Here is a 104,231-nt window from a genome sequence, read left to right as displayed (position 1 = left end):
GCCAGCATCCTATAGGTTAATTTAATATTAAAAAACCACTGCAAATTAGGATACTTTTTTAATAATTTAAAATCAAAAAAATTCATTCACTTTTATTCTTAAAACTTACCAAACCATCTAGCGACACCAACCATCTTGTTTCTGGATATTCGCTTCTATCTTCGACAAGTTGGGATCCTGGATGATAAATTTGGGGAGATACCAGAAATTTGTAGGGAATAAATATTGGCCAACTATACCCAAATTATTTTTTGCCTGAAAAAAGATAAAAACAGAATAAATTTTAAAATTTATTCCTTATTTCTATTTAATAACTCATCAAACCGCTCATCTAACAGACTTTCAATATTATCAAGTTGCGACATAAATTCATCAATCTTATATTCTATGCCTCGAAGCAGTATAAGAATCTCTTCTAATTTATTTTCAATATCCATTTTATATCTCCTTATCTATAAATTTATTATAGATAAGGAGATATACCCATCGCTAATGAATTTTCAGTTTCACATGACAGGGAAGCGTCATTCCCTCTGTCTGGAATGAGGGGTAATCAAATCTGCATAGGAGAATCTATCAAGCAGGCATTTGTTTCTATAAAAATCACTCAGCTAACTTTTCAATGTTCTTAAACAAGTGTGCGCATTGAAGTTTAACCAATAAATATTAAGGTAATATCAATTGCGCCACATCTTGCTTAAATTATAAAAAGAAGACTTATTCCCTAATGCCTCTTCCTTCACCTCTATTGACTTATAATCAGACATATTAGACTTCAGGTGATCCAAACCTTAAACTTGTCGCAAATGAGGAAACAGAATGACATCTCTTATTGATGGAGAATTAGTAAATAACATCACTAACCTGTCTACTCCTATTCCCTCACCTGCTGTGGGCGGCATACCATATTCCAACGCTTCAATATAATCACTATCAAAATGCATGGCCTCCAAATCACCAGCATCCTTCTCAGCCACCTGCCTTTGAAAACGTTCGGCCTGATCCTGGGCATCATTAAGCTCAGAAAAACCATTGGCAATTTCTCGGCCAGCGATAAAAAATTCAAATCGATCAGTAACCTCTGGATTTGTATCATTACGTCTTGCCAAAGGAGAAACCTCTGTGGGGTATGCTGTTATGAAGGTCGGTTGAATTAATAAATGCTCAACTGTTTCTTCAAATATAAGCATCTGCAATTTGCCTAATCCGTCCATTGACTTATAAGCTATTTTTAAGCTATCAAGTAAAGTCCGACAACCATCAATTGTCTCAAGCGCCCCGGAATTCATATCAGGATGATAATGCAGCACAGCATCCTTAACACTCATACGAGCAAAAGGTTTTGAAAAATCAATTAATTGCCCCTGGTACTCAACTTGTCGTGTCCCCAACACCTTATCGCATAAATAATGCAATAACTGTTCAGTAACATCCATTAAATTTTCATAATCCGCATAGGCCTGATAGAACTCAACCATTGTAAATTCCGGATTATGGCGAGTGGAAATGCCTTCGTTTCGGAAGTTACGGTTAATTTCATAAACCCGCTCAAACCCTCCAACGACCAGACGCTTCAGATAAAGCTCAGGCGCGATTCGCAGAAACATTTCCATATCCAGGGTATTATGGTGAGTGACAAAAGGACGAGCCAATGCGCCACCTGGTATCGGATGCATCATGGGGGTTTCTACTTCCAGAAACTGATGGTCATCCATAAACTGCCGAATGGCGGTAATTAACCTTGAACGTAGCAAAAAAGTATGGCGGCTTTCCTCATTGGCAATCAAATCGACATAACGTTTGCGATAACGCATTTCCTGATCAGCCAAACCATGAAATTTATCTGGCAAGGGGCGCAAGGATTTAGTCAATAACTCCAGGTGTTCTGCATTGACAGTTAACTCCCCCGTATTGGTTTTAAATAACTCGCCACGGACACCAACAATATCACCCAAGTCCCAATGTTTAAATTGTTCATAGAGTTCGGGCAATTCGTTCTGACGTGCATAGATTTGTATGCGGCCAGAAACATCCTGGATATGGAAAAAGCTGGCCTTCCCCATAATGCGGCGTAAAACAATACGGCCTGCCACAGCAACTTTTATATGCTGTTCGGCCAGATTTTCTTTGGCAATCTGTGCGTACTCATCGAGCAAGTCCATCGCTAAATTATGACGACGAAACTGATTGGGAAAATTGAATCCTTCGTTACGTAAATCAGCGAGTTTTTGCTTGCGAATCTGATAAACTTCACTTTCATCCAGATGATGTTCTTCTGTCATACTTCCCCTACTCCTGCCTTTAAACTGGCCTCGATAAATTGGTCTAAATCCCCATCTAGAACCGCCTGTGTATTGCTGGTTTCAACGCCTGTACGCAAGTCTTTAATTCGCGACTGGTCCAGTACATAGGAACGAATCTGCGATCCCCAGCCGATATCTGATTTGTTGGCTTCTAAAGCCTGCTGGGCAGCATTTTTCTTCTGTATTTCCATTTCATACAATTTGGCACGTAATTGCTTCATCGCATGATCTTTGTTTTTATGCTGGCTTCTATCAGTCTGACACTGCACAACAATGCCACTCGGCATATGAGTAATTCGTACCGCTGAGTCGGTACGGTTAACATGCTGCCCGCCTGCGCCAGAAGCACGATAGGTATCTATGCGCAAATCAGCCGGATTAATTTCAATCTCTATGTCATCGTCTACTTCCGGTGAAACAAAAACAGCCGCAAACGAAGTATGGCGGCGATTTCCTGAATCAAAAGGAGATTTCCGCACTAAACGATGGACACCTGTTTCAGTACGTAGCCAACCGTAAGCATATTCGCCAGTAAAATGAATGGTAGCACTCTTAATACCGGCAACCTCACCCGCTGAACATTCTACTAGCTCGGTAGTAAAGCCATGTTGCTCCCCCCAACGCAAGTACATCCTCAGTAACATTTCAGCCCAGTCTTGTGCCTCAGTGCCGCCTGAGCCTGCCTGAATATCCAAGTAGGCATTTGCATTGTCCATCTTCCCGGCGAACATCCGCCGGAATTCCAGACCAGCAACCCGTTGTTCTATTGCATTTACCTCTTGTGCTACATCGGAAATAGCACTATCGTCATTCTCAGAACGAGCGAGTTCAAAAAGTTCAGACAATTCAGCAATAGATTGGCTTATTTGCTCTAATTGATTAACAACCGCTTCCAATTGAGCGCGTTCTCGCCCTAGTGCCTGCGCCTGCTCGGGGTGATTCCAAACTTCAGAAGACTCCAACTCACGAATAACTTCTTCCAACCGCTCACGCTTCTGATCGAAGTTAAAGATACCCCCTAAGCGCTGCGGTACGCTTATCCAAATCAGCTAAAGCAAGATTGATTTGATTTACTTCCAACATGAGGTTCCCGTTGCGTTTTTTACTAAGCGCATTATTGTACAGCGAAAGCGAATTGCTGACTAGATATAGCGAAATGCCGGGCTGCGGTTGGTAATCAATGGTAGTCCGCGGGGGCATGTGTTTATTATCAAGCTCCGATCCCGGATTTCGCTGGCGCTTCATCCGGGCTACAAATTTCTTAGCCGCATCATCAACTAAGGTAGCCGACAAAGGAAGCTGCTTTGTTGTTCTCCCAATACTTTAAGGGAGAAAGTGCCGGATCCATCATCGCTTCAACCGGTAAATAAAAGGTTTGTTCCAATAAAAACTGGCCGCTTAACGCCGCATGGGAGACTTGATCAGTAAACACTATCCATGTACTTTGCGGTTTGAATTCAACACGCTGCTTATCAACGGACTGTTGATATTCATCGTCCAGTTTCATTTTATCATGCAAATTAAGCTGATAATGATCATAGGGTGAACGAAGTGATTTTGTTGCCCTCATCCAATATAGAAATTTGGCGACAGTACGGTTATAAGCCGGAATAGAAGTTGCAAAACGCTCCATCACTTTGTCAAACGACTCACCCAAATGCCAGACCCGGGGCTTGTCATCAGGATTTATGTTACAAAAAATACGCAGTATTCGCTGGCCATTCACTGGCGTTGAGGGGAAAGAATCAACATGCAACCGGGTATCATCCTTACGCTTTGAACTGCTACGCCCCTTTATTTCCGCTGGGCGGTAACTGGTTCTTCCCCAAAGCAAGGAATCCTGATACTCAGGAAAAACCGTAGCTGCCAGGTGTTTGGCAAACTCAGCATAGCGTTGCATCAGGGCTTTCAACATATTCGCTGAGGTAGTTTGCCCCTCAGACTGAATACCCCCCAACCGGCCGGTACGATAATCAAAACTGAGATTTTTATGCTTGCTATCCAGCAGATTATCCGAAAACAATCGGTCTTTCTCATCAGGCTGCAGCGTAAATGAATAAGAAGGAAGATAAATTACTTTACCCGATTCCAATGAAACCAGTGCTTTTTGCTGATCAACCTCATTTAAAGAATCAAGTTTTTCTGCATCCAGAGTATGAATCATTCATTATCTCACGAACATTATGACAGGGCCTATTCTAGCAAATAGTTAACTGGCATTCATCCAGAAAAACCTGCTCTCATTATTCGTTTAATAATTAATCAATGGCATAATCGTTGAATCAATAGTGATGTGCTTTAAATTAACCCAGTTACCCCTCTCACAGGATGTTAATTATATGACATGAAGTAATTTTTGTATTAAGTTAGTCATATTAGCAAGAATAAATGCTTGACGTGTGGCTTCAGGATTATGTTACAGCTAGTTACGCCTCTGAGAATGCGACATATAGAAGGATTATAAATATCATGCAAAAAGAAGTAACTGAATCTCTGGCAAACACAATATCACCATCTGAACCTTTATTTGCCGATAACGAAATCTCTTTCCACAGTAACGGGGTACTTACCTTAGGTGTCGAAATTGAGCTGCAATTAATCAATCCTGAAAACTACAATTTATCCTCTTGTGCAGAAGAAGTGTTAAAGATTATGGCTCATAGCAACAAAGTAAAACCAGAGTTCTACTTAAGCACCATCGAGCTTAATACTGGGAAATGCGACAACGTGCAAGAAGCAGAAATAGACTTGCAAGAAACCCTGGCCAGTCTACAGTATGAAACACAAAAATTAGATCTATTGTTTGCTGCCACAGGTTCTCATCCATTTTCAAAATATGCGGACTGGATTATCTCCCCCACAGACCGCTATCTGGAGTTAATTGATCGCAACCAATGGCTCACACGCCGTATGGGAGTGTATGGACTGCATGTTCATTTGGGAATGGCAAGCGGGGAGGATTGCATTCGTTTTAACAATTTCTTTATGTATTTTTTACCCCACCTTTTAGCCTTATCTTCCAGTTCTCCTTTCTGGCAAGGAATTGACACAGGCCTTGCCTCATGCCGGCCGACCACGTATGAAGCATTACCAACGGCAGGCCAACCCTATCATGTTAGCAAATGGCAGGATTTCGAGCATTTGTATTATACGTTAAGGGCTTGCGGCTCTATCAAGTCAATTAAAGATCTATGGTGGGATCTTAGACCGAGCCCTGGATTTGGCACCCTGGAAATTCGTGTTTGTGATGGTGCAGCGACCCTGGCTGAAACATTTGCTATAGTTGCCTTCATCCATACACTGGCCCATTGGTTTACAGATAACGGCAGCTGGCTTGAATCCGTTACCTGTCCTCCTTATTGGCTTTCACGAGAAAACAAATGGCGGGCAATTCGTTATGGCCTGGATGCCGAATTAGTAATTAATACTGACGGAAAGTTAAAATTAATGCGCGATGACCTTGATGAGTGGATTGAAAAGCTGCAACCTTATGTTAGACAACTCGACTACTTCCATTATTTTGCAGCCCTCGAGACTATTCTTCAATCCGGAACCAGTTCCGAGCGGCAAAGGAAAGTTTTTGAAGAAACCCGTTCATTGAAAGAAGTAGTGAAATATAATATCAAGGAATTCTCCCTCTCATCTAGAAAGTCTGTATGTAATTTTAAATAATAGAACAGAATTTATTCGTCTGACAGCCCTCTTTCTCTTTATCGATTTGTAGTAAAAGTTCCTCTCTTATCTCCATGAAAGAAAATGTATTCCAATAAGCACGAAAAGGGATAACTTCCTTTGCGTCTGCAATCAGGCAGTGAATTTTATTGCCGGTGGAACTAAACGTAATTTCTTTGACATTCTTACCCGAAAAATTGACTTCAAAGACAGGAATAACAGGAGGGTTATACCATCCTCCTTTTTCCACACTCAATTTTAGATCCTTATGCCTAAGAGAACACACATAATTGTAAGCGTCAGCATATTTTTTAAAGAGTCTTACCTCTTTTTCATCACTTTTATACGACTTGTGGATTAGCTCAGGAAATCCTCGCGGAAATGGAAAAGATGGGATATGAGAATTAACTTTCCTTTGCCAAAATGGTTCAGATGGTAGATTAAACGGCTTGCCGACATAAAAAAAAGTTGAAGGTTCGATTTTCTCTGAGGTGAGTATAAACTCTTCTATTGCCTTTCTGAGAGGCTTGTTTGTCCCTTTTAAATTCTGCAATTGGCTTCTGGAAAGAAAGCCAAATAGCTTAAATAAACTATCTTTGTCCAGTTTTTCAAAGCCCATCTCTTTTTCCTCCTAAAAAAATCGCTTAAAGCTGTCATGTTCCTTACTATTTCAGCAATGGGATTAAGTTAGAATAGTCATCAGTCCATAAAATAGTTTTACCTTCAGCCACAAAATGCCATCCTTCCTCACGCATTAATGTCAAAGCCAGTGGTTGATTGGCCGTCAGTAATACCCACTCAGAAGCCAACTGCCCTTTCTTGTTATCAGCAGAATGGAACTTATGCAAGACAATTAAATCAAGTTGACGGCCGGCTGCGGTTAAAACCGGTAACAGCCTTAAATGACGATTACTGATGTGCACCAGGATGACACCATCCGGAGTGATTTTCTGTTGATATAATTGGAACGCTTCCAATGTTAGCAGGTGCATGGGTATAGCATCAGAAGAAAATGCATCAACTATCAATAATTCTGCCCCTGCATCAGCGCCATCATGCAACACCATGCGCCCATCACCTTCAATCAGGGAGACTTGCGCCGGGCAATCCCGCAGGTAACTGAATAATCCGCTTTTACTCGCAATCCAGATAACTTGCTCATCAATATCAATCATCTTCACCTGATCACCTTTTTGATATTGGCAAGCCATCATTCCTGTACCTAATCCCAGAATAATGGAGCGCAACGGCTGATGAAGACGTTGCAACTGCTGCACCACGGCCAGTACAGGCGCATAATAAGCCATTGCCCCATCCAGAGAAGCTTCTGGTTGCTGCAGTTGAAAACCATGAACCGTATTCTGGCTCATTAAAACATTCGTTCCTGCCAAAGAAAAAACTTGCTTCACCCCGTAAAAATTACGTTGCTGGAGAATAACCTGGGTTCCTTTAAACCAGGGAGAAAACAGGTAAAAAAATAAAATACTCACACCAACAAATAAACCAATACTATTTCGTGCCCAAAGAAGAGCCAGACACAGCGCCAGAACCTCGGCAATTTTGTATTTTTTTATCAGGATTAACCCACCTTGATTGGGTAAATAATAATTGACCAGCAACACTGCCAGTACCAGCAAAGGCATCATCCTCAAGCCTTTTTGTTTAAATAAAGGAATACACAGTGTTGCCAACGCCAGTACCAGGGGATACTCATAGACAGCATTAAAAAGCCTTGGGGCAATAAGTCCATTGAATAAACCGGCCAGCATTCCTCCAAAAGCCAGGGAGAGATAAAAAATAGTGAGTTGTCCGGAAGGAGGTCGCGTATTGACTAAATGCCCATGACACAATAAGGCTAATACAAAAAAATTTAGCAGGTGGAAAATGATTAGCTGCCAAGCTTGTATGGAATTTGAGTTAAAAATAAAACCAAGAATTGGAAAAATAATAAAAAATAAAGCATTTCGCTCAATCCATTCATGAGAAATCAACGGCCGTTTGGCAAAAGTAATCACAAATGAAAGCAAATAAAGCGCTAAAGGAATAACCCAGAATAAAGGCGTCGCGGCAATATCAGTAGATATAAACGAAGTAACACTTAACATTAAGCTGCAAGGAATAAAACTATAACCAATCCACTTTAAAATCACTAACCAGTCCAATTGCGTTGTCTTGATTGTGGTTTTCTGTAAATGCCGGTAGGAAAAGGCAAAAAAGACAACCGCCAGTAAGATAACATAAACTCCAAAAATAAAATTCCAGTAATAAAACTGCTTACTTAAGCCAATATAACGTTCGATTAACCAGGGATAAGCGGCTAAGGCCAATAAACTGCCAAGATTACTTGCCACGTACAAAAAATAAGGATCATGGGCCTGCTTACCCTTCGTGTGGCTATAAGCAAATTGCAGTAGCGGTGCTGAAGCTCCAACTATCAACAAAGGTAATCCCAAATGCCGTAGCAAATAACCCAGGATTACCAACTCAGGCGTTCCTTCCCCTATAAATGCAGGAGAAAAACCAAGCGGTAAAACAAACAGGCTCAGCAGGACAAAAAAACTATGCGACAGCCGCCAAGTCAATGAATCAGGAATACGACTGAGTAACCAGGCATAACCATAGGCAACCAATAATAAGGATTGAAAAAAAAGCATGCATACAGTCCATACTGCTGGTGTTCCTCCAAAAACAGGCAACAATGCCTTTGCCACCATTGGCTGAATAGCAAAGAGCAAAAATGCGCTAAGGAAAAGGCTGGTAGAAAAAAGAAGTTCTATCACGAATTAACCAATCCTGAAATTCCTTGGATAAGTCCTGACTATGTAGCTGACAGGGAGATATTTAATTGAAGCCTAGGTTCTGTGAGCAAAAATTTTCACAGCTGCAAATGCGTCTAATTGGCACCATGATATCTTTGAATTCGTTAGATAGAGCCAGCTATTCGCCTCATTCAAAGACACCATGGTACTCAATCACCCACATTTTCGCTTTGCGAAAAAATTGGTTCACAGAACCTGGTACAACGTTTCACTGATTCTGTCTTACACTGCCATTCCCGCGCAGGCGGGAATCCAAGCCCAATTTAGCTCCTCACTTCACCTGAGAGATAGATTCCCGCCTGCGCGGGAATGACAAACTGGACAGATTCAGTGAAACGTTGTACTAGAGTCTGTTGACATTTCAACTTAAACTGCTCACTTCGCGTGCTTTATGCGCGGGATCCACGCAAACCACACGCAACCAACTATCCTTTTAAAAAGGTTTGAGCCTAGATTCCGCGCATAAAGCGCGGAATCTAGGCTCTGGTTCTAATTGTCAACAAACTTGGAGATAATATCTCATTTATCTGAGATTTTCATCTCTAAACATCCACCGGGTGCGATTATACCTAAGATACTTCAAAATGCCTGTTTTAGACTTGGGTATAAAACTGCGGGTGATGGTAATTAATAGCCTGGATAAAGCGTCAGCGAAACCGGGATCGAAGCTTGATTATAAACTCATATTCCCTGATTTGGCTGACGCTCCATCCAGGCTATTACAACACCTCATCCACTGGATGCGGGGTTTATGTTCATACCCTAACAAACACCTTGTGATGGATTACAAAGTATGTTTGCGTGAGCAATTGAGAGAACTCTGCTTAACCCCGAGAGGAATTTAGCATCCAACGTGCCTTTTCATGGGCTGTAATTCTATCGCCCAGTAAATTGACGGTACCCTCATCCTTACTTTCCTGAACAAGAGTCATCGCCTGATTTAAATCTTTCACCAATGTATCATGATCATGGGCAAGCTCAGTAACCATCTCATTTGCACTTTTATTGGCATCACCATCTTGAATGCGCTTTAGGCTTTCAAATTCTCTAAACGTCGCTGGCGCATTATGCCCCAGTGCGCGAATACGCTCTGCAACAGTATCTACAGCGTCAGCCAGCTCCAGATATTGCATTTCAAATAACTCATGCAAACCTTTAAATTGAGGCCCCGTCACATGCCAGTGATAATTTTGTGTTTTTAGATACAGTGCATAAGTATCTGCCATAAGGATCGATAATTTTTTCATTACATCAGCCATAATCCATTGCTCCTTTATTCTATTGTTATATTTAACATAGCTGAAAAAAAATAAAATTTAAAATCAATTGTTTAAATTAAACTGATAAATAACTTCTATTGTAAAGTAACCCATGAAATGTAATGATAGTTGATAAATTAACGTATCGTCTAATTTTCTATTTCAATACTTTTGAAACCCTGGATATCAAAGGCTTTTCACGCATACCTGCCAACGCAGTCGCTAACATAAACCGCAAAAAGCCCCTTAACATTTTACCGGCATCTGCCCGCTTACCTTCCCGCCAACCAGCCAGAAAGGTGGGCAATAATAAACCAAGCAAAACATACCGATGATTCTCTATCAGACGCCTGAAATATTGCTTATGCTGCAGCAACCTGGCTTTCTCCATTTGGAGTTTATTTTCCAGCTGATTAATGGAATTCTGTAGTTCCTTGCGTGAGCTCATAACCATCCTTTGGTTGATGTAACAACGCTCTTGTTTTTTCAAAGCTCATGTGCCTTAAACATAAAATCAGTCGCTTAATAATAAAAAATAGCATGAGCAGATTAACCAACAATACCGTGATAATTGCTGCTAACATTCCCGCAAAAAGCATGATTATATAACCTGCCAAAAAAACCGCTGTCAGCCAGGTCGAAAAACATAATGCTATTAGCATCCCCAGATTAATTAGCAAGGGGTATACAGTTAGTCCGGCAAGCCGTGCCTCCAATTTTAATAGTGTAAACAACCCCTTGCTCAAAGCAACTTTGCTGGCAATAAGTCCTTCCAAATGCTCAATAAAATTTATCATGTTCACTTTCTAAAAAGTGAAGATAAAATAAAGCCTATCCCGCCGGCAATAAGAACGGAAGTAAGCGGGTTTTTTTTGACATTTTTTGCCAACTCATCAGAGTACTCTTTAAACGTATCCTGGGCCTCAAGAAGTATTTTTTTTCCCTCCTCCAGAAGCTCGCCAGTACTCTGTTTCATTTGCTGATAATGCTCATCAACAGACTCTTGCTGAGACTGGCGGGAGCGTCTTTTGTTATTTGTAGATACCGGATCTGAAGTGGGGTTTTCTTCCTGGGGTCTAGAGGGCTTTTTATTCATGGTTATTTCCTTATCCTTTTATATTTATTTATCCATAATACTTATCAATTTTAGCAGTAAACTCTGAGGCAGCAAAATCAGGCCAATGTTCTTTATCAAAGCCAGGGGCATTCTCCAAACGCTTTTTATCCATACTAATAATAAAACAGTCTTCTATAGTATCATATTTAAATAGATGCCAAGGCAAGGCAAAATACTTACTGCCAAAACCCAAAATACCACCAAAATCAAGCACCAGATAATTCACTTTGCCAAAAGCCTTGTCAATAACCACTTCATTGATGGTTCCAAGGTTTTCCCCTTCCAGATTTTTAACAACAACGCCGGTTATTTCGCTAGCTTTCACAATACTTCGTTTACTTACCATAATTAATGCTCCCTGGATATTAGTTATGGTTTAAGCCAATTGGCTGTTGCTCTTTATAGTTTAGAACAATTAACTTGCTCTGGTAGTAAATTTTTCCATAAAAAAACCCGCCAATTGGCGGGTTTTTAAAAGGAGGCAGGGAAATTACATCATGCCCATGCCACCCATGCCACCCATACCGCCCATGCCACCCATATCAGAAGCACCTGCTGATTCTTGTTTTGGAAGCTCAGCAATCATGCACTCCGTAGTTAGCATCAGACTTGCAACGGAAGCTGCGTTTTGCAGCGCAGTACGAGTAACTTTGGTTGGGTCGATGATACCCAGCTCAACCATATCGCCATACTCGCCAGTAGCCGCATTGAAACCGAAGTTCTCTTTGTTTTCAGCAACTTTGTTAACAACTACGGAAGACTCATAGCCGGCATTGGCAACGATTTGGCGAAGAGGAGACTCGATAGCACGTCGCAGGATATTAATACCCATGTCTTGATCAGCATTTTCGCCTTTCAAGCCATCTAATGCTTTTTGTGCACGAATCAAGGCAACACCGCCACCAGCAACGATACCTTCTTCAACAGCAGCTCGAGTTGCATGAAGCGCATCTTCAACGCGCGCCTTCTTCTCTTTCATTTCCACTTCAGTAGCAGCACCAACTTTAATTACAGCAACACCGCCAGCTAATTTGGCAACACGCTCCTGCAATTTTTCACGATCGTAATCAGAAGAAGTTTCTTCCATCTGAGCACGGATTTGAGTAATACGTGCACTGATTTCTGATTGTTTCCCTTCTCCGTCAATGATAGTGGTATTTTCTTTGGTTACTACGATACGCTTTGCAGAACCCAAATCTTCTAATGCAGCACCTTCCAGGTTTTTGCCAATTTCTTCAGAAATGACCTGGCCATTAGTCAGAATAGCAATATCCTGTAACATTGCTTTACGACGATCGCCAAAACCAGGCGCTTTAACTGCACATACTTTTACAATACCACGCATATTGTTAACAACCAGAGTTGCCAGGGCTTCACCTTCAACATCTTCAGCAATGATCAATAAAGGACGGCCTGATTTGGCAACACCTTCCAATACAGAAAGCATTTCACGAATATTAGAGATTTTCTTGTCAACCAGAAGAATATAAGGATGCTCAAGCTCTGTACTCATGTTTTGTTGATTGTTGATAAAGTATGGAGAAATATAGCCGCGGTCAAACTGCATACCTTCAACAACAGATAATTCATTCTCAAGGCTATTACCATCTTCAACAGTAATGACGCCTTCTTTACCAACTTTTTCCATCGCTTCAGCAATGATGTCACCAATTGCCTGATCGGAGTTAGCAGAAATTGTTCCAACCTGGGCAATGGACTTGCCATCTTTGCAAGGCTTGGACATTGATTGCAATTGTTTGGTAACCGCAGTAACCCCTTTATCAATACCGCGCTTCAGATCCATTGGGTTCATTCCAGCAGCAACGGCTTTGTTGCCTTCTACGATAATAGCACGTGCCAATACAGTAGCAGTGGTAGTACCATCACCAGCCGTATCAGAAGTTTTTGAAGCAACTTCTTTAACCATCTGCGCACCCATATTCTCGAAACGATCTTGCAGTTCAATTTCTTTGGCAACAGAGACACCGTCTTTTGTTACGGTAGGAGCACCGAATGATTTTTCCAGCACCACGTTACGTCCACTTGGACCCATCGTTTGTTGTACAGCATTCGCCAGAATATTTACTCCATTAATCATTTTTTGACGTGCATCATCACCAGAACGTATTTCTTTAGCCATTATATAATCTCCTTTAAAACTGTTTTGTTATATTACTTCTCAATCACACCCATGATGTCATCTTCGCGCATCACAACCAGTTCTTCACCACCTAACTTGACTTCAGTGCCTGAGTATTTGCCAAACAGGACTACATCCCCTACTTTTACGGCTAACGCACGAACATCACCATTGTCTAATGCTTTACCAACTCCAACAGCAATGACTTCGCCACGCATTGGTTTTTCAGTAGCGCTATCGGGAATCACAATGCCACCTGCGCTGGTGCGCTCTTCTTCCATGCGACGAACAACAACGCGATCGTGTAAAGGACGAATTTTCATACTTGTTTTCTCCTGGTTTTCGTTATCACCTATAATTCAGAGTAAGCTCTGCTTTAGCGAGTTATGCAAGCATCATGGATACTTGTTCAGGCTATTGAGTTTTCACATTCACTCAGACAACCTGGTATAACATCGCTGATGACAGGCATTTGGGGGCAGTTAAATAATTTTCAAGGGGGAAGATTAAAAATTTTTGTTTTCTTGCCCACTGCTGTTGGTTCTTTAAGGTATTTATAGGCAGTGCGAGACTGCGGCTGGTGATGATTAGACCCGACCGCGGATTCCGCTGACGCTTCATCCAGGCTTGTATCTTTAAAAGGAAAACCGCAGCTTTAATCGCCCCATCTATGGTGTCTTAAATTGTGACCTTGCAGGAGATGTACTACAATGGCCTTTGATTTAACATCGAGCAGTTTACGCTTATGAAAAATTGGGTTTTATTGCCAGTATTGTATCTTGTTTCATTAATCAGTCATGCTAATCCTCTGCCGGCAGCAGAGGTCTTTCAGGTTAATGTAACGCCCATCGATCCCAATACATTTACCGTTAACTGGACAATCAAACCAGGTTATTTTCTTTACAGTGATCGGATTAAACTAACCGAGCAACCCAATAGCAACATCCATATTGGCACTCTACGATTCCCTGAACCCCTCACAAGAACAGATAAGCAGGGACATACCTACCCCATTTATCGTAACAAGTTATCATTACCTGTCGCACTCCTGGGGGAATATCCCGGAGAGACGTTACTTGCCTTGCATTTTCAAGGTTGTGCCGATGATGGTTTCTGTTATCCCCCGGAAACCCGGCAGATTAAATTAACCATCAATAATGACCTGGCCTTATCCGAGGCTACCATTGAAACAACGCCAACTCCTCAGGACGCTATAGTTAAACAACAACCCGTTGATGAGGTCGAAGCCGTTTTTGATAACCACCATTGGCTGATTGTAATGTTGAGTTTTTTAGGCTTCGGATTGCTGTTATCCTTCACGCCTTGTGTTTTACCGATGATCCCCGTACTTTCCGGCATTATTGTAGGGCATGGCAGCGGTCTGTCCACCCGAAAAGCCTTTTTTCTCTCATTAAGCTATGTGCTGAGCATGTCCGTAACTTATGCACTGGTTGGTGCAGTGGTTGCCTTACTGGGCAGTAACCTGCAAATCATTATGCAGTCTCCTTGGGCTATCGGTTTATTCAGCCTTGTTTTTATTCTGTTGGCGCTTTCCATGTTTGGTTATTATGAGTTACGCTTTCCTGCTTCCTGGCAAGCAAAATTTGCCAGTGCCAGCCGCAGTCAGGCAAGCGGTCATTACCTGGGGGCTGCTGTCATGGGGAGTTTATCCACGCTTGTTTTATCCCCCTGTGTAACAGCACCTCTTATTGGCGCCTTGGGATACATCGCTCATAGCGGTAATGTGATTATTGGCAGTTCAGCCTTGTTTTTTCTCGGCTTAGGCATGGGGATACCCTTACTGCTCATCGGCACTTCCGCTGGAAAATGGCTCCCTAAAGCGGGTAAATGGATGAACGCTGTAAAGGCTTTTTTTGGAGTCCTTTTACTTGCTGTTGCCATTTATCTCCTGGGCCGCATCCTGCCGGGAATGCTAATCATGTTCCTGTGGGCCGCTTTATTAATTTTTACAGGCGTCTATTGTGGTGCTTTAAGCAGGACAGGTTCTCAAGCGCGGTGGCTACAAGGATGCGGCATCATCCTGCTCGTTTACGGGATACTTATTCTGATTGGAGCCAGCATGGGTAACAGCAATCCCTTACAACCATTGGCAAGCGTCCATTCGACAGCAAATGCTGCAGTAAACTTTCCTGTCCAAACCGTTAAAACGGTTAATGAAGTTGAAGAAGCGATTGCCAATGCCAAAGGCAAACCAGTCATGCTGGATTTCTATGCTGACTGGTGCGCCTCCTGCCAAATTATGGAGGCAACCACATTTAAAGACCCTGAAGTTGAAGAAGCATTAAAACAATTTGTCGTTTTAAAAATCGATATTACTGCCAATAATAATGACGATAAGGCACTGCTTAAGAAATTTAATGTCATCGCTCCGCCTACCTTTTTATTTTTCAATGAACAGGGTCATGAATATCGTCATCTGCGTTTGGTAGGTGAAATATCGGCAAGTCAATTTTTAAAACAATTGCGTCAAGCAACCACCACTTTGGATTGAGTGCAACCTCTTATATAGCCAAGCAACCGCCATCTTTATGCACAGCATGTTATGTTCCGTGCCAAACATCCCTGTAGCCAGCATCAATGGATGGATGTCTTCATACCTTAGCTGAACTAATGATTAACTGCAGTTGCTCTGTACGCTTCTCAATCATATTATCAAATACCGTGGCTGACCGAGTTTTATCATTACTCCAGATGGTAAAACGATGGTGATTTAACTGTTGGTATTCTTTTTTAAATTGTTCTTGTACTTCGTTCACGTCATCGATGGTGTTGCAATTTTCCAGGGCCGATTTTAAGTTCTTAAGAACCTCATTCTTTACTTTGCTATGAGTTAGTTTACGTTCAGATTGATAGCTATTAAAGGCATTAAATAATAGCGAAGATTCCAAGCATGGCTTCATAGGTTCCTGTTCATTGTTACCTTCTAATGTCACGGAATCCTGAGGGGGATATTCATTACTTTGAGCCGGCGGAGGATTTGAATGAGCATCCATATTTGCAATGTAATGATTCCTTGCAGTGTTTGCAAATGCATTCGCAATATACCCGGCTGGAGAGGGTGAGTCCAGTAAAGTGTCATTTATAATGAATTCAAAATCATCAAAATTCTCATTTTTGCCTTTTGCGTAAGCAACGTAATGTTGCATAACCAGCCAAAACTCGAGTGGGTTGACTGGCTAGTAATTAGAAGGTATCGGATAAAAATGGCCTTCAAAAGCATCTGTTTTAGCCGGACTCTCATCATCGCCTGTTACAAATATTCTGTACACAGTGCTCAGCATGCCAGGTAATTGAGGGAATCGTTTATTATCTAACTTTATCTTTGATTTAATTTTATCAAATAGTGCTTGAGCATTATCATCTTCTTTGAATACTCCTGCTGCTATAGCCTCTTTTCGAATATTGCTCCAGTTATCCATTATCAAGCCATCGAAAGCATGGCCATTATTCATTATTCCCTCCTTGTTTTGCGAGGCTTCCCTGGTAAGCTTATCAAGTAATCTATTTAATTTCTGCATTTTATCCTCCGATGCGGGTACTTTGGAATCAAGCACCTCGGTTTGTGTAGGTTCATCTGTTAACAATTCTTTTTCCTTTGAAACGTCAGAAGACTCGTCATGGGTATACAAATCGGGATTAAATGTTTTGATCTCAACTGCACGGGCTTGTTGCACCTGCAGCCTATTAGTAAACATGCCCGTATTAAACAAAGAATCGAAAGCAAGGCACTGAAGAGCTACAAATACGTAACCAAGACCGTCTTTTTCTGCCTGAGCCGCATTTTCCTTGAATCGCTCAACCCCATAGTCTTCAATTGTTTTGCCCGTACAACCAAAGCTCTCTTCGCTTTGAAATTGAGTTAAAGCCCGCCAATGTTGCCTGTACTGAGTTTCAATTTTTTCTAATTTATCTTTCTGTGCTAAACATTCAGTTTCATCAAATTTAAACTTTTCATGAGCAGTTATTGTGCACGCAAGTACTTCAATATTTACTAAATAGTTCGGATTAAAAACAATTCCTGATGCATTCTGATAATAGCTCATAACAAAAGCTACGCGCTTAGAAACTTTATCCACGTTGCCATCAGTAAGATCATGAGCAACATCAATATAAAACCGTGGAGTTTTAATAAGTGGATATCTACTATCAAGAATTACCACTTTTACCTCGGGCGACTTTCTAAGAGCCTTCTTGACAATCTCCGTCATTTCGTCAGGTTTGAAGCTCTCACCAGTTATTCTCTTCAGCTGTGACGATGATTCGTGCCTTAAACCCTCTTCATACCCTATGGCAGTATAATCGCAGCGAATAGCATCACTATCATCGATTAAACGTTTTTTTTCATCGATAAATGCCGGGTCAAAGTTGACAATGCTTACCTTTAATCCCTTGGAAGCTGCTTCAAGACAAAAATTGGGGCATTGCTGTTGCCTGTCTTTCGTGTGCGCACCACCTATTGACAATACAATTAAATCAGACGTTTCTGCCAGTTTAACTATGTGGGACTTTAAATCTCTTTTAGAATAAGTTAAATACATGATGATTAGACCTGATATTATTTGTTCTCATATTAACCTTGTTTTATTAAAGTACTATTAATTTTACGTTAAATTTTTTCGATACTGGAAAACATCTGAATTTAGAAAATATGGAGGTCTTCACCCCAGTTTAATTTAGGATTTTGTTGACATTCATCCAAAAAGCGGTTGCAGCGATATAAACGAAAGTTGACGGGGTTTAATTTATTTTTGCGACACTACCCTCTGAGGCTTCATCTCGTAAATCCTCCAGGGCGTTTTTCGTTTGAGCTTGAGCAGCGGCCTGAAAGAAAGCGAAGCGATTTCCTGTAACATGTTTATGCACGATAGCAGCTAAAGCTATGAACGGCGAAAAAAAAGGGGTTATCATCGCCAGATGATCTAAGCCGATGTTGCCATCAGACTGATTTTCCCGTTGAAGTTTAACCGGCGGTTGACTGAATTCTTTTGCTTTTTGTATGCTTTCGTCAGCGATGTTTTTCAATGTATTTTCATAATCCTTTATTTTCTCCTGATTTTCAGGGAAGGGAGCGCTGAGAATACGGTTTTTCGCCTTCTGGTAATAAGGATTTTGACTCAATATATAGGGATTCATGTAGCGAAATATATCGTTTGGAAGCTTACTGCGTTCTTTATCCAGGTTACCTCCAGCCTCGTTTTCGGTAAACATGAAAACATATTCTGAGCCAGGACTAAAATAGCGATACAGCGGATTGATTTGTGGCGCTTGAGCGACTCTGGAAAGTTGAGCCTTGCGGACTTGTGCAATCGCTTCCGCCATCTCCCTCGATACGACATTGCTTTTTAAATCGTTGGGTAATAATCGGGCAACAGACTGTATCTCGGTATCAGTATCTGCACCGGCAATCATGATGCTATGCAGCTTTTTGCATTCGAAAAATGCCGCCTCGCCAATAAAGTCGAGTCCTTTAGGAATAGTGATAGATTGCAAGGAGTCACAATGGCTAAATGCCCTGAAACCTATGGAACGCAGCCCTTCCGGGATGGTGAGGGTGCGCAAGTGCATGCATTGGTGAAATGCCCAATTACCAATCGAAGTGACGCCTTTCGGGATAGTGATGGATCGCAATTCCATGCACAGGTAAAATGCCTCGTTGCCAATGGAGGTCACCCCTTCTGGTATAGTGATCGATTGCAATTGATTGCAGCTGTAAAATGCCCTGCTACCAATGGAGGTGACTCCTTGCGGTATGTCATAAGAGCCATCTCTTTTAATGTCGCTATTATCAACCTTGAGCAGGGTTTTACCATCTTCACTTAACTTCATCTTGTTTCTTCTCTTATCGTCAGGATTTTAGCAGCTATGCCATACTACCTTAATGATCCAAATTTAATCAATTTGGATTTATTTTAACATTTATTTGTAGATTGTAAAGGCGCCACAAGCGTTTAATACCTGTTGGTGACAGGACAAATTATTTAAATTATTTTCAGTTTATATTTTTAGATAAAATATGATTTTTCCCTGAGCTTTGGGTTAATCAATTAGACAAGCCTGCTGAAGAAGCGCTATAATTCGTCCACTTTTTTTACAGCTTTAATAGAGAATCATGAATCATAGAGTAGGCTTTGTCAGTCTGGGCTGCCCCAAAGCATTGGTCGATTCCGAACGAATCATCACTCAATTACGCGCACAGGGGTATGAACTGGTATCCAGCTATCAGGATGCGGGGGTTGTAGTCGTCAATACCTGCGGTTTTATCGATGCTGCAGTCACTGAATCACTGGATACAATTAAGGAAGCCATGGCAGAAAACGGACGGGTCATTGTGACCGGTTGTCTGGGTGCCAAAGCCGATATTATAAGGGAAGCATGCCCCGATGTCCTCCATATCAGTGGCGCACATGCTTATGAAGAGGTGGTTCGGGCAGTGCACCAGCATTTACCACCTCCGGCAGACCCCTTTTCTCAGTTAGTACCCCCTCAAGGTATTAAACTCACGCCAAGACATTACGCTTACTTGAAAATTTCCGAAGGCTGTAATCAAAAGTGTACTTTCTGCATCATCCCCACCATGAGAGGAAAATTACAAAGCTACCCCCTGACTCAAGTCCTCTCTGAAGCAAAACGTTTAAAGGAAGCAGGCGTACAGGAATTATTGGTTATTTCCCAGGATACCAGCGCCTATGGTGTGGACACTCGCTACCAGCCTGCAGAATGGCAAGGTAAAGCAGTTAACACAAAATTTTATGATTTATGTGAACAATTGGGCGAGCTGGGAATATGGGTACGACTCCACTATGTTTATCCCTATCCTCATGTCGATGATATTATCCCTCTCATGCGGGATGGTTTAATTTTGCCTTACCTTGATATTCCTTTGCAACATGCCAATTCGCGCGTTTTAAAAGCCATGAAACGGCCTGCCTGCAGTGAAAATACATTGGCAAGAATCGCCCTGTGGCGTGATATTTGCCCGGACATTACATTACGCTCTACATTCATTGTTGGTTTTCCCGGTGAAACTGAAGAGGAATTTGAGGAGCTGCTGGAGTTCTTAAGCGTTGCCCGACTAGATCGGGTCGGTTGTTTTCAATACTCTCCAGTGGAAGGTGCCAAAGCCAATGAATTAGCCCATCCTGTTGCAGAAGACGTTAAGGAAGAACGTTATCATCGCTTTATGCAATTACAGGCTGAAATCAGCCGTGACAAACTTAAAACTAAAGTTGGCTCAAAACAAATCGTCTTAATAGACGAAATTAATGACCAGCAAATTATTGCTCGAAGCAAGGCGGATGCGCCGGAAATCGACGGTCTGGTATACTTACCCCCTACAGAAATTGTACAGGTAGGCAGCCTGGCCGAAGTCATGATTACTGATAGTGATGATTATGATTTGTATGCAGAATGTATCTAATTATTTCCTCCATACACTATAAATTTCATTGCTTATTTTCATAACCTCGGTTTGGATGCCCTGAGGGACAGGAAGATCCGGTTGCAGTAAGTTTCGATGCAATAAATGATGGTAGGACTTATAAGCATTTTTAAGTGTTGAGAATTGCTCCTGGCTGATTACCCGGTTAGAAAATAGTTTTTGTAATAAACTCAACGTATGAGTATATCGGGTATAAGCTGAGTCAGACTGTATAAGTACCAGAAATTGCACCAGAAACTCCAGGTCGATTAGTCCACCTGCAGTGTACTTGATCATCTCCCCACTGGCATGCCTGGCTATTTTTTGCCGCATGGCAACTACTTCATCAAAGATAAGCGATTTTTCTCGAGGGGCTGATAATGCCTCTTTTTTTAACTGCTTGAATGCCAGATGAATATGTTTATCTCCTACCAGAAACCTGGCTCTTATTAAAGCCTGGTGCTCCCAGATCCAGGCATGATGGAGCTGATACTCAATAAAAGCATCGATATGGCTTACCAGTAATCCAGCTTCTCCAGAAGGACGTAAACGCGTATCAACAGAGTACAAAATCCCAGCCTGGGAGCGGGTGGTCAGCATATGTAAAATTTTCTGCGTTAACCGGGTAACCAATGCTTCTTCTTCCGATGAGACCTTATGAACAAAAACCAAATCCAAATCCGAATTATAATTCATCTCGCGCCCACCCAGCTTTCCATAGGCGATAATAGCAAATTGTGATTTAATTTTTTTTATTTGAGGGTAGCGCAAGCTGAGTTGATTACTGGCTAAAGTAAGAATTTTAGCAACGATAACTTCTGCTATGTCCGTTAGGAAGCGGCTAATCCGCACTGCAGAATAGCGTCCATACATCTCAGCACGGGCGGCTGACAGCCAATTAACCAACTTAAATTGCCGCAGCAGCTCTTCTTGCTGCTCCTGCTCGGAACAACGATCCAGTTGATTTTTTAAGGTTTGTTCCAATTGCTTACGCGAAGGGATGCGCCAATTTTGCTGTTGCTCCAGTAAAACTTCCAATAGAAAAGGCTGGTTTACCAGCAGGGAAGTAATAAAGGCGCTATTAGCAAACCAATAGAGCAGTTCTTTTAAGACTTGAGGGTTCTCAGTAAGCAATGCCAGATAAGAACTACGGCCAACAATATTTTCCAGTAACTGGATAACCTGAAGCAACACCGTATCGGTTTCTGTTACCTCAGTCAGTTCATTTAACAAGAGGACCATAAAGCGATCCAGTCTTATTCTGGCAGCCTGAGTCAGGCGTCTGCATCGGGGAGCATGCCGAAAGGCATGAATCATTTGATAACAACGCTCTGCTTGTTGGAATCCAAGACTGGCTAATAAATTTACTGCCATTGTTTTTTCAACATGACCTTGCCATAAACTCATTAATTGATTGGCTAACAGACGTCTTTCATCTTCGTAGGGCTGTACCTTGCCTAGTGTTGAGCTAAATAACGCACCAATAATCCGCTGATATTGATGCAGACGAACCTCTAACTGCTTCCAGTCAGAATAGCCCATTGCCAGTGCGATCTGTGCCTTTTTTAGTGCATCGTTCGGTAAGGCATGCGTTTGTTGATCGTTATGACTTTGCAGGACATTCTCTAATTTCCTCAGGAAAAGGTAGGCTTGCTTCAAAGCTGAAGTCCGCGGCAATAACTCCTTCTGTCCCAATATGGTTAATGCTGCAATTGTGTTTTGCTGTTGTAGTTCCGGTAGCCTTCCGCCCCGGATTAACTGAAGATTTTGTACAATAAATTCAACTTCACGGATACCGCCAAAGCCTCTTTTGATATCATCAAGCATCGGATTTAACTGCACTTCCCGTTCAATCATTGCTTTCATGCTGCGTAATGATTCAATCACACTAAAATCCACATAACGTCGATAAACAAAAGGGGTAATTAATCGATGAAACCAATGAGCCGGATTCTCGGTATTTTCGCCAATCAGGCGCGCCTTAACCATAGCATAGCGCTCCCAGTCCCTTCCCTGTTCCTGATAGTAGGTTTCCATAGCAGCCAAGCTTGAGACCAAAGCCCCACTTTCTCCATTGGGCCTTAACCTTAAATCGACCCGAAAAACAAACCCCTCTGCAGTCACGGTTTGTAAGAGTTGGAGAAAACGCTGCACCACCTTGGTGTAGTATTGCTGGTTACTTATCGATTCCTCACCATTGGTATGACCTGTTGATGAATAGGCGAAAATTAAATCGATATCTGAAGAATAATTGAGTTCCCGACCACCCAGTTTGCCCATTGCAAGCACATAAAGCTTGCATATTGCACCGCTCTCATCGCAAGGCTGTCCATAACGCGCACCTAATTCTTGTGAACAAAAGGCAATTGCCCGTAAAATGATGGCATCAGCACAAGCTGACCAGGCAGTCATTGTTTCGATTGTCGTAGTCAGGCCGCTCATTTCACGAAGCAATAAGCTCAAGAGCTGCCTATGGCGGAATTGGCGCAAAGACCTGGAAAAAAGATTAAATGACGATGAATCTAGTTGTTGTAATTGGGCAAAACAGGTATTGAAATCGAGGGCATTCTGCCAATCATCACTGGTTAGTAAGGTTTTTAGCAGCTCTAGCTGACGACAGGCATAATCACTGACAAGTATCAACGTTTTTACCGCATCAACCTGTTTAAATGCAGAAAAATTTTTCAAGTAGAATGCTAATCTGGACTGTAGAAGAGGAGGAGTATCCACCGTTGTATTTATCTAAGGTTAAGGGTTATTAAGCCTAACGAAGCCAAAGAAAAAATACAAATCATTGTTTGTTTTGGTTACCTGAATATAATTACATTCAGGGTAAATGAGTTATTGTTCAGATCGTGATCCCCGAAGGCTCACACCTTTCATTTCAATCTCTTCAGCATCACTATCATCTGCTGGTTTTGGTAGTTCAGTCATCAAACCATCGACCAGATCGCCGCCTTTTGAGCGGCCAAATAAACCGTGATGCTTATAGGCATCCTTACCGGTATAAAAACCTAGCGACAGGATCTTCAGCAGTTTAACCAGCAATCGTTTTTCCTGGCTATCCTGATGTCGTGACAACGTTTCCTGCTGGTTACCTAATTCTTCCTTAAATTCAATCAGCAATTGTATAGGATTTTTTTTCTCTTGATTTATCCCTTTAATCAAAGCGTTCACAGCGATAAGTTTTCTTTCAGGCAGAGAATTGGAGTCTGCAGGTTCAACGCTGTTTGGTAACTGATATTTTTCTATTAAATAATCGTGATATTCCTGCAGAGTCTTTTTAATTTTACTTATTGATACCTGCATTTTTTCAATGTACTGATGATATGAGATATCGGTAGGAATCTTAATTTTTTCTAATCTGTCTTTCCACTCTTCCATATTTTTATTGAAAGGCACTAAGTATTTTCTCAGGCGTTCATCATTAATCAAAGCCTGTGTGCCGTCAAAAGAGAGTTCTTTAGCAGCATTAAATTCTTTCAATATCTTTGCCTGGAGCAATCCAGAGGATAGAGCAACAAACATATATCCCCAAATGCCATCGTTTGCATAGTCTGGACTTAAAGATGAAAAAGCGTAAAAAGGTGCATACTCATTCTCATCATCAGTGATATCCGCCTGGTACATTAAATAACCAAGAGTTGGGATGAGCTGATCACCTCCTAAGGCTCCTGTATTCATTTGCTCAGCTATTCCTGTGATTTCTTGACTGGCTTTCAAATCACCAGCAATAAATCTTTTCCATGCCTCCCTCACATCTGATAATTCTTTTTCCGTTGCCTTTCTTGTCATAAAATTATACACAATGGTTTTTTTACAATCTTAGCACAACCAGACTTAAGGAAAGATTAAGAATTATTGGCAATTCAATTTTTAAAAGGCTAAATTCAGTATATTCTAACCAGATACAGTTGAAGCAAAGGCAGAGTTCGGATTAATGAAAATTTTATACTTTATTTTATGCCTTTTTATTTCTTGCGGTTCTTCCCATGCACAGGGCGAACCATTACGGGTTGCAGTGGATAGCTTTATGCCCCCCTTTGTTATGGAGGGAGCCAATCGACAGCTTTTTGGGTTTGATATTTCCATGATGGAGCATATTTGCCGCACACTCCAGCGCAACTGTATCTTTAACCCCATGCCCTTTAAGGAACTGCTTCGTGCTGTCGAGCTCAAAACAGTTGATGTGGCAGTAAGTGCTATTACCATCACCAGTGAACGTGCTACCCGGGTGAATTTTTCCTTACCCTATTTACTAAGCCAGGCACGATTTATAGCGCCAGACAGACTGGCCAGAGAACCTTTCAGTTTGCAACTATTACACGAGCGCTCGATTGGGGTTGAAGAGGCTACCGTTTTTCCTGCTGTTATTCGTGCATTAGGCATCAGGAATCCAAGGATTAGAGAGTTTTCCGAATCCACGCTTATGATCGATGCATTGCAAGCAGGAAAAATAGATCTGGCTTTAATGGATAACCCCTCTGCCATGTACTGGCAGGCGCAGTCATCAGGGCATCTGCATGCAGTCGGGGAACCCTTTGCTTTTGGCTTCGGCTTTGGAATTGCCGTCCACCTCAATGAGATTGAGCTGTTGCAGGATATTAATAGAGCATTAATACAATATCAAAATAGTGAAGATTATAAGAGGGAATTCCACAAGTACATTGCTCACTTCTAAATTTTTGCATCTATTGCAAATTAGTGAAGCGTTTCACCCTGGACTATACAGCGGCTAATAACCTGTCTGGTTACAAAGTCACCCTGGACTTCCCCATATAAGGATTTAAAATGCTCAGCTAACGCCACAACCCAGGAAGACAAACGAAAATCCATCCTTTTCTCCTCCTCAATGACAACAAGTTCAAAAAGCCCTAAAGAATCGGTATCGAATACGCTGGCATACTCTTCCATAATACGTTGAGCTATATGCATATCTTTATTTTTTGTCGGCCAATCTTTATTCATTTAAAATCCTCCCCTACTCCAGACTACTATGACTCAGATTGGGTCAAATAATTAAATTACAAGCGTTAGCCAAGAAATCATTTAAATTTTAGATCGCGCAGCAGGCTGGACTGATTGGCCTGCACTTGCTGTTAAAAAGCTCATTTGACCATAGTCAAAGTTTACTGCGGATAATCCACTAATGGCTTTACTTCACCCTGTGGCTCCTGCCAAAGTGTAACGAATAACACCATGATTATCGGTCCCACAAATAAACCAAGAAGGCCTAAAGTCTCTACACCACCCAGAATGCCAAAAAGTACCGCTAAAAATGGTAATTTGATTGCACCACCAATTAACACCGGTTTAATAAAGTGATCTGCAACAAACATAACAAAAGTACCCCAGGCAATTACAATTAATGCGCCAATCATTGATCCGGCTGATAGTAATATAAGTGCTACTATGACAAACACTATTGGCACAACGAAAGGAATCATCGCCGCGAAAGCGGTTATGAATCCAGTTAGAGTAGGGGCAGGAAAACCTACCAGAAGGTAACAAATCCCCATTAAAAAACCTACGCCCAAACCAACGACAATAGTCCCATTAACCGTGGCACGCAAAGCAGAAGGTAGCCTGTGCGCATAGCGAAACCAGCGTTGTCCCAAACAAGATTCGCCAACATGATTAATCTGCTGAAATAATTTATCCCCATCACGATAAAAGAAAAATAAGGTCAGTAAGGTGAACCCAAGCTGGAATCCCCTGTGAGCAAGGTTCACACCTACCTGCTTAATATAATAACTGGCTGGCGTTAATGACAAATGCAAATTTGACAGCAAATGACGCACATTGCCTGGATGGCCTATATTCTGATCCCAATAACTAACCAGATCATTGCCAATAATTGGGAATTGCTGAAGAAAGCCAGGTGCCTGTCCTCCCTCACGATTAATTAACTGCAGGTAATTAATAAATAATTGTAGCTCTTTAACTAAAATACTTACCAGCCAACTTAAGGGAAGTATCAATAATAAAGCCAGGATAAAAGTAAATAATAAAGCCGCCAGACTATGCTGATTACCAAAAAAACGGCGCCAACGCAGATAAAGTGGATAAGTCGCAATACCAATGATTGCAGCCCACACAATGGAGGGGATAAATCGATGAATAATAAACAGTGCCAGCGCGACGATGCTGACAGTTAAGCCAATGCTGATTAATTCTTTGTGGCCTTCATTCATCTATGCAAAACCCCAGATTAATAACTGCATGATTAACCATGCTGGTATGGCGGCTAACAGATCATCGAGCATAACGCCTAACCCGCCACGAACATGACGGTCAAGCAGACGGATTGGCTGAGGTTTCCAGATATCAAAAAGACGGAATAATAAAAAACCGACCAGCATCCAGGTTAAACTGACAGGCGCTGCTGCCATGGTTAGCAAATAACCGACAACCTCATCCCATACGATTCCCCGATAGTCATGGACACCCAAATCCCTTGATACCTTATCGCTAACCCACACTCCTAATAAAAAAGCAGCTATAGTCAATAGAAGATATATTCCTATAGGCTGATTAGCAATTAGCAAATAAACCGGTATCGCAGCCAGGGTTCCCCAGGTTCCCGGCGCTATCGGCATTAAACCACTGCCAAAGCCAAATGCGATAAAGTAAACCGGATCTTGCCAAACTTTATTTGCCAACTTAATTGCATTCATGTTACTCAATCCCGATGATGTAAATAAAAAGTCATAGCCAAACTTCAGCAGATGAACCTAAGCTCTGTTGACATTTCAACTTGAGATGCTCACTTCTCGCGCTTTATGCGCGGGATCCACACAAACCACACGAAACTAACCACCCTCTTGACAAAAGCTTGAGAATAGATTCCGCGCATAAAGCGCGGAACGTAGGCTCTGGTTCCAATTGTCAACAGAACCTAGGCTAAAAATGGCTATAACCATGTGGAATAAGCGTGTTTATCTTATCCCCTCTCTTCATTCTTAAACCTGCCTCTTTTTCAATAACACCAATAGCATAACAGCTTGCTTTAATCCTGGATAATGCACTCAACAATAACTGCTCTTCTTCTTGTGGTACGGTAAAACATAATTGATAATCATCACCTCCACGAAGAGCAAAATCAACTGCATGAACACCCTGATATTTTTCTACCAACGGGTGGACAGGAATAGCTGACTCTAATAGACAAGCCCCAACGCCACTGGCAACGCAAATATGGTTCAAGTCAGCGCTTAAGCCATCAGAAATATCAATAGCTGCAGAAGCATGCGTCTGTAGAATCGTTGCCAAATCTACTCGCGGCTGAGGATGTTGCAGCTTTTGCATCAATGCGCGCCTTTCAACCTGATTAATATCAGGACGTTCTAAAGCATTCACCGCAAGTGCTGCAGCCCCCAGTTCACCGCTTACATAAATTTTATCCCCAGGATTAGCACCTGTGCGACGCACCGATTTTCCCTGAGGGACTAAACCATGGATCGTCAGGGTCATGCTCAATGGGCCACGGGTCGTATCGCCGCCAATCAAAGCAATATTATATTGATTCAAAGAATCATCTAATCCCTGAGAAAACCGTGTGAGCCAAGCTGTATTTAACTCGGGTAAAGTCAGGGCGAGACTCAGCCAACAAGGGCTTGCTGCCATTGCTGCCATATCACTTATATTAACCATGACCGCTTTACAGGCTATATCGTAAGCATCCCAGGAGCTAAGAAAGTGTACATCAGCTACCAGGGTATCTGTACTGACTAACAACTGGCAATCCTGCGGGACAGTCAGACAAGCCGCATCATCCCCTATCCCATAAACTACCTCGTTACGGGCAGCTCCTGCGGTTTTGAAAAAAGTATCAATTAAAGAAAACTCATTCATTTTCAAAATTAATTTCTATTTTTCTTACCTGTCTGGCCAGATTATTTAAAACACCATTAACATACCGGTAACCATCTTGAGAGCCAAACTCTTTATTAAGTGAGACAGCCTCATCAAGAACAACACGGTAGGGAAGTTCGGGACAATGAATCAATTCAAACGATCCCAGACGCAATACCGTTAATTCAATGGGATTTAAGCCTTCAATAGATCTGTCCAGAAAAGGTTCAATATTTTCCTCCAGACTTTTAATATGAGCCGGAACCTGATAAAGAAGGTGGCAAAAATAATCAGTATCCACCTTACTCATATCATTGAACAGGCGAAATTGTGTTTCAATTTCATAGAGATCCTGGCCTGACATATGCCACTGATACAGCGCTTGCAACGCTAATTTTCGGGCACGCCTCTTTCCACTAATTGCTTGTTTTTCCACCGATTACCTCATGAATTCTTATTATCTTTCATTTGATCAATAGTTTGTCTGAAATCACTGACATCTTTAAAGCGTTTATACACGGAAGCAAAACGGACATAAGCCACGTGATCCAGTCGGTAGAGTTGCTTCATAACCAGTTCACCTACCTCACGAGAATCAATTTCCCGTTCGCCACGCCGCCGGATTTCCTGCATGATGGCAACTATCGCTTCTTCCAATGCATCAACACTGACTGGCCTTTTTTCCAAAGCACGGAGCATACCTGCCCGTAAGTTGCTAATATTAAACGGTTCCCTGCGGCCATCCCGTTTGATGATTAGCGGCATAATTAATTCGGCTGTTTCAAAGGTTGTAAAACGCTCATGGCAAATGAGGCACTGTCTTCTTCTGCGAACCTGGGCCCCCTCAGCCACCAGACGGGAATCAACAACTTTCGTTTCTTCAGCATGACAAAATGGACAGTGCATAATTATCGATAGACCGGAAATTCATGACATAATTGCAACACATTAGCCTTCACCCGCGAAATGACCGCCTCATCATTGATATTATCAAGAACGTCCGCTATCCACCCACTTAACAGGCGCACTTCATTCTCTTTAAACCCACGCGTTGTAATGGCAGGAGTGCCTAAACGAAGGCCGCTTGTTACAAAAGGAGAACGCGGATCATTAGGTACCGTGTTCTTATTGACGGTAATGTTCGCACGCCCCAAAGCAGCATCACCTTCTTTTCCGGTGATGTTCTTATCAATTAAGTTCACCAATAATAAATGGTTTTCAGTGCCACCTGAAACAATGGGGTATCCATGTTCTGCCAATGTCTCCGCCATGACCTTGGCATTGACCAACACCTGTTTTTGATAGGCTTTAAATTCAGGTTGCAACGCTTCTGCAAAAGCAACTGCCTTGGCTGCAATGACGTGCATCAATGGCCCACCTTGTGTGCCAGGAAATACCGCAGAATTTAATTTTTTCTCAATTTCCTCATTAGCCCGTGCCAAAATCAATCCACCGCGTGGCCCCCTTAATGTCTTGTGGGTTGTGGTAGTCACCACGTCTGCATAAGGAACAGGAGAAGGATAAAGGCCTGCAGCAACCAATCCTGCCACATGCGCCATATCAGCCATTAAATAGGCACCAACCTTGTCTGCAATCGTTCTGAATCGTTGCCAATCGACAACCTGGGAATAGGCCGAAAAGCCAGCAACAATTAATTTCGGGCGGTGTTGCAAGGCTAATTCTTCCAACGCATTGTAATCAATCAGTCCTGTTTCGATGTCAAGTCCGTACTCCATCGATTGGTAAAGCTTGCCTGAAAAATTCACTTTGGAACCATGCGTCAAATGACCTCCATGCGGCAACGCCATCCCAAGAATCAAATCGCCTGGAGAAAGCAAAGCCATCATGGCTGCCGCATTGGCTTGCGAACCTGAATGAGGTTGGACATTGACATAATCTGCAGCAAACAACTGCCTGGCTCGCGCTATAGCCAAAGATTCAGCCACATCAACATATTCACATCCACCGTAATAGCGTTTACCAGGATATCCTTCGGCGTATTTATTGGTAAGAACCGACCCTTGGGCTTCAAGAACGCGAGGACTGGCGTAATTCTCTGAAGCTATCAGTTCAATATGATCTTCCTGACGGATACGCTCTGCCTCCATAGCGCGCCAAAGCTCTTCGTCAAATTTTGCAATAGTGTAGTTCTTATCAAACATTAGCAATCCTTAACCCCAGGTAGTAAACAGTTCACTATAGTAATGCATAACGGTCTCTCATAACCAGTTATGGGTACTAAATTAATATGAACAGGCTTAAACGGATAAGATTATCATACTGTTATCAGCGAGTCATGAGCATCTGAATTAAAGCCATGTTTTCCGTGGTATCAGAATTACCGTTACTCACCCAACACAATACATGTCAATTTGCTTAGGCTGACAGTGCGCGTAGCATAGGTGTTTAACTATCCTTCAACTGAGGCACTCCATATACCTCCTTTTGGCGTGTTTGCCAGCAGGTTACCCCTCTTTTTTCATTGCCAAATCAGGAATGGTTGCCCGCCTGCGCGGGCATGACCAATTTTTATCATATACAGCTTATGGATAGGAATAGTTTATCCGTTAGACATTTATGTTATATTAGGCACGCATTGGCTAGAACAAACTGTTTAGAGGCAAAAGATGAAAAAACGCATGACGATCATGATAATCGCTTTAGTGATTGTATTTGGAGGGATAATTGCGTTTAATCTTTTTAAAAGTTTTATGATCAAACGATTTTTTGCCAGTTACGAGCCTCCTGCAGTCAGTGTTTCTTCAGTTACCGCTATCCAAAAAAACTGGGAGCCCCGCATCGCTGCTGTAGGTAATTTTGTAGCGATCAACGGTGTGGATGTTAATTCAGAGGCTGCAGGCAACGTCGTAAAAATTCACTTCGACTCTGGCCAATATATCGATGAAAACCAGTCGCTAATTGATATTGACGACAGGGTTGATCAAGCCACACTGAAATTTAATAAAGCAGAATTAGTATTACGTGATCTTAACTACAAGCGTCAAACTGACTTATTTAAACGCGGTGCCACACCAAGCTCCAGTGTGGATGAAGCGAAAGCAAGCCTCGAACAGGCACAGGCCAATGTTGAGAAAACTGAAGCAGAAATCAAGCAGAAACATATTGTTGCACCTTTTTCAGGCCGGTTGGGTATTCGTCAAGTGAACCTGGGGCAGTATGTAACGCCAGGACAAACCGCCATTGTGACACTACAGTCCATGGACCCGTTATTCCTCGAATTTTATTTACCGGAGCAATTATTAAAACGTTTACATATTAACCAACGGATACAATTTAATGTTGAAGAATTCCCCAATGCAATCTTCGAGGGAAAGATAACAGCCATTAATGCAAAAGTAGACCCAAATACCCACAATATTCTAGTGCAGGCAACTGTGCCGAACTGTCCAGCTGAAGCAATCAATGAACCGCAAAAATCCAGGTTGGTTCAAATCAAAAAACAGCAGGACAGCTCAAGAGCAACCGTGGCTTGCGATTCTGATTTGAACAGAAAAAATCATGTGACCCAGTTTGCCTTTATCCCGGGGATGTTTGCTTCCATCTCGGTTGAACAACCTCCCATTCCTGATGTGGTTGTTTTACCCTCTACAGCAATTTCCTACAGCTTGTACGGGAACTCAGTCTTCGTAATTGAAAAAGACAAAGAGGGCAAAAAAGATCAGCAAGGTAACGACATTCTGCGGGTAAGGCGTGTTTTTGTCAGCACTGGCGAACAACAGGGTAATTTTACAGTGATTAAAAAAGGAATTGAAACAGGACAGCAGGTTGTCAGTTCCGGAGAACTGAAATTACAAAATGATACGCGTGTTGTAATCAATAACAGCGTCGAATTAAAGGATGTTGCAGACCCGGATCAATTAGGACAATAGTCACTGTCCATTAAAATTAGATCGTTAACAGGCTCATGCCGGAAACGGCATGCTTGCTGGAGAATGAGCTTAGGTTTTGTCAGGATAATTCATGAAATTTACAGATATATTCATTAAACGGCCCGTGCTTGCCACAGTGGTAAGCTTGCTGATTTTTTTGTTTGGTTTCAATTCCCTTCTGACGATGCAAATACGTCAATACCCCCGTATGGACAACACGGTCATTACCATCACAACCAGTTATCCGGGAGCTGACGCTAATTTAATTGCCGGCTTTATCACCACACCTCTTGAAGCTGCCGTAGCCAGCGCTGAAGGGATCGATTACATGACCTCTTCCAGCACTCAAAGCCTGAGTACCATCACCCTGACAATCAAATTAAATTTCAACCCCCAGGTTGCCTTTACCGATGTCATGAGTAAAGTGCAGCAGTCATTAAACCAACTGCCTCCTGAAGCACAGCAACCGGTAATTGTTAAAAGCTCAGACACTTCAACCCCGCTGATGTATATCAGTCTTGACAGTACAGATATGACTCCTCAGCAAATTACTGACTATGCGACGCGGGTTGTACAGCCACAACTTGAGACAGTGGATGGGGTCGCCAAAGCAGAAATTTTAGGTGGGGCTACTTATTCTATGAGAGTCTTTCTCGATCCCATCAAAATGGCTGCACTGAATGTTTCCCCGGCAGATGTTTCCAATGTATTAGCACGGAACAATTTCCTGACCGCGGCAGGAAGTACCAAAGGTGAATATGTAGCTATCAATATGACCGCTAAAACTGACCTCAATAATGCAGAAGAGTTTAGTCAGTTGATTGTCAGAAGTAGTAAGGGTTCCATTATCAGGCTTAAGGATATCGGCACCGTAGAATTGGGATCGCAGGATTATAATACCTCTGTGCGTTTTGACGGCAAGAAAGCGGTTTTCATTGCGATTACTCCTACCCCAACCGCTAACCCACTGACAGTCATTAATGATGTGCGGAAAATCATGCCTTCCATTCAACATGAATTTCCTCCCTCATTAGAAGGAACTGTTGTCTATGATGCTACTGACTTTATTCGTGCGTCAATCGAGGAGGTTGTAGCAACAATTATAGAAGCGGCATTAATTGTTATTGTGGTTATTTTCCTCTTTTTAGGATCAATTCGTTCCGTCGTCATTCCTGTTGTCACCATCCCCCTATCGCTGATTGGCGTATGTACCTTAATGCTTTTTTTAGGTTACTCCATTAACTTGCTTACCCTGCTGGCTTTTGTACTGGCTATTGGTCTGGTTGTTGATGATGCCATTGTAGTGGTGGAAAACGTCCATCGTCATATTGAGGAAGGTAAAACTCCTTTCCAGGCAGCGATTATTGGTGCACGCGAAATTGCTACCCCAGTTATTGCGATGACCATAACCCTTGCAGCTGTCTATGCTCCCATTGGGTTCATGGGTGGGTTAACTGGTGCTCTGTTTAAGGAATTCGCTTTCACACTGGCCAGCGCGGTCATCATTTCAGGTATTGTGGCCTTGACCCTTACCCCAATGATGTGTTCTAAAATTTTGTCCCCAGACATGAGCAGCGGACGTTTTGTACACTTTCTTGATGATAAGTTTAACAAGCTGAAAATTCGCTATCAACGCACGTTACACAGTTTATTGGATACTCGCGCTATCGTTCTGGTATTTGCTGCCGCTGTGTTGTTAATGCTTCCCTATTTATACACCCACACGCCAGCAGAAACCGCACCAGAAGAAGATCAAGGCTTTTTCTTTGTGGTAGCAACTGCGCCCCAATATGCGACAATCAATTATGTCGAAGCCTTTACAAAGCCATTTGACTCTATTTACAAAAGCTTTCCTGAAACCGAGCATTATTTTACAGTGAATATGAGTGCCCCTGTTTCGGGAATGGTTCTTAAACCCTGGGACAGACGCAAACGAACTCAATTTGAGCTGAAGCAACCTTTGCAAAACAAACTTGATGAGGTAGCGGGTCTTAAAGCTTTTGCTGTCATTCCCCCTCCACTGCCAGGAGGCGGTAGCGGCACACCCATTCAGTTTGTGATTAAAACAACTAATGACTTTCAAACATTATTTGAAGTCTCCAATAAACTAATTGATAAAGCCCGGGAAAGCGGATTGTTTATTTATCTTGATAACAGCCTTAAATTTAACCAACCTGAAGTGGAATTTCAGATCAACCGTTCAAAGGCATCTGATTTGGGATTAGATATGCAAGCCATTGGCAGCAGCTTAACCAGTGCACTATCAGGTAACTATGTTAATTACTTTAATTTGCAAGGACGAAGTTATGAGGTCATTCCTCAATTAGACAGAAGGTATCGCCTTAGTCCTGATCAACTGGGGGAAATTTATGTTCGTGCTGCCAATGATATAATGGTACCCCTTTCTACGGTAGTCACACCTAAAGAAAAGGTTCAACCCAACGCAGTAAGTCACTTCCAGCAACTTAATTCGGCAACTATTCAGGGCGTTATGATGCCAGGAACCACGTTAGGTCAAGGATTGGCTTTCTTACAAGAACAAGCAAAAGAGATATTGCCCAAGGGATTTACCGCTGATTACGGGGGGCAGTCAAGACAATTTATTCAGGAAGGTGCTGCCCTGATTTTTGCGTTCTTTTTGGCAATTATTGTTATCTTCCTGGTGCTCTCTGCCCAATATGAAAGCTTTCGAGATCCTCTTATCATCCTTATCAGCGTCCCGATGTCTATTTGCGGTGCCCTCATTCCATTGAATCTTGGAGCAGCAAGCATCAATATTTACACTCAGGTTGGTTTAATCACCTTGATAGGTTTAATCAGTAAGCATGGGATTTTAATTGTTGATTTTGCCAATCAATTGCAGCGTGAAAAAAATCTCGACCGCCGCGCGGCTGTAGAAGAAGCAGCAGGAATTCGCCTGCGTCCCATCCTGATGACTACTGCAGCCATGGTATTTGGTGTAATTCCCCTGTTAACAGCCAGTGGTGCCGGAGCAGTCAGCCGCTTTGATATTGGTTTAGTCATTTCATCCGGCTTATTGATCGGAACACTGTTTACGCTCTTTGTAGTGCCCACGATGTATACCTATCTTGCGGCTGATCACCGTCATGATTTTCAGGAAACAGAGATCTGATGCATAAAGATAGAAGGTGCAATGCTGTGCAACTTCTATCTTTATGCTCTGTCTCCTCTCGGCAGGATATGCTAATATTCGCAACTTTCATCTGTAACAGGTTAAATTATGGATAAGACTTACTCCCCACAGGCGATTGAGCAGGCATGTTATAAAAAGTGGGAAAGCCACCATTATTTTGAGCCACGCGGTGATGGCAAAGGCTATTGCATTATGCTGCCGCCTCCTAATGTCACAGGTAGCCTGCACATGGGGCATGGCTTCCAACATACGCTAATGGATGCGTTGACCCGTTATCATCGCATGCAGGGAGAAAAAACCCTTTGGCAACCTGGCACCGATCATGCGGGCATTTCAACTCAACTGGTTGTAGAACGACAGCTTGATTCCGAAGGGCTAAGCCGTAAAGAAATGACGCGTGAGCAATTTTTAGAGCGTATTTGGCAATGGAAAGAGCAGTCGGGAAGCCAGATTACACAGCAAATGCGTCGAATCGGCTCCTCTGTTGACTGGTCGCGCGAACGCTTCACAATGGATGAAGGCTTATCAGCAGCCGTACAGAAAGTATTCATCCAGCTTTACGAAGAAGGTTTGATTTATCGTGGTACCCGTCTAGTAAACTGGGATCCTAAATTAGGCACAGCCGTTTCAGATCTTGAAGTGCTTTCCGAAGAAGAAGAGGGCTTTCTATGGCATATTCGCTATCCTCTGGCTAATTCAGACGATTCATTGGTTATTGCGACAACCCGCCCGGAAACCTTACTTGGGGATACCGCCGTTGCCGTCCACCCCGATGATCACCGCTATCAACACCTGATTGGCCAATCTATCCAGTTACCGCTTTGTGACAGAACTATCCCTATCATTGCTGATGATTATGTTGAGCAGGATTTTGGCAGTGGTTGCGTTAAAATAACCCCTGCACATGATTTCAACGATCATGAGGTTGGCAAACGGCATGATTTACCTGTTATTAATATCCTGACTAAAAAAGGGACTGTCAATAAGAATGCACCGCTTAGTTACCAGGGCATGGATCGCTTTGTGGCGCGCGAGCAAATCCTTCGCGATCTGGAGGAAGCCGGATTATTGGTCAAAACTGAACCTCACAAACTAAAAGTACCTCGCGGTGAAAAATCCGGGGTAATCATTGAACCACTCTTGACTGATCAATGGTATGTAAAAATCAAACCCTTGGCAGAACCCGCTATAGAAGCGGTAAAGAAAGGAGAAATACGGTTTATTCCTGACAATTGGAGTAAAACCTATTTTCAATGGATGGAGAATATTGAAGACTGGTGCATCAGCCGACAATTATGGTGGGGGCACCGTATTCCTGCCTGGTATGATAGTCATGGTCATGTGTATGTAGGCTACAGTGAGAATGACGTTCGCTTTAAGTATAAACTGGATGACACAATCCTTTTAAAGCAAGATGAGGATGTACTTGATACCTGGTTTTCCTCTGCTTTGTGGCCTTTTTCAACGCTGGGTTGGCCAGAACGCACCCAGGAATTCGAGCGATTTTACCCTACCTCTGTTCTGGTGACAGGATTTGACATCATTTTTTTCTGGGTTGCCCGCATGGTGATGATGGGTCTTAAGTTTACCGGAAAAGTCCCTTTCAGAGAGGTTATTATCACCGGCCTTATCCGTGATAGTGAAGGTCAAAAAATGTCGAAATCCAAGGGCAATGTGCTTGATCCTATTGATATTATCGATGGTATCGATCTTGAAAGCCTTGTAGAGAAACGTACCTCAAACCTGATGTTGCCTTCTGTGCGAAACAAGATCGCCAAGGCAACCCGAAAAGAATTTCCAGGAGGAATTGCAGCCTATGGTACCGATGCATTACGCTTTACTTTCTGTTCGCTGGCTTCCACAGGCCGTAATATTCGCTTCGATATGGGGCGGGTTGAAGGATATCGAAATTTTTGCAACAAATTATGGAATGCCTCACGCTATGTTTTACTGAACACGGATGAAGAACAGGTTGATTTTGGCGATGGTGCTTTTCAATACAGTCCCTCAGATCAATGGATACTCTCACGCCTGCAGCGGATTATTGGCCAATGTCATCATTACTTTGAAACCTATCGCTTTGATCTGCTGGCCAATACGCTCTATGATTTTGTCTGGCATGAGTACTGTGACTGGTACCTTGAATTGTCAAAATCTATTCTCTATGACAACCAGGCGTTAGGTTCAATGAAAAGAGGAACCCGGCGTACCTTGATTCATGTATTGGATCAGATCCTGAAACTTCTGCATCCCATTATGCCATTTATTACTGAAGAAATTTGGCAACGGACGAGTAAATTGACCAGTATCAATGGGGAAACGATAATGTTGAGTGCTTACCCTCAAGTTGTCGAAGGGTTCATTAACGCTGAAGTTGAAGAGGAAATAAGCTGGTTACAAACAGTAATTCAGGCAGTGCGAACCATTCGTAGTGAAATGACTATCTCTCCTGCGAAATTAATCCCCTTGTATCTAAAAAACACCACAACGGTCATCCAAAAGCAGGTAGAGAAATATCAAAGTACACTACTCGCTTTAGGTAAATTAACCCATATCCATTGCCTGGAAGAAAATGAAGCTACTCCGGCATCTGCTTCGGCGGTTGTTGGTGAATTGGAGTTACTTATTCCCATGGCAGGACTTATTGACAAGGAAGCCGAACTATCGCGACTGACTAAAGAGCTGGTCAAACTGGATAAGGATATAGCACTGGCTGAAGGCAAACTTGGTAATCCTAAATTTACTGATAAGGCTCCTGCAGAAATCATTGCAAAAGAACAGGAGAAACTGGCTCAGGCAAAACTTGCCAAAGGTAAGTTACTGCAACATAAAAAAATCGTAGAAGGGATCTGATAGTTCAATCACCCAGATGGATGTGAAAAAATAACCTGTCCCAGGCTCCCTGTCAGTTTTTCAGGCGAGCCTGCTCAAAAACGAATCGAACAATCGATTTTAATGTAGTAATTTAACACCAACGATCTTAAAATTAACCACTGCTTTCTGTAGCTGGTGATTAAAATGACAAAAAAAATCATCCATCAAGATTCTTTTCTCATTAGCGGTATCATGTGTTTTCAGGGTTGTGGTACTTCTATCCAAAGCCTACTTGATAATTGCGTCAATGACTGTATTAAAGAAAGTTTGCTGCCAAAAGACGCTCGCTTAATCATGGATGCTGAACCAAATGGCTTAGGCATTCATCGCCTCTTTCTCACCATCGAAGGCGAGGAAGACAATTTTGTGCCACCAAAAGATTGGCATACGATTATTTCAGCCAGGTTTAAAGAAAACATTGGCTTTGAAATCGTCAATGAACAGGAAGATAAAAATTTCCCATCAAATAAAAGCAACTGGATAAATATTTTAATTAACCTGATGGCAATAACCGCCATCTTTATCTTGTCTTTTGTATTCCCACCTTCGCTTTTTTTAACCATCGGCTTAACGCTAATCTCTTTTTTAAGCACTGCCTTCACAGCCCGTGAGCATCTGGTCAATTTTTTCCGTAATTTAGGCAATAAAAATCTGGCCAATATGAGTACGACTATTACGCTTGGCTGGCTTTTATCTCTAGCCCATACGATCTTTCACGTTATCGCCATGCCTTTGACAGGTGGCTTTTCCATGATCTTTATGAGTTTTATTATGCCTGTCATGCTGATAACTTTTATCAACGGCATGGATGAGGTTAAGCGTCTGATTTTGAGCAAAGCAAGAAGGCTGCAGTTACATGGGATAAAAAACCTTTTTCCACAAATGTCTGAAAAATACCTTTGTTACCCGTTATCTGTAGAACAACTCGCGCTCTTGTCACAAAAAATGTCACCCTTTACTCAGCCTGGCGATGAGATGCTGTCCTCTGAGTTAAATGCCTCTGATAATAGTATTTCTGAAGATTTCCAATTTATTGAGAATTTATTAAGCGATACAGAACTAACAGAGCAACCGAAAAATGGGCTGAAGGAAGGGACATTAATCCAGATTAAGCGAGGAGAGTGCTTTCCGGTTGATTGTATCCTTATCAAGGGAAATACAGTGATCGATGCCTCTTTATTAACTGGAGAATCACAGCAAAATAAACGACTTGGGCAGAATATTCCTGCAGGAGCTATTAACCTGGGTGAGACTATCATCGTTTATGCCACCAAAAACTGCTATAACAGCACAGTTAACAGTTTATTGTTCCGCTCTAACCGCGCGAGGGGAACCGCAGTTGCGGAAGCAAAATCAAAATTTATTTATCTTTATACTGCCCTGATTATCATTGGCCTTGCTGCAGCTGTTGTTGCCCCGGCAGTGTTGGGGATAATTACCCTGCCTTTATTAATACAAAATGTCATTGGCATCTTGTTTTCAATTTGCCCTTGTACCATTGCTATAGCACATCAATTACCCAATTTAATCAGCATCCACCATCGTAATAACAAGGGTATTCAGTTGCGTGATGAAAGCCTAATCAGACGAACTGATGAGATGCACACCATTGTATTTGACAAGACAGGCACACTTACCACAGGCCAATCGATTGTCGAATCATCTGACATTTCTTTTGCCTCTCCTTTATGGCAAAGGATTTACTTACTGGAAAAAGCGCATGGTGCAGAGCATCCTTTAGCGAAAGCTATTATGAATTGCTATGAACGAAATTTGAGTCCGAACATCATGCTCAATGAGATAAACCATTGCAAAATTGACCCGCAACACCGCGGACTGTCCGCAATGGTGCAGGGAAAACTGATTCATATTGGAAATGCAGACTATCTACAGAATGCAGATATAAAAATGCCTGCCCCCGACAAATCAAAAATAGCGCAGGGATTTTCACCTGTTTATGTTGCAGAAGACAATATATATCAAGGAGCTATCTATATTAAACATGAACCAAGAAAAGGGATCCTGGAAGCACTATCCCGCTTGAAGAAAGAAGGGAAAAAACTCATTATGTTGACTGGCGATAACAAAATATCTGCCCAGGGTTTTAACAATCAACATGGATCTATCTTTGCAGAAGAAGATATTCATGCAGGGCAAACGCCAATGGATAAGGAGAATTTTTTAAGCCAGCTAATGACTGGTTCAGATAGGGTTGCCGGTGGCATCTGGTTTGTAGGCGATGGTTTAAACGATGCACCTTGCTGCCGTATTGTCACTGACAAAGGGGGGGTTAGCTGTGCAATGAATGCCAATGATAAATCGGCTTTTTTTACAGATATTTGTTTGAATGGCTCATTGGATTATCTGTTTCATCATAATAAATTAAATCGCTTTCTTCGACAAAATATCTTTCAAAATCAATGGATTTTAGCTTATAGCAGCCTTGCTTTTTTAGCGTTTATCCTTGGTTTTTCAATAGCCGGGATTGCCGTTTCACCTATTATCCCTATGGCTATCATGTTATCTGCTACCCTCTTTATTTTATTCAACGCTTATCGTAATCAGCTTTCTGTTGATGATGCTCTGGATAAGGCTGCTTCATGGCCTAAAAAAGCGTTATCTTCCAACTTGTCCACTGGCCTATTGCTGGGGGCAAGTGCTTTGTTGATTTGCGCGATCTTGATTGCAACTATCACAACAGGAGGCTTAACCTTGCCTCTTGTGTTTACAGCTGGTGCGCTAACAGCATTTGCCAGTGGCTGCACCTTGGGTGCTGCTGGCTTGTTCAGTGCCTTTGCTCTGCTGGCAACCTCTTATGCCCTCAGTGAAAATCTAACCACTCATCAGGACAATGTGGAAATCGAGCAGACGCCGTTCCACGGCCAGCAATCTGACCAGCCGACAATTACCAGCGAAAAAGGCAATCATACTTTTAGTATTAGCAGGCTTCATAGAAAAACGAATCCCCTCCCTCTCAGCAATGAAAGTGAAATTCCGTCAGCAATACTTAATTAGGTAGGTAGGTCTCTACTACTTCCAGCAGTCTTCTAGTGGCCTTAAATTGGCCGTTAAACCATTTGCCGGCATCTGCACGCATTTTTACAGCGTGATGATCAAGGTAATGGTGATAGGAATCCTCATCCTGCAAATAGTATGCGACTGTGATTTTCCTGATTCCTTCCTCTATATCATGATTAAATAATAAATCAGCCTTTACAAAACCCTCATACTTGAGTATCTCTTGGATATGCGGTCCTAGCCAGGCGAGATAGTCATCAAAAATAGCCGAATTAATTTCCAAATTAACCTCATAGATTAACATGCAGTGGCCTCTTCAGAGCTGCCATATACCACGCGCCATACTATCCAGCCAGCAAGAATCAGGGTGGACAAAATCCCTAAGATAATCCCATAGTGGCGCCATCCTGAACCGACTAATGTCAGTGCATCCGGCGAATGCAAAATAGAGAACGGAATTGCCAATATTACATCAATCAGCGCAGAACCAGCCACCAGTCCACAGGCGACCAAAACACCTTTTTGGCGACGTTGACGCCTTTCCTGCATCTTTATCTTTCTCTTTGCCAGCTGCCATTGTACAGCCATAGAAATCATTCCCCCTAAAAAGAGAGGAACTGACGAAGCAAGCGGCAAGTACATCCCTATCGCAACACCCAATATTGAAATTTTGATATAACGTTCCAGTTTCAATAAAAAATTAACTGCAATAATCAAGAATATAATTCCTGCCCCTATCAGCATCATGACCCATGGTAAGGTGTTACGAAACACAGCTTCAGTAATGGCTGCCATAAGCGCTGCGGTAGGTGCCGGTAAAGACTGGCTGGCATCCATTCCCGCATGAGGCATGACGCCCGCAATACCGTAGACCTCAAACAAAATTTGCATCACCGGAGGGATTACCAAAGCAGAAACCACTACCCCTAATAAAAGCATAATCTGTTGCTTCCATGGCGTTGCACCGACCAACTGACCAACTTTTAAATCCTGGGTATTATCATTGGCAATCGCCGCTATCCCAGTGACTACCGAGCCGATAATAATCGTAATCGCTTCTGCCGCTCTGATTTGAGCCTGAGAAAATGGCAAGGGCAGAATTTGATTGATAACGATGAGCAGGAGCCAGGCAGCGAACAGCATGCCAGCAATAACAATGGAGCTTCCCGGACTTGCAGTAACCCCAACCATCCCGGAAAAATACCCGGTTATCACCGAGAATAAAAAGCCGACAATCAACACATAAAGGACAGCGCCAAATACAAACGTTGGACTGAAATCCCCCCCCAGACCGACCTCATCCAAAGGAAATACAAACTGAAAAAAAAGAAATAATATTGCTGCGACAATAAAAATGCCAATGAGGATAAAGGGCATTGGTATATCTTTATCAGTGCGAAGCAGGGCGGTTTCAGGATGGTTTTTGGTGATAAATGCCCGGAATGAAACACGTATGCTTCTTATCAGCGGTTTTATTAACTTTAAAAATGTCCAGGTTCCGGCAAAGAGCATAGCCCCGATACCTAAATACCGCATCTCGGTATTCCAAAGAAAAATGGCCGCTTGATCAGCGGAATACTGCCCCGTAAATTGAGTATAAAATTGACTGAGAACAGGCATGGCAATGAGCCATGAAATGACGGCGCCCAGGAAAATACTAAATGCCATGGCATGCCCCACCAGGTAACCGGCACCAATCATAGTTGCTGAAAAACCAGCCCCAAAACCAAATAACGAGCGCTTGGCAACAAACCAGTAACTCCAACTGTTAGCAATAATCTTAAATCCGGTTTGTAGCAGCTCAAGCACCCCGCCGACAAGTCCGCCTAAAAAAATGTCACGAACACCTGTCTTCCCGCTGGACGATTTTAATACCTCCGCGATTGCACGTCCTTCAGGAAATTTTAATACAGGCTCATTGACTAAAACCCGCCTTAATGGAATAGAAAACAAAACACCCAGAATACCCCCAGTTGCTGCGATAAAAAAATTGGTGATGTAATCAAAACCGTTCCAGTAATGAATGACAATTAGCGCCGGAATAGTATAAACAATGCCTCCTGCCACTGCCTCGCCAGCTGATGCGGCAGTTTGCACCGCATTATTCTCAAGAATGGTGGCATCCTTAAACAACCGCAAAATACCCATAGAAATAATGGCAGCAGGAATGGAGGCGGAAGTCAGGATCCCCAACTTTAATGCCAGGTAAGCGTTAGAGAGTGCCAGCATCACCGTCAGGATGATGGCAAGCACCACGCTGCGGAATGTTAATTCTGCAATTTTTTTATCCGCTGTAATAAACGGAACCAACTTACTCATTAATTACCCCATACAACTTTAGCCACCTCCGGACGCAACCAGTTTCCAAGTTCCGAGCGCGAAATTTTTACAGTTTGAGGCCCATAAACATAGGCCGCCACTTGATAAGTATCGAAAACAATCGCCAAACCATCAGCAGTGAAATACCAATTCTGATAATTCTCCTGCGTGGGTTTTGTTCCGCTTATAACCCAGTCATTATCGGAGATTTTTTTCTTTAAGACAGCAGCACGGCCAAGCGCAGCTATTTTAGTCAGATAACCGCTATCTGGCTTGAATAGTTGAGCCAACGTCATTTCCTTGCCTTGAATAAAATTTAAGGATTGAACTGTATTATTGGGATGGGCAGCACCGCTGGTATACGTTGAAATCATAAATAGCAAACTGGTTGCATTCCTGTTTTGGAACTTGATTTTATAATCCACATACAAGCTGCTCTTTCCCTCATCTGCCAACGAATCGCTTGAGTCTGTATTCGTATCCGCTTTTTGCAGGTTATCAATCAATTTCTTTACCGCAATATCGATCGTTTTATCAGCAAATCCTTGAGGATATTTAAGCTGCAAATCAAAGTTAGCGGTTTCTTTCCTTATAACCACAGTCTCAAGAGAGCCTGCCCATGCGCTATTTATGAGAAAACAAAAAGATAAAACAACACCCCAAACCAATTTATGCATTATCACTCCTAAACGCTCAACTACTTAACCAGTTACCCGCAATCATCGTAGTATGCTCTAGCGGGTAGCCGAAATGGTAACAAAGCTCTGCGCTATCTTTTAAAGACCAGCGTATTAAATCAGCAGACAAACCTGCTGCTATTGCTCCTGTCTGATGGGAAATACCCAGAGCCTTGGCTGCCTGATGAGTTACCCCGGCTAACGCTTCAGCAACAGTAAGCCCAAAAAGCTGACAAGCCATGTTTAACATCAGCATTAATGATGTCGTTGGCGATGAACCAGGATTGGAATCTGTCGCGATTGCCATACCCACACCCTCTTTGCGGAGAAGCCCCACCGGCGGCTTTACTTTTTCACGCAAAAAATAGCAAGCACCCGGAAGTAAGACAGCAACCGTACCGGCACGCGACATCGCCTTTGCCCCTTCAGCATTTAAAAACTCAAGATGATCGCAGGATAAAGCACCCATGTCTGCAGCCAGCTTTGTTGCACCAAGATTAGACAATTGCTCCGCATGGCATTTAATAGCTAAAGATAATGCCTTGGCTTTAATAAAAATCTGCTCCGTCTGCAACAAGTTAAATCCGATTGATTCACAAAAAACGTCTACCGCGTCTGCAAGGCCTGCTTCAGCGATAGCAGGCATCATTTCTTCACATAAAAAATCCACATAAGCCTGTGCCTTATTTTGATATTCTGGCGGTATCGCATGGGCTCCTAAAAAGGTAGTTTTAACCCGCATGCCGGTAAGCACACCCAACTGTCTTGCCACCTTTAATAATTTCATTTCATTTTTAAAATCCAGCCCATACCCCGATTTAATTTCAACCGTTGTTACCCCCTCCGTGCGCATAGCCAGGATTCTCGGCAAAGATTGCTCCAGTAATTCCTCTTCAGAAGCTTCCCGGGTCTTTTGCACTGTCGATAAGATACCGCCACCTGAGCGGGCAATTTCAGTATAAGTTTTCCCTTCCAACCGTTGTTGAAACTCATCCGCCCGGTTACCGGCGTAAACCAAATGAGTATGGCAATCAATAAGCCCGGGAGTTATCAATTGATCAGTACAATCATGGATGGCAATAACCCGCTGCTCATAATCGTGAGGCAAATCATCCATAGGACCACACCAGACAATCTGGCCATGTGCAATAGCAATAGCCTGCCTTTCCAGCTGCCTGCCTTGGGCATTGATAGTCGTGGCGTTTAACAATAATCGCTCACAGTTCTCCATTCTTACTCCCATTCAGGAACACGGTGTGGAGAAGCAAGCCAGTAGTGATGATGGCTTTTGTCATAGATATCCCACTCCTGCGATATAAATTGTTCCTTGTGGCTATCAACTAATAGCCAGGATAAAAAAAGAGCGACCGTTTCCGGGGAAAGCAGGCGTTTTTCATTTTTTAAATCAATAAAAAAGCGGCGTTTTTCTTCTTCCATAAATGATGCCTGTCGAATCAGGGATTGCATATCGGTGTCAATAATACCGGGCATCACACTGGCGAATGCCGTATCCTTGCTTTCCTGTTGCCAGCATCGGGTTAACATCGCCAGCGCAGCCTTTGAAACACAATAGGCAGCCCAACCTGTAACAGGAAAATAAGCAGCACCCGAACCTATGTGCAACACTCGGCCTCGCCGCAGCTTGTCAATCAGGCGTTGAGTTAAAAATAAAGGCGCATCAAGGTTGGTGGCCAAAGCCTGTCGCCAGGGGGCCTCTTTAATTTGGGTAACAGGGACTATAGGCTCTATTGTGCCGGCATTATGAACCAGCCCATCGATAACAGCGACTTGCCCTAAGTGCATGGCAACTGCATTTCGCCCCTCATCACTGGCTATATCGGCCTTAAGGACGCTTATCAGGGGGGAAAATTCAGCAGTTTGCATAAGCGCATCTTCACGTCGGCCAATAATTAAAACGTGTTTCTCGCGTCTGGCCAGAGCCTGAGCCAATGCCCTTCCTATTCCACTTCCACCGCCAGTAATAACAAACACCGTTCGCTCCTTAAAGAGGTAATCAAAATAACTGTTCTATATTCCAGGTTTTCAAAATCAAGTGAATCAACCCTGTTCAGGAGCTGATTAATGCGCCGATAATAGCAGACATTTAAACGAATTGGCATGAATTTACTAATATTTCCTGATTGTTTGGAAATCGCACCTTCAGTTACATTATTCTGCTTGTAGAGTTATAGTATTAGGCTAAGGAGACTCCCATGTTAGCTACTATTTTAAACTATGAAGTGACCAATTCCTCTCTGTGGCAAGGACGAAAGGATAGTCTTCCCCGTGAACGGTTTTTTCAACGTGTGGATTGTGTGGATATTCGTTCGCAATCACTGACGCCATCGCAGGACAATATTATTCTGGCAGGTTTTTGTTGTGATGAGGGAATAAAACGTAACGAAGGCCGTCCCGGGGCAAAGACGGGTCCCTCGGCGCTTCGCGAACAACTGGCAAAGCTTCCCTGCCACTCCAATAAACAACTCACTGATATCGGCAATATTATCTGTCAGGATCAACAACTGGAAACCGCACAGGAACAATTTGCAAAACTTGTCAATTACCTTCATCAGCAAGGGCATAAAACATTAGCCTTTGGTGGCGGGCATGAAATCGCATGGGGCCATTTTTCCGGATTGATTTCATCCTATCCTAAATTGGGTATCATTAATTTTGATGCCCATTTTGATCTACGTCCCATGAAAGGAGGGCATGATGCCACCTCGGGCACACCGTTTCGCCAAATGGCAAAATTTTGTCTTGAAAATCAACTGACCTTTGATTATTGCTGCTTAGGCATCCAGGCTATTGGCAATACAGCGAGCTTATTTGCCACCGCTTCAGAACTTAATGTCCGTTACCTTACGGCAGAACAGATCCACATGGAGAGCCTGGCCTGGCAAATTGCCTTTCTTGATAATTTCTTATTAAATCATGAAAATATTTACTTAACGATTTGTCTTGATGTCTTTGCAGAATGCTTTGCACCGGGCGTTAGCGCTCCGCAAATATTAGGTTTAACCCCTTGGCAAGCGCTTCCCCTGTTGAAATACATCTTACAAACTGGCAAAGTTGTAAGTATTGATATAGCTGAGCTCTCACCGTCTCTTGATCAGGAGCAAAAAACTGCCCGTCTGGCTGCCAGCCTGGTGGCAGAGCTATTGGATTACTACTAATGCAAGGAGTGTTACCGATGAAAAGATCCATGCTGTGCGCAGGATTAATGGCTGTTTTATGTACAACTGCATCCGCGGAAAATAATAACATTGCAGTAAATATCAACACAGCAACCCGCCTGGCATCCAACCAGGCACCGGCATCACCAGTCACACCTAATCCAGATGGCCCCCAATTGCCCTCGCCTCAAGGCTCGGAAATGCCAACACCCGTATCAGGGGCATCTTCACAACCATCAGAAGCTCAAGACCCTGCCAGTGTTCAAGGAAACACCTCTCAAGCGGTTACCCCTCCTCCACAAGACAGTGCTCTCCCTGCAACGCCTGATACAACCGCCCCCCAGACACCGGCGGCAATTCAACAACCTGCCCCCCCTCAACCCATTGACTGTAACTATCGCATTCCAGCAGAAACCGCCCAAATTGAACAGGGACTGGTGATGAAATGGGCTGAAAAGGCAGCAACACAATCCTTTGACTTCGATCATAATAACATTGATACCCAATTATCTGCCCTTAAGACTTGTTACACAGAGCAAGGATGGCAGGGTTTCTATGATGCGCTGCAAAAATCCGGTAATCTTAATGCCATTAAATCGCAACACTTGATGGTAAGCAGCATGGTCAGCGGTCAAGGACAAGTGACAGAAGCAAAAGACAATCAATGGAAAGTGACGCTTCCCTTGCAGGTTGTTTATCAAAATAATAACGAAAAACTGACCCAGACCTTGACGGTAAATCTGGTTATTGGGCGTAAAGTTTCCGGCGACCTGGGTATTATGCAAATGATAGCAATTCCGCATCATATACCTCAAACAACAGTACCAGCACCCGCAACAGTAACACAACCTGCTCCACAACCTTAGTCGGTCAAGATGCAGCTCTGTCTTCAGAGCTGCATCTTACTCTAAAAAGTGAATATTATGCGCCACTCAATTGCCCTTATACTCAGTCTAACAAGCATTAACCTGCATGCGAATGTACTACAGTATTTCGCTGGCATCAGCTACAGCAATCCTGCTGAACTTTTTAAAGTAAAAAAAAATGAGTTAATCATAGGCGGTACCAGCTTCTATGTCGATGCCCGATTTCAAGGCAGTGTACTGAATTTAAATTCATTGCAATATGATAGTGGTGTCAGCTATTCACGCAGGGCAAGCTTATTGCCCTATGGACGGATTGCCACTCGCGCCAATGACAAATTGGTTCTGGCCGTGGATGTCACCCAGCCTTTTCATTCCAATCTAAGGTGGGGCGCACATACCTTTACTCGTTATGCGGCAACGGAAACCTTAATGACTGATGTCGATATAAGCCCACGTTTTTCCTATGCTATTACTCCCCGTTTAATCTTAGGAGCCGGACTGAATTTAAACTTTCTTAAAGATAATCAGACGAACTGGGCTTTACCAATCAACCAGACTGACTACGCTACCTTAATCAACCGTACATCCAGTTTTGGTATGGGTTATAATGCCGGTCTTTATTTCATGGCAAACGCTAACAATTTTCTGGGTGTAAGCTACTATTCAGCAATCAAACAAAAAACGCGCGGAGCAAGTCTTTTTGATGGAGATGTTAACAATGCATTAAGTTTTAACTTTCGCATGCCTGCAACAACCACACTCAATTATGTCCATCTTTTTAATCCCAACTGGTTGATAAGCTTGCAATTATTTTGTACAGAATGGAATGCAAATCAATTTGCAAGAATTCGTAATACAGCAGCACGCCCACCGATTAATCCAGATTTTACCTTTACTATGAAATACAATCCCTCCTGGGCTTATTCTGCAGCGCTTCGCCACCAACAGACTGAGAATCTTGGCTTCACCCTGGTTGGTATGCTGGATAACGGTCCGGAGCGCGATCGTCTTCGTACTATTAACTTTCCTTCTGATACCCAATATTTTCTTGGTTTGGCAGCTGATTACCGCATTCATAAAACAGCAACGCTGGAGCTTTTATATGCCCATGTCTTTTCCAAAACATTGATAGGAAACTCCTTATCCATGAATGGCCAACAATTGCCATTTACAACAGGCAGGGTAAGAATTAATGCAGACGTCCTTGATCTCAGACTGAAGATACAGGCTTAAAATGATTAAAGCCGTCTTTTCATTCCAAGATCAGGATAATAAGGAAGTGAGACCCTCAGGTTTACTAGCTTACTTTTTCTTCATCCGTGTAAGGCAGTACAGTAACCTGGGTTCCCAGGGTAAGAAACTCCTCGTTTAGCCATTTCGCAGCGCTGGGGAATACGCGCACACAACCGTGGCTTGAGTTGGCATAAGGAACTTCATAAGCTGCATGGATTGTATAGCCCTGGAAAAAATAGGTACAGTAGGGCATTTTGGCTCCACCCGTTGTCTCAACCGGGTATTCTCCGGAACGACACTCAGGACCTCTTTTATTATATACGCGGAAGGTCCCTGTTACCGTCCGGCAAGGTTGGCCTGCATCTTCACAAAAATCTTTTCCTCCTGAAGCGCCGCCGGTCATCAGCCGATTACCTTCGGCATCATAAGCAGCCCAGGCATAGGCTTTAGGATCAAAGATAAACTGTTTCTTTCCCGTTGCAGGCGCTTTTACAGGAAAATAATCCCGGCCACGTTTATCGACTGTATAATGAATAGTACGATGGACAAAACCCGCATCGTCCGTGACATAACAGGATTCATCACAATATTGCATGCACCCGGAAAGTCCAAGACCCAATATGCCAATCCCCAACAACTTCTTCATGGTGAAAAATTCTCTCTATTTGATTGCTGTCTATTTTTTAAAAAATATAGTTAATCAATTGCTTAGACGACGGTATTTAATACGTGAGGGTTTATCAGCTTCATCACCCAGCCTTCTTTTTCTATCCGCTTCATAATCACTATAATTGCCCTCTATGAAAACCACTTGCGAATCACCCTCAAAGGCCATTAAGTGAGTACATATCCGATCGAGGAACCAGCGATCGTGAGAAATTACAATCGCACAACCAGGAAAATTTAATATAGCTTCTTCCAATGCACGCAAGGTTTCTACATCAAGATCATTACTCGGCTCATCAAGCAAGATTACATTAGCACCACGTTTTAAAAGCTTGGCCAAATGAACACGGTTGCGCTCGCCTCCCGAAAGCTGCGACATCTTTTTCTGCTGATCAGCGCCTTTGAAATTAAAACGTCCTACATAAGCCCTGGAAGGCATCTGGAACGAGCCAACCTGCATAATATCATGCCCATCTGAAATTTCTTCCCAAACTGTTTTGTTGCCGTCTAAATCATCCCGCATTTGATCCACATAGGCCAAATCAACTGTTTCACCGATTTTGATTTCTCCGCTATCTGGACTTTCCTGACCTGTTATCATTTTCAAAAAGGTGGATTTTCCAGCACCGTTAGGACCAATGATGCCAAGAATACCGCCTTTAGGTAATTGAAAACTTAAATTGTCTATTAACAGACGATCAGCAAACGATTTAGAGATATTTCTTCCTTCAATAACCAAATCACCTAAACGGTTGCCTGGTGGTATATACAATTCATTTGTTTCGTTACGTTTCTGGAATTCTTTGGAATTCATTTCTTCAAAACGAGCAAGCCTTGCCTTATTTTTAGCATGTCGGCCTTTAGGTGAAGTACGGACCCACTCTAATTCTGCCTTAATGGCACGCTGATGAGCAGCTTGCTGTCTGTCTTCCATTGCTAAACGTGCTTCTTTTTGCTCAAGCCAGGAAGTATAGTTACCCTTGTAAGGAATTCCTTCACCGCGATCCAACTCAAGGATCCACTCTGCAGCATTATCAAGAAAATAGCGATCATGGGTAATAGCCACCACCGTTCCTGAAAATTCTTCCAAATAACGCTCAAGCCAGGCCACACTCTCAGCATCAAGATGGTTTGTCGGTTCATCCAGCAATAACATATCGGGATTGGACAACAACAAACGGCATAATGCCACCCGGCGGCGCTCCCCTCCTGAAAGCTGACTAATCCTGGCATCCCAATCTGGCAGCCGCAGTGCGCTTGCGGCAACATCAAGCTTGCGATCCAACTCCCAGCCGCCACAGGCTTCGATATCATTTTGCAACTCGCCTTGTTTGACTAATAAGGCATTCATCTCCTCATCGCTCATAGGTTCTGCAAAACGCATACTGATTTCATCGAATGCAGCCAGCTTACTCTTAATTTCAAAGACCCCTTCTTCAACTATTTCACGGACAGTCTTGTTTAAATCAAGTTCCGGCTCTTGGGCAAGGTATCCTATTTTTATGCCTGTCTGCGGCCTGGCTTCGCCTTCATACTGATTATCAACACCAGCCATGATACGTAATAGAGTAGATTTACCTGAGCCATTGAGGCCTAAAACACCAATTTTCGCTCCAGGAAAAAAACTTAAAGAAATGTCTTTTAAAATAAAGCGTTGATTATCAACTACTTTACTGACGCGGTTCATGGTAAAAATATACTGTGATGACATGCAATGCCTCCGTCACAAACAGGCGCAGAAATTAAATCAAACCGCCTGTTTTCTCAAGGTTAATATGCTAAAAAATTGGATTTTTACGCCTGATTTAAGACCAGTCAAGTATTACCTTGCCTGACTGTCCTGATGCCATAATCTGGAAAGCATGCTGATACTCTGCAACAGGGAAATGATGGGTAATTACTGGTTCTAAATTTAAACCACTCTGTAACATGGCAATCATTTTATACCAGGTTTCAAACATTTCACGACCATAAATTCCCTTAACGACAAGCCCTTTAAAAATGACCTGATTCCAATCAATAGGAGTTTCCTGAGGAGGAATACCAAGCATGGCAATGTGTCCGCCGTGATTCATTGCTTTTACCATGTCATTCAATGCCATAGGATTTCCAGACATTTCCAAACCAACATCAAATCCCTCAGTCATCCCTAATTCGGTCATCACTTCCTTGATCGGTTGATACTTGACATTTATTGCTTTTGTAGCACCCATCTTGCGAGCAAGTTCCAGGCGGTGATCATTGACATCAGTAATAACCACATGACGTGCCCCAATGTGACGTACAATAGCAACAGCCATAATCCCGATAGGGCCTGCGCCGGTAATTAAAACATCCTCACCCACTACATCAAATGCCAGAGCACAGTGGGTAGCATTTCCCAATGGATCAAGAATCGATGCCTGATCAGCAGTAATATTGTCAGGCAAGACAAGAACATTGGTTGCTGGTAAGGCCAGATACTCTGCGAAACAACCCGGGCGGTTAACGCCTACACCCTGTGTATTTCGACAGAGATGGCGCTTGCCTGCACGGCAATTTCGGCACATTCCGCAGGTAATGTGTCCCTCACCAGAAACACGCTGACCTACCTGCAGTCCTTTAACCTCGCGTCCCACCTCAACGATTTCACCATAAAACTCATGTCCTACAGTCATAGGTACCGGAATAGTAGCCTGAGCCCAATCATCCCAGGAATAAATATGGATATCTGTTCCACAAATAGCAGTTTTCTTAATTTTAATAAGAACGTCATTGACCCCATACTCAGGCACTGGAACATCTTCCATCCAAATTCCAGGCTCACGTTTGGCTTTAACTAACGACTTCATGCATATCCCCTGAAAAATTGATTCATTAAAAACCCTAAAATTAATGTTGGTTCAACTGGATGCCTATAGAATATTAATTGATAACACCCAGTTCTTTACCTACTTTCGCAAACGCTTCCAACGCCCTGTCCAAATGCTCTAATTCGTGGGCTGCGGACATTTGTGTGCGGATCCTTGCCTTGCCTTTAGGAACCACAGGATAAGAAAACCCGACCACATAGATTCCTTCTTCCAACAAGCGGGCTGCCATTTTCCCTGCCAAGGAAGCATCACCGAGCATAACGGGAATAATCGCATGTTCTCCCGGAACCAAATTAAAACCAAGCTTTCCCATGCCATTGCGAAAATACTGGCTATTTCGCTTAAGCTTTTTAAGAAGCTCATTACTGCCTTGCAGTAAATCCAGCACAGCAATGGAACTTTGTGCAATCATCGGCGCCAGAGTATTAGAAAAAAGGTAAGGCCTGGAACGCTGGCGTAACCAATCGATGATGGTGGCATTTGCTGCCGTATAGCCACCCGATGCACCACCAAGTGCCTTTCCCAAGGTTCCGGTCAGAATGTCTATTTTATCAGCAACACCACAATATTCCGGTGTACCTCGTCCGGTTTCTCCCATAAATCCAACCGCATGAGAATCATCGACCATCACCATCGCATCATAACGCTCTGCCAATTCACAAATGGCAGGTAAATTGGCGATAATCCCATCCATTGAAAATACACCGTCGGTGGCTATCAAGCGAAAACGAGCGTTCTGGGCGGCAATTAGCTGCTCTTCCAGGTCTTTCATGTCATTATTAGCATAACGAAACCTTGCAGCCTTGCACAGACGAACGCCATCGATGATGCTGGCGTGATTTAATGCATCGCTTATAATGGCATCTTCCGCACCCAGCAACGTTTCAAACAACCCCGTATTTGCATCAAAGCAAGAAGAGTAAAGGATGGTATCCTCCATTCCCAGAAAACCGCTTAACCTTCTCTCCAATTCCTTATGGGGCGTTTGGGTACCACAAATAAACCGCACGGAAGCCATTCCATAACCATATTTTTCAAGTGCTTTCTGTCCTTCAGTGATTAACTGGGGATTATTAGCCAGGCCCAAATAATTATTAGCACATAAATTAATAACTTCACCTTCTTTGACTTTTACTGCAGCCTGCTGCTGACTGGCTATTACACGTTCTTCCTTATATAACCCTTCCTTCTTCAATACCTCTAATTCAGATTGCAAAAAGTCAGTAAAACGCTCAAGCACCTTGATCTCCTTTGGGTATCATAAAAGCAACAAATGATAACAAATTTTACATGCAATAGCTCATTTTGTAGAGATCAAAGATCATATTTTGCCAATTCTGCGCCAAAAAAAACCTCCGCTGGATGAATCTGGGTTGAATCAACATCGAATCAATCGCACCTTTCATCAATTCTTGCTAAAATCGCCACAACGTTTTAACCTACAAGTACCTTTCGTTAACGTCGAAGGTCTTATAAGCGATGGTGATCCCGCAATGACTAATCAAAATGCACGAATCAATATGGTTAAACAACAACTTCGCACAGGCGACGTTCTTGATGAAACCATTCTTGCTCTTTATGATGAAATTCCCCGTCAGGAATTTGTACCTCATAACTTTCAGCATTTCGCTTACTCCGATATGCAGATCCCTTTAGCACACAATCAGCGTATGATGACCCCTCTGGAAGAAGGTAAACTTCTGCAGGCCCTGGCTCTTAGCGGCAAGGAAACGGTTTTGGAAGTTGGAACAGGAACCGGTTTTTTAACCGCCCTGTTAAGCAAGCTATGTAAAAAAGTAATTACTGTCGATTATTATTCAGATTTTACCAACTCCGCCCGACGCAAGCTGCATGAACATCAATGCATGAACGTAGAACTGATTACTGGCGATGCCTCCCGTGGCTGGCTCGAAAAAGCACCCTATGATGTAATGGTGTTTACCGGCTCGCTTGAACATATTACTGAGACTCAGCGTCTGCAGCTCTTGCCTGGCGGAAAATTATTTGCCATTGTCGGCAAGGAACCTATAATGCAAGGTCGAATTTATCACCTGCAACCAGATGGCCAATGGGAAATAAAAGAATTATTTGAAACAAGCATCCCTCCTTTAATTGATAAATTAAAGCCGAGGGAATTTGTTTTCTAGGATAAGCTCGTATGAAAAAAACGCTTTTGTGCTTGATGTTAACTGTCGGTTTGCCTCCCTTGCTACATGCAACGGATCTTATGGATATCTATCAACAGGCGCTAGAAAACGATCCTATTTTTAAACAGGCCTATAGCAGTTACATGTCCAGTACTGAAGCTATACCCCAGGCTCGTGCAGCTTTATTTCCACAGCTTGCAGTTGGTGCGCTAGCCGGCCGTAATATTCAGGATACCAGTGCCGCAGGAACTCATATCCAGGCTACTTACAACAGCACCCAATGGCAGGTCACAACTTCTCAGGCTGTTTTTAATTACCAGGCCTGGTCGCTGGTTCAGCAAGCCAAAGCATCAGTTAAAGCTGCACAGGCAAATTTTAACAGCGCAGCTCAAAACCTGATCCTTCGTACTGCCACCGCTTACTTTCAGGTATTGCTGGCAAGGGATACCCTCAATTTTGCCGAAGCCAAGAAACGGGCAAACAAGCGTCAGCTTGAACAGGCAGAACAGCGCTTCAGGGTAGGGCTCGATGCCATTACCTCCGTATACGAAGCACAAGCCGCTTATGATCAATCAGTCGCTGAAGTGATTTCGGCCAGAAATAATCAAATTAACCAGAATGAAAATCTACGTAAACTGACCAATCATACCTATGAGCACCTATCACCACTACGAGATAGCCGCATCCCTCTTATCAAACCCGAACCCGATAATATTGATGAATGGGTGAATACCGGCTTAAAGCAAAATTACAGTCTTTATGCCGCCAAATATAGCCTGGAAGCAGCAAGGGAAAATATAAAGGTGCAATCTGCAGGAAGCTGGCCTACTTTTAATATTCAGGGTAATGCCATACAAACCAATAACCAGGCCGGAGGAGGTGGTTCTTTCTTCGTACCCAGCAAGCAGGCTGTTGCCAATATTGCCCTGGCGATGAATTTTCCCGTTTTCCAGGGAGGGCTGGTACAAGCCCAGACTCGGCAAGCTCAATATGATTTTCAAACCTCAAGTCAAGTGATGGAGCAAACCTATCGAGATGTTGTGGTAAACAGCCGTATTGCTTTTAACACAATTATTGATGGCATCAGCAAGGTAAAAGCAGATCGGCAGACTATCGTTTCGCAGCAAAACTCATTGGAGAGTACTGAGGCACAGTTTCAGGTAGGTACGCGAACGATGGTAGACGTGGTTAATGCCCAGCAACGGCTGTTTGAAGCCCAGGAACAACTGGCACGAGATCAGTATGATCTGGTTAATGCTATCCTTAATTTAAAATTCCTTGCAGGCACGCTAAACGTTAATGATCTTGAAGAAGTTAATTCCTGGCTGGAGACTACACGTATTGCCGCTTTCCCACCGCAAGCCATTGCCAAACCCATTGTTAAAACGGTTATTAAGCCTGTAAATGCCAGCAAATAAAGCCTTAATTAAGTCAAGAATAACCGTATTTTAATTATATTACTCAAACCAGAGCCATAATATGTCCAGAGAACGAAGAATCACACAGTTACTTGATAGCCACTTGAAACCTTTTTATCTGGCGGTAGAGAATGAATCCCACATGCACCATGTGCCGGAACAGTCAGAAACCCATTTTAAGGTAGTAGCAGTATCTGATAAATTTAAAAACAAGTCTTTGCTCGCACGCCATCGCCAAATTAATTCATTGTTAACCGATGAATTAAATACCGGTCTTCATGCGTTAACCTTACATTTGTATACCGTGGAAGAATGGGAAAAGCGTAATAAGACAGCGCAAGATTCCCCAACTTGTCGAGGAGGCCACCGCCATGGCTAATACACTTCCAGTTTATTGGCAGAGTATATGCACCTTAACAGCCAAGCCACGGGGATTTCATCTGATTGGCGATGAGTTAGGGCAGGCACTTTCAAATATGCCCGCCATACATACTGGCCTGGTTCATTTATTCTTGCAACACACGTCTGCTTCTCTGGCAATCAGTGAGAATGCATGCCGTGATGTCCGTCAGGATCTGGAAACCTATTTCTCCAAGACGATACCAGATGATAGGAATCTATATACACATACATTAGAAGGTGAAGATGACATGCCTGCGCACATAAAAAATGTCCTGATAGGAGCCAGTTTAACCATTCCTGTACAGGAAGGTAAACTGGCACTTGGCCAATGGCAAGGCATTTACTTATGCGAGCATCGTAATCAGGCTTCCGCGCGGCGAATTGTCATCACCGCACATGGAATTATCTGAGGCTTTGGGAGGTTTTTTCAACCGGTTGACTCTCTTCAGGCGTAGTTGCCAGGGGCACTGCTATATTCATCAAATGAACCAGACCATCCACTATATTAACTGCTAAAGGAACACTGGAGACACCAGAGGCCAAACCTGCATAGATTGCCCCCATCCGGGCAGCGTTCACATAACCGGCTCCAATAACTGTCAGAGCATCGGCATTATCACCCAACGCCATGTAGCTGACAACATGAGTAAGTATATCCAGCCCAAATTCGCTTACACTGGCTTCAGGATCAGTCAATAACTTGCCTGCCGCAGCAGTAATTGCCGCTATGTTTGCTACCTGGAGTGCTGCACTGCAAACACTTCTTTGATTAAAGGTTGATTTAAAGAAACTATAAACAGGCATAACTATTCCTTAAGTTTAAAAAACTACGCAATCTACCAAAATTAAAAATCAAAGTACATACATAGGTCAGTAGTAGAGAAAGATAATTTAAATTGCTGTCGCAAAACACTTTTCATAGCTTCCCCCATTACCTTATAATGTTTATCTTTTTGCCAATTTATTATTGGAACCTAACTATGAAAGCCTGGTCTTCGGAAAAAATTTCAGTATTCGCATTAGTCCTGCTCATTACCGGAGCCATCGATAGCATACGTAACCTCCCTGCGACCGCGCTTTTTGGCTCCTCGCTGATTTTCTTTTTTATTTTTTCAGCCATTGTATTCTTAATTCCTGTGGCGTTAGTTTCCGCTGAACTATCCTCGACCTGGTCAGAAGAAGAGGGCGGCGTTTACAGTTGGGTCAAGCATGCCTTTGGTGAAACGATGGCTTTCTTTACCATTTGGCTGCAATGGATTAACACTATGGTCTGGTACCCGACCATTTTATCTTTCATTGCCGGAACCTTGGCTTATTTGATTAACCCCGAACTTGCGCAAAATAAATACTACTTAATTGCTGTAATCCTGGTCACCTTCTGGTCTTTAACCTTTCTTGGTCTTTCTGGTTTACGCGCGTCAGCCGCCTTTGCCAGTTTTTGCGCCGTAATCGGCATGATTTTACCAATGGCTTTGATCATTATGCTCGCACTTATTTGGTTGATAAATGGCAATCCCATTGCGATTGACTTAAGCCTGCATAGCCTGGTACCTCATTGGAAAGACAGTCAATCCTGGGTTTCACTAACAGCCATTATGACTTCTTTTCTAGGTATGGAATTAGCTGCCGTTCATGTTCGTAATGTTTATGACCCGCAACGCAATTATCCGCGGGCGATGTTTTTCTCAGTCACATTAATCCTGACTACAATGATCTTAGGTTCATTAGCCATTGCCTTTGTTCTTCCTCAGGAAAAAATCAGTTTGGTTGACGGGGTCATGCGGGCGTTTACCAATTTTTTTCAAGCCTATCATTTAACCTCGCTAATGCCGCTAATCGTTATCTTATTATTGCTTGGCAGTCTTGGGGGCATGGTTAACTGGATTATTTCACCTGCCAAAGGATTATTACTTGCGGCTGACCATGGCTTCTTGCCTCACTGGCTTTATAGGCTGAACCGTCATGGAATCGCTTCACGCATTTTAATTCTACAGGCGGTATTAGTGACCTTACTTTGTAGCGGTTTTCTTTTGTTTCCCAGCGTTAATGCCATCTACTGGTTATTTACTGATTTAAGTACAGAACTTTACATTATGATGTATGTGTTGATGTTTATTGCTGCCTGGCATTTAAAAGGAAAATTTGCTCACCTGCCCCGTCCTTTTGTCATTCCAGGAGGCCGATTTGGCTATTACCTCACTTGCATTTTAGGCCTTGCCGGTTGCTTCATCACATTGGTTGTAGGGTTTATCCCCCCTGAAACCAGTATGGATATGGGGGGAGCCAGTCATTTTCGCCTGATTTTTGCCAGCGGTATTTTTATCATGATTTTCCCTGCCTTTCTGTTAAATCTGCGTAAGAAAAGATTAAGTGCAAAATTAACTTTTAGTGAGGCTTGTCATGACTGATGATGAAAAGCTTGGCAGGATACGCGCTCAAATCGATAAAATTGACAAGGAATTTTTTAATTTATTACGTCAGCGTGCCGCTTTGGCAACTGAGATAGCAAAAATCAAACAACAGCAGCAAACGCCCGTCTACTATCGTCCGGAGCGTGAAGCACAGATTTTACGGACCATTGTTGCCAATAATGATAGTCTTTTACCTGATCGGGAAGTTGCACGTATTTTTCGAGACATAATGACTGCCTGTCTTGCACTGCAACAACCGCTGTCTATCGCCTATCTGGGACCAGAAGGAACCTTTACTCAGCAGGCCGTTGCCAAACATTTTGGAGAAAGCGTCAACCTGGTTTCCGAGCTTTCCATTCCCCAGGTATTCAGGCAAGTAGAAAGCGGTAATGTGCACTACGGAGTAGTCCCTATAGAAAACAGCAGCGAAGGCATGGTCAACGTTACTCTCGATAACCTGCTCAATAGTGAAATACAAATCTGCGGTGAAATCTCGCTGCGTATTCGCCACCACCTTGCCCGGATTGCACCTGAAAAACCATTATCGGTTATTTATGCTCATCAGCAAACACTCTCACAATGCCAATACTGGTTAGCAATGCATTATCCCAAAGTAGAATTGAAAGAAGTAACCAGTAATGGTTTGGCTGCCCAACTTGCATCTATGAATCCAGAATCAGCTGCCATTTGCGGTGATAAAGCAGTAGAAATTTATAAACTACAGAAGTCGTATCAACATATAGAAGATCATCCCAATAATACCACCCGGTTTATCATTCTAGGCAAGCAGCTGCCAGCTCCAAGCGGCAATGATAAAACCTCATTAATCATTTCTACACCCCATCAACCAGGAAGTCTCCTCCAACTTCTTGCCCCGTTTGAAAAACACCAGATTAACATGACATTAATCGAATCAAGGCCGTACCGTCATCGTAACTGGAGTTACCTCTTCTTTATTGATATTGAAGGCCATCAATCTGAACCTCATATTCAGGCAGCATTAAATGAGCTGACCAGTATGTCGGTGATGATGACACTGTTAGGTTCTTACCCTCAATCCATGGGGTAACTTCTTGTTTCCCTTAACTTTTACACCCAGGTTAATTCGTTTGGAAAGTTATTTTTTAAACGAGAAACCATATTTTTGTACAAATTAAATTATTTTGCAATTATGTAAAGTTTCTTTAATATTTCCTTAAGATTTGCGTGATAATGTGGGCGCATTTTGAGAAGCCAGGATAGTAAGGGCATGTTTGTCACGGCAAAAAAAAGCAAAGACACCGAATCTCTCGATCCAGATTTCTTCTTAACCGAATTTAACAGACTGCAACAATCCTTTGATCTATTAACCACAGAAAATAGCCGCTGTGTCCTGCCAGACAAAGCTGTGGAAAAATCAATTCAAGACGATGTTATTTTAAAACCGCAGATAATAGCTTTTAAAGATAAAACTGCCGAAGCGGATAACCTGCTGGTTAAACTTAACCACCGTATAGAGCACTACCTTGATCAAGAAGGTTACCAATCAATCCTGTTAAACGAATTAACAAAAGGAATCAGTGAGTTAAACCGCTTAAAGGAAGAACGATTGGCATTACATGCATCGATCGTCTCAAGACAAAAACTTTTAGTGCCTGATACTGATTGTCCTTTAGAGTTGGCCAATTATTTAATGGAAGCGAGGCTACAATTCGGGCGAGGGCTGGAAAAATTTCTTTTCAACTACTCAACGATTCATTTGACCAATAAAAATGATGAAAATTCGGTTTTTTTTCGCGATCAATTATCTCAGTTTTGTAAAGAACTTTATCAAGAACTAAAAGGGAAAAATATACTTACCCCCTACAAAGCAAAAGCAATCCGCGAAAACTTATTGCAACATTTAGGGGGAAAAACAAACTTCTTTGCATTTAAAACAACAACGCAAACCCTCGATAGCATTGCAATTAATAGCTTAACCGCAAACCTGTTTACACCCGAGCTAACTAAAGACCCAGCCATGCTAAAAAAGCAGATTGCGACTATCTATCATGTTTTGGCCAAAATAGAGTCTTTGCCGCTTCAATCAATCAAAGAGTATGATATTTTAAACACTGTAGCAGTGGAACAAGATCAGGAAATTCGCAGCCGATATCAAACGATTCAAAGACAAATTGATTTATCTTTGGAGGAATTAGGGAAAACATTATCATTATTTTCTTCTGAGCATGCTAAATATAACCAAATAATTGAAGCAAATGAAAATAGAAAACGTTTGTGCGTGCTTTTGCGGAAAACAGAAGAGCACTTCTGCTGCTATGATGAAGGCAGGCAAGAACTATTAAAGATTACCTCGCCGCTTACACGCCTGGAGGCACTGACTGACAGGCAATCCACAGAACTTAATGCAATTAAACAATTAGAGATTGATCTTAACCAATCAAGGGCAACTTCTATGAATTGCCTTGATAAGTTAAAAAAAGAGTATTCTCGCCTAAAAGAGCAGATGCAAACCGACTTAAAAGACGCGCTTAATAATGCAGAAGCTGCCTTGATATTTTATTATGACGAGTTCCTGCAAGAACCCACTTCCAAAGAAAATTTAGAACAGAAATTCAAAAATCAACACCAGTTGGCAGCTACACTGGCTGATGATAACAATACAGGGCAATTATACCCTCTTCAAGAAGCGACAGAATATGCCCTAAATCGGCTTAGGGCAGAAATAGGTCGTTGCAAAAACACTGTAAAAGATAAGATTGCTAATAATATCAACTGCGCTCAACTTAATACCAGCGATTTTCACATCCCTGCATTAAGTGCAACCAACCCCTTCAAAGACGTTTTGAGCAACCAAGTCACTCAGGCAAATGAAGCCGCTGCAACAATGGAGGAGATTTATGAACAACTGGATGCCGTTCGCGGCATTGATTTGCCCCACTGGTACTCCAACCTGACTAATGCATACCTGGCAACAAAAAACTTACTTACAATATGTGATACCACTCTCCAAAAAGCCAATATCATTGAACAGCGTTTGAATTCAAAAGAGTACAACGTATCTCTCACTGTTATTGATACCTTAAAAACTGAAATCTTCCGTATTATCAATACCCATATTGATCGTACGATTTTAAAAGAACCTGGCAATCCTGAATTAGAATCAATCAAACGAAAACCAGAAGTATGTTTTGCTTCTAGTATTGGATGCCAAACAATAAAAAAAATTGATCCCAGACTACCTACTTTGTTTCGCATATATAAGGAATTTTATCAGCTTAATCAGAAATATATCAATATAGACTTATCTTTTCAGGATAAAGAATATTATGACAGTTTGCTTAATAATGTAGAAAAACACTTACATAACGAACATATGGAAGAAATTTCAAATGGTGCAAACCCCCAGTTTATACAGTGGCTACGTACCCATATTCTTAAACCGTTACAATCAATCAGTTATCAGGCTTATCATTATGTCAAACAAGACGGAACGGCAAAATACCGTTTTTTCCCGACACTTGGCGCTTGCAAAACAGAGCGGCAATTAATTGAAAAAGGTAATGAAGTGTATTTTTCTCTCAATTTATCCTCTGAATTTGGAGGATAGTATGACACAGGGGATTACCCCATTAAAGAGGCGAGCCTGCGGGCAGAATTTAAATCATCCTGCGTATTAATATCTTGTAAGGGTTGTACACAAGCTTTCTCTACTTTAATCTTATAACCTCTCCATAGTACGCGAAGCTGTTCTAATGCTTCACAAGCCTCCAGCTCACAGACAGGCCAACTGACAAAATCAAGCAAAAAGGCGGCGCGATAGGCATATAGCCCGATATGTCGAGAAACCAATTCGATATTTTCCGGCTGGTCACGGTTTGCGGGAATAGCGCTTCTGGAAAAATAAAGCGCGTTATCCTCACAATCACGCACGACCTTCACAATGTTTGGATTATGAAGTTGTTCATGACCTTCAAGAGGCCAGCACAAGGTTGCCATGGGTGCCGTTGAATTCATCAGGTTTTCTGCCACCTGACCTATTAACTGAGGGGAAATGAAAGGCTCATCCCCTTGAACATTGACAATAATCGCTGACGGGTCAAATTGACCGCCAGCCACAACTTCAGCGATACGATCAGTTCCCGTCTGATGGCTGGCTGAAGTTAACTTTACTGTTGCCCCAAAGGATTGCACATGTTCTGCAATGAGCAAGCTATCCGTCGCAATGGTAATTGATTCAGGCTTTGCCTTCAGCGCCTGTCGGTAAACTCGCTCAATTACAGTAAGGCCATCAATATCCATTAATAGTTTGCCAGGCAAGCGTGTTGATTGATAACGCGCCGGGATAACCACATGAAATGCAGGAGTCATAATTGCTCTTTCTCCTCCAGGGAAATTAAGCGTCCTTCCTGTTCAAGCATTACAGGAATCCCTTCTCGTATAGGGTATGCCAAGCGGTCAAAACGACAGATTAACTCCTCTTTCTTAAGGATTAATTTACCCTTACAAAGAGGACAAACCAATATATCCAACAATCGCTTATCCACGAGGTTCTCCTTGCGTAATTTGGTTACGGATGTAAACAGGTAATGCCTCAGCAGGGGTCAGCTCTGTTAATTGACCCGCCAGCGCCATACGAATCATCGTCTGCGCATGAGGATAAATTGTGCATTGTTTGATAATTCTTGCTTGAACAGCAAGCGGCAACTGATTGTAATACGGCTCAAAACCTACACCTGCTAAAATCAATGGGTAATCGTTAACTAAAGTAATCGTCGCCACATCAGAAACGAATTCTTCTGCTTCATTAAGGTTGTCAGTAAAACAAGCCCAATAAACCTGGTTCATGCGGGCATCCAGTAGAGTTAAAAAACCAGTTTCTTCATTCTCTTTATTTTGATAGCAAGCTTCATTGGCTATAGTGGCAAGACTGCTCGCTGGCAACAAAGGCAGGTCGTGCGCATAGGCCAAACCCTTTGCCACACTGCAACTAATCCGAAGCCCGGTAAAACTGCCAGGCCCTCTGCCATAAGCAATCCCATCTAGCTGGTTTAAATTTGCACCCGTTTCAGCCAATAACTGCTCTATCATTGGCAACAATTCGCGTGCATGTTGACGAAGTGCAGGCTGCTCCCTGGTTCGCAGCTCACCGTTTATCATCAAGGCAACAGAGGCACAGTCTGTTGAGGTATCAATTGCCAACAGGTTCATTTTTAAGACCAATCTCATTAATAAAACTTAATACAGTTTGTTCATCACGCGTTTTACGCAGTGAAGGCAGGCTGGCAAAAATAGGTTGACCATATTCTCTTCCAGTCAAACGGGGATCTGCAATCATTAGCACCCCCCGATCATCGATATCACGTATTAATCGCCCTACCCCCTGCTTTAAAGCCAACACCGCATTGGGTAAAGAAAGCTCATTAAATCCTGAAAGACCTTTTGCTTTGAAATAAGCCATTTTTCCGCGAATAACAGGATCGGTCGGGCTTGCAAAAGGCAGCTTATCAATGATAACACAGGAAAGCGCCTCTCCCTTAACATCTACTCCTTCCCAAAAGGTTGCAGTCCCTAACAGGACGGCATTTCCGAGCTGGCGAAAACGAGCCAGTAAGATAGGCTTGGCTTCTTCCCCCTGAATCAAAAGGGGATAGTTTAAAGTATTGGACAGCCTTTGAGCAACCAGTTTTAATGCCTTATGGCTGGTAAATAAAAAGAAGCAACGCCCCCCGCAGGCATGAATTACAGGCAAGGCTTTTTCTAATAACAAATCATAGTAACGGGTATCTTTTGGATCCGGTAGTTCCCGAGGCAAATAAAGTAAAGCCTGCTGTTGATAATCAAAGGGACTGGATAAAGATAAGGTTTCTACCTGAGATAATCCCAATGGCTTGATAAAACAATCAAAAGAATCCCTCATGGTTAAAGTCGCCGAAGTAAACACATAGGCAGATTGTTGACGGGCAAGCAGGGTACTAAAGGAATCAGCAATCTCAAAAGGCGTTGCGTGGAAAACCAGCGTCTGCTTAAAACGCTCAAGCCATTTGATTTTTATTTTATCGGTTTCGGCGAAATTCAATAGCGTGTTTTTCATCTCTTGCAGACGCTTAAAACAGCGCATTAAACCAGACTCCTTTTCAGGCTCTGCTGTGTTGAAACAATCCAGTAGCTCATCAACCAATTGCAGCAGCTCACCCCAGGCTTTAATAAAAGCCTTATTGCGGGCTGCCATCTCCCAACTCATCCGCTCCTCACGTGAAGGTACTGCGGAATATAATTGCGCAATAATTTGATCAGCCTGAAAACTTAGTTTTTTTAACGGTTGATTTGCCAAATCGAGTATAGGCCATTCTTTTAATATATCATCAATTAAATCACGGATTTGACGAGTCCCTATCCTGTTACTGTTGAAATTAGCAGCGATTTCGGCCAATTGATGCGCCTCATCAAAGACCACTGTATTAACCCCAGGCAACAGCTCTCCGAAACCATCTTCCTTCAGGCGCGAATCGGCAAAAAATAAATGATGGTTAATAACGACAATATCAGCCTCAAGAGCACGTTTGCGAGCCTTAACCAAAAAGCAGGTTTGATGATACTCACATTCACTGCCAAGGCAATTTTCAGTGGTTGACGTTGCATAAGGCCAAACCGGCGAATCTTCGTTGATTTCTGGCAACTCCGAGCGCTCACCATCCGTAAGCTGAGGCAATTTTTCACGGATATGTAATAGTTCATGGGAGCACTGTGGATTGCTGAAGCGGCCTTCTTCTGCATGTAACTCGACCCGATAACGGCATAGATAATTAGCTCTGCCTTTCAGATTTTGGACGCGAACCGCAAGCCCGAGGGCGCGGATAAGCAAGGGCAAATCTTTTTGAAATAGTTGATCCTGCAGGGTTTTGGTCGCCGTTGAAATCAAGGCTTTTTTGCCGCTGAGCAGGCAGGGGACAAGATAAGCAAAGGTTTTTCCTGTTCCAGTGCCCGCTTCAGCAACCAGGATAGATTGGCTATCAATCGCTTTCGCAACAGCTAATGACAATGTAACTTGAGAGGGTCGTGCCACAAAACCAGGAATCGCAGTAGACAGTCTGCCTTTGTCGCTTAGTACACGCTGACAATGCGCAATGACATCTTCAGCGAGAGGGGCTACTTCTTCCACTCTTTTTCAAGATATTGCAGTTTTCCTTCCACGCCTTCCCAGGTTTTGGCATCATCTGGCGCTTCCTTTTTAGAGGTAATATTGGGCCAGGCTGCTGCCAGTTCGGCGTTAATCTGCTGGAATTGCTTCTGCTCCTCGGTCAAATCATCCTCAGAGACTATCGCTTCAACCGGGCATTCCGGCTCACATAAGGCGCAATCAATGCATTCATCCGGATGGATAACCAAAAAATTAGGCCCTTCATAAAAGCAATCCACCGGACAAACTTCCACACAATCAGTATATTTGCATTTAATACAATTTTCGGTAACAACGAAGGTCATACTCAACCCTTAAACTCAATTGGAATAATGCCTTATTAAAACACAAATGCCCCCGCTACCGCTAGCGGGGCATTGGTTTATCTTTCTATTCGTTTAAACAGCTGGAAGTCAATTGCTGAGAAGGCTCTTCAACTTCTGAAGGACGGTCTTGAGAAAATATACTCATGGCTCCAAGCAACGAACGAGGGCGGTCAATCCGAGGCTGAAAGCTTTTCTGCACTTCAGACAAGGTTTCATTTACAATGTTCGCCCTACTTTGCTTGAGATCTCGATGCTCTGCGTAAGCAAGTATCGATACGATAATAGCTGCTCCCCCCAAGACGATAAGACCTGCTAATGGATTAACCATAAACGTAATAAATACTGGAAGAATAGCTCCCGCGGCTAAGATTGAGGCAGCACTGTAATCCCTGTCTTCACGATTGTTCGCCCCCTGAATAGTCCTATCAATGATACCTATAGCCTGCTCAATATCGGCTTTATATGGCTCTAGCCCCCCTGTCTCCTGAAGCTTTAAATTGGTTTGCAGATACTGCAACAGCGCCAAAGTATCATCAAGCTTATTCCTACCCAGATTATTACGGATGTGGGAAATAAGTTCCCCCATCTCTTTACCGCCATCAAGGGGAATTTCCTTCTCAACGATCCTACGACAATCTTCATTTGGTAAGAGTTGATTCAAAATATAAATGCTGGTTAAAAAACTTTTTCGCTCAGGAGCCCCCTCAAATTTCTTTTCCAATTGTTCAATGTGTTTTTGAATGCCGGCCATGCTGACTCCCGTAGAAATAGCGAGATAAGATTAAACAACAATCTTTATGTCTAATTTTTTTACATAATTTATCATAAATAAACTTTCCTGGCTAGTCTTAATTAGGCTGTATTTATCAACTTAAATTTCAATCAAAAGCCAGCTTCGGTCCCAAGGGAACAATCTGTGTTGGATTGATGGTTTTATGGCTAAAATAATAATGTTGTTTAATGTGCAAAAAGTTTACCGTTTCCCGTACACCTGGATATTGAAAAAGTTTTTCCAAATAAGGCTGTAATGCTTGATAATCGGTGATTCGCTGCTTATTTGCCTTAAAATGGCCATAATAGACGGCATCAAAGCGAATGAGGGTTGTAAATAAACGCCAGTCTGCTTCTGTTAATTGTCCACCGACCAAATAAGAGTGACTGGTTAAATGCCTATCCAATTCATCGAGTACGCTGAATAACTGAATATAAGCTTCCTCATAAGCTTCTTGTGTCGTAGCAAAACCACATTTATAAACACCATTATTTACCCCATGATAAATTTTATCATTTATTGCATCAATTTCAGCATGCAAAGCATCGGGATAAAAATCTTGCCTATCGCCAGTCAGGTGATTAAACGCCTGATTAAATTGACGAATAATACTTGCTGATTCGTTAGAAACGATTGTTTTCTCTTTTTTATCCCATAGAACAGGAACTGTAACCCGTCCTGTATATTGACTATCTGCCTTGGTGTATAACTCGTATAAATAATTTAAGCCATAGAGTTTATCACCTGTAGCACCCATACCAGACTTAAATTCCCAGCCATTCTCAAGCATGTGCGGGTGTACGACGGAAACATCGATGTAATTTTCCAGTTTTTTAAGTGTTCTGAAAATAAGGGTCCGGTGGGCCCAGGGACAAGCCAATGATACATAGAGATGATAACGGCCTTTTTCTGCGGGGAAACGCGCCTTCGGATCGATACTTATTCCATCTTCAAACTGAGCAGACTCTCTTTTAAAGGCTCCATCTGTTTTAGAGGTATCATACCAGACATCATGCCATTGCCCATCAACTAATCGTCCCATTGTTTTCTCCATTTAATAATTAAAGAGCCTATTCTCAACTTTATGACTACAGAATCATATTAATAAAAAACGAAAATTTTTCTGAATTTCACTTAAGCTGAATTGATTTAAAAACAGGGAGAAACTCATCCAGGCGCTAAGTGCGGAAAGATCGCGAAATGGGGGCGGCAAATAAAGCGGCTGGGTTAAAAGCCCACGCTCCTTTAATTCGCCCAATAAAGGCAAGTCATCAAGCACTAATTTACCGGTAAACAATAACGGAATGGAATCAATATGACGCTGGCTGATTGCAAAACGCATGTAGTTATATATCAGCAAAAAGCCTTTTGCATAGGATAAATCCTTGGTAAAAGGCCCTCCATCTGGGGTGCTGCCACGAAATACTCTAACCGTATGATTGTAACTCTCGTCTTCAGTAAAGCCACAGTCAATAAAATAACGGTAAATATCAATAAAATTGGCACCCTGCCTGACTTTATCCAGTGCTATCACCCGATTGGTGATTTTACGCACGCGACCAGGATAAGAGGAAAAAGTGACTATCTCGGTAATAACAGCCAAACCTTCCTGAATCACACTACTTGAAGGCGAGCCCTTGGACAGAAAGAAGCAATAAGGCTGCATGGCGCCATTCATCGTAGTGCCAACATGAACCCACCCCTCATGCACTTCAAGGTATTTCAAATCCCGATCACTGAACATCGCCTGTTGACTTAACTTAATCGTATCTGCTCCGGCGGCGGCATCAGCAACCATGTCATCGCTGACCATGACAGTAACCTTGCCGGGATGCCGATCAAAAAAATGACCCAGTCGCTCCTGCAAAAACTGCTGGGCTTGCTGAGGGGTATGACGCTTGACATCAGCATCCGATTGTAATTGCACATCAAGGGCGGTTAATACGTCAAACAGCAAGGTTCCTAAATCGCTTAATCGAGGCCCCCCGGAATAAAAAGCATCATTAGGACTGCCATATAATTCCATGGAAAGTTCACAAAACGCAGGTGTTCCACGGGAAGCGAGCATCTGCACGGCACGTGAAAATTCTTCGCATTGCCGTTTGATTAATCGAGTAACCGGTGAATACTGACCCAATTGATTTTGCGCATCCCTCAGAATCAAGCGAAACTCCTCTTGCTTCTCATTCGCATCAAACGGCAACGGCTTGGTCAGGTAGTAATCGCGATCGACTTTGGGTAAACGTTTTGCCTTATTCTGAAAAAAATCGTGCTTGACTGATTCATCCCATTTAATACTGTCCAAGATACGGATGGTTCGTTGCGCCTCTACCATGCGCGTCGATAATTCACGGATAATCTCTAATTCCTGCGCTTCTGTTGCCATTGTAGTCTTCACATTAAATAGGTTTAGGATGCAACCCCGGAATTGGAAGGCGGCGCAATACTTACCCGGGGATTCTGGTTTTGTGGCGGCAAAACATAAAAATGACTGACGTTACTGTCTGTCAAAGGCGGGGGTACTACTATTTTTTCCCCATTTTTACTATGTAGATATTGCTGCTCTCTATTACTGGCATAGTGCGAACAAGCGGATAAAAACATTAAACCAACAACACATAATTTCTTCACAACGACTGTTCCTTAATTAAACAAGCTGCAAACTACGCAATACCTGCTCTAATGGTTTATGGTGTTCTACTGATAATGAAGTCAATGGCAATCGTAACTCATCTTCTATGAAACCCATTCTGCTTAACACCCATTTTACAGGTATAGGATTTGATTCAACAAACAATAATTGGTTAAGCGGCATTAACTGCTCATTGAGCCGCATACAACCTGCCTGATCATTATCCAGGGCGGCATCGCATAACTTGGCCATCTGTCTGGCTGCCACATTAGCAGTGACAGATATAGTCCCCTTTGCCCCTGCCAACATCCATTGAGCCGCAGTCAAATCATCCCCACTATACACATCAATCCCTTCACATAGGCGCAAGAGTTGCTGTAAGCGGGACATTTGGCCAGTCGCCTCTTTAATTCCTATAATATTGGAGATTTTCGCAAGTCGTGCCACAGTCTCCGGTTGCATATCACAGGCAGTACGGCTGGGCACGTTATACAAAATAATTGGAATAGCCACCGCATGAGCAATATGGCTGTAATGCTGGAAAAGTCCTTCTTGCGTGGGTTTGATATAAGCCGGAGTCATAATCAGTGCTGCATGCGCACCAGACTCCATAGCTTCTTGAGTCAATTCAATACATTCTTTAGTAGCATTGGCTGCAGTTCCTGCAATTACCGGGATTCTTTCCTGAACTTGCTCTATTACGGTTTTGATAACCAACAGTTTTTCCTGATGCGATAAGGTTCCAGCCTCGCCAGTGGTTCCCGCTGCAACAATAGCATGGGTTCCGGCACTGATATGGAATTCTACAAGTTCTCTCAAACGTGCAGTATCAACTTTGCCATCGATTAAAGGTGTCACCAGTGCGACAATACTACCCCGAAACATAGTTCCCTCATTTTTACTGAAAATTAAAATTCAATACTACTGATGGATGAACAATTTCTCAAGCGTAAAAGAAATTGGGCGCTTACCCGCGATTTGATAGACAGGAATCCTGACTCCAGATTTTTACCATTAAAAACATGCTTGCTCACTATCTGAGAAAAATCACCATTATTACAATTAATTATATTTTTTTAGCACACCAACCATACCCAATAACTGAATTAAAAATGGGCTAAGTGTATTTTTTTGTACTAATATCCCTAGTGAAGGATCAATTTTCAAGAGGACCTAACCATGAAAAAATTAATAGCAATTATGTTTTTCTTGGGATTATCGACCACAGGACTGGTTTCATGTACCGCTACTCAGGTAGGAACCGCTACAGGTGCCGCCGCCGGAGCTGGCCTTGGCTATGCAGTAAGTGGCGGTCGCGGAGCTGGAGCTATTATTGGCGCTGGCGCTGGCGCACTAATTGGCCATCAGATAGGACAACAAGAAGATAGAAGACGCTGGTACAGAGGTCGCTATTATTACTACTGATCTCTGTAATAATTCTTCCACTGTTGACTTTCAGTTGGCATAAAGGACACAAAATCCTTTATGCCGCTGCTATTTATACCCCCATGTTTTCCCTGAATATCCAGGCCTCCATTTCAACCCGAATCCAAATAGCAAAATAATAAACTCACTGCTATACTGCTAAAATCGATTAAAATACAAGGAAAGTAGACATGAAGCTGAAAGGAAAAGTAGCTGTAATTACCGGGGCTGCCAGTGGAATCGGCAAGGAAATTGCACTTGTTTATGCTCGTGAAGGGGCAAAAGTAGCCATCGCTGATCTGAATTTTAATCAAGCCCAGGAAGTGGTCGAAGAAATTGAATCCATGGGCAGCCAAGCCATGGCTGTTGCCATGAATGTCACTGATGAAGGGCAAGTTAATGAAGGCATTGATGCTGTAGCCAGCCGTTTTGGCAGCATCGATGTTCTTGTCAGCAATGCCGGAATCCAGATTATTGATCCTGTTGATAAATTAGCTTTTTCCGATTGGAAAAAAATGCTGGCCATTCATCTGGATGGAGCATTCCTTACTACCAAAGCATCGCTTAAGCATATGTATTCTGCAGGAAAAGGCGGCAGTATTATCTATATGGGATCTGTTCACTCCAAAGAAGCATCCAAGTTGAAAGCGCCCTATGTTACCGCCAAACACGGTTTACTTGGTTTATGCAGGGTAGTCGCCAAGGAAGGAGCTGCTCATGGTGTTCGTGCAAACGTTATCTGTCCAGGCTTCGTACGTACCCCATTAGTAGACAAGCAAATACCTGAGCAAGCTAAAGAACTCAACATGAGTGAAGAGGATGTGATTAAAAAAGTGATGCTCAAAGATACTGTCGATGGTGAATTTACTACAATTGAGGATGTAGCTCAAACTGCATTATTTTTTGCTTCATTCAACTCAAACGCATTAACGGGACAAGCTTTAGTTGTCTCTCATGGCTGGTTTATGGAGTAATAACATCAAGGCATATGCTTATTCCTTAACATGTGCCTAATAAAATTACAACATAGGCGATATCTCTGACTCTATCCGATTTGCTACTAAACAGGAGTTTGACAAATGAATGAAGCACATATTCGAGAAAATGCGTTTGCAATGCCTTTTTGCAGCCCGTCCTATCCCCGTGGTCCTTATCGTTTCATCAATCGTGAATACCTGATTATCACCTATGAAACTGATATGGACTTGCTCCGCGAAATTGTGCCAGCACCGTTGGAAGTCACTAAGCCCTGGGTAAATTTTGAAGTCATCCGTATGCCTGACTCAACCGGATTTGGGGACTATACAGAATCAGGCCAGGTTATTCCTGTCCGCTACCAGGGTAAAGAAGGCGGCTATACGCATGCCATGTACCTGGATGATCATCCCCCTATTGCTGGCGGCCGTGAAATTTGGGGATTTCCCAAGAAACTTGCCCAACCTTGTTTGTCGGTTGAAAAAGAAACCCTCCTGGGGACATTGGATTATGGTTGTAATCGAATTGCAACCGCTACAATGGGCTATAAATACCAGACACTTGATATCAAGAAAGTAGCTGAGTCGATTGTAGCACCATGCTATTTGCTAAAAGTTATCCCCCACGTCGATGGCAGTACCCGTATTTGTGAGCTGGTAGAATATCATTTGGAAGATGTAACGATAAAAGGCGCATGGACTGGGCCTGCCCAACTGGAATTATACCATCATGCTTTGGCGCCAGTTGCCAGATTACCGGTCAAAAAGGTGATTAACGCCGTTCATTTCGTTTCAGATTTAACACTTCCCTATGGTCGGGTCGTTCACGATTATATGAAATAAGGATTAAAACAATATTTAATTTGCTATCAAATGTGTTGAATGCTTAAATTCTTTTGATATCATGGAGTTAAAGAATATAGGGAAGAACGATGCTCGTTTTGCTTGGGTATATTGTCATTTTACTTTCTGTCTTTGGCGGATTCGCGTTAGCCGGTGGTCATCTGGCAGCTGTATTCCAACCTGTGGAGTTGCTAATCATAGGTGGTGCTGCTGTTGGCTCCTTGATCGTGGGAAACAGCGGCAGTGTGCTAAAGTCTATAGCTCACGCTTTGCCCACTTTATTCAGACGTGCGAAATCTGCCAAGATGATGCACAATGATTTGCTTGGCCTTCTTTTTGCCTTACTGACCAAAGGTCGTCAGGAGGGGTTTATGTCATTAGAAAATGATGTTGACGATCCGGCAAATAGTGCTATTTTCGGCAACTTCCCTCGAATTATGTCAATGCCTCATGTGGTGGAGTTTATCTGCGATTATTTTCGTCTGCTTATTACCTCCAATCTGCAACCTCACCAGCTTGAGTCACTGATGGACAGTGAAATAGAAACTTATCACCAGGAAGAATTAATTCCCGTAAATGCGATTTCCAAACTCGCAGACGCCATGCCAGCCTTTGGGATAGTAGCCGCCGTTTTAGGGGTAGTACACTCGATGGAGTCTATCCACCTCCCTCCGAGTGAACTAGGCGTATTAGTAGCACAAGCGCTTGTAGGGACTTTTCTGGGGATATTGTTAGGCTATGGCTTCATTGGTCCATTGGCAACTGCCCTTGAGCAACGGGCAAACGAATCATTATTAGTATTAAACTGCATCAAAGTAACCCTTTTAGCCAGCATGCATAATAATCCGCCGCTTATTTCCACCGAATTTGGACGCAAGGTATTGTTCACTACAACCAGGCCTTCCTTTAATGAGTTAAGCGAGGAAATGAAGCCTGCCAGGCAAGCAGCATAGGTAGAATATGGCAGATAATAAGAACTTAACTATTATAAAAAAAGTCAAAAAATCTCATGGCGGTCATCATGGAGGTTCCTGGAAAATTGCTTATGCTGACTTTGTTACGGCAATGATGGCCTTTTTCCTTCTTATGTGGTTAATTTCTTCACTCAACAAAGCACAAAAGGAGGGCTTGTCTGAATACTTTAAGCAACCACTACGAATTGCCCTTATTGGTGGTGACAGTATAGGCGCAAGAAAAAAGACCATTGACGGCGGAGGTGATAACCTTAAAAGAAAAGATGGACAAGTCTCAGCCAACAAACAAACTTCGGAAGATAAAAGCGAAATGCAGCAATTGCAGGAATTAAAATCCAATATTATGCACACTATTGTCAATGACCCAGCCTTAGCTGACCTGAAGGACCGATTACTAATGGAAATTGATTCCGAAGGGTTACGAATCCAACTGGTTGACAATAATAATAAACCGATGTTTGGCATGGGAAGCGATGAAATCGATCCGGAAATGCTTCAGGTTCTTGACAAAATAGCGCAACTTTTAAATAGCTCCCCAAACAAAATTAGTATTCAGGGACATACTGACGATCATCCTTATCATAATCCTGATGACTTAAACCAAAGTAACTGGGAGTTATCAACGCAACGGGCAAATACTGCTCGTCGAGCTCTTGTTAAAGCAGGAATGCCAGAAGATAAAGTCATGCGGGTCACAGGCTACGCTTCCACTGTCTTGCTTGATAAGGAAGACCCATTAAACCCGGTCAACCGTCGAATTACCATCATTGTGATGAAAAAAGATGTAGAAGCAAAGATTATTCAAAATGATTAGCGCCTGTTGACGAGACACTAGTTACTTTGCAGGGTAATATTCTTTAGTCGGGTAGCAATTAACTACTCAACGACCCAGCATCCACCACAGAAAACCGATTGCCAACATCTATACTGTTATTAAAGATAAGGATTTTCTGAATGAAGACAAGACCAGTGTATATCGCTGGGGGCATTAGAACCCCTTTTGTTAAATCGCTAACCACTTATAAACAAATATCTACGCAAGATTTGATGATTGCATCCTTACAAGCGCTGGTCAAAAAGATGAATCTGGAAGGACGAATTTTAGGGGATGTGGGACTTGGAGCAGTCATCAATAACTCCAATAATTGGAATTTAGCCCGGGAATCGGTATTGGGTACCAACCTTGATCCTCATACGCCTGCCTATACGCTACAGCGTGCTTGTGGAACAAGTCTGGAAACAACATTACAAATTGCACTTAAAATTGCCAATCATCAAATTGATGATGGCATTGCAGCCGGGGTGGATTCAAATAGTGATCTTCCTGTTATGTACCCTCCTTCGTTTACTCGTAAACTCATTGAATTACGACAAACAAAAGATTTTATCGCCAAATTAAAAACATTCGCTTCTTTTCGGCCAACTGATCTAAAGCCCCAGTTCCCTGCCGTCATAGAACCACGTACTGGCTTATCAATGGGTCAGCATGCTGAAAAAATGGTTAAGGAATGGGACGTTTCCCGATTAGAGCAAGATGAGTTAGCATTAAGAAGCCATCAAAATGCCATCAAAGCCTATGAAGAAGGATTTTATGATGATCTGGTTATGGAATATAGGGGGTTAAAAAAAGATGGAACTATCCGCTCAGACTCTACTATAGAAAAGTTGGCCAAGCTAAAACCTGCATTTGATACCTCTGGAAAGGGAACCTTAACAGCAGGTAACAGCAGCCCGCTAACTGATGGTTCCTCAGCAGTTTATTTATTAAGTGAAAACGTAGCCCAAAAATACAATCATCCTGTCCTTGCACGATTTATTGATGCGCAAGTTGCTGCGATCAATTTTGTACAGGGAGAAGGGTTGCTGATGGCACCGGTAATTGCCGTGAGTGAGCTTTTAAAACGCAATAAACTATCATTTGAGGATTTTGATTTTTTCGAAATTCATGAAGCCTTTGCAGGCCAGGTACTTTGTAACTTAAAAGCCTGGGCCTCTAAAGATTACTGCAACCGTGTACTTAACCGCAATCAAGCCTTAGGTTTAATTGACGAAAGCAAAATGAATATCAATGGGAGTAGCATTGCCCTTGGCCATCCTTTTGCAGCAACAGGCACACGTATCGTCAGCAATCTTGCCAAACTGCTTCATCAAAAAGGCAAAGGCAGAGGCCTGATATCAATCTGTACAGCTGGCGGAATGGGGGTTGCTGCTATTCTGGAGGCAGTCTGATCGGTGCAACTATAGGGTGTGATTTAAAGTGCGGTTTTTCCTTGGAAGTCGTAGCCTGGATGCAGCGTCAGTGAAATCCGGGATCGGCGGTTGATAATAAACCCGTATCCCTTACAATTTCGCTGGCGCTCCATCCAGGCTACCATTAATTAACACCAACCTCAGTTTTAATCGCACCCACTTATATACTCAATATTGATTAATGCCGGTTAAACCGGCAATATGTACCCCTTTTTGCGCTTTATGAAAGGGATAATATGACAGATAAATACACTGCTGAGCAGTTGGAGTCGATTGCTCAGGGCCTTATAAATAAAATAAAGAAAAGTAACAAAGAAGGTCGTATTGAAATCATATTATCCTATCAGGAGGTTAGACTCCTTGGATTAAATCCAGAAAGAAGCAGGGAGTGGCTAAAGGCAAATGGGGTTTTTCAGATTATATTTTCATCAAGCTGGAACACAAAACCTTTTTTTGAGGTAAACGATGAGCTATTTACTCCCTATTTGGCAAAAGAGTCCCCGCATTGCAATGGACAACTAGTACTCTCATTAGGTATGCATAACAACAGACTATGGGTCTATGTTGATGGTGATCAAGTATGTTCCGCAAGGAGTAAATTTAACACCATAGAAGACTTAAAAAACAAGATAAATCCTGTGGATAAGGCAGAGATTCGTTCAAGCTGGGTTGCCGATTGTTCAGATAAGTTTATAGACAGCCTGCTTTGTGATGATAACCTTGGAAACATCGGCTTTGAAAAAAAACTTGATGCCTGTCTTTTAAAAAAAGAAGAAATAAATAATTTGTTTTTATATCTGAAGCACTGGTTTGACAAAACAAGGCAAACTGCATTTGAAAATTATTTTCCTGACCATCCAGGATGGTTTGTTCATATTATCGAAGCAACCTGCAAGGCAGAAAGCAAGGTATTTAAAAACCTATTGATTGATTTCTTTTGCCATGTCCTGGAGACTCAAGGCAATGCTGAATATAAAAATTTAATCAAATTTTCTCTACTCCACCACTTGCTGTTGCCGGCAATCAAAGTAAATGATTTGGCTCAAGTTCAGTATTTGCTGCAGGAAAAATACATTAGCCAATATTTTAATGATGATTCAGCCTCGAAAGATTGGCTTTATTTTTATGTTCGTGGCTTGATGCGTACTGTTTATGATGCATCAGTGGATAAGAACATGCTTCTTTTTCTGTTCAGTAACGGTTATTTGGGTAAAGAGGTGATCAGCCGCTTTCTTAAGGAGAATCCATCGCTGGATCTATCTACGAAGGAAGTCGATGATGAACCCACTAAAATTAAAAAACAGATGATGAGGTGCACCAGCAGATTTGAGGAAATGCTTCAATGCGAAAATGATGATATATTCGGCCAAAGCGCGCTTTTTCTAAACGCCTGTAAAGAAGACCTATTGCTGACACTTCACCTTCTGTTCTCTCTGACTGAACGTCTGTCAGTCCAGCCTGAAATGCAAATAAATTTGTCATTCCTTCAAGATGTGTTGTCGCTTATTAAAAGATTTTTTTCACAAAAAACTAAGAATACTACCCCATCTTTCGAAGCTTTAGATCTCTTAAGAGACGTAGTTACAGCATTGATTACAAATGAAAGGACATGCAAGGCTTTGTTTACAGAGCCCGAAGAGAAAAAATGTTTCATCGACGAGTTCTCCAAACTGATTCCTGCTCTTGGAGCGATGCGGGCCTTAAAATCCAAGATTACCTTACAAGAAGAAGACGATCAAATAAAACAAGAGAATGGAAATACGCCAGAAAATAAACTCATACCTGAGGCAAACGAAGAATTGATAAAAGCCGAGGTCGCCTATGATCTGAAAGATTATCAAGCAGCTTTTTTACATCTTGAGAGAGCCAGGGTCTGGCAGAAATATCCACAGGCGCTTCAGAATGAAGCCTTTCAGCGCTTATTTCATAAAGAAAAAAATCTACATGAAGAACTTTTATCCGCCACTGCTTTAGCCAATGAGGAATTGAAAAATCAACCGGAAGCCATTCCAACCCCTCAGCTGCTGGCAGCAAATAGTCGATTTTACTCCGTGAAAAGTGCTAATGTTAACCCTGACGACAAGCTAAATCCTCAATCTGGCACAGCAAAAACCAATCAATTTTCTTAGTTTTACCAACGCAGGCAGGCAAGGGAATATAGCAACCTTGCCCAGATACTAATAAAAAACTCGATATTTTTAAGCGTCAACTCTATTTCAGATGAGTTAACGAAAAAATTGATTTTTTATTAAACCGAATGCTGGTTTTAAAGACCAATTTAAATTAAAATGGCGGGGTGTTCTCACCAGAAAACAATCTATGAAACCTTTGACCCGTGATATCTTGTTAACGCTATTGGTCAAGTTAATATTGCTTGTTGCTTTATGGTTTGTTTGCTTTAAGGATATTCAAAGACCATCAAATACGACAAAAGAGTGGCTGTTAGGTTCTGGATTGTCATCTGATACTACACGTCCGGTAAAATAAAAATGATTTCTTGATGTCTAGTCTGTACCCTTGACGCTGAGAGCTTGGTTGTCAACAGACTGCAACAGCTGAGAATGATTTTATTTTGATGCGTAACTTCAGTCTTTGAGGTAAGCCATGATTCCTGGTAGTGAAGTCGTTGATCTCTCCCGCTTACAGTTTGCTTTAACCGCCCTGTATCATTTTCTTTTCGTTCCGCTGACATTAGGATTGTCACTGTTGCTTGCCATCATGGAAACAGTCTATGTCATGACTGGCCGTGAAATATGGCGTCGGATGGTGAAATATTGGGGTGTCTTGTTTGGGATTAACTTTGTCTTGGGCGTAGCCACTGGCCTGACTATGGAGTTTCAGTTCGGCACTAACTGGGCTTATTATTCACATTATGTAGGTGACGTATTCGGTGCCCCCCTTGCGATTGAAGGCTTAATGGCCTTTTTCCTTGAAGCTACCTTTGTCGGGTTGTTCTTCTTTGGCTGGGACAAATTAACAAAATTACAACATCTTACCTGTACCTGGCTGCTTGCCTTGGGCACTAACCTGTCCGCTTTGTGGATCCTGATTGCCAATGGCTGGATGCAAAATCCAGTCGGTGCAAGATTTGACTACCAAACCATGCGTATGGAGGTCAGTAATTTTGCAGACGTTATCTTCAATCCTGTTGCCCAAGCCAAATTTGTTCACACCATTAGCGCAGGCTATGTAACAGGCGCTATTTTTGTTTTGGCTATCAGTGCTTATTTTCTTTTACGTGGGCGAAATAAAGAGTTCGCCAAACGCTCGATGACTGTTGCGGTTTCTTTTGGCCTGGCCTCCGCCTTATCCGTGGTTGTTCTTGGGGATGAAAGCGGTTATGTGGCTAACAATAACCAAAAGATGAAAATTGCGGCGATGGAAGCAATGTGGCATACAGAGAAGGCACCTGCAGGATTGACTCTCTTTGGTATTCCCAATGAAAAAACCATGCATACCGATTATGCCATTGAAATTCCCTACGTTCTGGGTTTAATCGCCACTCGTTCATTCAATGAACCCCTTGAAGGCATTTTTGATTTGATTGAACAAGGGAAGCAACGCATTCACGAAGGGATAAAAGCCTATGATGCCCTAACCCGCTTACAGAAAAACCCGCAGGATGAGCAAGCCAAAGCCGATTTTACCGCTCATGGGAATTATTTAGGTTATGGCCTGCTATTAAAAAAATATACTGAGAAAGTAGTTGACGCGACTGATGAGCAAATCAGCAAAGCAGCCCAGGATCTTGAGCCGCACGTTAAACCCTTGTTCTTCTCTTTCCGCATCATGGTCGCCTGCGGGATTTTCTTTATTTTACTCTTTGCAGTTGGTTTTTACCTATCGATAAAGCGTAAGTTGCATACTTCACGCTGGTATTTACATCTAGCGCTTTGGTCATTGCCCTTACCCTGGATTGCAGCCGAACTGGGATGGGTAGTCGCGGAATATGGACGTCAACCCTGGGTGGTACAAGGTATTTTACCCACCGCATTAGGTACTTCATCAGTCAGTGCTTCACAAGTGTTGACTTCATTATCCGGTTTTATTCTCTTTTATACCATCCTGGCAGTCATCGAAGTTTATCTGATGATTAAATATATTCGTCTGGGGCCTGATGGCTTCACTAATGAAGGAGAATAAACATGCCTTTAGATTATGAAACCTTACGCGTAATATGGTGGGCACTGTTGGGAATATTGCTCATTGGCTTTGCGGTCATGGATGGCTTTGATTTAGGCGTAGCAATATGGCTGCCCTGGCTTGCCAAAACAGACACCGAGCGCCGGATCCTCATTAACAGCATCGGCCCAACATGGGAAGGAAATCAAGTCTGGTTTATTCTCGGTGGCGGTGCAATTTTTGCTGCCTGGCCAGCCTTGTATGCATTGTCCTTCTCCGGCTTTTATTTGGCCATGCTGGTTATCCTGCTTGCTTTGATTTTACGTCCTGTCGGGTTTAAATACCGTTCCAAATTGCCTAATCCAACCTGGCGAAATCTCTGGGACAATGCACTTTTCATAGGCGGTTTTATTCCTGCCCTACTGTTTGGTGTGGCTATTGGGAATGTAATACAAGGTGTTCCCTTTCACTTCGATGAAAGCCTGCGTCCTTTTTATACAGGTACTTTTTTTGCACTATTAAACCCCTTTGCATTGTTATGCGGTCTAACTTCCGTTGCAATGCTGGCAATGCATGGAGCTTTCTTTATTAATATCAAGACTGAAGGGCGCATCCAGCATCGTGCGGTCACTGCCGCCAAAGTTTCTGCTTTTTTAACAGTCCTTTTGTTTATATTCGGCGGCCTATGGCTTTATTATTATATTGACGGCTATCATTTAACCAGCTTAATTTCCCACGAAGGGCCATCGAATCCGCTTTATAAAAAAGTGATGCGCCAAAGTGGTGCCTGGCTGGCAAACTATCAGTTTGCACCAATCACTATAGTTGTACCTGCGGGAGCAATTATCGCTGCATTACTTGCCATAGGCTTAACCAGGAAAGCCATTCTGGCTTTTATCTTCAGCTCTTTTTCGGTAATCGGTATTATTGCCACCGTAGGCCTTAGCCTGTTTCCCTTCATACTGCCCTCTTCAAGCCATCCGGATCAGAGTTTAACTGTTTGGGATAGTTCATCAAGCCAGTTAACGTTGTTTATTATGCTTATAGCAACCGTGATCTTCCTCCCCCTTATTTTAATCTATACAAGCTGGGTCTATCGGGTGTTGCGTGGGAAGGTCACAGTTGACACTATTAAAAACGAATCAGCCTATTAGGAGAGACAGTATGTGGTATTTTTCCTGGATTTTAGGTACAGGCTTAGCCTGTACCTTTGCCGTATTAAACGCCATGTGGCTTGAATTAAGTGAGAAAGACAAGTAATTGCTTGCGTTACTGTAAGCTTTTGAAGTGCCAAGAACCCTTAATGGCAAACATGATAAAAGCTCCATTTATAGACTAAAATTAAACTAGAACCGGTTAAGTGTATTGCAGGAGTTGTATCATGAACCGAGAGGACCAGGCACTCACTATTTCTAACCCCCGGCTTCTCGCAGCAATTTATTTCGCACTACTGGCAATTATAGCGACCTGTTTAATTGATTTGTTTCTCTATCTAATGGGCATGGAACAGCTTTTACCCTTGTTTAAAGCCATCTTGCTCGGCGTAGTTATCGCCGCCTGTTTTGGAGCACTCTTTGGCAAACTTATTATCCATAGCTCCAAGCCTTATCGCAGGAAAGCGTTTTTATGGGGTTTCTTAATGGTGGTTGCCGCGTTGCCATTTTATGATTTGGGTTTCCTGCTGCTAATCCAGGGTCGATATACCGCTGCATTTGAAGGAGCTACCTTTCCTCAAATGCTATTGCTATATTTGTTTATTCTGCCTTACAGCTTTATCCTGGCAGGCTTATGGCTCGCGATTGCAGCGGGATTTGCGGCCATGTATTTACGAGGTCATTTAGTTTATGACATTCTGCACTCAAAATACCAGCGACGAAGAAGAGTCCCAAGGCAGGATAATAAATCATCATGACATGCTTTACTAAATACTGAGAATTGTCTCATTGGCATTATTTAACAACGCCAAGTTTATGCTTCTTCTGCATGTCTATTTTCATACAATTGCTGCGCTAGCCAACAGGAAGCTGAGGGTATTGAAGCCAGTTCACCTCAATTCTAAACTTCCTTGCGCCGGCCAGCGGGCCTATTTGGAGCATTACATTACATTACACCTGCATCCCTCTTCTTCCTTTGGCAATATGATAGGGGTAACCTGGGCATTTGATGGCTTGGTTAATGTTTCGATAATGCCGGTAAATAACTGATTGATGTTTTGATTATTTTTTGCACTGGTGAGAACATAGGTCAAGCCATTGTCTTTAGCAAATGTTGCTACTTCTTCCTCACTTACTGCCATCTTCCCATCCATTTTTGTACCAGCAAGAATAATTTCAACACGCTCCCCGTAATAACGTCTTTTTTCCTTTAACCACTGTGGCAAATTTTCAAAATCTTCTTTATTTGTCAAATCAAACGCTAAAATAATAGCGTTGCACCTTGGTATCCTTTGATTTTCTACAGCAAAGCGACTGCCAGAATTAGTATCAATTATCTTTAAATTTATAGCTCTACCATCTTCCTCTATAGTTTTCTCTATAGTAGGTAGAGGTAAGTCAACTTTGTGATCGGTAAATAGATCCTGTGCGTAACGCATGATAAGAGCAGTTTTTCCCGCATCTTTATCACCATCGACTGCAATAATCTTGGATGATTTTATATCTTCAGACTTGAAAAAACCTATTTGGCCTGGAGTTGATTGTTGCATTTATTTATAACCTCATTTCAGTAAAAAAATAACTAAACTATTTATGTCCAAACATAACGTCTTCTTAAATCATATCTGGACATCAATTTATAAAATTTAACCTTCCAGCGGAAGATGACCTATAAAGCCAGATATTTTCCAATCGCTTTCTTTTTTAGTGCAAAAATAAATGGTTTGCCACTGCAAAAATATTTTTTCACCAGTCATCGTTTCCAGGAAGCCGTCAAATTGCTTCCACACACAAGCCCGATTCTCTTTAATGCTTATTTTTTTCAGGGTGATTATTTGTTGCAATGCTTCTTCAAGGGGAATTTTATAATCATTTTCACCCAACAAGTTTGCTTGTTTCAACCATTTTATTTTGTAAGCATCAAGTGTTGGGTATGCATAATCCCAATCACCAGGAGAAAATGAGTTGTTGGCATATATACCTATGAAACTCTCAGAAATAAATTCATCTTCAATTCCCGACCAGTTACATGCAGCAAATGCTTCAGCATCCTTAACGACCAGAAGCTCCCAAAGTTTCTGTTGTTCGTTGTCTAAAACCATAGAAAGTTAACCCTTATAAGAAATAGATAAAAAATCCTGTTTAAAAGCCCAGACTCGGTGAAGCAATATTTTCACAGAGTCTGACATAACAGTGATTACAATAATTGTTTCGGCTTAAATATGCTTAAATAGCGTTTCAATTTTTCGACTGAAACAGGCTGGTTACGGTAAGCAATATATCCATCAGGCCGTATCAAATAAAAAGCAGCCTTATTTACCCCGTAGATTTTAATGGATTTTTTTTCCGCGAGCCAGCATTTAACCCCATCCCATTCACCTTGAAAAGAGGTATCTGTGAAAATATAGTGTGGCTCGAGAAAAAATTGATACTCCTTCAACAGTGGCTTCAGGACTTCATGCTGTTGTCGTATAAAATTCTTTTCACAATCATTAACAATAAACAGCAGCAAGTGTTTTAATCGAGAAAGTGTGTCCATTCCACCTGTCTCCTGTTTATCCCAGGAGCTCAATTTAATGTTTGGGTTTCGTTTACCAACTGCAATCGAACGTTTCAATTTATGGCAGGGGGAATCTTGCCAGTCTTCTCTGATTATATCAGACTGCTCATAGCGAATATTAATTTCAGCCATGTTATTGATAAAATTTCTCTGAACGAAACCAAATGACATTAGTTTTTGCATCATATAATTGCGTGACTTAATCAGCAGAGGATTGCTTAAAGCCATAATTTTAGTATTTTTATGCGTATCTTTGACAACTTTTTTTGCAACCAGATTCCGCTCGGCATTATAACTGTTCAGGATATCATTTGAATTCTCGACACATTGCATCAGGGCTAACTTCCATCCCAGATTATAGGCATCCTGGATACCCGTATTCATCCCTTGAGCACCAACAGGGCTGTGTATATGGGCAGCGTCCCCTGCAACAAGCATGCGACCGTTTTGGAAGGTATTAACTATTCTATGATGCAGGTTATATTTGGTAATCCATTTGGGCTCACCCAGTTTTACTTTTTCTGGCAAGCAACTGTCAACAAGCATTTGAAACTCAGCTAACGTTGGATCCTCATCAGGATTTGTTCCAGCAATTCGCCTTGTGGCAGCAATACGGAATATTTTCTTACCAATTGGAGCAATAGCAAAACTTCCATATCTGGTAGCAAATATATTGATAATATCTTCTTTATTGAAAGAATCTATTTCACAGTCCAGGAGCATCCATGAGCCTTTATAGGCCTCTCCCAAAAAGCTTATATTTGCCTTTTTGCGAACAATACTATGCGCCCCATCACATCCTGCAATGTAAGAAAATTTTTCTTCAATAAATTGGCCATCTGAAGTTTTAATAACCGCTTTTGCTGCATCTTCCTCTTGAGACACATCAACTAATTCAGAGCTTCTTTCTACGGTAACGCCGTATTTATTTAGCAAAAAATTTTCCAAAAGCATTTCTGTGGTTGCTTGCGGGATGGCCAGTGCAAAATTATAAATACTTTCTGCTAATTGATAATTTAAATATACCGTTTGTTTTTTGTTAAAATAAAATTTTACTCCTCTAATTTTATTACCTGATTCTAAAAATTGTTCTATGAGACCAATATCAGACAGGACTTCAAGGGTTCGCGCATGAATGACCAGAGCCCGCGATAAAGGGGAGACGGTTTCGTTTTTATCAATAATACGATAAGGAATATTGTATCGGCTAAGTTGGTTTGCGAGCGTTAATCCAGTCGGGCCAGCTCCAACAATTAGAATAGGATAATTACTCATGAGCACCTGCAAAATTCAAATTAATATCTAAGGGATAGTTGACACCTAAAATGCCATCCTATTAACAAAATATGAGAGTAGATTCCGCGCCTAATGCGCGGGAAACTGGTTCCAATTGTTAGCACCTAGTTGCATTGGTTTTTTGAACATGTGCCAATAGTGATTTTAGCAATCCATAAAAACTCATGCGGTACATTTTCTTCTGCATCAAGTAATTCAAAAGAATTATTATTATCAGTTAGCTTCTTGAGAATATAACATAGTAATTTAATCCAATATCGGCCAAAGTCCTCATAATTTTTTCTCACTTTAGTCAAAAGTAATTTACCACTTTCATCACTTTTTCCATTCATATATTCTTCGACTATTGAAATTGCAGCTTGGTGTTTGTTATTACAGTATTCAGCAATATCTGCCGTATATTCCTTATTGAATTTCATATAATTGCTGAATACACTTCCCCAAATATTCTCTTCTGGCAACTGGCGTAATGAATGTAGCAAAGTATTGCCGAGTATATAGGTATCCTCTGCATGGTTGTTCCAAACATCATTTTGGGTGACTACAAATGCATTAACATATCTGACCAATTGAAAAATGTATTTTGTTAACGGCTCAAGATCCTTTTTAGGTAATACATATTTTCCTTCGACAAAAACATTGGGTATTCCCAATACTTTAACCCCATTGGTATGAGCAATTTCAAACTCCCTTGTAATATCGGTACCCGCCATCATTTCAAGTATGTTTTCTCCGCCAATATGGATAGGTAAAAATTCTGTGATATTCAGTACTTGATTATGCAAAATCACTCTCATGCAGTGGTTTGGGTCTGTCGATTCAGCAACATCCCAGGCATGAAGCAAACTATTCTCCCCGGTTGGCACCATTGGCTGATATATAGCTGCCAGATGTAACCTTTTTTCTTCTCTGAGTTGCCGATAAGTCTCATTTACACAGGATGTAATCTGTTTAATACAGACACGAAAAGCAGTATTAGCTCGACGTATAAAATTTACTGCCCCGAAAAAATAAAAATGAGACTGACTGTCCAGTCTGGTTTTTATTTCATATGTGGCTTGAGCGATATACGCTTCGATATCATTAACAAAGGTAAGGTTAGTAGTTTCAACATTCAGAGGTGCAAGGTATTCCTCTACTTCACTGTTTGATTCGATTATCACCTTGGCATTTAATGCATGCTGCTGAAGGCAACAATCCATTGCCATTCCGGCACAGGACATATCAGCAATAATAAAAACAGGCTCTGGCTTGGTAGGTTGCCGAATAAACTCCCCCGAGATTTTTGAAATTTTTAAAATTGTCTCAATATTCTCAAATTGATCAGACCAAAGTAATAAATATTCGTCAGAAGACGCATTGACACAAACATTGGCAACAATTGATTTGGTTTCTCCATCATGTTGACGTAGTTCCAGGTCAACCCTGTCACCTGCATGCCAGCCCGTTTTACTCATATCGAGTTTTACAAGATATGGATTTATCCAGCTGTGAGAGTATGTTTTATTGTGGGCAGCCAGTTTAGCAGGTCTTTCCCGCGCACTGTCTTTAAGATGTAGATTAACCAGATCCCATCCTGGCTCCTCACTATCCGCTTTTATTCCACCATTGGTTTCTGACCGTCCGCTAAGCATAGACTGGTATTCAAAAGCAAAAACTTTACGTCGATGAGAACGAAAAAAGTATTGATAACTTTCCAAAAGCAAATTATAGGCGGTTTTTAAACCAGAATGTTGACTGCTATATTTATCAATGTATGTTTGCAAGTTAGACTGTCCTACCGCATCAATGTACTCTTGCCAACCTTTAGGCAGCATGAGCCGGGTTTTCTGCATTATTTTACCTAAATAAGAGTCATAGTCTCTGCGAGACACCAGTTGATCCATAATATGCCAAGCTGGCGAAAACATGCCTGAAAATCCTTCTTCGCCAGGAAAAAGGGCTGCAGTCCAGCGTGCTGTCGTGTTTCCCCAATCAATTGCACTAACGCCAATATCGGCTGTTGTTAATATCTCTTCTACTATTGAAAACCATAGTTCTGCGAGGTTGTTTAAAATCTGTTCTACCTCTGAGTGTTTTTGTAATTGCATCGCTTGTTGCAGATTGACTGTTGCAGAGATACCTGGAAAACGAGCACATAACTCAATTACAGAAAACCAGAAGCGATGCTCTGTGCGAGTTAAAAAAAATGGGATTAACAAGTGGGTATTCTTGCTATTAATAAGTTCAGGCCTATACGTTTGCTCGCCTTTATAGACAAAATTTGAAACAAACATATCACTTTCAACACAGGATCGGTGCCGTCCCATTTTTTGCCAAATTTTTCTCCAAGGCTTTACTACAGAATCCTCAATAGGCGCTAAAATATTATTGCCCTGTTCAATCTGTGCCTTGATCTGTTGATTGCGCTGTTGATTTGATTCATTCATTTGCTCCCAGCAAAATTTAAAACCTAATGCGAATGAACCCAAAATAATATTTGCTCTTGTTAAGTATTCATCTTGCAGGTTATCGGCTGGCAAGACAGGTAAGGCAGCTAAATTTTGACAGACTGTACCGGAGCGATACCAATGAGGTATTTTAGTTATAGCGTTTTCCCAGGAGTCCCAGGGAGAAGGTAAATGCTGGGGCAAAGGTTGGGAGGGAAAAAACTCATAATCATAGGACATATGGCCATGGAATCCAAAAATATCATCCCGGTAATTTTGCAGCACCAACTCAGTTGGTGTCAGTGATAATTGTTTATCACTCATCATGTGGGTACCTCTTAAGAATAAGGGTTATTACTTAGTAAGAATATCAATCGATAAGTGGGTTTTAATTTTTCTAATCTTTGTTTGATAAGATTTTTCTTACGATAGGTTTAAAGAATGAGATAGGCTTGGAATTATAGTCAGGATCAAAAGAAGGATTATCCCACCTTTCACAGAAGTCAACGACTTCGTTGTACAGGGAATGATTTTTAAACTGCTCCCTTCCATTTTTGTCCAGTCCAATTTTTTCAAAAAAATAATAAGATTGAAATATGCTATGATGCTTTAATATCCAGTAATTTTTTTCTGAAATATACGGTTTCAGCAATGCCGCAGCTACTTCTGCATGGTTATTTACATGGGAAATTTCCATCGTCGCATCATGTAATAAAGCAACCACAACCATCTCATCCTCTGCTCCGTCCAGGTATGCGCGTGTTGCTGTTTGCAAAGAATGCTCATATAAATTAACCGGGAAACCGTCTACGATGTCTTTCTGCTTTTCAAGGAGATACAAAATATTGTCAGCTACATTGCCGGTATATTCCTGCATCTTAGGGAGTAAAAATTTAAAATCCTCAACACTAGCATCCTCCAAATTGGTAAAATCGACTGTATGTGTATTTTTCTTCATGATTCGCTACCTTCTGAAAACAGCGAGCAATTAAACCATAAAAATATTAAAAATCAATAGATTACAATAATTTATATTAATAAATTATTGTAAGTGTCCCCGGTAACACACCTGGTTTTTGGTAAAGAAATCACTCACCTTCCGCAGTTTATGCACAATGTCCATGCTATCTCTATGTTATTGAGATCGGCACAAAATGGGTATTACAAAATATATATTGATTTAAAATTTGATAATTAGATACATCTGATGGCAGTATCAAAAGAAACATCCAGACTAGTGTCTCGTCAAGATTGAGGATACGATGTTCTTATTCCATCAGGGTTTTTGAGCATACTCATGTTAACTCCCCTCCCTGCTGGGCAACATCATTGCTGATAAACCGAATACCCTCTTCGGTAACCACTTTTGAGGCGATGTCTACATGGGGATCTTGTATCCCGGACAGAGGAGGTGCTTTTTGATAAATTTCAGTGACGTTTTTTTCAATGGTTTTACATATTTCTCCAAGAGGTAAATGGCTGAGCTTTGTCTGGCAAAAAGGGTTTTGCAGCTCTACGCCAATTTGATCCAGTGAGAGTAATCCGTAAGCCACTAACCCTGTAACCATCGGACTGATGTAAACTGAATAATTAACCAATGCAATGGGTAAGATAATAAGAAACAAAAGAATAAAACGCCTTGATTTGATGGCCATGACAAAAGGCATCGGCGTTTTTAAAATACGCTCCAGCGCTCCCTGACAATCAATAATTATCTGGCGACATTCCTCTGCCTTTAAATAAGAAAATTGATTGATGTTGTTTTCAGCTAAAAGTTTGGCAAAACAAGCGGCCATGCGTGATGAAATATAGTTAGGTTTATGTTCTATATTCTTTAAAGCTGCGATAGTTGACTTATCCAGCAGATGCTCTACTTCATCAACAGAGGTGTTTAACCGCAAATTATTTTTCATCAGATAAGGCATAGCCGCAATATATTGAATCAATTGTTCAATAGATTTTTCTCGTTTAGAGGGGATGTAGTTGGTAACAATGATGGCCAGGTTTCTGCTGGTATTCACAACTGAGCCCCATAATTTCCGAGCCTCCCACCAGCGGTCGTATCCTGCGTTAATGCGAAAGACCAAAATTAAACCCATTAGCAAACCGGCATACTCAAATGGGCTGATTGGAATAGTTAAGGCCGGTATATATAGGCTAATAACGGAGATAAGAGCGCCGTACAGCACGGCAAAGAGCACCTGTTTCAGGACTTTTGGTGTCACAGAACCATGTATGGCCAGTGCCGAAGCCATAAATCCGGGATATTCATATTGATTTACAATTTTTTTTTCATCATTCATTTAAATGCTTCCTGAAAAAATAAAAACTCAACGATCGTGTGCCAGACGCTGGCGGCGAAGCAGTCGAACAACAAATCCCAAAATTGGGCTGGACTGCACCTATTGTCACAGCACTTTACTGATATCAGCTTAATAATGTTAAATCGACGATTTCTTTAAAATAACGCCTTTAAGAGAACTTTTACCTCCGCAAGTTCAATCTTATCATAGGGCTTTGCTTCATAAGAAGGCTGCCATATGCTGTGGGGCCAGAATGGGTCGCTCTTATAGCGACCAACCACATGAATATGCAACTGCTGCACTATATTTCCCAAAGCAGCCACATTGATTTTAAAAGGATTAAACGATGCTTTTATGTACTCTGATATTCTGGAAATTTCCTGAATAAGTTGATGGCTACTATTTTCACCAAGCTGATGAATTTCATCAATATTCTCAACTCTTGGAATCAGGATGAACCATGGAAAACGTGATTCATCCTTCAAGAAAACACGTGAGAGCGGCCAATCAACCAATTCAAAGCTTGTTGACTGGATTCGTTCATCTACCTTAAAGGACATACACTACAAATAAACTCAGATTTATACGAGAATATTATACTACATCGGTGCACCTTATTGTTACTATTTTTAATCGCAAACGCGCTTGCCCTGAGGAAAATCCTTGTAAAAAATCGAAAACCGGTTAAACATAGCATGATCTATATTAGTCATTAATGGCAGAACCATGAACTCAAAAACCCAAGAACCCTCTGCTGTAAGCCCCAGATTTGCTGGTGCCATTTTTTTTGCTGCCTTTTCATTATTGTTCCTGTTATTTACAAAATATACTTTGTTATCCTTAAGAGACAGTGCCCTTATCCCTCTTTTCCCGTCATTATTGGCTACATTGGCTATTGGTGCTTTGGCAGGCGGCCTGTTTGGTAAAATGCTAGCTAAAAAAAATGGTTGGCTATGGCCGTTTTTTTTAGGTATTTTGATTGCCTGCCTTGCACTGATTCTCCTAAGTTTAATTATATATATCCATTATTACTTCACAGACCCTTCGCTTTTCAGCCGATTCCAACATTGGCAAGACTATTTAATATTTTACGGCGTTATTTTAGCCTCGCTCTTTTTGACTATCGGTCTGTGGCTTTTACCATTAACCGGTTTAGTGGCCATTTATTTTAATAAAAAATTCTGGCCAGGACTTATGGCAATCGTTAAAACCTCTTAATTTAATGGTCTTATGATAACTGATAAAAAAGAACTTCTGACGTTAATGCACGAAGGCGCGACAGTCATTACTCCCAATAATCGTCTCAGTCAGGAACTATTGCGTGATTTTTTTAAGGCAGCCTCTGCAAAAGTCAAGGAAAAACCAATTTGTCTTCCCTATACTGCCTTCCTGATCGACTCTTTTAAAAAATTTTGTTTTCAACATCCAGAGAAATCGCACCCGCTTGTTCTGACCCCCCAACAGTTGCGTTATTTATGGCGCCAGATTCTAACTGGAAAGATGAGCATTAATACTGGCCTGTTAAATGCCGTTGATGAGGCTTGGACACGATGCAATTTATGGCTACTTGACCTGAATCACCCTTCTTTTTCCTATACCTCTCAAACCCGTCAATTTCAACAGTGGGCTTTGCAATTACAACAACAGCTGGTTCAATTGGAAGCCATCACCGACGCTCAATTAGTTCCTTATTTATGCGCTCAAACTACCTCACTGACTGGAACTTTTATTTGGGCATGCTTTGATGATTACACACCCCAACAGAAAAAATTACAGCAATATTTAAATTCTCAAGGGTGTATCATCAGGCATTACGATCTGGCTAAACAAACAGCCAGCCTGTGTCAATATAAAGCAGAGGATGAAGAAAACGAGTATGAGCAACTCATTTTTTGGCTAAAAGAGTGTTTGGCAAAAAATGAGACTTCAATCGGTGTCATTGTTCCTGAGTTAGAAACCAAATCCGCGGCTCTAACGCGTCGATTGCAGCAACATTTTTTACCTGAGGAATTCAATATATCCCTTGGTAAGCCTTTAGCAGATTTTCCCCTGGTGGCTCATGCATTAAACTGGCTTGATTTTGACGATGAAACACTCTCCGCGCACCAGGCTCGCCTTTTACTTCACTCTCCTTATCTTGGTCATTCGCAAACTGAAATGCTTGCCAGAGCCCAGTACATGGAAGACAGTACCCTTCTTCAGGAACTTCGCTTTGAGTACTCCACTTTCATTGAAGAACTGGAAGTTAAAACTCCCAAACTTGCTACTTTATTAAAAAAAATAACCAGCTACCCGCAACAAGCCAGTGTACAAACCTGGATTAGAGAATTTACCGCTCGTTTAAAGGTCTTAGGGTTTCCGGGTGAATACCCGCTTAACTCCTCCACCTATCAATGCTACCAACGCTTTTTACTGTTGTTTGATGAGCTCAAACAACTAGCCCTGATAACCCCTTCCATGAACAAAAAAGAGGCCATTGCTGCCCTTAGAGAATTAGCAGAATCCGCTATTTTTCAGCCTGAAAAATTTCCAGCCCCCATTCAGATTTTAGGGCTGCTTGAAGCATCCGGCTGCACTTTTGAAAGCTTATGGATTATGGGCTTAACTGACCAATGCTTACCAGGAAGCATAAGGCCCTCTGCCTTTATCCCTCTTTCATTACAACAAGAGCAGTCCATGCCCTATACATCTAATGCCAGAGAGCTTGAGCTAGCCGAGAAATCGGTTAACCGTTTTTTCAATTCCAGCCGGCATTGTGTACTAAGTTATCCTCAATTCAGTGGTGACAAACCGAACATGCCCAGCCCTTTCGTTACCAACTTAGCTGAGCTCCCCAGTCAGCAACTTCCTGCAAGCAGCGAAAAGCCCAAACTGGAACCTTTATTGGAAGACTATCTATTACCAATGAGTGACAATGAAAAAATTACTGGAGGAACCAGTATTCTGGCAAACCAGGCTAAATGCCCCTTTCGCGCTTTTTCAGCTCATCGTTTACATGCCAAAGCCACTTCAGATATCACTATGGGGCCAAATGCCAAGGATCGTGGGCAACTGATTCATAAAGTGATGGAATTATTATGGGGTTTCCTAAAAAGCCAGCAACATCTTTTATCATTGAATAGCCAACAATTGGATAATCATATCGAATCCGCTATTAAAAAATCCCTGGAGCCCATTGTTAACCAGCGGAAATTTTCGTTCTCCACCCTCATCCAGGAAGTGGAAATAGAGCGTCTAAAGCGGTTAGTGCATGCCTGCCTTGATTGGGAACGCCAACGCACACCCTTTGAAGTGATAGCACTGGAACAAGATTTCACCGTCCAACTCTCGGGAATAGAATTTCATGTTCGCGTGGATAGAATGGACAAAGTCGAGCAGGGACAAATGTGGGTCATTGATTACAAAAGCAGCATACCACAAAGCACTCCCTGGAATGAGGAGCGCCCCAAAGAACCGCAATTATTATTGTATGCACTTCTGGATGAAACCATCAACACCCTGTTATTTGCCCAGTTAAAAGCCGGTCAATTTGCCTGTAAAGGTTTAAGCGAAGAAAAAACCTCCATTGCAGGAATCAGTGCATTAAAAAAAGATCAAAACTGGTCAGTTTGCCGTGAAAACTGGCGTTCCTTATTAAATGAATTAGCGAATGAATTTACTCAAGGGTACTGTCCACCGCAACCAGGAAACCTGACCATTTGTCGCCAATGCGACCATCAAAATTTATGCCGCCGCTTTGCTATTCATGCCCAAGAGGAATAATATTCAGAATTACAAATATGAATAGGGATGGTCATGAAATTATTAATTGCAGGTGCCTCAGGGTTTATAGGTAACGAACTGGTTAAATCGCTACTTCCTGAGCATGAAATTACGGTATTAGGCCGTTCTAAAGAAAAGCTTCAACACCAGTTCACAGAGAAAGTCAGGAGCAGCAGCTGGGAAGAATTACCGCGTTTAGACGCCAAGTCCTATGATGCAGTTTTCAATCTCTGCGGGCGCAACATTGCCGCCTCCCGCTGGAATGAGCAGGTAAAAAAATTAATCGTGGATTCTCGCGTAAAGACAACAGCCAATCTGGTAAACTGGGCTCTTGCCCAAGATGCAAAGCCTCATTTTTATAGCGCAAATGCTGTAGGCATCTACGGGATACAAGAAAAAGAAGACCCAAGCACCTGGGATGAAGACAGCCCTATTGACTTTGACCACCCTCATGATTTCCTTAGTGAAATTGGCATCCAATGGCAACAGGCATTGCAACCCGCCGTGGAACAGGGATTGAGCGTGACTATCACCCGTTTTGGCGTTGTCTTGAAAAAAGGCCAGGGTATGTTAAAAAAACTAACCCCTGCTTTTAATCTCGGACTTGGCAGTGTCATTGGTGATGGCAAGCAAATGATTTCCTGGGTTCATATTGAAGATGTTATCGGGGCGATACGATTTTTGCTTGATCATCCAGAGCTAACCGGCGCCTTTAACCTCACAGCACCTAACCCTGTAACCCAGGCCGAATTTGCACGTACTCTGGCAACAGCGATGCATCGGCCTTTATTATTAAAGACACCAGCCTTTATCATCCGCATGCTGTTTGGTGAAATGGGCGAATATTTGCTCCTGGAGGGCCAACGAGTCATACCGAAACGATTGCCTGAAGCAGGATACCAATTCCGCTACCCGCAACTTAATGCAGCATTAAAGAAAGAATTTATCTAAGCCTGGATACAGGGCCAAAGCAAAGTACATCCATCTATCTGAAATCCTGGGTTACGGTCCTTTAGCCCTGAACCCAGGCTACTAATTTATCCAACCACTGAGTATTCAAGCAGGAAGCAGGGTTAAAAACTGTGCGGAGAATAGACACATCCACTTTGAATATTATCCAGATCAGTCTCTGTCAGCTCCTCATGATTATTTCTGGTGGGGGATGATGATATATTAAAATCAGAAAATAAAGGCCATTCGACTTCATAATCTGCTCTGGAGTTAAATTCCATCATCTCCTCCATTTCAAATCCTGTATCAGAAGAAAATTTTTCAGGTCTTTCACTATCAATGGAATCAGGGGAATTCGCCATTGCCAATAAAGGTTTTTTCTGATCTATACTCTTTTTTAGATTGGTTGCATAGGCCTGAAGCTCTGAGGGTAACTTGGGTATAAATTCATCAAGATCAAGAAACACTGCTTCTCTCGTTTTTTTCAGATAACACCGAGCCTCTTCCTGATCATAATAGTTGTCCATTTGACGACTAATATTGCTAATAATTGATATGACTCCGTTATAGTATTTGTCGATTAATTTCCTAAGGACACCCTGATCAGGGACGTGAAAACGAAGATGATTTTTATGATTTAAATGCGCCTTGATTCCTTTATAAGCTGGAACCACCTGATCATTCCAAAACTCATTATATCGATCTTCAAAATCGGCAAATTTCATATGAATTCCTGTGATTAATTAATTTCCCTGAAGCATTTTAACCAGGGAAAATTAAGTCAACATTAAATTAATATAAAAATTAATCAGTTTGATGTATTTTTGCGAAGCCATTTTATAACACCTCAGGCTCTGCTAAAGTCAAACGCCAAGGTCTTTGCTATTGATAACTGTTTTAATGCCAACGCTAAAAGCCGTTCAATCCCTAAAGCAATACCACTACAGGCCGGTAATCCGGATTCCAATGCCTGCAGCAGGTATTCATCCGCAATCGGCAGGCTCAATCCCTTTTGCTGGCGAATAGCTAAATCCTGCTGAAAACGTGCTGCTTGAGCACCTGCATCAGTTAACTCATGAAAACCATTAGCAAGCTCAATACCTTTAAAATAAATTTCAAAGCGCTCTGCAACGCCCTGATTAATTCTTGCCAGGGCAGCCTGTGAAGGAGGAAAATTATATACTGCTACCGGGACTGCTTCTTCAGCAAGTGCAGGTTCCACAATATGGCTCATAAGCAAAAACAAATATTGATCAATATCCTGTTCGTCAGCGGGAAGAACGTTATCCAGTTGATAGTGCTTGAGGATGTTTTGTAACTCCTCTACTGTAGGGGAGAAAGGATCAACATTGCAGATTTCAACAAAGACTTGTTGATAGGTTTTTCTCATCATTGGCTGACATTCTAAAACCTGCTGCAGCAAAGCATCCACTTCATCCATCAGTTGATGATGGTCAATACCTACCTGATACCATTCAAGCATTGTAAATTCAGGATTATGCCATCTGCCTAACTCATCATCACGAAAAACACGGGCTAACTGAAATATCGGACCGCTGCCTGCAGCAAGCAGACGCTTCATATGGTACTCAGGTGAGGTTTGTAAGTAGTAAGTTTCATCGCGGAAAATTGCCTTGATATTGGCAAGATAGACATCAGTAGTACCAAAACGGGCCATAAGTGGCGTTTCAACTTCCAGGTAATTGCGTTGATTAAAAAATTGCCGAATCTGGGCAATAACGCGGGCACGTTGACGCAAGGTTTCTAACGAAGCTGAAGGTTGCCAATTTAATTCATTCATGGAGAGCTTACTATGAAGGTTATTATTCACCGAGCACTAGGTTCTGGGCACTTATCGCTACCTAATAAAAGATTCCCAACTCAAGCCGTGCAGCCTCAGTCATCCGTTCCTGGGTCCAGGGCGGATCCCAGACAAGTTCAACGGTGCAATCGCTAACCCCTTCAACCTGATTGACCGCTTGTTCAACCGTGCCGGGAAACGTTTGTGCTACAGGACAGCCCGGCGTGGTCAACGTCATTTGCAGATGAACGTGTTGTTCCTCATTAATAGCAATGTCGTAAATTAATCCCAAATCGTAAATATTAACAGGTATCTCCGGGTCAAAAACCGTTCTTAGTCCTGCAACGATTTTTTCCTTTAATGCCTCATTATCCTGCTTCTTTTTTAACCCAAACATAATTACTCCGTGCTTATCATTTCCACTGAGTTTTTAAGTGCAGCCTCCAGGGTATGCCAAGCCAAGGTGGCGCATTTAACCCGTGCTGGATAAGCTTTCACACCAGCAAGTACAGCAAGCTTATCCAGGGAAACAGGCCCTTCTTCTTCACTGGTCAGCATGGCATGAAAACGTTTGAATAATTGGTGCGCCTCATCCGTTGTTTTATATTGCAGCGCTTCAGTCATTAATGAGGCTGAAGCTTGGGAAATGGCACAGCCACAACCCACAAAGCTGATATCACTGAGCCTTTCACCTTCAAGCTTTAAATAAACGGTCAGTTTATCACCACATAAAGGATTAAATCCTTTCGCTTTTGTAGTAGCGTCTTCCATAACATGGTGGTTTCGCGGATTACGGTTATGGTCGATAATGATTTCCTGATAAAGCTCTCGCAATTCCATCATGCAAATACCTCTTTAACTTTATGAAGCGCCTGAATACAGCGATCGATTTCTTCTTTAGTATTATAGAATGATAAGGAAATACGGCTGGTTGCCGCCACGCCAAAAAAATCCATTAACGGCATCGCACAATGATGGCCACTACGAATAGCTATCCCGGCACTATCCAAAATAGTACCAATATCATGCGCATGAATTTTACCATGCACAAAAGAAATGATAGGCACTTTCTGCCTGGCAGTTCCGACAATATTAAAACCTTTCACCGATTGCACAGCAAGCGTAGCATAATCTAACAAATGAGCCTCATAAGCCGCTATTGCGTCCATATCCAAAGACCACAAATAATCAATAGCAGCTCCCAGGCCGATGACACCGGCAATATTGGGAGTGCCGGCCTCAAACTTATAGGGAAGGGAAGCATACTCAGTGGCTTCCAAAGTGACATAATTAATCATCTCACCACCACCCTGATAAGGAACCATATCATCCAGTAATTTCTCTCTCCCCCATAGCACGCCAATACCGGTTGGCCCATACATTTTATGGCTGGAAAACGCGTAAAAATCACAACCCAGATCTTGAACATCAACAGGCAGATGAGCCGTAGACTGGGCACCATCCAGCAACACCAATGCGCCATGCGCATGCGCCATCTCAATCATTTTTTTAACCGGGTTAATCGTGCCCAATGCATTGGAAACATAGTTGATGGCAACAAACTTGGTATTTTCGTTTAAGCTATTTTTAAATTCTTCCAGCAATACTTCGCCATCTACTGAAATTGGTGCAACTTTAAGATGGGCACCCGTTTTCTTACAAACCATTTGCCAGGGGACAATATTGGCATGATGTTCCATATGGGTAATTAAAATTTCTTCACCCGGCCGTATCCTTGGAGCAACAAAACTCTGGGCTACCAGATTAATCCCTTCGGTTGTGCCGCGTACAAAGATGCATTCTCTCGTAGATTTAGCATTAATGAACCGTTGAACCTTATTGCGGACGGCTTCAAACTGTTGGGTTGCCCGCACACTGATGGCATGGACCCCGCGATGAACATTGGCATTATCATGCTCATAATAATGAGTTATTGCCTCAATCACTGATTTTGGTTTTTGCGTCGTCGCTGCATTGTCTAAATAGGTCAATGGATAATCATTAACTTTTTGTCCAAGCACTGGAAAATCATGACGAATCGCTTCCAGATCCAGTGATTCAATCAAAGCCGTTGCCGTACTCATATCTGTCACCCTAACTGCTGACTTAATAATGTTCCCATCCAGTCAGCAAGTGTAGGATGAGGAACAAGACGTAAATTATCGGCTGCAAAAGCATGGAGTAAATAGCTGCGCGCCTCCTGCCTGTCAATTCCACGTGTGGCTAAATAAAACAAGGCTTCTTCATCCAATTGCCCTACAGTCGCCCCATGACTACAAATCACATCATCGGCAAAAATTTCCAATTGGGGTTTGGTATCAACCTCAGCCAGGGCTGATAGCAGCAAATTCTTGTTTTGTTGTTTCGCTTGCGTATGTTGGGCATTCCTGGCGACTATCACTTTGCCATTGAATACTGCCCGCGAACGCCCTGTTAAAATGCCCTTGTAATCTTGAGCGCTTTGGCAATCAGGAACTAAATGATGTACTGTCGTATGATGATCGATATGCTGCCCTTCTCCAGGCGCATAAATACCATTCATAAGACATTGAGCAGCTTCTTCTTCCAAGGATAAACTAATATCACTACGTACCAGCCTGCCTCCCAGACTGAGGGAGTGACTGTTAAACTGGCTCGCTTTTGCCTGCTTCACAGAAATCTGGCCGATATGATAGGCCGCTTTTCCCTCACGCTGAATTTTATAATGGGTAATTTGTGCATTGGCTGCTGCAAATACCTCTGTAACGGTATTGGTGAAATAATGACACTCTTCTGCACCTCGGTAGTCTTCAATAATTGTCGCCTGACTTCCTGCCTCAGCAATGATTAAGTGACGGCTATGAACTGCTTGCTCCTTATCCTGCCAATGGGAAAGGACAACAGGTTCTGCAATCGAAACACCCGCCGGAATATAGATTAATACCCCGGTATGTAAAAGCGCTGTATTCAATGCATGAAAACCATGCTCATGCTTCAACAATTTATCAAGATAAGGTCTTATTTTTATTTCATGTTGTTTTAATGCATCAAATAAAGGCTGGATAATAACGCCTGCAGGCAACTCTCTGGCAAGCGTGTCCGCCCCTGAAACCTCGCCATTTTGAATAAGAATTTGTCGACTTACCGGTATGTCAGAATTAACCGCTGTTTTATTCTTTTGGCCATCCGCTGGCTCGAATGGTTGTTTCAATAATGTATCAACTGAAGTATATTTCCAGTCTTCATCATGACGGTTTGGAAAACCGTAGCAAGTTAGCTCATGCAAGCCCTTTTGCTGTATTTCAGCGACCCAGGGAATATCCGACAATCGCTGCCGGGCTTGCTTTTGGTAAAAACTAAGAAGCTCGCTCATGCCTGCTCCATCTCCTCAAGCCAACTGTAACCTTTTTCTTCCAGCTTAAGAGCCAGTGACTTGTCTCCTGATTTAATAATACGGCCGCCGGCTAAAACATGAATAAAATCAGGCTCGATGTAATCTAAAAGCCGTTGATAGTGGGTAACCAGAATAATGGCGCGCTCAGGAGAACGCATTGCATTGACGCCTTGAGAAATAATACGCAAGGCATCAATATCCAACCCTGAATCAGTCTCATCCAGGATGGCAAGCCTTGGCTCAAGTGCCAACATTTGTAAAATTTCATTCCGTTTTTTTTCACCGCCAGAGAACCCTTCATTAATGCTGCGGTATAAAAAGCTTTCATCCATATCCAATAACTGGCATTTCTCACGGATGAAACTTAAAAATTCAATGGCGTCCAATGTCTTTTTATCTTGCCCCTTGCGCACCGCATTAACCGATGCCTTCAGGAAATTAATATTAGTCACACCCGGGATTTCTACCGGATATTGAAAGGACATAAAAATTCCTTCTTGAGCGCGTTCCTCAGGGGCTAATGGCAATAAATCCTGGTCCAGATAATCGATAGAGCCACTGGTTACCTCGTAGGCCGGATGGCCTGCCAATACTTTTGACAAAGTGCTCTTACCAGAACCATTGGGCCCCATGATAGCATGTACTTCCCCAGGTTTTACCTGCAGGTTGATACCTTTCAAAATAGGTTGTGCTTTAATTGCTACATTTAATTCGTTGATTGTTAACATATTAACCGACTGCCCCTTCCAAACTAATACCTAATAACTTAGTGGCTTCTACCGCAAACTCCATAGGCAATTCCTTTAGCACCTGTTTACAAAAGCCATTGACGATCATAGACACCGCATCCTCTGTCTCTATACCACGCTGCTGACAATAAAATAACTGCTCTTCGCTAATTTTTGAGGTAGTCGCCTCATGCTCTACCTGTGCCGTTGGGTTTTTAACTTCGATATAGGGAAAGGTATGGGCTGAACACTCATCCCCCATTAACATCGAGTCGCACTGGGTGTAGTTACGTGCGTTGGTTGCGGTAGGTGCAATACGCACTAATCCGCGATAAGCATTATGGGCGCGACCCGCACTGATTCCCTTGGAAATAATGGTAGAGCGGGTATTTTTCCCCAAATGGATCATTTTGGTTCCCGTATCCGCCTGCTGGTAATTGTTAGTCAGCGCTACAGAATAAAATTCACCCACTGAGTCATCACCCTGCAAAATAACACTGGGGTATTTCCAGGTTATCGCTGAACCTGTTTCAATCTGAGTCCAGGAAATTTTTGAACGTTTGCCCCGGCATGCCCCGCGCTTGGTGACAAAGTTGTAAATACCGCCCTTCCCTTCCTTATCGCCTGGATACCAATTTTGTACTGTCGAGTATTTAATTTGAGCTCCATCCAAAGCAACCAGTTCGACAACTGCTGCATGAAGCTGGTTCTCATCACGCATGGGAGCCGTACAACCCTCCAGATAAGAGACATAACTATCCGCATCGGCAATAATCAACGTTCGCTCAAACTGTCCTGTTGATGCCGCATTAATACGGAAATAAGTGGATAGTTCCATCGGACAGCGCACACCTTTGGGGATATAAACAAAGGAGCCATCACTAAATACAGCGGAATTCAATGCAGCATAAAAATTATCCCGATAGGGTACTACTGAACCCAGGTATTGGCGCAATAGTTCAGGGTATTGATGCACCGCCTCGGAAAATGGACAAAAAATAACGCCAACTTCCGCTAATTTGGCTTTAAAGGTAGTGGCAACTGAAACGCTGTCAAAAACCGCATCCACAGCAACACCGGCAAGCATTTCCTGCTCTCTTAAAGGGATTCCCAGCTTTTCATAAGTCCTTAATAGTTCAGGATCGACTTCATCAAGACTTTGGGGTGCGTCTTTTTTACTTTTAGGTGCGGAATAATAAGAGATAGCCTGGTAATCAACAGGCGGATAATGTACGCTGGCCCATTCAGGGTGAGCCATCGTTTGCCAATATTCAAACGCCTTTAAGCGCCATTCCAGTAAAAACTCAGGCTCGCCTTTCACAGCAGACAAACGCCTGATAGTTTCTTCGTTAAGACCGGGCTCAAAGGTTTCTACCTCAATATCAGTAACAAAACCATGTTGATATTCCCTTTCAAGGAGGGAATTAATTTGTTCATTGCTTTTAGCCATGACGAACTCCACTTGCCAACTGCCTGATTCGATCGATATCCACTGCCTGAAGTGATGGTTTAGCCAGTAGCTCTAAACTTACGCTATCCAGAGCAGTCTCTATGGCCTGGCTTATTAAACGCCAATTGCCCTGCACATGGCAAACACCCTGCAAAGAGCATTCATTGGGCTGTAAACTACATTCTGTTAACCCGCGCTGTTCTTCCAGTGCATAAATAATTTGAGCAACTGAAATCTCAGCGGCAGGCCGCTGCAAACGATAACCGCCTGTTACGCCTCTTACGGAGGTTAACAACCCGGCTACAGTTAAACGTTTTAAGATCTTGCTGACTGTGGGGACAGTAAGGTGGGTATGTCCTGCAATATCCCGGGCATTGCAAAGCGCCTGCGAATGTTTGGCAAGGTACACCATTACAATTGTTCCATAATCAGCCAGTTTGCTGATGCGCAGCATAACACCCCCACATCAAATAATCTAGTACCAAATAAGTCTTATTTACCATCTAAATATAGTACTAATTTAGTTCTATTTAAAGCAAAAGACGAATGATACTCTATTTTTAAAGAATTAAGCAATCCATTGTAACATGAGGCAGCTTCGCTGCCTCAAAAGAAAAGGGGTTAAGAGGTTAAGGGGTAAAAGCCCGGACACACCTAGCCCGAAGAAGGTTGAACTTATTAACGCCGTCCTGGAAGCCATTGCCGAAATTCTGGATCCAGGCGTTGTTCGTAGGATTGCCGGAAGACTCGGTAGAACTCCAGTAGTTGACACCGGCAAATCCGCCCAAATTATTCGTATGCAACGTTACATATAAGTTGGGGTTGGTAGCACCACAGCCAGCATCATAACCTGAACCTACAAATCGTCCCAACTCGCAAATCGCCGGCATGAACCAGTCAGTAAAGCCACCGTCAGATAAATCTTCACAGAGTTGGGCGGCAACGGGTGGGGTTAAGCCCGCGGCAATGATGCGAGCCGTGTTACACTCTCCATTGTTCCTGCCATCGCAGGAGCCTGGGCCGGGGATGGAGGTCTCGCTGATGCCGTCTACCAGTACATTTGGGCCCCATCTGACTCCTGTTGACTGGTCACTCAATGCCGCCACTTTCCCACCGATACTTCCGGTATTGGGAGTAGCATCATCGACAGAAAACAAAAACCCACCCTGATAGATACAGCCGTATCCTAATACCAGAACATTGATATCTGTGGAAGACGCATTATCAGCACTGACTGTGACC

96 protein-coding genes are annotated in these 104,231 nt (G+C 42.3%); 33 read left to right on the top strand and 63 right to left on the bottom strand.

Annotation, left to right across the window (positions count from 1 at the left end):
- Positions 1-290: 290 nt before the first annotated feature.
- The 5 genes from E1O65_RS12570 to E1O65_RS06630 all read right to left on the bottom strand — a co-directional run bounded on the left by E1O65_RS12570 (position 291) and on the right by E1O65_RS06630 (position 4,467).
- Positions 291-437 carry a hypothetical protein gene (locus E1O65_RS12570; protein WP_165474918.1) on the bottom strand — a complete coding sequence of 49 codons (147 nt, stop codon included), beginning with the start codon at positions 435-437 and terminating at the stop codon, positions 291-293.
- Between the two features lie 354 nt (positions 438-791).
- Positions 792-2,282 carry a lysine--tRNA ligase gene (gene lysS, locus E1O65_RS06640; RefSeq protein WP_133132815.1) on the bottom strand — a complete coding sequence of 497 codons (1,491 nt, stop codon included), beginning with the start codon at positions 2,280-2,282 and terminating at the stop codon, positions 792-794.
- Positions 2,279-3,386 (bottom strand): peptide chain release factor 2 gene (gene prfB / locus E1O65_RS06635; protein WP_133132819.1). Its coding sequence is split into 2 segments (ribosomal slippage): positions 2,279-3,310 and positions 3,312-3,386, totalling 1,107 coding nucleotides; the frame shifts between segments, so codons are not numbered across the junction. The genes lysS and prfB overlap by 4 nt, the downstream gene beginning before the upstream one ends.
- Positions 3,309-3,596: a hypothetical protein gene (locus tag E1O65_RS12565; protein ID WP_165474915.1), complete on the bottom strand. Its 288-nt coding sequence runs from the start codon at positions 3,594-3,596 to the stop codon at positions 3,309-3,311. The genes prfB and E1O65_RS12565 overlap by 78 nt, the downstream gene beginning before the upstream one ends.
- Positions 3,577-4,467 carry a Kdo hydroxylase family protein gene (locus E1O65_RS06630; RefSeq protein ID WP_133132814.1) on the bottom strand — a complete coding sequence of 297 codons (891 nt, stop codon included), beginning with the start codon at positions 4,465-4,467 and terminating at the stop codon, positions 3,577-3,579. The genes E1O65_RS12565 and E1O65_RS06630 overlap by 20 nt, the downstream gene beginning before the upstream one ends.
- A gap of 305 nt (positions 4,468-4,772) precedes the next feature.
- Here E1O65_RS06630 and E1O65_RS06625 point away from each other — a divergent pair, with 305 nt between their 5' ends.
- The gene (locus tag E1O65_RS06625) at positions 4,773-5,975 is read left to right on the top strand and encodes a YbdK family carboxylate-amine ligase (RefSeq protein ID WP_133132813.1); all 1,203 of its coding nucleotides are present in this window, start codon (positions 4,773-4,775) and stop codon (positions 5,973-5,975) included.
- Here the strand turns inward: E1O65_RS06625 and E1O65_RS06620 are convergent.
- The 9 genes from E1O65_RS06620 to E1O65_RS06580 form a co-directional block, all read right to left on the bottom strand.
- On the bottom strand, positions 5,968-6,594 hold the full coding sequence (locus tag E1O65_RS06620; protein WP_133132812.1) for a hypothetical protein: 627 nt from the start codon (positions 6,592-6,594) through the stop codon (positions 5,968-5,970). The genes E1O65_RS06625 and E1O65_RS06620 overlap by 8 nt on opposite strands.
- A gap of 46 nt (positions 6,595-6,640) precedes the next feature.
- Complete coding sequence (locus tag E1O65_RS06615; protein WP_133132811.1) at positions 6,641-8,755, bottom strand: fused MFS/spermidine synthase; 2,115 nt, start codon at positions 8,753-8,755, stop codon at positions 6,641-6,643.
- 863 nt (positions 8,756-9,618) lie between these two features.
- Positions 9,619-10,053 (bottom strand): DNA starvation/stationary phase protection protein, encoded by a 435-nt coding sequence (locus tag E1O65_RS06610; RefSeq protein WP_133132810.1) that lies wholly within the window; start codon positions 10,051-10,053, stop codon positions 9,619-9,621.
- A 157-nt stretch (positions 10,054-10,210) separates the two neighbouring features.
- A complete protein-coding gene (locus E1O65_RS06605) occupies positions 10,211-10,501 on the bottom strand; it encodes a hypothetical protein (RefSeq protein WP_133132809.1) in 291 nt (96 codons plus the stop codon).
- Complete coding sequence (locus E1O65_RS06600) at positions 10,467-10,850, bottom strand: hypothetical protein (protein ID WP_133132808.1); 384 nt, start codon at positions 10,848-10,850, stop codon at positions 10,467-10,469. The genes E1O65_RS06605 and E1O65_RS06600 overlap by 35 nt, the downstream gene beginning before the upstream one ends.
- A 2-nt stretch (positions 10,851-10,852) precedes the next feature.
- Positions 10,853-11,149, bottom strand: coding sequence for a hypothetical protein (locus E1O65_RS06595; protein ID WP_133132807.1), 297 nt, complete (start codon positions 11,147-11,149; stop codon positions 10,853-10,855).
- Between the two features lie 28 nt (positions 11,150-11,177).
- Positions 11,178-11,516, bottom strand: coding sequence for a PRC-barrel domain-containing protein (locus E1O65_RS06590; RefSeq protein ID WP_133132806.1), 339 nt, complete (start codon positions 11,514-11,516; stop codon positions 11,178-11,180).
- 144 nt (positions 11,517-11,660) lie between these two features.
- Positions 11,661-13,313 carry a chaperonin GroEL gene (groL, locus tag E1O65_RS06585; protein WP_242601550.1) on the bottom strand — a complete coding sequence of 551 codons (1,653 nt, stop codon included), beginning with the start codon at positions 13,311-13,313 and terminating at the stop codon, positions 11,661-11,663.
- A 29-nt stretch (positions 13,314-13,342) separates the two neighbouring features.
- Positions 13,343-13,633: a co-chaperone GroES gene (locus E1O65_RS06580; protein ID WP_133132804.1), complete on the bottom strand. Its 291-nt coding sequence runs from the start codon at positions 13,631-13,633 to the stop codon at positions 13,343-13,345.
- A 422-nt stretch (positions 13,634-14,055) separates the two neighbouring features.
- Between E1O65_RS06580 and dsbD the strand changes: the two genes are divergently transcribed.
- On the top strand, positions 14,056-15,822 hold the full coding sequence (gene dsbD, locus E1O65_RS06575) for a protein-disulfide reductase DsbD (RefSeq protein ID WP_133132803.1): 1,767 nt from the start codon (positions 14,056-14,058) through the stop codon (positions 15,820-15,822).
- A gap of 100 nt (positions 15,823-15,922) precedes the next feature.
- Here the strand turns inward: dsbD and E1O65_RS06570 are convergent, their stop codons facing one another.
- The 3 genes from E1O65_RS06570 to E1O65_RS06560 all read right to left on the bottom strand — a co-directional run bounded on the left by E1O65_RS06570 (position 15,923) and on the right by E1O65_RS06560 (position 19,157).
- Positions 15,923-16,477, bottom strand: a complete 555-nt coding sequence (locus tag E1O65_RS06570; RefSeq protein ID WP_133132802.1) for a hypothetical protein — start codon at positions 16,475-16,477, stop codon at positions 15,923-15,925.
- Between the two features lie 30 nt (positions 16,478-16,507).
- Complete coding sequence (locus tag E1O65_RS06565) at positions 16,508-17,869, bottom strand: hypothetical protein (protein ID WP_133132801.1); 1,362 nt, start codon at positions 17,867-17,869, stop codon at positions 16,508-16,510.
- 199 nt (positions 17,870-18,068) lie between these two features.
- Positions 18,069-19,157, bottom strand: coding sequence for a leucine-rich repeat domain-containing protein (locus E1O65_RS06560; protein ID WP_133132800.1), 1,089 nt, complete (start codon positions 19,155-19,157; stop codon positions 18,069-18,071).
- A gap of 283 nt (positions 19,158-19,440) precedes the next feature.
- On the opposite strand from E1O65_RS06560, the gene rimO reads away from it, so the two are divergent.
- Positions 19,441-20,748: a 30S ribosomal protein S12 methylthiotransferase RimO gene (rimO, locus tag E1O65_RS06555; protein WP_133132799.1), complete on the top strand. Its 1,308-nt coding sequence runs from the start codon at positions 19,441-19,443 to the stop codon at positions 20,746-20,748.
- On the opposite strand, the gene glnE is transcribed toward rimO, so the two are convergent.
- Together glnE and E1O65_RS06545 are read right to left on the bottom strand one after the other, a co-directional pair.
- Positions 20,749-23,436 carry a bifunctional [glutamate--ammonia ligase]-adenylyl-L-tyrosine phosphorylase/[glutamate--ammonia-ligase] adenylyltransferase gene (gene glnE, locus E1O65_RS06550; protein WP_242601549.1) on the bottom strand — a complete coding sequence of 896 codons (2,688 nt, stop codon included), beginning with the start codon at positions 23,434-23,436 and terminating at the stop codon, positions 20,749-20,751.
- 153 nt (positions 23,437-23,589) lie between these two features.
- Positions 23,590-24,543, bottom strand: a complete 954-nt coding sequence (locus E1O65_RS06545) for a hypothetical protein (RefSeq protein ID WP_133132797.1) — start codon at positions 24,541-24,543, stop codon at positions 23,590-23,592.
- 145 nt (positions 24,544-24,688) lie between these two features.
- On the opposite strand from E1O65_RS06545, the gene E1O65_RS06540 reads away from it, so the two are divergent.
- A complete protein-coding gene (locus tag E1O65_RS06540; protein WP_133132796.1) occupies positions 24,689-25,429 on the top strand; it encodes a transporter substrate-binding domain-containing protein in 741 nt (246 codons plus the stop codon).
- Between the two features lie 20 nt (positions 25,430-25,449).
- Here the strand turns inward: E1O65_RS06540 and E1O65_RS06535 are convergent, their stop codons facing one another.
- The 7 genes from E1O65_RS06535 to glyA all read right to left on the bottom strand — a co-directional run bounded on the left by E1O65_RS06535 (position 25,450) and on the right by glyA (position 30,764).
- The gene (locus E1O65_RS06535) at positions 25,450-25,716 is read right to left on the bottom strand and encodes a hypothetical protein (RefSeq protein WP_133132795.1); all 267 of its coding nucleotides are present in this window, start codon (positions 25,714-25,716) and stop codon (positions 25,450-25,452) included.
- A 161-nt stretch (positions 25,717-25,877) separates the two neighbouring features.
- Positions 25,878-26,942: an AI-2E family transporter gene (locus tag E1O65_RS06530; protein WP_133132794.1), complete on the bottom strand. Its 1,065-nt coding sequence runs from the start codon at positions 26,940-26,942 to the stop codon at positions 25,878-25,880.
- Positions 26,943-27,425, bottom strand: coding sequence for a phosphatidylglycerophosphatase A (locus E1O65_RS06525; RefSeq protein WP_133132793.1), 483 nt, complete (start codon positions 27,423-27,425; stop codon positions 26,943-26,945).
- Positions 27,426-27,651: 226 nt separating this feature from the next.
- Positions 27,652-28,602, bottom strand: coding sequence for a thiamine-phosphate kinase (thiL, locus tag E1O65_RS06520; protein ID WP_133132818.1), 951 nt, complete (start codon positions 28,600-28,602; stop codon positions 27,652-27,654).
- Positions 28,595-29,038 carry a transcription antitermination factor NusB gene (nusB, locus tag E1O65_RS06515; protein WP_133132792.1) on the bottom strand — a complete coding sequence of 148 codons (444 nt, stop codon included), beginning with the start codon at positions 29,036-29,038 and terminating at the stop codon, positions 28,595-28,597. Before nusB ends, thiL begins: the two co-directional genes overlap by 8 nt.
- 8 nt (positions 29,039-29,046) lie before the next feature.
- A complete protein-coding gene (nrdR, locus tag E1O65_RS06510) occupies positions 29,047-29,508 on the bottom strand; it encodes a transcriptional regulator NrdR (RefSeq protein ID WP_133132791.1) in 462 nt (153 codons plus the stop codon).
- 2 nt (positions 29,509-29,510) lie between these two features.
- Complete coding sequence (glyA, locus tag E1O65_RS06505) at positions 29,511-30,764, bottom strand: serine hydroxymethyltransferase (protein WP_133132790.1); 1,254 nt, start codon at positions 30,762-30,764, stop codon at positions 29,511-29,513.
- Between the two features lie 465 nt (positions 30,765-31,229).
- Here glyA and E1O65_RS06500 point away from each other — a divergent pair, with 465 nt between their 5' ends.
- The 4 genes from E1O65_RS06500 (at position 31,230) to E1O65_RS06485 (ending at position 41,535) form a co-directional block, all read left to right on the top strand.
- The gene (locus E1O65_RS06500; protein ID WP_133132789.1) at positions 31,230-32,492 is read left to right on the top strand and encodes an efflux RND transporter periplasmic adaptor subunit; all 1,263 of its coding nucleotides are present in this window, start codon (positions 31,230-31,232) and stop codon (positions 32,490-32,492) included.
- 91 nt (positions 32,493-32,583) lie between these two features.
- A complete protein-coding gene (locus tag E1O65_RS06495) occupies positions 32,584-35,625 on the top strand; it encodes an efflux RND transporter permease subunit (protein WP_133132788.1) in 3,042 nt (1,013 codons plus the stop codon).
- 108 nt (positions 35,626-35,733) lie between these two features.
- Positions 35,734-38,499: a valine--tRNA ligase gene (locus tag E1O65_RS06490; protein ID WP_133132787.1), complete on the top strand. Its 2,766-nt coding sequence runs from the start codon at positions 35,734-35,736 to the stop codon at positions 38,497-38,499.
- Positions 38,500-38,664: 165 nt separating this feature from the next.
- Positions 38,665-41,535, top strand: a complete 2,871-nt coding sequence (locus tag E1O65_RS06485) for an HAD-IC family P-type ATPase (RefSeq protein ID WP_133132786.1) — start codon at positions 38,665-38,667, stop codon at positions 41,533-41,535.
- Here E1O65_RS06485 and E1O65_RS06480 read toward each other — a convergent pair.
- The 5 genes from E1O65_RS06480 to E1O65_RS06460 are packed head-to-tail and all read right to left on the bottom strand — an operon-like array spanning position 41,528 to position 46,526.
- Positions 41,528-41,842, bottom strand: coding sequence for a DUF4286 family protein (locus tag E1O65_RS06480; RefSeq protein ID WP_133132785.1), 315 nt, complete (start codon positions 41,840-41,842; stop codon positions 41,528-41,530). The two genes, E1O65_RS06485 and E1O65_RS06480, sit on opposite strands and share 8 nt — an antisense overlap.
- Entirely contained in the window at positions 41,836-43,857 is a 2,022-nt protein-coding gene (locus E1O65_RS06475; protein WP_133132784.1) for an oligopeptide transporter, OPT family, read from the bottom strand. Before E1O65_RS06475 ends, E1O65_RS06480 begins: the two co-directional genes overlap by 7 nt.
- On the bottom strand, positions 43,857-44,534 hold the full coding sequence (locus E1O65_RS06470) for a DUF3298 and DUF4163 domain-containing protein (RefSeq protein ID WP_133132783.1): 678 nt from the start codon (positions 44,532-44,534) through the stop codon (positions 43,857-43,859). The genes E1O65_RS06475 and E1O65_RS06470 overlap by 1 nt, the downstream gene beginning before the upstream one ends.
- 16 nt (positions 44,535-44,550) lie before the next feature.
- Complete coding sequence (gene hutI / locus E1O65_RS06465) at positions 44,551-45,765, bottom strand: imidazolonepropionase (protein WP_133132782.1); 1,215 nt, start codon at positions 45,763-45,765, stop codon at positions 44,551-44,553.
- 2 nt (positions 45,766-45,767) lie between these two features.
- A complete protein-coding gene (locus E1O65_RS06460; protein WP_133132781.1) occupies positions 45,768-46,526 on the bottom strand; it encodes an SDR family NAD(P)-dependent oxidoreductase in 759 nt (252 codons plus the stop codon).
- A gap of 221 nt (positions 46,527-46,747) precedes the next feature.
- Between E1O65_RS06460 and hutG the strand changes: the two genes are divergently transcribed.
- Genes hutG through E1O65_RS06445 form a run of 3 tightly spaced genes read left to right on the top strand, consistent with a single transcriptional unit; the run spans position 46,748 to position 49,809 of the window.
- Positions 46,748-47,710 carry a formimidoylglutamase gene (hutG, locus tag E1O65_RS06455; RefSeq protein ID WP_133132780.1) on the top strand — a complete coding sequence of 321 codons (963 nt, stop codon included), beginning with the start codon at positions 46,748-46,750 and terminating at the stop codon, positions 47,708-47,710.
- A gap of 17 nt (positions 47,711-47,727) precedes the next feature.
- Entirely contained in the window at positions 47,728-48,576 is an 849-nt protein-coding gene (locus E1O65_RS06450) for a DotI/IcmL/TraM family protein (RefSeq protein ID WP_242601548.1), read from the top strand.
- 57 nt (positions 48,577-48,633) lie between these two features.
- Positions 48,634-49,809 (top strand): outer membrane protein transport protein, encoded by a 1,176-nt coding sequence (locus tag E1O65_RS06445; RefSeq protein ID WP_133132779.1) that lies wholly within the window; start codon positions 48,634-48,636, stop codon positions 49,807-49,809.
- A 64-nt stretch (positions 49,810-49,873) separates the two neighbouring features.
- Here E1O65_RS06445 and E1O65_RS06440 read toward each other — a convergent pair whose 3' ends face one another.
- The 4 genes from E1O65_RS06440 to E1O65_RS06425 form a co-directional block, all read right to left on the bottom strand.
- Complete coding sequence (locus E1O65_RS06440) at positions 49,874-50,455, bottom strand: L,D-transpeptidase (RefSeq protein ID WP_133132778.1); 582 nt, start codon at positions 50,453-50,455, stop codon at positions 49,874-49,876.
- A 54-nt stretch (positions 50,456-50,509) separates the two neighbouring features.
- Positions 50,510-52,186, bottom strand: a complete 1,677-nt coding sequence (ettA, locus tag E1O65_RS06435) for an energy-dependent translational throttle protein EttA (protein WP_133132777.1) — start codon at positions 52,184-52,186, stop codon at positions 50,510-50,512.
- Positions 52,187-52,280: 94 nt separating this feature from the next.
- Complete coding sequence (gene tdh, locus E1O65_RS06430; RefSeq protein ID WP_165474917.1) at positions 52,281-53,306, bottom strand: L-threonine 3-dehydrogenase; 1,026 nt, start codon at positions 53,304-53,306, stop codon at positions 52,281-52,283.
- A 73-nt stretch (positions 53,307-53,379) separates the two neighbouring features.
- Entirely contained in the window at positions 53,380-54,567 is a 1,188-nt protein-coding gene (locus E1O65_RS06425) for a glycine C-acetyltransferase (protein ID WP_133132775.1), read from the bottom strand.
- A gap of 253 nt (positions 54,568-54,820) precedes the next feature.
- On the opposite strand from E1O65_RS06425, the gene E1O65_RS06420 reads away from it, so the two are divergent.
- The 4 genes from E1O65_RS06420 (at position 54,821) to E1O65_RS06405 (ending at position 57,704) form a co-directional block, all read left to right on the top strand.
- Entirely contained in the window at positions 54,821-55,474 is a 654-nt protein-coding gene (locus E1O65_RS06420; protein ID WP_133132816.1) for a protein-L-isoaspartate O-methyltransferase, read from the top strand.
- A gap of 11 nt (positions 55,475-55,485) precedes the next feature.
- Complete coding sequence (locus E1O65_RS06415) at positions 55,486-56,892, top strand: TolC family outer membrane protein (protein ID WP_133132774.1); 1,407 nt, start codon at positions 55,486-55,488, stop codon at positions 56,890-56,892.
- Between the two features lie 61 nt (positions 56,893-56,953).
- The gene (locus E1O65_RS06410; protein WP_133132773.1) at positions 56,954-57,271 is read left to right on the top strand and encodes a BolA/IbaG family iron-sulfur metabolism protein; all 318 of its coding nucleotides are present in this window, start codon (positions 56,954-56,956) and stop codon (positions 57,269-57,271) included.
- Positions 57,264-57,704, top strand: a complete 441-nt coding sequence (locus E1O65_RS06405) for a secondary thiamine-phosphate synthase enzyme YjbQ (protein ID WP_133132772.1) — start codon at positions 57,264-57,266, stop codon at positions 57,702-57,704. The genes E1O65_RS06410 and E1O65_RS06405 overlap by 8 nt, the downstream gene beginning before the upstream one ends.
- On the opposite strand, the gene E1O65_RS06400 is transcribed toward E1O65_RS06405, so the two are convergent.
- Positions 57,697-58,098, bottom strand: coding sequence for a hypothetical protein (locus E1O65_RS06400; RefSeq protein ID WP_133132771.1), 402 nt, complete (start codon positions 58,096-58,098; stop codon positions 57,697-57,699). The two genes, E1O65_RS06405 and E1O65_RS06400, sit on opposite strands and share 8 nt — an antisense overlap.
- A gap of 176 nt (positions 58,099-58,274) precedes the next feature.
- On the opposite strand from E1O65_RS06400, the gene E1O65_RS06395 reads away from it, so the two are divergent.
- The 3 genes from E1O65_RS06395 (at position 58,275) to E1O65_RS06385 (ending at position 63,294) form a co-directional block, all read left to right on the top strand.
- The gene (locus E1O65_RS06395) at positions 58,275-59,702 is read left to right on the top strand and encodes an amino acid permease (RefSeq protein ID WP_133132770.1); all 1,428 of its coding nucleotides are present in this window, start codon (positions 58,275-58,277) and stop codon (positions 59,700-59,702) included.
- Positions 59,695-60,774: a prephenate dehydratase gene (pheA, locus tag E1O65_RS06390; protein ID WP_207384230.1), complete on the top strand. Its 1,080-nt coding sequence runs from the start codon at positions 59,695-59,697 to the stop codon at positions 60,772-60,774. Before E1O65_RS06395 ends, pheA begins: the two co-directional genes overlap by 8 nt.
- A 180-nt stretch (positions 60,775-60,954) precedes the next feature.
- Complete coding sequence (locus E1O65_RS06385) at positions 60,955-63,294, top strand: hypothetical protein (protein WP_133132768.1); 2,340 nt, start codon at positions 60,955-60,957, stop codon at positions 63,292-63,294.
- Between the two features lie 14 nt (positions 63,295-63,308).
- Here E1O65_RS06385 and kdsB read toward each other — a convergent pair whose 3' ends face one another.
- The 10 genes from kdsB to dapA all read right to left on the bottom strand — a co-directional run bounded on the left by kdsB (position 63,309) and on the right by dapA (position 71,479).
- A complete protein-coding gene (kdsB, locus tag E1O65_RS06380; RefSeq protein ID WP_133132767.1) occupies positions 63,309-64,055 on the bottom strand; it encodes a 3-deoxy-manno-octulosonate cytidylyltransferase in 747 nt (248 codons plus the stop codon).
- Entirely contained in the window at positions 64,052-64,231 is a 180-nt protein-coding gene (locus tag E1O65_RS06375) for a Trm112 family protein (protein ID WP_133132766.1), read from the bottom strand. The genes kdsB and E1O65_RS06375 overlap by 4 nt, the downstream gene beginning before the upstream one ends.
- Entirely contained in the window at positions 64,224-64,895 is a 672-nt protein-coding gene (tsaB, locus tag E1O65_RS06370; protein ID WP_133132765.1) for a tRNA (adenosine(37)-N6)-threonylcarbamoyltransferase complex dimerization subunit type 1 TsaB, read from the bottom strand. Before tsaB ends, E1O65_RS06375 begins: the two co-directional genes overlap by 8 nt.
- Positions 64,876-66,846, bottom strand: coding sequence for an ATP-dependent DNA helicase (locus E1O65_RS06365; protein ID WP_133132764.1), 1,971 nt, complete (start codon positions 66,844-66,846; stop codon positions 64,876-64,878). The genes tsaB and E1O65_RS06365 overlap by 20 nt, the downstream gene beginning before the upstream one ends.
- Positions 66,834-67,169 (bottom strand): ferredoxin FdxA, encoded by a 336-nt coding sequence (fdxA, locus tag E1O65_RS06360; protein WP_133132763.1) that lies wholly within the window; start codon positions 67,167-67,169, stop codon positions 66,834-66,836. Before fdxA ends, E1O65_RS06365 begins: the two co-directional genes overlap by 13 nt.
- Before the next feature lie 85 nt (positions 67,170-67,254).
- Positions 67,255-67,941: a hypothetical protein gene (locus E1O65_RS06355; RefSeq protein WP_133132762.1), complete on the bottom strand. Its 687-nt coding sequence runs from the start codon at positions 67,939-67,941 to the stop codon at positions 67,255-67,257.
- Between the two features lie 127 nt (positions 67,942-68,068).
- A complete protein-coding gene (locus E1O65_RS06350) occupies positions 68,069-69,004 on the bottom strand; it encodes a glutathione S-transferase family protein (protein WP_133132761.1) in 936 nt (311 codons plus the stop codon).
- 54 nt (positions 69,005-69,058) lie between these two features.
- Complete coding sequence (locus tag E1O65_RS06345; protein ID WP_133132760.1) at positions 69,059-70,348, bottom strand: flavohemoglobin expression-modulating QEGLA motif protein; 1,290 nt, start codon at positions 70,346-70,348, stop codon at positions 69,059-69,061.
- A gap of 23 nt (positions 70,349-70,371) precedes the next feature.
- Positions 70,372-70,593 carry a hypothetical protein gene (locus E1O65_RS06340; protein WP_133132759.1) on the bottom strand — a complete coding sequence of 74 codons (222 nt, stop codon included), beginning with the start codon at positions 70,591-70,593 and terminating at the stop codon, positions 70,372-70,374.
- Between the two features lie 16 nt (positions 70,594-70,609).
- Positions 70,610-71,479: a 4-hydroxy-tetrahydrodipicolinate synthase gene (gene dapA / locus E1O65_RS06335; protein ID WP_133132758.1), complete on the bottom strand. Its 870-nt coding sequence runs from the start codon at positions 71,477-71,479 to the stop codon at positions 70,610-70,612.
- Between the two features lie 294 nt (positions 71,480-71,773).
- On the opposite strand from dapA, the gene E1O65_RS06330 reads away from it, so the two are divergent.
- The 12 genes from E1O65_RS06330 (at position 71,774) to E1O65_RS06280 (ending at position 83,094) form a co-directional block, all read left to right on the top strand.
- The gene (locus E1O65_RS06330; RefSeq protein WP_133132757.1) at positions 71,774-72,019 is read left to right on the top strand and encodes a glycine zipper domain-containing protein; all 246 of its coding nucleotides are present in this window, start codon (positions 71,774-71,776) and stop codon (positions 72,017-72,019) included.
- Between the two features lie 191 nt (positions 72,020-72,210).
- The gene (locus E1O65_RS06325) at positions 72,211-72,993 is read left to right on the top strand and encodes a 3-hydroxybutyrate dehydrogenase (protein WP_133132756.1); all 783 of its coding nucleotides are present in this window, start codon (positions 72,211-72,213) and stop codon (positions 72,991-72,993) included.
- A gap of 105 nt (positions 72,994-73,098) precedes the next feature.
- Entirely contained in the window at positions 73,099-73,836 is a 738-nt protein-coding gene (locus E1O65_RS06320; RefSeq protein WP_133132755.1) for an acetoacetate decarboxylase, read from the top strand.
- Positions 73,837-73,925: 89 nt separating this feature from the next.
- On the top strand, positions 73,926-74,789 hold the full coding sequence (motA, locus tag E1O65_RS06315) for a flagellar motor stator protein MotA (protein WP_133132754.1): 864 nt from the start codon (positions 73,926-73,928) through the stop codon (positions 74,787-74,789).
- 7 nt (positions 74,790-74,796) lie between these two features.
- A complete protein-coding gene (gene motB, locus E1O65_RS06310) occupies positions 74,797-75,624 on the top strand; it encodes a flagellar motor protein MotB (RefSeq protein WP_133132753.1) in 828 nt (275 codons plus the stop codon).
- Between the two features lie 140 nt (positions 75,625-75,764).
- Complete coding sequence (locus E1O65_RS06305; protein ID WP_133132752.1) at positions 75,765-77,039, top strand: acetyl-CoA C-acetyltransferase; 1,275 nt, start codon at positions 75,765-75,767, stop codon at positions 77,037-77,039.
- A gap of 257 nt (positions 77,040-77,296) precedes the next feature.
- Positions 77,297-79,189, top strand: coding sequence for a hypothetical protein (locus E1O65_RS06300; RefSeq protein ID WP_133132751.1), 1,893 nt, complete (start codon positions 77,297-77,299; stop codon positions 79,187-79,189).
- 190 nt (positions 79,190-79,379) lie between these two features.
- A complete protein-coding gene (gene cydP, locus E1O65_RS12560; protein WP_165474916.1) occupies positions 79,380-79,547 on the top strand; it encodes a cytochrome oxidase putative small subunit CydP in 168 nt (55 codons plus the stop codon).
- A 117-nt stretch (positions 79,548-79,664) separates the two neighbouring features.
- Positions 79,665-81,203, top strand: coding sequence for a cytochrome ubiquinol oxidase subunit I (locus tag E1O65_RS06295; protein WP_133132750.1), 1,539 nt, complete (start codon positions 79,665-79,667; stop codon positions 81,201-81,203).
- A 2-nt stretch (positions 81,204-81,205) separates the two neighbouring features.
- The gene (gene cydB, locus E1O65_RS06290) at positions 81,206-82,336 is read left to right on the top strand and encodes a cytochrome d ubiquinol oxidase subunit II (protein WP_133132749.1); all 1,131 of its coding nucleotides are present in this window, start codon (positions 81,206-81,208) and stop codon (positions 82,334-82,336) included.
- A gap of 10 nt (positions 82,337-82,346) precedes the next feature.
- Positions 82,347-82,442, top strand: a complete 96-nt coding sequence (cydX, locus tag E1O65_RS06285) for a cytochrome bd-I oxidase subunit CydX (protein WP_133132748.1) — start codon at positions 82,347-82,349, stop codon at positions 82,440-82,442.
- 121 nt (positions 82,443-82,563) lie between these two features.
- On the top strand, positions 82,564-83,094 hold the full coding sequence (locus E1O65_RS06280; protein WP_133132747.1) for a hypothetical protein: 531 nt from the start codon (positions 82,564-82,566) through the stop codon (positions 83,092-83,094).
- Positions 83,095-83,277: 183 nt separating this feature from the next.
- Here E1O65_RS06280 and E1O65_RS06275 read toward each other — a convergent pair whose 3' ends face one another.
- The 7 genes from E1O65_RS06275 to E1O65_RS06245 form a co-directional block, all read right to left on the bottom strand.
- Entirely contained in the window at positions 83,278-83,886 is a 609-nt protein-coding gene (locus E1O65_RS06275) for a Rab family GTPase (protein ID WP_133132746.1), read from the bottom strand.
- A gap of 96 nt (positions 83,887-83,982) precedes the next feature.
- Positions 83,983-84,438, bottom strand: a complete 456-nt coding sequence (locus E1O65_RS06270; RefSeq protein WP_133132745.1) for a hypothetical protein — start codon at positions 84,436-84,438, stop codon at positions 83,983-83,985.
- Positions 84,439-84,533: 95 nt separating this feature from the next.
- Positions 84,534-86,171, bottom strand: coding sequence for an FAD-dependent monooxygenase (locus E1O65_RS06265; RefSeq protein ID WP_133132744.1), 1,638 nt, complete (start codon positions 86,169-86,171; stop codon positions 84,534-84,536).
- A 125-nt stretch (positions 86,172-86,296) separates the two neighbouring features.
- A complete protein-coding gene (locus E1O65_RS06260) occupies positions 86,297-88,948 on the bottom strand; it encodes a cytochrome b5 domain-containing protein (protein ID WP_133132743.1) in 2,652 nt (883 codons plus the stop codon).
- 70 nt (positions 88,949-89,018) lie between these two features.
- Positions 89,019-89,579, bottom strand: coding sequence for a phosphohydrolase (locus tag E1O65_RS06255; protein WP_133132742.1), 561 nt, complete (start codon positions 89,577-89,579; stop codon positions 89,019-89,021).
- Between the two features lie 337 nt (positions 89,580-89,916).
- Positions 89,917-90,924: a bestrophin family ion channel gene (locus tag E1O65_RS06250; RefSeq protein WP_133132741.1), complete on the bottom strand. Its 1,008-nt coding sequence runs from the start codon at positions 90,922-90,924 to the stop codon at positions 89,917-89,919.
- A gap of 155 nt (positions 90,925-91,079) precedes the next feature.
- Positions 91,080-91,484: an HIT domain-containing protein gene (locus E1O65_RS06245; RefSeq protein ID WP_133132740.1), complete on the bottom strand. Its 405-nt coding sequence runs from the start codon at positions 91,482-91,484 to the stop codon at positions 91,080-91,082.
- Positions 91,485-91,650: 166 nt separating this feature from the next.
- Here E1O65_RS06245 and E1O65_RS06240 point away from each other — a divergent pair, with 166 nt between their 5' ends.
- From E1O65_RS06240 to E1O65_RS06230, 3 genes are read left to right on the top strand one after another with little or no spacing between them, the layout of a single operon-like run.
- Positions 91,651-92,142 carry a hypothetical protein gene (locus E1O65_RS06240; RefSeq protein WP_133132739.1) on the top strand — a complete coding sequence of 164 codons (492 nt, stop codon included), beginning with the start codon at positions 91,651-91,653 and terminating at the stop codon, positions 92,140-92,142.
- 12 nt (positions 92,143-92,154) lie between these two features.
- Positions 92,155-94,686 carry a PD-(D/E)XK nuclease family protein gene (locus E1O65_RS06235; RefSeq protein ID WP_133132738.1) on the top strand — a complete coding sequence of 844 codons (2,532 nt, stop codon included), beginning with the start codon at positions 92,155-92,157 and terminating at the stop codon, positions 94,684-94,686.
- A gap of 33 nt (positions 94,687-94,719) precedes the next feature.
- On the top strand, positions 94,720-95,637 hold the full coding sequence (locus tag E1O65_RS06230; protein WP_133132737.1) for a TIGR01777 family oxidoreductase: 918 nt from the start codon (positions 94,720-94,722) through the stop codon (positions 95,635-95,637).
- Between the two features lie 122 nt (positions 95,638-95,759).
- Here the strand turns inward: E1O65_RS06230 and E1O65_RS06225 are convergent, their stop codons facing one another.
- The 10 genes from E1O65_RS06225 to E1O65_RS06180 form a co-directional block, all read right to left on the bottom strand.
- Positions 95,760-96,362, bottom strand: coding sequence for a hypothetical protein (locus E1O65_RS06225; protein ID WP_133132736.1), 603 nt, complete (start codon positions 96,360-96,362; stop codon positions 95,760-95,762).
- Positions 96,363-96,484: 122 nt separating this feature from the next.
- Positions 96,485-97,438 carry an elongation factor P--(R)-beta-lysine ligase gene (gene epmA / locus E1O65_RS06220; RefSeq protein ID WP_133132735.1) on the bottom strand — a complete coding sequence of 318 codons (954 nt, stop codon included), beginning with the start codon at positions 97,436-97,438 and terminating at the stop codon, positions 96,485-96,487.
- A 61-nt stretch (positions 97,439-97,499) separates the two neighbouring features.
- Positions 97,500-97,835, bottom strand: a complete 336-nt coding sequence (locus tag E1O65_RS06215; RefSeq protein WP_133132734.1) for an SUF system Fe-S cluster assembly protein — start codon at positions 97,833-97,835, stop codon at positions 97,500-97,502.
- Between the two features lie 2 nt (positions 97,836-97,837).
- Positions 97,838-98,281: a Fe-S cluster assembly sulfur transfer protein SufU gene (gene sufU / locus E1O65_RS06210; RefSeq protein ID WP_133132733.1), complete on the bottom strand. Its 444-nt coding sequence runs from the start codon at positions 98,279-98,281 to the stop codon at positions 97,838-97,840.
- On the bottom strand, positions 98,278-99,522 hold the full coding sequence (locus E1O65_RS06205) for a cysteine desulfurase (RefSeq protein WP_133132732.1): 1,245 nt from the start codon (positions 99,520-99,522) through the stop codon (positions 98,278-98,280). The genes sufU and E1O65_RS06205 overlap by 4 nt, the downstream gene beginning before the upstream one ends.
- 5 nt (positions 99,523-99,527) lie before the next feature.
- Positions 99,528-100,790 (bottom strand): Fe-S cluster assembly protein SufD, encoded by a 1,263-nt coding sequence (gene sufD, locus E1O65_RS06200; RefSeq protein ID WP_133132731.1) that lies wholly within the window; start codon positions 100,788-100,790, stop codon positions 99,528-99,530.
- Complete coding sequence (sufC, locus tag E1O65_RS06195; protein ID WP_133132730.1) at positions 100,787-101,539, bottom strand: Fe-S cluster assembly ATPase SufC; 753 nt, start codon at positions 101,537-101,539, stop codon at positions 100,787-100,789. The genes sufD and sufC overlap by 4 nt, the downstream gene beginning before the upstream one ends.
- A gap of 1 nt (position 101,540) precedes the next feature.
- The gene (gene sufB / locus E1O65_RS06190; protein ID WP_133132729.1) at positions 101,541-102,989 is read right to left on the bottom strand and encodes a Fe-S cluster assembly protein SufB; all 1,449 of its coding nucleotides are present in this window, start codon (positions 102,987-102,989) and stop codon (positions 101,541-101,543) included.
- Positions 102,982-103,443 (bottom strand): SUF system Fe-S cluster assembly regulator, encoded by a 462-nt coding sequence (locus E1O65_RS06185; protein ID WP_133132728.1) that lies wholly within the window; start codon positions 103,441-103,443, stop codon positions 102,982-102,984. The genes sufB and E1O65_RS06185 overlap by 8 nt, the downstream gene beginning before the upstream one ends.
- 175 nt (positions 103,444-103,618) lie before the next feature.
- A partial coding sequence (locus E1O65_RS06180) for a DUF1566 domain-containing protein (RefSeq protein WP_133132727.1) occupies positions 103,619-104,231 on the bottom strand: 613 nt, incomplete at its 5' end.

It is taken from the genome of Legionella sp. W10-070, from assembly GCF_900640175.1.
Lineage (GTDB): Bacteria > Pseudomonadota > Gammaproteobacteria > Legionellales > Legionellaceae > Tatlockia.
This window is presented reverse-complemented; position numbering and strand designations above follow the sequence as displayed.

Bases quoted from the DNA above. Each gene is read 5' to 3' on its own strand.
- E1O65_RS06330 (WP_133132757.1), top strand. From the start codon at position 71,774: ATGAAAAAATTAATAGCAATTATGTTTTTCTTGGGATTATCGACCACA.
- glyA (WP_133132790.1), bottom strand. From the start codon at position 30,764: ATGTTTGATAAGAACTACACTATTGCAAAATTTGACGAAGAGCTTTGG.
- E1O65_RS06395 (WP_133132770.1), top strand. From the start codon at position 58,275: ATGAAAGCCTGGTCTTCGGAAAAAATTTCAGTATTCGCATTAGTCCTG.
- E1O65_RS06440 (WP_133132778.1), bottom strand. From the start codon at position 50,455: ATGAAGAAGTTGTTGGGGATTGGCATATTGGGTCTTGGACTTTCCGGG.
- hutI (WP_133132782.1), bottom strand. From the start codon at position 45,765: ATGGAGAACTGTGAGCGATTATTGTTAAACGCCACGACTATCAATGCC.
- sufD (WP_133132731.1), bottom strand. From the start codon at position 100,790: ATGAGCGAGCTTCTTAGTTTTTACCAAAAGCAAGCCCGGCAGCGATTG.
- hutG (WP_133132780.1), top strand. From the start codon at position 46,748: ATGTTAGCTACTATTTTAAACTATGAAGTGACCAATTCCTCTCTGTGG.
- E1O65_RS06530 (WP_133132794.1), bottom strand. From the start codon at position 26,942: ATGAATGAAGGCCACAAAGAATTAATCAGCATTGGCTTAACTGTCAGC.
- E1O65_RS06260 (WP_133132743.1), bottom strand. From the start codon at position 88,948: ATGATGAGTGATAAACAATTATCACTGACACCAACTGAGTTGGTGCTG.
- E1O65_RS06570 (WP_133132802.1), bottom strand. From the start codon at position 16,477: ATGCAACATTACGTTGCTTACGCAAAAGGCAAAAATGAGAATTTTGAT.
- E1O65_RS06560 (WP_133132800.1), bottom strand. From the start codon at position 19,157: ATGAAGTTAAGTGAAGATGGTAAAACCCTGCTCAAGGTTGATAATAGC.
- E1O65_RS06610 (WP_133132810.1), bottom strand. From the start codon at position 10,053: ATGGCTGATGTAATGAAAAAATTATCGATCCTTATGGCAGATACTTAT.
- E1O65_RS06265 (WP_133132744.1), bottom strand. From the start codon at position 86,171: ATGAGTAATTATCCTATTCTAATTGTTGGAGCTGGCCCGACTGGATTA.
- thiL (WP_133132818.1), bottom strand. From the start codon at position 28,602: ATGAATGAGTTTTCTTTAATTGATACTTTTTTCAAAACCGCAGGAGCT.
- lysS (WP_133132815.1), bottom strand. From the start codon at position 2,282: ATGACAGAAGAACATCATCTGGATGAAAGTGAAGTTTATCAGATTCGC.
- E1O65_RS06450 (WP_242601548.1), top strand. From the start codon at position 47,728: ATGAAAAGATCCATGCTGTGCGCAGGATTAATGGCTGTTTTATGTACA.
- E1O65_RS06385 (WP_133132768.1), top strand. From the start codon at position 60,955: ATGTTTGTCACGGCAAAAAAAAGCAAAGACACCGAATCTCTCGATCCA.
- E1O65_RS06215 (WP_133132734.1), bottom strand. From the start codon at position 97,835: ATGTTTGGGTTAAAAAAGAAGCAGGATAATGAGGCATTAAAGGAAAAA.
- E1O65_RS06295 (WP_133132750.1), top strand. From the start codon at position 79,665: ATGATTCCTGGTAGTGAAGTCGTTGATCTCTCCCGCTTACAGTTTGCT.
- tsaB (WP_133132765.1), bottom strand. From the start codon at position 64,895: ATGAACCTGTTGGCAATTGATACCTCAACAGACTGTGCCTCTGTTGCC.
- motB (WP_133132753.1), top strand. From the start codon at position 74,797: ATGGCAGATAATAAGAACTTAACTATTATAAAAAAAGTCAAAAAATCT.
- E1O65_RS06495 (WP_133132788.1), top strand. From the start codon at position 32,584: ATGAAATTTACAGATATATTCATTAAACGGCCCGTGCTTGCCACAGTG.
- nrdR (WP_133132791.1), bottom strand. From the start codon at position 29,508: ATGCACTGTCCATTTTGTCATGCTGAAGAAACGAAAGTTGTTGATTCC.
- cydB (WP_133132749.1), top strand. From the start codon at position 81,206: ATGCCTTTAGATTATGAAACCTTACGCGTAATATGGTGGGCACTGTTG.
- E1O65_RS06525 (WP_133132793.1), bottom strand. From the start codon at position 27,425: ATGAATGCAATTAAGTTGGCAAATAAAGTTTGGCAAGATCCGGTTTAC.
- E1O65_RS06535 (WP_133132795.1), bottom strand. From the start codon at position 25,716: ATGAATAAAGATTGGCCGACAAAAAATAAAGATATGCATATAGCTCAA.
- kdsB (WP_133132767.1), bottom strand. From the start codon at position 64,055: ATGACTCCTGCATTTCATGTGGTTATCCCGGCGCGTTATCAATCAACA.
- E1O65_RS06415 (WP_133132774.1), top strand. From the start codon at position 55,486: ATGAAAAAAACGCTTTTGTGCTTGATGTTAACTGTCGGTTTGCCTCCC.
- E1O65_RS06255 (WP_133132742.1), bottom strand. From the start codon at position 89,579: ATGAAGAAAAATACACATACAGTCGATTTTACCAATTTGGAGGATGCT.
- E1O65_RS06600 (WP_133132808.1), bottom strand. From the start codon at position 10,850: ATGATAAATTTTATTGAGCATTTGGAAGGACTTATTGCCAGCAAAGTT.
- cydX (WP_133132748.1), top strand. From the start codon at position 82,347: ATGTGGTATTTTTCCTGGATTTTAGGTACAGGCTTAGCCTGTACCTTT.
- E1O65_RS06240 (WP_133132739.1), top strand. From the start codon at position 91,651: ATGAACTCAAAAACCCAAGAACCCTCTGCTGTAAGCCCCAGATTTGCT.
- E1O65_RS06480 (WP_133132785.1), bottom strand. From the start codon at position 41,842: ATGTTAATCTATGAGGTTAATTTGGAAATTAATTCGGCTATTTTTGAT.
- E1O65_RS06475 (WP_133132784.1), bottom strand. From the start codon at position 43,857: ATGAGTAAGTTGGTTCCGTTTATTACAGCGGATAAAAAAATTGCAGAA.
- E1O65_RS06620 (WP_133132812.1), bottom strand. From the start codon at position 6,594: ATGGGCTTTGAAAAACTGGACAAAGATAGTTTATTTAAGCTATTTGGC.
- sufC (WP_133132730.1), bottom strand. From the start codon at position 101,539: ATGTTAACAATCAACGAATTAAATGTAGCAATTAAAGCACAACCTATT.
- E1O65_RS06490 (WP_133132787.1), top strand. From the start codon at position 35,734: ATGGATAAGACTTACTCCCCACAGGCGATTGAGCAGGCATGTTATAAA.
- dsbD (WP_133132803.1), top strand. From the start codon at position 14,056: ATGAAAAATTGGGTTTTATTGCCAGTATTGTATCTTGTTTCATTAATC.
- sufU (WP_133132733.1), bottom strand. From the start codon at position 98,281: ATGATGGAATTGCGAGAGCTTTATCAGGAAATCATTATCGACCATAAC.
- pheA (WP_207384230.1), top strand. From the start codon at position 59,695: ATGACTGATGATGAAAAGCTTGGCAGGATACGCGCTCAAATCGATAAA.
- E1O65_RS06410 (WP_133132773.1), top strand. From the start codon at position 56,954: ATGTCCAGAGAACGAAGAATCACACAGTTACTTGATAGCCACTTGAAA.
- dapA (WP_133132758.1), bottom strand. From the start codon at position 71,479: ATGTTTCGGGGTAGTATTGTCGCACTGGTGACACCTTTAATCGATGGC.
- fdxA (WP_133132763.1), bottom strand. From the start codon at position 67,169: ATGACCTTCGTTGTTACCGAAAATTGTATTAAATGCAAATATACTGAT.
- E1O65_RS06590 (WP_133132806.1), bottom strand. From the start codon at position 11,516: ATGGTAAGTAAACGAAGTATTGTGAAAGCTAGCGAAATAACCGGCGTT.
- E1O65_RS06250 (WP_133132741.1), bottom strand. From the start codon at position 90,924: ATGAATGATGAAAAAAAAATTGTAAATCAATATGAATATCCCGGATTT.
- ettA (WP_133132777.1), bottom strand. From the start codon at position 52,186: ATGTCATCACAGTATATTTTTACCATGAACCGCGTCAGTAAAGTAGTT.
- E1O65_RS06355 (WP_133132762.1), bottom strand. From the start codon at position 67,941: ATGGCCGGCATTCAAAAACACATTGAACAATTGGAAAAGAAATTTGAG.
- E1O65_RS06540 (WP_133132796.1), top strand. From the start codon at position 24,689: ATGAAAATTTTATACTTTATTTTATGCCTTTTTATTTCTTGCGGTTCT.
- E1O65_RS06300 (WP_133132751.1), top strand. From the start codon at position 77,297: ATGACAGATAAATACACTGCTGAGCAGTTGGAGTCGATTGCTCAGGGC.
- E1O65_RS06225 (WP_133132736.1), bottom strand. From the start codon at position 96,362: ATGAAATTTGCCGATTTTGAAGATCGATATAATGAGTTTTGGAATGAT.
- E1O65_RS06400 (WP_133132771.1), bottom strand. From the start codon at position 58,098: ATGCCTGTTTATAGTTTCTTTAAATCAACCTTTAATCAAAGAAGTGTT.
- E1O65_RS06445 (WP_133132779.1), top strand. From the start codon at position 48,634: ATGCGCCACTCAATTGCCCTTATACTCAGTCTAACAAGCATTAACCTG.
- E1O65_RS06270 (WP_133132745.1), bottom strand. From the start codon at position 84,438: ATGGTTTTAGACAACGAACAACAGAAACTTTGGGAGCTTCTGGTCGTT.
- tdh (WP_165474917.1), bottom strand. From the start codon at position 53,306: ATGAAGTCGTTAGTTAAAGCCAAACGTGAGCCTGGAATTTGGATGGAA.
- cydP (WP_165474916.1), top strand. From the start codon at position 79,380: ATGAAACCTTTGACCCGTGATATCTTGTTAACGCTATTGGTCAAGTTA.
- E1O65_RS06420 (WP_133132816.1), top strand. From the start codon at position 54,821: ATGACTAATCAAAATGCACGAATCAATATGGTTAAACAACAACTTCGC.
- E1O65_RS06230 (WP_133132737.1), top strand. From the start codon at position 94,720: ATGAAATTATTAATTGCAGGTGCCTCAGGGTTTATAGGTAACGAACTG.
- E1O65_RS06470 (WP_133132783.1), bottom strand. From the start codon at position 44,534: ATGCATAAATTGGTTTGGGGTGTTGTTTTATCTTTTTGTTTTCTCATA.
- rimO (WP_133132799.1), top strand. From the start codon at position 19,441: ATGAATCATAGAGTAGGCTTTGTCAGTCTGGGCTGCCCCAAAGCATTG.
- sufB (WP_133132729.1), bottom strand. From the start codon at position 102,989: ATGGCTAAAAGCAATGAACAAATTAATTCCCTCCTTGAAAGGGAATAT.
- E1O65_RS06275 (WP_133132746.1), bottom strand. From the start codon at position 83,886: ATGCAACAATCAACTCCAGGCCAAATAGGTTTTTTCAAGTCTGAAGAT.
- E1O65_RS06345 (WP_133132760.1), bottom strand. From the start codon at position 70,348: ATGGCAACAGAAGCGCAGGAATTAGAGATTATCCGTGAATTATCGACG.
- E1O65_RS06280 (WP_133132747.1), top strand. From the start codon at position 82,564: ATGAACCGAGAGGACCAGGCACTCACTATTTCTAACCCCCGGCTTCTC.
- E1O65_RS06595 (WP_133132807.1), bottom strand. From the start codon at position 11,149: ATGAATAAAAAGCCCTCTAGACCCCAGGAAGAAAACCCCACTTCAGAT.
- epmA (WP_133132735.1), bottom strand. From the start codon at position 97,438: ATGAATGAATTAAATTGGCAACCTTCAGCTTCGTTAGAAACCTTGCGT.
- E1O65_RS06350 (WP_133132761.1), bottom strand. From the start codon at position 69,004: ATGGGACGATTAGTTGATGGGCAATGGCATGATGTCTGGTATGATACC.
- E1O65_RS06565 (WP_133132801.1), bottom strand. From the start codon at position 17,869: ATGTATTTAACTTATTCTAAAAGAGATTTAAAGTCCCACATAGTTAAA.
- E1O65_RS12570 (WP_165474918.1), bottom strand. From the start codon at position 437: ATGGATATTGAAAATAAATTAGAAGAGATTCTTATACTGCTTCGAGGC.
- E1O65_RS06320 (WP_133132755.1), top strand. From the start codon at position 73,099: ATGAATGAAGCACATATTCGAGAAAATGCGTTTGCAATGCCTTTTTGC.
- E1O65_RS06625 (WP_133132813.1), top strand. From the start codon at position 4,773: ATGCAAAAAGAAGTAACTGAATCTCTGGCAAACACAATATCACCATCT.
- E1O65_RS06305 (WP_133132752.1), top strand. From the start codon at position 75,765: ATGAAGACAAGACCAGTGTATATCGCTGGGGGCATTAGAACCCCTTTT.
- E1O65_RS06205 (WP_133132732.1), bottom strand. From the start codon at position 99,522: ATGAGTACGGCAACGGCTTTGATTGAATCACTGGATCTGGAAGCGATT.
- E1O65_RS06580 (WP_133132804.1), bottom strand. From the start codon at position 13,633: ATGAAAATTCGTCCTTTACACGATCGCGTTGTTGTTCGTCGCATGGAA.
- E1O65_RS06405 (WP_133132772.1), top strand. From the start codon at position 57,264: ATGGCTAATACACTTCCAGTTTATTGGCAGAGTATATGCACCTTAACA.
- E1O65_RS06245 (WP_133132740.1), bottom strand. From the start codon at position 91,484: ATGTCCTTTAAGGTAGATGAACGAATCCAGTCAACAAGCTTTGAATTG.
- E1O65_RS06630 (WP_133132814.1), bottom strand. From the start codon at position 4,467: ATGATTCATACTCTGGATGCAGAAAAACTTGATTCTTTAAATGAGGTT.
- E1O65_RS06500 (WP_133132789.1), top strand. From the start codon at position 31,230: ATGAAAAAACGCATGACGATCATGATAATCGCTTTAGTGATTGTATTT.
- E1O65_RS06325 (WP_133132756.1), top strand. From the start codon at position 72,211: ATGAAGCTGAAAGGAAAAGTAGCTGTAATTACCGGGGCTGCCAGTGGA.
- E1O65_RS06605 (WP_133132809.1), bottom strand. From the start codon at position 10,501: ATGAGCTCACGCAAGGAACTACAGAATTCCATTAATCAGCTGGAAAAT.
- motA (WP_133132754.1), top strand. From the start codon at position 73,926: ATGCTCGTTTTGCTTGGGTATATTGTCATTTTACTTTCTGTCTTTGGC.
- E1O65_RS06485 (WP_133132786.1), top strand. From the start codon at position 38,665: ATGACAAAAAAAATCATCCATCAAGATTCTTTTCTCATTAGCGGTATC.
- E1O65_RS06545 (WP_133132797.1), bottom strand. From the start codon at position 24,543: ATGACAAGAAAGGCAACGGAAAAAGAATTATCAGATGTGAGGGAGGCA.
- E1O65_RS06235 (WP_133132738.1), top strand. From the start codon at position 92,155: ATGATAACTGATAAAAAAGAACTTCTGACGTTAATGCACGAAGGCGCG.
- E1O65_RS06185 (WP_133132728.1), bottom strand. From the start codon at position 103,443: ATGCTGCGCATCAGCAAACTGGCTGATTATGGAACAATTGTAATGGTG.